Here is a 115,343-nt window from a genome sequence, read left to right on the forward strand (position 1 = left end):
ATCTTGGTCGTACTCGTCAAACGGCAGAAATCATTGCACAAGCTTGTGGCTGTGAAGTGATAACTGACCCACGTTTACGTGAACTCAATATGGGCGTTCTTGAACAGCGAGAGATCGCAACATTAAAGACACAAGAAGAAGTTTGGCGCAAGAGTTTGATTGATGGTACACCTGATGGACGAATTCCCCAAGGAGAATCAATGACAGAATTAGCAAGTCGTATGCAGGCTGCACTAAATCAATGTCTTGATTTACCCGAAAATAGCCGTCCACTCTTAGTGAGCCATGGTATTGCTTTAGGGTGCTTATTGAGCACAGTATTGGGATTACCTGCATATGCAGAACGCCGTTTAAGACTGCGTAATTGCTCAATTTCACGTGTTGATTATCAAAATAGCCCTTGGCTTGCTAATGGCTGGGTGATTGAAACGGCGGGTGATGTGAGTCATCTTACTGATACAGCATTAGATGAAGTTCAACGCTAAAAAGTAAAAGCTCTCTTTGACGCAACTATCAAGAGAGCTTTTTCTTATGCCATTACATCTTCACGTTTAATGGGGATGTAATATTCAAATCGTTCAATATGATCTTGTGGTTCAGTCACCATCTCATTGCTGTAACGCACATTTTTAAGATAGTATTTTTCGACGTCATAACCTTTACGGCGAGTTAATCCCATTTTCGGTAAACAAACACCATAAATCAGGAATAAAAACTCCTGCATTGCCCCTCGTTTTGCCTCACCTTCGAAATCAAAGCGAATGTAATCACCTCCTGCTAATGAGACTTCATGGGCTGCATCATCCTCAATAAATGTTGCATAGTTAGGCTCAACTGCAGTGGTATAAAGCACACGTTGCTCATCTTCATGTTCATCACTATGTTGTGCATGATGAAGACCATAAACTTGATGAGGAACCGCATTTATTTTGCTCATATAGTAACGCCAGAATGTTTGGCGCATATCGGAACAAGCTTCAGCCCATTGTTCAAGTGTATGGCTACATGTTTGCTCAATACCAATAAGTTTTTTCTCAGGTAATTGTACAAATTCCCATTTTGGTAATTTTTGAGGATCTAAAGTAATAGGTGGACAAATTCCCACTGCGCACCATTCATCAGTACGACGATAAAGTGCTGGAGTTCTATTAAATTGCTTTTTAAAAGCACGGGTAAACGTCTGTTGGGAATCAAAACGATATTGCAAAGCAATGTCTAAAATGGGGCGACTCGTTAAACGTAATGCAACAGCCGCACGAGATAGACGCCTTGAACGAATATAAGAACCAATCGCTTGTCCTGTAACTTCTTTAAACATGCGTTGTAGATGCCACTTGGAGTAACCCGCTTTGGTTGCGACATTATCGAGGGATAATGGTTTATCGAGGTTACTATCAAGCCAAGCGAGCAAATCACGTATGATGTTGGTTTGATCCATACATCTCCCTTAGTCATATTCGTTTGTTTATTGCTGTAGATGGTAAAGAGCCTGAACATCTATAACAAGTTATATTGTTAGACAATCGTAAAATATAGTCTTTTTCATTGACTAATGTACACAAATTCTTCTATCAGTTAGTAATAGATTGTTTTATTCTAGATGAAACTATTCTCTCATCTTTTCAATGGAACAAGGTAAATATGTTAAATTTCAAAAAGATGCTAGCAGTGTCTATCTTACTCCCTTTTTCTTTGATGGCAAAAGCGGAAGAAATTGGTTACGTCGATACGGTATTCAAGTTTTTTGGTGCTAACCATAAAATTGTGATTGAAGCATTTGATGATCCTGAAGTTAAAAATGTGACTTGTTATTTAAGTCGTGCAAAAACAGGTGGGATCTCAGGAAGTCTAGGCCTTGCTGAAGATACAGCTGATGCGGCGATATCTTGTCAGCAAGTCGGGCCTATTGAACTAAGCGAAAAGGTTATTAAAGGAAAAAACCGAGGTGATGTTGTTTTCCAGAAAAGAACATCGCTAGTATTTAAAAAGCTTCAAGTTGTGCGTTTTTATGATAAAGAGCGTCATGCACTGATTTACTTAACTTATTCCGATAAGGTGATTGATGGCTCACCAAAAAATGCGATTAGTGCAGTACCTATTATGCCATGGAAAGAGTGATTCTTATTTGCTAGAGGAATTAATGATTAATAAAATTAATACGAATAAGGTTTAAAATTTTTTTTAAAAACAAGTTATATTTTTTTCAAAATAGTTGCTGAGATCAATTTTCACCTTTTGTTATTTTATTAATCCATTTTTAGATAAAAGAAAACCCCTGAATATCATTCAGGGGTTTTTTGTTAGTTAATTGATTGATATTGTATCAAATCACTCGTCTAAATCACCACAAAAGCGATAGCCTTCACCATGAATTGTTGCAATGATTTCTGGTGTATCAGGTGTTGACTCAAAATGCTTACGAATACGACGGATAGTTACGTCAACAGTACGATCATGAGGTTTGAGTTCACGACCTGTCATTTTCTTCAGTAATTCTGCGCGAGTTTGGATTTTTCCTGGGTTCTCGCAGAAATGTAGCATCGCACGAAATTCACTGCGTGGTAATTTATATTGTTCACCAGCAGGGCTGATTAGTGAGCGACTGTTAATATCAAGCTCCCAACCATTGAATTTATAGCTCTCGACTAAACGGCGTTCTTCTGTTCCATTAACTAAATTCATGGTACGTGACAGTAAGTTACGTGCACGAATCGTTAATTCACGAGGGTTAAATGGTTTAGTAATGTAATCATCGGCACCAATTTCTAGGCCTAAGATTTTATCAACTTCATTATCACGACCCGTTAGGAACATTAATGCAACACTTGCCTGTTCACGTAATTCACGAGCAAGTAACAGCCCATTTTTACCAGGAAGGTTAATATCCATAATGACCAGATTAATATCATGATCAGATAGAACATTGTGCATTTCATTGCCATCAGTGGCTTCGTGTACGATATACCCTTCAGCTTCGAATATGCTTTTCAGGGTATTACGAGTAACAACTTCGTCTTCAACAATCAGAATGTGCGGGGTTTGCATATTTGCTACCTAAAATTACCAAAAATAGAAAAAGGAAATCTGTGTTTAACTTCTGTGTGCGCTTGTGTGGTTATTCATTTTTGTTATTAGCACGTAAAAACTAGACCCAGATTGAAATTCGATAAATAACCATCACGTTATTACAAAACTTGCAAAATTAATCGATAATGGACGTTAAAATCAGAATGCAAAACGCCCATAGTCTATTAACAGCAATATAACACCAGTTGTATTAAATACCATCTAAAAAGCTAACTTTTGTTGACACATATCAAAATCAAGATAACAGCTTAACCTTGATTTCAATAGTTAACTATATAATTTGATTTATGTAATGTAAAAGAAAAATATATGTTAAATATAGTGAGGTTTATTTTTTTTGCCAGTTTTGTTACACAAATTAAAGTAGCATAAAATACCTTATTCCTTATAAAAGTACAAATGCCCAAATAACTCTAAGATAGTAGCCTTATTTTCTTTACTTATCCCTTTGTGATAGTAATTTATATACTACAATAGGGGTAAAATTCGAATAAATTTCATTTAAGTCTAATTTGTTTTTTAGTAAAAAAAGAGAAAAAGTTTGACATCTCTCTCGCTTTGCTTTAACCAGTATATAGTCAAACTAATTTTGAGACAGACAGGACAGTTATGCGCATTTACAGCCAAGCTAACATGACAATTATTACCACCACCACCGAGATCTTATATCGCGGGGCGGGCTGGCGCATATAAAAAACGAAAATCGAAAAAGCCCGCATTGAGAAATGCGGGTTTTTTTTTGGGGTGAAAAATCAGGAGAGCTGTATGCGAGTGTTAAAATTTGGAGGAACTTCAGTTGCCAACGCAGAGCGTGTGCTGAATGTTGCTGATATCGCTGAGAAAAAAAGAGAGCAGGGACAAGTCGCTCTTGTACTATCAGCACCGGCCAAGATAACTAACTACTTGGTTGCAATGATTGAAAAAACGGCAGAAGGTGAAGATCCTCTCACTCAAGTACGAGAAGCCGAGCAAATTTTTGCCAACTTATTACAAGGTTTAAGAGAGAAACAACCTGGTTTTGATTATGAGCGCTTAAAAGATAAAGTTGAGCGTGAATTTGCAGAGATCAAACATATTCTTCATGGGATATCTTTATTAGGTCAATGTCCTGATAGCATCAATGCAGCGATGATTTGTCGCGGTGAAAAGCTTTCTATCGCCATTATGGACGCCGTTTTACAGGCTCGTGGTTATAATGTCTCCGTGATCGATCCTGTCAAAAATTTACTCGCACAAGGTCATTATTTAGAATCGACAGTTGATATTCCTGAGTCTACTCGCCGCATCTTAGAACTCAATATCGCAAAAGATGATATAATTTTAATGGCAGGTTTTACAGCAGGTAATGAAAAAAATGAACTCGTGGTATTAGGCCGTAATGGTTCAGACTACTCTGCTGCTGTGTTAGCGGCTTGCTTACGTGCGGAGTGTTGTGAAATTTGGACAGATGTTGACGGTGTTTATACTTGTGATCCACGTTTAGTACCTGATGCTCGTTTATTAAAGGGCATGTCATATCAAGAGGCAATGGAACTCTCTTACTTCGGTGCTAAAGTACTTCATCCTCGCACTATTGCTCCAATCGCTCAATTCCAAATTCCTTGTTTAATCAAAAATACAGGCAACCCAGATGCTCCTGGTACATTAATTGGTGATGGTCAAAAAGATGAGAGTACACCTGTTAAAGGGATCACCAACCTTAATAATATGGCGATGATCAATGTGTCAGGTCCTGGTATGAAAGGTATGGTGGGGATGGCGGCTCGTGTGTTCTCTGTAATGTCGAGAGCAGGCATTTCTGTTGTTCTGATTACGCAATCTTCTTCTGAATACAGCATTAGCTTTTGTGTACCACAAAAAGAACTGATTAGAGCGCAAAAAGCATTATCAGATGAATTCTATTTAGAATTAAAAGATGGTGTACTTGATCCGTTAGACATCATGGAAAACGTCGCTATTATCTCCGTTGTAGGTGATGGTATGCGTACTTTAAAAGGGATCTCAGCGCGATTTTTCTCTGCATTAACTCGTGGCAATATTAATATCGTTGCTATTGCTCAAGGTTCTTCAGAACGCTCAATTTCAGCTGTTATTGCTAATGATTCAGCAACTAATGCTGTGCGTTTATGTCATCAAATGCTTTTCAACACCAATCAAATTGTTGAGGTCTTTATTGTTGGTGTTGGTGGTGTTGGTAGTGCATTAATCGAACAAATCCATCGCCAACAAGCATGGTTGAAAAATAAGCATATCGATCTTCGTGTCTGTGGTATTGCTAATTCAAGAGCCATGCTGACAGATATGCAAGGTATCGATTTAGATAATTGGCAACATGCCTTAAAAGAAGCCAAAGAGCCTTTTAGCTTTAGCCAGCTTATTCGTTTAGAAAAAGAGTACCACTTCTTAAATCCAGTGATCGTTGATTGCACATCAAACGAAGAAATTGCGCAACAATACGCAAATTTCTTACAAAATGGCTTTAACGTGGTTACACCAAACAAAAAAGCGAATACTTTGTCGATGGATTATTACCATCAAATTCGACAAGCTGCGGAAGCTTCACGCCGTAAGTTCTTGTATGACACTAACGTAGGCGCAGGTTTACCGGTTATTGAAAACTTGCAAAACTTACTAAACGCAGGCGACGAGTTAGTTCAATTTAATGGTATTCTTTCAGGGTCATTATCTTACATTTTTGGTCAATTAGATGAAGGTAAAAGCTTATCTGAAGCGACTTTTTCAGCAAAAGAGAAAGGTTTTACAGAGCCTGATCCTCGTGATGATCTTTCCGGTATGGATGTTGCGCGTAAACTACTTATTTTAGCACGTGAAGCGGGGTATAAATTAGAACTAAGTGATATCGATGTAGAGCCTGTACTGCCTGTTTCATTTGATAGCTCAGGAGATGTCGCAAGTTTCTTAGACCGCTTACCTCAAGTTGATGTTGAATTTGATGCTAAGGTCGAAGAAGCACAAAAAGCAGGTAAGGTATTACGTTATGTTGGCATCATCAATGAAGGTCAATGCCAAGTTAAGATAATGGCAGTTGATGCAAATGATCCTCTGTTTAAAGTGAAAAATGGTGAAAATGCTTTAGCCTTTTACACTCGCTACTATCAGCCAATTCCATTAGTGTTACGTGGATATGGTGCGGGTAATGATGTTACTGCTGCTGGAGTGTTTGCAGATGTATTACGTACCTTATCATGGAAATTGGGAGTTTAAGCGTGGTTAAAGTTTATGCACCGGCATCAATAGGTAATGTGAGTGTCGGATTTGATGTTCTTGGCGCGGCCGTTTCACCTATTGATGGGCAATTACTGGGCGATTGTGTCACTGTTGAAACGGCTTCGGCATTTACACTTGAAAGTAAAGGGCACTTTGTTAGCAAATTACCTTCAGATCCTAAACAAAATATCGTGTATCAATGTTGGCAGCTATTTTGTGAAAAACTAGGAAAAGAACTTCCAGTCGCAATGACGCTTGAAAAAAATATGCCGATTGGCTCTGGTCTAGGATCAAGTGCTTGTTCTGTTGTTGCGGCATTGGTTGCACTTAATGAATTTGCCCAAAAGCCTTTTGATGAAAGACAATTGCTGCTGATGATGGGAGAGCTTGAAGGACGTATTTCAGGCAGTGTGCACTATGATAATGTTGCACCTTGTTATTTAGGTGGGTTACAACTGATTTTGGAACAAAATGGCACTATTTGTCAGCCAGTACCAACTTTTGATGATTGGTATTGGGTTATGGCATATCCAGGGATTAAAGTTTCTACGGCAGAAGCTAGAGCAATTTTACCAAAACAATACTCTAAAGCAGACATCATTAACCACGGTCGTTATTTATCTGGTTTTATTCATGCTTGCCATACTCAGCAATCAGGGCTAGCCGCTAGTTTGATGCAAGATGTGATTGCTGAGCCTTATCGCACCCGACTCCTTCCAGGATTTGAAAAAGCGAGAGAGGCTTCACAGAAGAAAGGTGCATTGGCTTGTGGCATTTCAGGTTCAGGGCCTACTATTTTTACGATTAGTGATTCATTAGAAATCGCACAAGATATGGCCGAATGGCTGAAACAAAACTACGTACAAAACAGTGAAGGCTTTGTACATATCTGCCGTATAGATACGCGTGGCGCAAGACAGGTAGGGTAAGTCATGAAATTATATAATTTGAAAGATAATCAAGAGCAAGTCAGTTTTGCTCAAGCAGTAAAACAAGGTTTGGGTAAACAACAAGGGCTCTTTTTTCCACAAGACTTACCTTCGTTTTCTAAAGCTGAAATTGATGAATTATTAGCACTTGATTTTGCAACACGTAGTAGCCGTATTTTAACGGCTTTTATTGGTGATGAAATTCCAGTTGATGTATTAGCAAAACGTATTAGCACTGCATTTACCTTTCCTGCACCAGTAACTCAAGTTGAAGAAGATGTCAGTTGTTTAGAGCTTTTCCATGGCCCAACACTCGCATTTAAAGACTTTGGTGGTCGCTTTATGGCGCAAATGTTGTCAGAAGTTGCTGGCAATCAACCTGTTACTATTTTAACGGCAACATCAGGTGATACAGGTGCAGCTGTAGCTCATGCTTTCTATAAATTAGAAAATGTACAAGTTGTTATTCTTTATCCTGAAGGCAAAATTAGCCCGTTACAGGAAAAGCTATTCTGTACATTAGGTGAAAATATTCACACTGTCGCAATTAAAGATGATTTTGATGCTTGCCAATCATTAGTGAAACAAGCTTTTGATGATGAGTTCTTAAAGAAAACAATGTATTTGAACTCAGCAAACTCCATTAATATCAGCCGATTGCTTGCTCAAATTTGTTATTACTTTGAGGCGGTTGCACAAATCCCTGCTGAAAAGCATGATCAGCTAGTGATTTCAGTACCAAGTGGTAATTTTGGTGATCTAACCGCTGGCTTATTGGCCAAATCGATGGGATTACCTATTAAGCGCTTTATTGCTGCAACTAACGTGAATGACACGGTTCCTCGTTATTTAGATAACGGTAAATGGGAACCTCACCGTACTGTAGCAACACTTTCGAATGCAATGGATGTTAGCCAACCCAATAACTGGCCACGTATTGAAGAATTGTATCGTCGTAAAGATTGGGATCTTTCCGATCTTGCTCATGGTTCAGTGAGTGATGAAATAACAGAAGAAACTGTGCGTGAGCTTGCAAAAAAAGGTTATATTTCAGAGCCACATGCAGCTGTTGCTTATCGTTTATTACGTGATGAGCTTCAAGAGGGTGAATATGGTTTATTTTTAGGGACTGCACACCCTGCGAAGTTTAAAGAAAGTGTAGAGCGTATTTTAGGCTGTGAATTACCGCTTCCTAAAGAGCTTGAAGAACGGGCTGATAAAGAGTTGTTATCACATTTCTTACCCGCCGATTTTGCTCAATTACGCGCATTCTTACTTGAAAGAGCACCTAAATAACAATTAATTTAAATAATTAAATACACATTTAATTAAATGGCTCAACAAAATGTTGGGCTTTTTTTTTATTTTAAAATAGGAAAATTAGTATTTAAATAGCATAAAAAATATTTATATATTTTATTTTTAGAAAGTAAATTAATTAGAGCTTAGGAAATTAAATATGAATGGATTCAAAGAAATAATCTTCAAAGATAATATAAATAAAATCGTATCAAAAATTGAAAGTCATATAAAAGAAAATAATTCAGAACTTTTTTTTAATGTACAATCTGTAAAAAGAGTATTAATTGAGAATTATATTTCTATTTTTATTTCTAAAAATGAATATGCTGCGAATGAATTTTTAGAAAAAATAGATAATAATTTTTCACTCTATCATAAAAATTATTTTACAAAAGGTATTGATTTTATTAAAGAAGAAATTAATTTAAGTATAGAAAATTTGTTTTCAAATAGTGCTAGAATAACAAGCAAAGAACCTAATAAAATACACAAAGAACGATTTAGATTATTAATTCAGAATAATATATCAGGTGATTATTATCTAGAATTTGAAGATAATAAGATGTTTATACAAATAGATAGTGAAAACAATAAATTCAAAATTATTAATTTTGATGGATATGCAACTTTTTTTTATAACAAGAGTGAACTAATAAATAAGGTTCATGATATTATAATTGATAAAAATAATAATAATTTTTTATACTATCGTTTTTATAATAGAAAAGAGTATGTTAGCTACTTTAATAATATTGATAATTGGAAGGTAAATAATAAAGATATTATTAGAGAAATAATTAATGATATTAAGAAAAGAAAACAAATAAATGTTAATGAATACACTTCTATTGAATTAAGTGAAAGTTATTCATATAAAAATATTTTTATTATCAGAGATAAAATAGAAAATACAGAAAAGGTACTACATATTTATGTCGATGATATAGAAGAAGCATTTACAGTTGCAAAATCTAAATACGATCAGGTAACGGATAGTGGAGAACATTTGCTCTATAAAGTCGGTACTGGTTGGTTTATTACTAAAATAAAAAATAATATTGTGAAAAAATTTTCACAATATACCGATCTATTAAAGCCTTTAGAAAGAGTGATGAGTCGAGTTAATCTTATTGCTTCAATGGAAACTAATTATGATTTTAGTCATATTCATAGTTTAGCAGGATTATGTTATGGATTAAGTTTAAATTATTTAGTTGAAGTTAGAAACAGCGGTTTAGAAGGTGGAAATAAGTACTTATTCTGGTTAAAAGAAAATATATCTTCTTATCAGAGTAAAAAAGAATTTATAGACGATAAACTGGATTCTATTTTATTTAATAGTATGAAAGAATATGAAATATTAAATTTAATTAAAGAAATTAAAAATATTATATTTTCTCAACACTTTCAAATAGAGAGATTAGGTGAAAAATCACAATATTTTGTTTTTGATACATTTCAGGCACTTGAATATAGTCAGATATTAGAAAATCGAGGGTTAAAAAAATCACATGTTAAAAAAATAGTGTTTGATAAAGATAATATTCATAAACATATAGAGGGTGTTATGAATAGTTACAATGATTATTATGCTATTATTGCCTTCAAAGATCATGTTATTGCGATTTCCTATAAAAGATATTCTGAGAATAATTATAAGTTTTCTTTATTTGATTCTAATAGTGCGTTGTTAGAATACTCTGATGTTAGATCTATAAACGAAGCATTAGAGAAGAAAATGGATTTTTATGGTTCACATGATGTTGATAATGAAAGATATATTATTTTTGATGAATATACGAAAAGTGAGATTTCAAATTACCGAAGTGTTTGGGATTACAATAATATAGAAATTAATAAAGGAATTGCTGAAAATATAAAAAAAATAGGTTTTGCATTACCCTTTAAAGATAATATTACAGGACGAGTTGTTCATTATAGTGAACAGGGAGATCTTATTCTAGAACTTAAAAAAGAGAATGTTTTAATTGATGTTATTGTAAAAGACACATATGTTGATGAAGGCGTTTATTTAGTTAAGAGTTATATTGATGATATTCTTGAAAATAGTCAGGCGAGTAAGATTATTTTAAATAAGAATGATAATAATAGTGTTGATATTGTCGTGGCTGAATTAAACAATTTTCAAACAATCCAGAAACAAAATGGGTATGTTGAATTTAATGATATTTACTATCGAGATTTAATAGAAATAAACAGTTATATTGTTAAAGGAAAAAATGCTAAAGAATTGAAAGAAATTGTTTCTTTAATAGATATCTTAATAGAAGGAAATATTTATTTTGATAAGTTAATAGCCAGTTTCTCTCTAATTAATAAAATTAATTTGTTTAACAGTAATAATAAAAGTATATCACTTATTGAAATTTTAAATAAAGTAAAAAATAAGCTAGAAAGTAAACTATTTTACGACAGATTAAATTATGGGAAAGAAAAACTCATACAATTAGCTGAAAAAAATAGCTTAGTAGCTGCAAAATTTTATCAGTTAATGGTAAACGAAATTAGTGATGGTACTCATGGTATAAGTAATTTTATTTATAATCAAATTATTGAAAACCCCTATTTACCACTAGATAAAAAGAGAAGTGTTGGCGTTGAGGGTTATGATTATACTATAGAGTTCCATAATAGTTCTCAATATGTTAATGAAATAGTGGAGGGTATTAATATACCTGAGCTAAAGAATACAATTTTAATAGAGGGTAAAAATAAATTACATTTAAAAGAAAATTATAAGAAACTATCAGAGTATAGAAGTGATAAATATGTTAATAAATTACTGAATTTAATTGAAACAGAAATAGACATAAATAAAGGTGATAAAACTGGGTATTATAGTGAACTCTATTTTGAGCTCTTTAGAAATAATCAATTTATTAATAGAATGATAATGCATGAAATTAGTCAGTTAGAAAATTATTTCAATAATGGCTATAGAGAACATAATTATAGTTATCATCCTAGTAATTTCTATATTGATAAAGATAATCCTATTGATATATTTGAATATTCACTTTCTAAAAATAAAGATGAGATAGATTGTAGCTATTTGCTCTTTGATGATAATATAAATAATTTTAAATTCTTATTTTCTGATAATACATTCTTTAGTAATGAAAATATTGATAATGTTATTATTGATAGTATCAACTCCTTATATCAAGATGATATTATTATTTATTTTTATAATGGTGTAAAAAGTGAAGATTTAACTGTTTATTTAAATGATAATCCAGAGATAAGTACTTTTCTTGATTATTGTTTAAAAAATAAAATAAGAGTAATTGCGACAGGAAGTGAAGATAATACATTTTTCCATCATAATTTTATTAAACAAAAAAATGATGTCGATACATTACAAAGTATTATTAATGAGAATAAATTCTTTAATGAAAAAACTATTATTTTTGCAAAAAAAGAAAAATTATTAAGTTATCAATCTGGTGATTTTTTTGTTGAAGGTATTGCTCAGCGATTAAATATGCCAATATATCAGATCATTGATAATAAGGTTTTTCTTTTAAGCAATCATATCATTATTAAACCCATTATTGAGAGACAGTATATTGATAAACCATTACTTGAGAGTTCGATTGTATCTGATGTGATTATTGCTGAAGCAGATGATGATGATTTTTTATTTATTTCAAATAAAGAAAAAATAAGCACTGAAAATAATAATGTTAGAAAAGAAATATATCAAATAGTTTCTTACTTATATCCGGATTATCGAGATAATAAAGAGTTTAAATTAGGTTATAATCAAAATATTAAAACAGTTATTTCTGATTTCTCAGAACAAATAACATTATATGATATTTTAGATTATATTAAATTAAATCGCTATGATCTTAATCTCTATCAACTTGGTTCTATTATCAATAAAGTAGATGCTATTAATGTAGAATATCATAGAAAAGAACTAAAGCGTATTAGTAATGAAATTATCAAAGGGAATGTTTCAATAAAAAGAGTAGTTCATCAATATGCAGATGAATTATCTGTTACTTTTAATACTACAAATAAAAATAAATTAGAAAATAAACTAACACAAGTAATATATGATCCATTGATGAGCAATAAATTTAATCAATATTTACTGGGTGAAATATCATTTAAACAATGGCATTCATTAGATTTAGTAACAAAAGGGCATAACACCTTAATTGAAAAGGCAAGTCAAGCTATTAAGATTATTCATTCAATTTATGACAATCCTGCATTGATAAAAAATCTAAGTTTTTTTTCAGAAAATTTGCTAGCTTCATTCTTTGATGAGAATAAAAAAGGTATTCTATCTCGAGCATTATTAGATAATATTTCTATTTTTAAAAATTATAAAAAAATAATAAATTCATTTAAAAATATTATTACGATGGTTCATAATAAGATGATACCTGATTCTTTATCTCCTGCTAAGGCCTTAGCGAAAGCAAATGATTTAAATCCGTTAGAATTTCTAAACGTAAAAAATCAACAATTACTTAATAAAGAAACGATAACAATAAATAATCTTTCTATTGATAAACAACTATTGATTAATGTGGGTGCGAAAATTAATGGAAGAAGTATCGATTCTATTGATCTTAATACAGTAAATAAATGGGAGTCAAAACTTACCTTTGATCCTTATCTTCTTAATGATTATTTTTTCTCTTTTTCTGGAGATGAAAAAGATAAATCCCTCATTTCTTTATTTCGTTACTTAATAAATAATAAAAAAGATAAAATTAAATATTTACTCTCTGGTGATACGAATAGAATTGATTATTTGTCTGCTTCAGAAAGGTTAACTAAACTTAATGAATTAGGTCATAAAGAGTATCAAGAACAAGATTGGGATGTTTTAAGAAAAGCATCATTAAACATTCCGCGCCACATGCGAATAATTAGCAAGATTGGTTATGCAAATATTACATTTGGTATGTGGCAGTCAATTAATTCTACATTTATGCTTGCGGAACAACTTAATAATCCGCTATTAACGACGAAAGAACGAAAAGAGGTTATTAATAATCTTGCGATAATGTGGTCTGAAATGGCTTACAATGGTCTTTCCGAATTGATTGAAATTACATTAGCAAAAGGATTATTAAAATATCGTCATAATCCGTTGGAATATGTAAGTAAAATAAGTACAAGAGTTGGGATTGGACTTAATGTGCTTTCTATCGGATTTGATATTTATAACGCCTACGATAATTTTAGTCGTATTTCTGATGAGAATAATGAAAAAAGGCGAATTGATTATATCGTTAATGGCTCTTTTGCTGTGGTTTCAGGCCTGGTTACATTAGGTGTATCTATTGCGATGCTTGCAGGTTCAACGATTGCTGGCCCTATTGGTATCGTGGCAGGTGCTGTTATTGCGCTCGCAACTTCGATTTATAATGCTGCAAGACTCATTGAAGAAGCAAAAATAAAAATACATTTTACACCATTAGAAGAGCTAAATAATGGTTTTTATGCTTTTTTAATGGGGGATCTACTACCAGATAAAAAAAATGAAATTGTTTATTTAGAAACAGAATCACAATTAGAAGAGATGATTGATAAAAATGCAGTTAATTATCTTAATGAGGTAAAAAAACAAAATCAACAGAGTCGTTATTTTTATACAAATGAAAAACAGATTTATCAAGAATATTATTATTATAAAGTCATGCCAAATTTAATGGGGAAAACATTAGATTCAATTTTAAATCCCTTGGGCGAATACGTTGCTGAACGGATATCTCAAAATATAACTCAAGAAGAAGCAGAGAAAATTGCCGCACTCTCTTTTCATTTACGTGCAGAAAAAACAGAATATAAATACTATCTACCTAAAGAAGCCATTATTACGAATGAAATACTTATTTTTGATATTGATTTTTATGTCAAAGAATTAAAGCGTTATACTTTAGATATTATTTCTGATGATAATTCACCTATTTTTGATGATGTTATTGATAGTGATTTTATTAGAAAAATGAAAACAACGAGGGAAGACAGTATATTATTATTTGGTGAAAATAAATTAACAGGTGATTTAATAAAATCAAATCAGTATAAAAAATACTATTCATCAGGTTGGAATGAAAATGAAGTGTTTCATTTCAATACACATAATGGTAATGATATTATTTCCTCCCCTTCAAATACTAAAAATATCTTTGATATCTATAATGGAACGAAGAGATTAAGTGGAGGAAATAAAGAAGATATATTTAATTTATTTACCTCAAAGTCTCCACTTTATGCTAGTCGTTTTTATGGTAGAGGAGGAAGTGATACACTTCGTATCGTAAAAACAACAAATAAATATACAGGACATGAGATTAATTTATCTCATAACTACGTTAAATTTAGGCAATCAGAGGAACAGACTAACAGTAAAAATTTTCATTCAAAGTTGTTTCTTTATCAAGATAATGAGCGTTTGTATTCAAAGCAATTAGTTGATTCTATGCCAAATATTGTCTTACAAGATCAAAAAGTAATAGCCTATCTAGATAGTATTGAGAATGTTATTGGTAGTGAGATTGGTGATGATATTATTTATGGTAATCAAGAGGCTAATTACTTAGATGGCGTGGGGGGTGCTGATTTATTATATGGATTAGGGGGAAATGATACCTTAGTTTTACAAGAGGGATATGCTGAAGGTGGTGAAGGAAATGATAGTTATGTTATTTTAAGATCTTCTTTAGAAAAAAATTATAGTGTTCATTTTGAAACGATCATTAATGAAGTGAGCCATATCGAGGCTAGCATTGTGCGATTAAACTATCGTTTTGATGAAATTGCTGCTATTTTCCGTCGAGGAAAAGATATTATTTTTGATATAAAAGTAAATGATGGAAATGAAAATAATGAATTAATTTATCACTCTATAACATTAAAAAATGTTTATAGTGAAAATACTACATTAGCACATAGATATACTTTAACCACACTAGATGGTTTTTTATTAACTGCAAATGAAAATAAAACTAGTGAAGATAATGTGCTATATACATTTAGTTATTTAGATAAATACAATCAGAATAAAGAAATTATTCATAATCTTTATATCGATGATAATAACCACTCTTTGTCTATTTCATATTCTGATTACAATAAGATAATAACGTTATTACCTCAGTTACAATACAGTGGTTTTTCTTTTGGTGAACAATTACGATTTGATATTCATGGTAATGAAAAGAATAATCATTATTTGAATATTACGCCTAATTCATCTATTAAATTAAGCTCTGGTCAAGATAGTTATCAAATTAAAACTTATTTAGCAAAAGATAAGAATGATCACATTAATCTTTCACTTTCTAATAATGTTGATGGAATGTTACCAAATAGTGTGAGTGATTTCTTTTTGTCTGATATTAGTGGTTTTGATTTAATATTTAATCAAGGAGTACTATCACATCGTTATAATCCTGATGCACATTTAAAGCTTATTATTGAAAAATCACATTTAAAATCTATCTTGGATTCAGGTATGAAAATTCGCTTTGTCGATAAAGACAATATCGTTTTTACTCTCCCTACAGATGAAAATTCACAACATCTACTTATGCCTATTACAGATTTAAATCTGGTGATAAGTAAAGAGAATGATGTATTTATGATCCCTGAATCGCTTATTTTGAATAAAGAAACCTTGTCAGCATATTCGTTTAATTCACTTTACTCTGTATTAAGACCTATTTTAATGACTCAACAGAAATCAAGTACCCAATCAATTGAGCACTTACCTATTCTTGAATTAATAGAAGGTGATGATATCGTCGTCAATCATAATAAATGTAGTTCGGTTATTGATGGCGGAAAAGGAGATGATCATATTGTTGTTAATCATGGACATCATATTTTAATTGCAGGAGAGGGAAATGATAATCTCAATGCTGGAAGTGGAAATGATTTATTAATATCTGAATTGGGTGATGACTATTTAAATGGTGGTGCAGGTAACAATGTTTATATTGTGAAAAAGCGTCATGGTGAAGTGACTATTTATGATGAGGGGAACAGTAGCCACCTTTTTATTTCAGGGTTATCAAAACACGACAAACTTATTGTTTCTCAAGTCGGTGATGATATGCAGTATAAAACGCAGGATAATCAGTTTGTTTTAACTGTAAAAACGCAACACGATGAAGCAGATAAAACGATTTCTATTATTGAGAAACAGAGTGTACTTTCTGCACAATCTCTTGCTTCGATTATTCAAGAAATGGCACAATTTAATCAGCAACAATTGGCTATAATGCAAGGTAGTGAATTTATTCCATCACCTACATGGTCTCCTCTATCATTAGTGCAAAAACATTTGTGAGTTTCAATATATAAAAACAGCACTGATTTTAGTGCTGTTTTTATTGATTGCTAATAGTTAATATTTTTATTTTGTCAGTGATTCTGCACGTTTAAAGACTAAGGTATTACCTTCTGATTCTGTAGAATTAAACTGATAACCTTCAAGGTCAAACTCTTTCAGTTGTGCTTTATTAGTCAGTTTTTCTTGAATAATAAAGCGGCTCATTAATCCACGGGCTTTTTTAGCGTAGAAGCTGATAACTTTATATTTGCCATTTTTTTCGTCAAGGAAAACAGGTTTAATAATTTCAGCATTAAGTTTTTTGGGATTAACTGATTTAAAATATTCATCAGACGCTAAATTGATTAAAACATTATCACCTTGTTCTTCAAGCGCTTTGTTTAACGTTTCTGTAATAGTGTTTCCCCAAAATTGGTATAAATCACTACCTTTTTTATTTTTTAGCTTTATTCCCATTTCAAGGCGATAAGGTTGCATTAAATCAAGAGGACGCAGTACGCCATATAAGCCAGAAAGCATGCGTAAATGTTGTTGTGCAAATTGAAAATCATCTTCAGAAAAAAGTTCAGCTTGCATTCCAGTATAAACATCACCTTTAAATGCCAAAATAGCTTGGCGTGCATTTTCTGGTGTGAAATTAGGTTGCCATTCACCAAAACGAGCGGCATTTAACCCTGCGAGTTTATCACTTATTTTCATTAAGCTCGCGATATCGCTTGATGATAATTTTCGACATTCTTCGATAAGTTGTTGGGAATATTTTAGCAATTCAGGTTGTGTGAAGTGCGTTGTAGCTAAAGGCGATTCGAAATCCAGTGTTTTTGCTGGTGAAATAGTGATTAGCATAATTCCCTCGATACGTTATTTTAATATTGACCAAATATAGCAAATTCTTTTGATTAAAGATTAAATTATAGTAATAGGAAAAAACAATGGTTTCTCTTATTTGTCATGAAATTCGATAATTTAAACGATTCAGTCTGTGGTTTTCTTCTGTTTTTTTCCGCTTTTATTTTGCGAAAACGTTTGGCATTCAAATAATTGCTTTGTATGAATCTAAGCGTCTTGTAGTGTGAGCAGTCCATGTTATTATCAATAGATATCCGCAGGTGACTGCAAACAGATTTACCTAGTAGATGAGATAAACAAAATGACCAACAAATTGACTTCTTTGCGTAAGCTGACAACTGTTGTTGCTGACACTGGTGACATTGCAGCAATGAAACTGTATCAGCCACAAGACGCAACTACCAACCCATCTTTAATTTTAAATGCAGCTCAAATTCCTGAATATCGTAAATTAATTGATGAAGCGATTGAATGGGCGCGTTCACAAAGCGATTCTCGTGAACAACAAATCGTTGATGCTTGCGACAAACTGGCAGTAAATATCGGTTTAGAAATTTTAAAACTGATCCCTGGTCGTATTTCAACAGAAGTTGATGCACGTCTTTCTTACGATACTCAAGCGTGTATTGAAAAAGCACGCCATTTAATGAAACTTTACAATGATGCGGGTATCAGTAACGACCGTATTCTTATCAAATTAGCATCTACTTGGCAGGGTATCCGTGCCGCAGAGCAATTAGAAAAAGAAGGTATCAACTGTAACCTGACTTTACTGTTCTCTTTTGCTCAAGCGCGTGCATGTGCTGAAGCCGGTGTTTACCTGATTTCTCCATTTGTTGGTCGTATCATGGATTGGTATAAAGCCAATACTGATAAAAAAGAATTTGCTCCAGCTGAAGATCCAGGTGTAATTTCTGTTACTGAAATCTATAACTATTACAAACAACACGGTTATAACACTGTAGTTATGGGCGCAAGTTTCCGTAATATAGGTGAAATTTTAGAATTAGCCGGTTGTGACCGTTTAACTATTGCTCCAGCACTGTTAAAAGAATTATCAGAAGCTGAAGGTGAAGTTGAACATAAATTATCCTATAAAGGTGAAGTGAAAGCGCGTCCAGAAGCTATCACTGAAGCTCAATTTTATTGGGAACACAACGCTGATCCAATGGCAGTAGATAAATTATCTGACGGTATTCGTAAATTTGCTGTCGATCAGGAAAAATTAGAGAAAATGATTGCGGATTTATTATAATTCGTCGTTAAATTCTTATAAAAATCTTAAATACCCATCTTATATAGATGGGTATTTTTATTTTTTTCTTCTCAAAATAACATTTAAGTAAATTTTAAGATTAAATTGATTGGAATATATTATTTATCCAGTAATAATTATAAAAATAAATTATTAAAATACTCTATTTATTATTGGTGAATTATGAAAAAGATTGTCTTGGCAACGGTACTTGCATCGTTATTTTTCGGTAGCGCTGCAATGGCAGAGAGCAAAACCGCTTTCTCTTTACCTGCAATTGAAAAAAGTGCTGAAGGTGGAAACGCTGCATCCCAGTATCAATTGGGCGTAAAATATGAGAACGGGGAAGGTGTTGAACAAGATGCACAAAAAGCGCTGGAATGGTATATCAAAGCTGCTGAGCAAGGTCACGCTGAAGCACAGTTAAATTTAGCACTTATGTATGACATGAGTGATTATATTGATCGTGATGCAGAAAAAGCAGTCTATTGGTATAACAAAGCGGCTGTTCAAGGTGTCTCTTTAGCCCAATATAATCTTGCTGTTTCTTACGATGATGGTGATGGTGTAGAACAAGACCACGAGAAAGCCGTGTATTGGTATACTAAAGCCGGTGAGCAAGGTGATAGTGATGCACAATACAATCTCGGTATCTCTTATGATGAAGGTATCGGTGTAGCGCAAGATCATGAAAAAGCGGTTGTCTGGTATACAAAAGCAGCAGAGCAAGGCCACTCTGATGCGCAATATAATCTTGCTGTCTCTTATGATGACGGTGAAGGTGTAGAGCGTAACGGCACTAAAGCTGTTTTCTGGTATACCAAAGCAGCAAATCAAGGTAATCGTGATGCGCAAAATAACTTAGGCGTAATGTACGATGAAGGCGACGGTGTTGCTAAAGATGCACGTAAAGCGGTTGAATGGTATAGAAAATCAGCTATTCAAGGTAATGGTTTGGCACAAAACAATCTGGCTTTAAACTATTACTACGGTAAAGGCGTTAAACGTGATTTGAAAGAAGCTTACGCATGGTTCGCTGTTGCTGTTGAAAATGGTGATGGTGATGAAGCTATGCTAAAACGTACTGCTCGTGCATTAAATGCAGCACAATTAGCTGAAGCGAAAAAATTAGCAGCTTCTTATATTGCTAAATATATTGATGAGTAATATTAATTAATATTATTCAAGATGAAAGAGAGGGAGCTTATGCTCCCTTTTTTATTTTAGTTAAAGCCGAATAAAAATAGATTGTTATCATTTCTTTATTATTTATTCTCAATAATCAAATATTAAATATCAGTAATATATTGAGATTCTTTTTAATTCTCTTGTGTTCTCATGGTAATATCTGCGCGCAAGTTAGACGGTGATTGATTAATTGAGGTTTGATATGAACGAATTACGCATAGGGTTAGTTTCTGTTTCTGATCGCGCATCCAGTGGGATTTATGAAGATAAAGGCTTACCCGCTTTAGAAGCTTGGCTAAAAGCCGCATTAATAACGCCTTTTCATATCGAATCCCGCTTAATTCCTGATGAACAACTTATGATTGAGCAAACATTGTGTGAACTAGTTGATGAAGCTGGTTGTCATTTAGTGTTAACTACAGGGGGAACGGGGCCTGCTCGCCGTGATGTTACGCCTGATGCCACATTAGCAATTGCCGATAGAGAAATGCCAGGTTTTGGTGAGCAGATGCGTCAAATTAGTTTGAAGTTTGTACCTACCGCTATTTTATCTCGCCAAGTTGGTGTTATCCGTAACCAAGCGTTAATTCTAAATCTACCAGGCCAACCTAAAGCCATTGCAGAAACGTTAGAAGGATTAAAAGATAACGAGGGTAATGTGATTGTTAGCGGTATTTTTGCCAGTGTACCGTACTGTATTCAATTGCTTGATGGCCCTTATGTCGAAACTAATGAAGCTATAGTTGCTGCGTTTAGGCCTAAATCAGCCCGCCGTTCTACTTCAGCGTAAATAATTTAAGAGGTTATTTTTGTCGTCAACTTCTGACTAGGAAACGTGCTAGCTAAGTTGGGATAACACAAAAGTAACCTTATATTTATTTGATATTTTTATTGTTGAAGTTAAAAAACCTTGTTTTTCAAATAATTACAAGCCTTTTTTAAAGACTGATCTTAAAAATAATTTCAGATAAGTCATAATATTATTTGTATTTAATATAACATATTGAAAAATAATAATTTTTAATTCCCTTCTTATTATCAAACACAAATTTTTCGCATTTTTTGCATTTTTTTTCATTATTCCCCTTGATGAATGTATTTATGACCCCATCTTCTTTTCAACTGCAATTACCACTATTGAGTTGCGTTGATTTTATATCCGCTTCGAGATGATGTTGTTAAGTCTATTAATTTGTGACTTGAAAAATGAATATTCATCCGCATATAGATTGGTAGTCAAATTGATAAAGAATTCTCTTTGGAGGCGTTTAAATGGGTAAAATTATTGGTATTGACCTGGGTACAACTAACTCTTGTGTTGCTGTAATGGACGGCAAAAATGCCCGGGTTATTGAAAACGCTGAAGGTGATCGCACAACGCCTTCAATCGTTGCTTATGCACAAGATGGTGAAATCTTAGTTGGTCAACCTGCAAAACGTCAGGCTGTCACTAATCCACAAAATACTTTATTTGCCATCAAGCGTTTAATTGGTCGTCGTTTTGAAGATGCTGAAGTTCAGCGTGACGTTGCTATCATGCCTTACAAAATCGTAAAAGCTGATAACGGTGATGCTTGGATTGAAGCGCGTAACGAAAAAATGGCTCCACCACAAGTTTCTGCTGAAGTCCTGAAAAAAATGAAGAAAACAGCAGAAGACTATTTAGGTGAAGCAGTTACTGAGGCAGTAATTACCGTTCCTGCTTACTTTAACGATGCTCAACGTCAAGCAACTAAAGATGCGGGCCGTATCGCAGGTCTTGAAGTTAAACGTATTATTAACGAACCAACAGCGGCTGCTCTGGCTTATGGCTTAGATCGTGAAGTGGGTAACCGTACTATCGCAGTTTATGACTTAGGTGGTGGTACATTCGATATCTCTATCATCGAAATCGATGAAGTTGATGGCGAAAAAACCTATGAAGTTCTGTCAACCAATGGTGATACTCACTTAGGTGGTGAAGACTTCGATAGCCGTTTAATTAACTACTTAGTTGATGAATTTAAGAAAGAACAAGGCATTGATCTGCGCAATGATCCATTAGCAATGCAACGTCTGAAAGAAGCAGCAGAAAAAGCGAAAATCGAATTATCTTCTGCACAACAAACAGATGTTAACTTGCCATATGTCACAGCGGATGCAACAGGCCCTAAACACTTAAATATCAAAGTAACTCGTGCAAAATTAGAATCTTTAGTTGAAGATTTAGTTAAGCGTTCAATGGAACCAGTACGTGTTGCATTAGAAGATGCTGGCCTGAAAGTAAGTGAAGTTAACGACGTTATTCTGGTTGGTGGTCAAACTCGTATGCCAATGGTTCAGAAAACTGTTGCTGATTTCTTTGGTAAAGAGCCACGTAAAGACGTTAACCCTGATGAAGCGGTTGCAATGGGTGCTGCTGTTCAAGGCGGTGTATTAGCGGGTGATGTTAAAGACGTTCTGTTACTTGACGTAACTCCACTGTCTTTAGGTATCGAAACAATGGGTGGTGTAATGACTTCCCTGATTGCGAAAAATACCACAATCCCAACTAAACATAGCCAAGTGTTCTCTACCGCAGAAGATAACCAATCTGCTGTAACTATTCACGTATTACAAGGTGAACGTAAACGTGCTAGTGATAACAAATCACTGGGTCAATTTAACTTAGATGGTATTCAGGCTGCGCCACGCGGTATGCCACAAATCGAAGTGACTTTTGATATCGATGCTGATGGTATCTTGCATGTATCAGCGAAAGATAAAAACAGTGGTCGTGAGCAAAACATCACAATCAAAGCATCTTCTGGTTTAAATGAAGATGAAATCCAAAAAATGGTTCGTGATGCAGAAGCAAACGCAGAAGCTGACCGTAAGTTTGAAGAATTAGTACAAACTCGTAACCAAGCAGACCAATTAGTTCACGGTACACGTAAACAAATTGAAGAAGCGGGTGATAAATTACCAGCGAATGATAAAGAAGCTATCGAAAAAGCGGTAAGCGAGTTAGAAATTGCTTCTAAAGGCGAAGATAAAGACGCTATTGAAGCAAAAATTAAAGCATTAGTTGAAGCTTCTGAAAAACTGCTAGAAATCGCACAACAACAAGCTCAAGCAGGCGCAGCAGGTAATGCCGCAGATGCGGATGCAAGTGCGAAGAAAGATGATGATGTTGTCGATGCAGAATTTGAAGAAGTTGACGGCAAAGACAAGAAATAATGCCCTTAACGGGCCACGGTAACTCACTGTGAATAGTTACTGATACCGAACACGGGCGTCGAGGAAACTCAACGCCCGTGTGCTTATGTCAAGGGTAATCTAGAATGGCAAAAAGAGATTTTTACGAAGTTCTCGGTTTAAGCAAAAACGCCGATGAAAAAGAAATTAAACGTGCATATAAGCGTTTAGCAATGAAATATCACCCAGACCGAAATCAAGGTGATAAAGAGTCAGAAATAAAATTTAAAGAAATCAAAGAAGCCTATGAGATCTTAAGTGATGCTCAAAAGCGCGCTGCTTATGATCAATATGGTCATGCTGCATTTGAACAAGGTGGATTTGGTGGTCAAGGCGGCGGTGGCTTCGGTGGCGGAGCTGACTTCGGTGACATCTTTGGCGATGTATTTGGCGATATTTTTGGTGGTGGTCGCCGTCAACAACGCGCAGCGCGTGGTTCTGACTTACAATACAACATGGATCTAACCCTTGAAGAAGCGGTTCGTGGTGTTACTAAAGAAATTCGTATACCAACACTAGAAACATGTGACAAATGTCATGGTAGCGGTGCTAAAGAAGGTACATCAGCAGAAACCTGTTCTACTTGTCATGGCGCTGGTCAGGTTCATTTACGTCAAGGTTTCTTCACTGTACAGCAAACATGCCCAACTTGTCATGGTCGCGGTAAAGTGATTAAAGAGCCTTGCTCTAAATGTCATGGTGATGGTCGTGTTGAACGTTCTAAAACACTGTCTGTCAAAATTCCGGCCGGTGTTGATACTGGCGACCGTATTCGCTTAAGTGGTGAAGGTGAAGCTGGTGAAAACGGTGCACCTGCAGGTGATTTATACGTACAGGTTCATGTTCGTCAACATCATATTTTTGAACGTGATGGCAATAATCTTTACTGTGAAGTCCCTATTAACTTCGCCATTGCTGCTTTAGGTGGTGAGATTGAAGTCCCAACACTTGATGGCCGTGTGAAACTTAAAATTCCAGCAGAAACACAAACTGGCAAAATGTTCCGCATGAAAGGTAAAGGTGTTAAATCAGTACGTAGTAGTAGTATTGGTGACTTGATGTGCCGTGTTGTGGTTGAAACACCTGTTAAACTCAATGAGAAACAAAAAGAGTTAATACAACAATTGGGTGAATCATTCGGCGGAAAGAGTGGTGAAAAAAATACCCCTCGTTCTAAAACTTTCTTAGATGGTGTGAAAAAATTCTTTGATGATTTAACCAAATAATTTTTCCTATCACCTTCAAAAAGGCCTGATGATAAATCCTATATCATCAGGCCTTTTTATTTAATGATGTTTAATATTATCCCATTTTGATAGCAACAATACCCGCTAAAATCACTAAACACGCCAATAGTTGTTTACGGTTAAATTGCTCTTTTAACAGATAGACAGATAAGATCATGGCAAATAATACACTGGTTTCTCTTAAAGCAGCCACAAGTACGATAGAAGCATGACTCATTGCCCATATCACAATTCCATAGCTTACCAATTGCATAAGCCCACCTAAAAATGCGGGTTTCCAATAATCCTTTATTTTGGTTTTTAAATGCTGGCGATAACGGAGCCAAGCAAGTAAATACATTGCGATGCCATTTAAAAAGAAGAGCCATAAAATATAAGCAAATGGTGTTTCACCTACACGAGAGCCATTCCCATCAGATAAAGTATAACTTGCGGTAAATAATGCGGTCAGCAGAGCAAAAAAGAGTGCATCTTTACGTAAGTTAAACGCCGCTATTTTCCTACTGCGTGAGATAAGGATAATACCCAAAATGATAAGTAAAATGCCTAGTAAGCCAGTGATTGGTAGTGTTTCATGAAAGAGAAAAAAGCCAAGAAAAGCAGTCATTAATGGCGCACTACCACGAGAGATAGGATAGACCTGATTAAAATCAGCCAAGGTATAACAACGGCTTAAAGAGAGTGTGTAACCCACATGAAATAAAACAGAAAGGGCAAGCCATTTCCATGCGCCAACATCAGGGAGTCCGATCCAAAATAGGGCGGGTAATGTTACAACACCAGAAAAAAAAGTCAGTAGCGAGATCCCTAGAAATCGATCATTGCCTACTTTAACTAATGCATTCCAACATGCATGAAAGATAGCAGCAAATAAAACGGCAATAAAAACAGTAATCGACATATTGATAGAAACCTTAATGAAAAAAGGGTAATTTTTAATAAAACAATAGCACAATAGTCAAACAGTAAATATGCGACTACTTCTTTTTATCTTCTGAGCTGGTTCAAAAGGTGAAGAATAGCAGTTCTCTTTATTCAGTAATAAAAATTGATATGTTTGATCTATTTTATCAATTGGTATGATTTATCAAAAAAGATACTTGTTTTTACTTAATTATAAAAAATATTATTTATATTCAATGTCTTATTTTTGGTGTTCTTAATTCTTGTTGTTTTTGTTTTATTGAAAAATTATGTTGATGAATTGATACTATTCATCTTATTTTTCTTATTATTTCTTTTTCAATTCGAGTAATTCGAGTTATTATCCATAAATAATCTGTTTTTTACGAATTCATAATTAGCATATTATTAACAAGATTAGTGATTTCGAGGTTAATATTATGACGGCAATTATTAGACAATTTTTGAGATTAGAGGCATCAGGCGGTATTCTTCTGATTATTGCTGCTATTATCGCATTGATTATGGCGAATACACCTCTAAGTGCTTTGTATAATGAGTTTTTATCTATTCCTATTATGATCAAATTCGGCGCGTTCGAACTTGATAAGCCATTATTGCTTTGGGTAAATGATGCATTAATGGCGATCTTTTTCTTAGTGGTAGGACTGGAAGTTAAACGCGAATTAAAAGAAGGTTCTTTGGCTCAGCGTGATAGAGCCATTTTCCCAGCAATAGCTGCAATGGGAGGGATGTTAGCACCGGCATTGGTTTATTTGATGTTTAATCATACTGATGCCATTGGACAGCAAGGATGGGCAATTCCAGCAGCAACAGATATTGCTTTTGCTTTAGGTGTTATGGCGTTACTTGGCAAGCGTGTCCCTGTTGAGTTAAAAGTATTCTTATTAGCATTAGCTATCATTGATGACTTAGGCGTTATTGTGATTATTGCGCTCTTTTATTCAAAGAGTATTGCACTAATTCCTCTCGCTCTGGCTGGTTTGATAGTGATTACTCTGGGCATAATGAATTGGCGTAAAGTGGGTAATACGGCTGCTTATTTAATTCTTGGGTTCATCTTGTGGGTGTGTATTTTAAAATCAGGTATTCATGCAACGATTGCTGGTGTGATTGTTGGATTTCTCATCCCGTTAAGAAATAAAGAAGGTGATTCTCCTTCTGAAGAATTAGAACATGTGTTACACCCTTGGGTTGCCTATTTTATTTTACCGCTATTTGCATTTAGTAACGCAGGGGTTTCTTTAAATGGCGTAACCTTTGATGGCATATTATCTGCTTTACCGTTGGGTATTGCGTTAGGTCTATTTTTAGGTAAGCCGATTGGAATTTTCCTCTTTAGTTGGGTTTCGGTAAAACTAGGCATTGCAAAATTACCAGATGCGATTAACCTTAAACAAATATTTGCAGTATCTGTGCTATGTGGTATCGGTTTTACTATGTCTATCTTTATTGCTGGATTAGCATTTGATGGCGCGGATGAAGCTTATAATACCTACTCTAAGCTTGGTATTTTAGTGGGTTCAACAGTAGCCGCTGTTGTGGGGTATTTGTTACTTCGTTCTGTTTTACCGAAGTTAAAAACGAAATCAATATAAGGAAACTTATCACGGATTTGAGTTTCTCAACACAATAAATACCGAGCTATAATATTTAAACCTACGGTGCAATACAGTGTATTGTGCCGTAGGTGTTTTTATGAGGATTGGATGCAAGGAAAGCCAATCGCAAACTAATGCGTTATTACATAGTCTGTGTTTGAAACACAGAAGTTGAAAGGAAGATAACTATGCGGGTGTCACATCTCAATTTTAATCATCTTTATTATTTTTGGCATGTGTGTAAAGAAGGCTCTGTTGTCGGTGCGGCGCAAGCGTTGTATCTGACACCTCAGACAATTACAGGGCAAATTAAAGCATTAGAAGAAAGATTGGGTGGCAAGTTATTTAAACGCCAAGGAAGGGGGGTTGTTCCTTCAGAATTGGGTCAGCTCATTTTTCGTTATGCCGATAAAATGTTTATGCTCAGCCAAGAAATGCTGGATATCGTCAACTACAGTCGTGAATCGAATTTACTGTTTGATGTCGGTGTTGCGGATGCATTATCAAAACAATTAGTCAGTCGCGTATTAGAAACGGCAGTAATTGATAATGAGCAAATCCATCTGCGTTGTTTTGAATCTACTCATGAACTGTTATTAGAGCAATTAAGTCAGCATAAACTGGATATGATCTTATCCGATTGTCCTGTGGATTCGTCGCAACAAGAAGGTCTGTTCTCTGTAAAACTTGGCGAATGTAATATGAGCTTTTTTTGTAGCCACCCTCTTCCCGAAAAACCGTTTCCTGAATGCTTAGAAGAGCGAAAGCTCCTCATTCCGGGACGTCGATATATGTTAGGTCGTCATTTATTAACATGGATACGTAATAAAAACCTTCAAGTGGAAATATTGGGTGAGTTTGATGATGCGGCATTAATGAAAGCATTCGGCTTAAATTATAATGCTATCTTTGTAGCGCCTTCGCTGTATACCGATGAAACTTTTGCTCATAGTAATATTGAAGAAATTGGGATGCTTGATACGGTAAAAGAAGAGTACTACGCAATTTTTGCAGAGCGAATGATCCAACATCCCGCGGTTCAACGTGTTTGTAATACTGATTTCTCAGAACTTTTTAATGGAGATAAAAAGCGCGTTACAAATCCATAAATGGGTTGCGGTTAAAAAGTAGAAAACAAAAAAACCGGCATGAGCCGGTTTTTTTATAACACAAGAAAGCAATATTACATTGCTTTGATTTGTGCTTGCAGATTAGCTTTATGACGTGCAGCTTTATTCTTGTGAATTAAGCCTTTAGTTGCCTGACGGTCAACAATTGGTTGCATGTCATTAAATGCTTTTTGTGCTGCTTCTTTATCACCTGAAGCAACTGCTGCGTATACTTTTTTAATGTAAGTACGCATCATAGAACGACGGCTTGCGTTGTGCTGACGACGCTTTTCAGACTGAACCGCACGTTTCTTAGCTGATTTGATATTAGCCAAGTTCCAACTCCCAAATATATTCTAGCGAGGACAAATACAAAGGTGAAGGAATATGCCTTTTCAACCTAAGTTTGTCAATGGATTTATACAAAATTAGCGTCGTTGTACGCGACACTTGTTTCGTTGTGATGGCGCAAGATTTTATCAGTTAAGACGGGTAGAATACAGTCTTTTGAGTGAAAAAATCATCAAAATCGTGTATATGAGTAATAAATAATAGATTCTAATAGGATCTACGGTTGATTTTATGCGATTTTATAACCAAGAAGTGAGTGATAGTCCATTTTTGTTTAATGTGAGTAGTCACATTTAAGAATAATAGTGAATCGACTTGTCGAGATATTACTCATCAATAAACATTGATATATTGGGTTACTCTCAAGCCTTTGACAAGGTATAATCCAATAATTTCCACGGTATTGAGCCAGTTATGGAGCTAATTCGCGGTATACAGAATATTAGAGCGCTACATCATGGTTGCGTTCTGACAATTGGGAATTTTGATGGTGTCCATCGGGGCCATCAGGCATTATTGAAACACTTGAAGCAAGAAGCTTCACAACGAGGGTTACCCACGGTTGTGATGACATTTGAGCCTCAACCGCTTGAGTTTTTTTTACCAGAAAAAGCACCAGCACGTCTGACTCGTTTACGAGATAAGATAAAGTATTTGGCTGAATGCGGTATTGACTACCTTTTGTGTGTCAAATTTGATAAACAATTTGCGGCACAAACCCCAGAGGAATTTGTTTCATCACTATTGGTGAATAAGTTAGGGGTGAAATTTCTTGCTATTGGCGATGACTTTCGCTTTGGCAAAAACCGTGAAGGTGATTTTCACTTCTTACAACAAGCTGGTGAAAGGTATGGATTTGAAGTCGCAAGTACAGAAAGTTATTGCGATAAAGGATTACGTATCAGTAGCACTGCGGTAAGAGAAGCGTTACTCAATGATGATTTAGTTCTTGCTGAATCACTACTAGGCCATCCTTACAGTGTCTGTGGGCGTGTTGTTCATGGTAATGAATTGGGTAGAACCATTGGTTTTCCGACAGCCAATATTCCTATGAAACGCTTAGTTGCACCCGTTAAAGGCGTTTATGCCGTTGATGTCTATTTATCAGATAATCAATCACCTTTACCCGGTGTGGCAAATATCGGAAGTCGTCCTACTGTAAAAGGGAAGGGCGTACAATTAGAAGTTCATTTAATCGACGTTAATATGGATTTATATGGACGTCGTATTGATGTTGTGTTACGAAAGAAATTACGTAATGAACAGCGATTTGCATCACTGGATGCATTAAAGCAGCAAATCGCAGATGATGTGGCTACTGCTAGGGATTTTTTATCGCAGCGGTCGGAGTCATAAACTAGCGGAAAATTGGAACTGAGAATCGAATGAGTGACTATAAAAATACCCTGAACTTACCAGAAACAGGGTTCCCTATGCGCGGGGATTTAGCAAAGCGCGAGCCAGAGATGTTATCCCGTTGGTACAAAGAAGGTTTGTATCAAGCAATTCGTCAGGCTAAAAGTGGTAAGAAAACATTTATTTTGCACGATGGCCCTCCATACGCCAACGGCAATATTCATATTGGTCACTCAGTAAACAAAATTCTCAAAGATATTATTATTAAATCCAAAGGGCTGTCAGGCTTTGATTCTCCGTATATTCCAGGATGGGATTGTCACGGATTACCTATTGAACTAAAAGTTGAACAAATCGTAGGTAAACCAGGAGAGAAAATATCTGCAGCGCAATTCCGCGAGGAATGCCGTAAATATGCTTACGAGCAAATTGAAGCACAGAAAAAAGATTTTATTCGTTTGGGTGTTCTAGGAGATTGGGAAAAGCCTTATCTTACAATGGACTATAAAACGGAAGCGAATACTATCCGTGCGTTAGCGCGCATTATCGCAAATGGACACCTGTTAAAAGGGGCTAAACCTGTTCACTGGTGTACTGCATGTGGTTCATCACTGGCAGAAGCCGAAGTTGAATATTACGATAAAACTTCACCTTCGATTGATGTGCGTTTCACTGCCGTTGATCCAAACGCAGTTGCTGCAAAATTCCATGCAACAACAGATAAGCCTATTTCTTTGGTTATCTGGACAACAACGCCTTGGACGTTACCCGCTAACCGTGCTATCGCCTTAAATGCAGAATTTAATTATGCCTTAGTCTCTTTTAATGACGAGTGTGTGATTTTAGCCTCTGACCTTGTTGAAGGTGTAATGAAGCGTATTGGCGTAACAAGCTGGACTGTTTTAGGCGAATGTAAAGGTGCTGATTTAGAGCTATTGCGATTTAATCATCCATTTATGGGCTTTGATGTACCTGCAATTTTAGGTGATCACGTTACTTTAGAGGCGGGTACAGGTGCTGTTCATACTGCACCAGGCCACGGCCCTGATGATTTCGTTATTGGTCAAAAATACGGTTTAGAAGTCGCAAATCCAGTTGGCCCAAATGGTTGTTACTTAACAGGTACTTATCCAACATTAGATGGTGTTTTTGTTTTTAAAGCAAATGATGTCATCGTTGAATTGCTAAAAGAAAAAGGTGCTCTGTTACATCACGAAGCATTGCAGCACAGTTATCCTTGCTGTTGGAGACATAAAACGCCGGTTATTTTCCGTGCTACACCACAATGGTTTATTGGTATGGATAAAAACGGTTTACGTCAACAATCATTAAAAGAGATCAAAGGTGTTAAATGGATCCCTGATTGGGGTCAAGCACGTATTGAATCAATGGTTGAAAACCGCCCTGACTGGTGTATTTCTCGTCAACGTACTTGGGGTACGCCAATGTCTCTGTTTGTTCATAAAGAGACACAAGAGCCACATCCACGTACTTTAGAGTTGATGGAAGAAGTGGCAAAACGTGTTGAAGTGAGTGGCATTCAAGCGTGGTGGGATTTAGATATCCGTGAAGTGTTGGGTGATGACGCTGACGATTACATGAAAACGCCAGATACACTGGACGTATGGTTTGATTCAGGATCAACACACTCAACAGTTGTTGATGCTCGTCCAGAATACCATGGCAATTCAGCTGATATGTATTTAGAAGGCTCTGACCAACACCGTGGTTGGTTTATGTCCTCACTGATGATCTCGACGGCAATCAAAGGTAAAGCGCCTTATCGTGAAGTGTTAACACACGGTTTTACCGTAGATGGACAAGGTCGTAAAATGTCTAAATCTATCGGTAACACAGTAAGTCCACAAGATGTGATGGATAAACTGGGTGCTGATATCCTACGTTTATGGGTTGCATCAACAGATTACACAGGTGAAATCGCCGTATCTGATGAGATCTTAAAACGTTCTGCGGATACTTATCGTCGTATTCGTAATACCGCGCGTTTCTTCTTAGCTAACTTGAATGGATTTGATCCTGCAAAACACCAAGTTAAACCAGAAGAGATGGTAACACTTGACCGTTGGGCTGTAGGCCGTGCGAAAGCAGCACAAGCTGATATTCTAAAACACTATGAAAATTACGATTTCCATAATGTTATTCAGCGCTTAATGCAGTTCTGTTCAGTGGAAATGGGGTCTTTCTACTTAGATATCATCAAAGACAGACAGTACACTGCGAAAAGCGATAGTGTTGCTCGTCGTAGTTGCCAAACTGCGTTATTCCATATCTGTGAAGCATTAGTTCGTTGGATGGCGCCCGTTATGTCGTTTACCGCAGATGAGATCTGGAATGAGTTACCAGGTGAACGTGCAAAATATGTCTTAACGGAAGAATGGTATACCGATTTATTTGGCTTAGATGCGTCAGAAACCTTAAATGATGACTACTGGGCTGAATTACTTGCTGTTCGTGGTGAAGTCAACAAAGTATTAGAGCAAGCTCGCACAGATAAACAACTGCGTGGCTCTTTAGAAGCATCAGTAACACTGTATGCAGATAAAGCTTTAGCCGATAAGTTAAATGCGTTAGGTAACGAACTGCGTTTTGTTTTATTAACATCTCAAGCGAAAGTGGTAGATATTAATGAAGCACCAGAAACGGCATTAGCTTCTGATATGGCGGGTTTAAAAATCGCCTTTAACAAAGCAGATGGCGAAAAATGTCCTCGTTGCTGGCATTATGCGACAGATATCGGTCAAGTAGCGGAACACGCTGAATTATGCGGACGCTGTGTTACTAACGTAGCCGGTAACGGTGAAGAACGTAAGTTTGCTTAATTAATGAAGAAAACACTTTGCTCTACAGGTTTACGCTGGCTATGGCTAGCCGTCGCTGTAGTGGTGTTGGATTTAGGAACGAAACAGTATTTCATGCAGACATTTCGTCTGTATGAATCTGTTGCTGTGATGCCTTTTTTCAACTTCACTTACGCCCATAACTATGGTGCAGCCTTTAGCTTTTTAGCAGATAAAGGGGGATGGCAACGTTGGTTTTTTGCACTGATTGCATTGGCAATCTGCATTACTTTATTAGTAATGATGTATAAAAATAAAGCGAGTGCCAAACTAAGTAACGTTGCTTATGCGCTCATTATTGGCGGAGCATTGGGTAATCTTTCTGATCGTCTGATCCATGGGTTTGTCATCGACTTTCTTGATGTTTATGTCGGAGATTGGCACTGGCCTACCTTTAATATTGCTGATATGGGGATTTGTATTGGTGCTGGACTTATTATTATTGAGAGTTTTTTCCCTGATAAAAATGTCAGTCCACAGGATACAAAAAAGCAAAAGTAATCAGATAAGAAGTTAACTAAAATAACCCCTGCCTTATGGCGGGGGTTACGCTTAATAAGAAGGTATTAGTATGGTTATGCAGGTACTCAACGACAGCGCAGTGTTGCTGAATTTCACTTTAAAGTTAGCAGATGGCTCTGTTGCTGAATCTACACAAGCGCATGGTAAACCCGCTCTTTTTCGTTTAGGTGATGAAAGTTTATCACCAGCCTTAGAAGCTGAATTATTGGGATTATCTACGGGAGATAAAAAAACCTTTACGCTTGCGGGTGAGCATCTTTTTGGTAAATACAATCCTGACTTGATCCAATACTTTATGCCTTCTGACTTTGCAGAGTCTGGTGTGCCTGAGGCTGGCACTATTATGCTATTTACAGCAATGAATGGCAGTGAAATGCCAGGCATTGTAAGAGATGTCACTGAAGATTCTGTAACAGTTGACTTTAATCATCCGTTAGCGTCAGAAGAAGTGACATTTGATATTGAAGTTGTCTGTATCAATCCGGAGGAGGAAACAACACATGCAAATACTGCTGGCTAACCCACGAGGCTTTTGTGCTGGTGTTGACCGAGCTATCAGCATTGTTGATCGCGCTCTGGAAATCTATGGCGCGCCTATTTATGTTCGCCACGAGGTTGTTCATAACCGCTATGTCGTTAACGACTTACGTGAACGTGGTGCTATCTTTATTGAAGAAATTTCAGAAGTACCCGATAACGCGATTTTAATTTTTTCGGCTCATGGTGTTTCTCAAGCTATTCGGCAAGAAGCTCGCTCACGTAATTTAACAATGCTTTATGATGCAACTTGCCCATTGGTGACTAAAGTTCATATGGAAGTGGCTAGAGCTAGCCGTAAAGGTAAAGAAGCAATTTTAATAGGTCATGCAGGACACCCTGAAGTTGAAGGCACCATGGGGCAATACAATAACCCTGAAGGGGGAATGTATTTGGTTGAGTCGCCTGCTGATGTTTGGAAATTAGAAGTAAAAGATGAAGATAATCTTTGCTTTATGACTCAAACAACACTTTCTGTAGATGATACATCTGAAGTGATCGATGCTTTAAATGCACGCTTCCCTAAAATTATTGGGCCTCGTAAGGATGATATCTGTTACGCAACAACCAATCGTCAAGAAGCGGCAAGAGAACTTGCTGAAAAAGCGGATGTTGTTTTTGTTGTTGGCTCTAAAAACTCATCAAACTCAAATCGCTTAGCGGAGCTTGCACAGCGAGCGGGTAAGCCTTCTTATCTTATCGATAGCTTTGAAGATATTGATGAATCATGGGTCGCTAATGCAAATATTGTTGGTGTTACAGCAGGCGCTTCAGCGCCTGATATTTTAGTTCAACAAGTATTAGAACGTTTAAAAACCTTTGGTGCTGATGATGTGGTCGAATTATCAGGGCGTGAAGAAAATATTGTTTTTGAAGTCCCTAAAGAGCTTCGTCTCGATTATAAAGTTATTGAATAATATCACTTAAGTGTAATGGTGAATTTAAAAAGCAGAGTGAATAACTCTGCTTTTTTATGCTAAAAGTTAAGTTAAATGAATAATCATGCTATTCATCTCTTTTACTGATAATCACTAGGGTTTTGTGTGTTTTTCTTATCTTGAACGTTAAATGCTGGCATCAAGTGGATGACCTCGCTAATCTGTAAACAATAAATAGAGATCATAAGTATTGTTTAGGAGAAATTTAGTTATGTCTGCGAAAGAACTTCGTCTTGCTGTTGTTGGTGCGGGTGGTCGTATGGGGCGCCAATTAATTCAGGCAATTTCTCAACAAGAAGGAACTGTGCTAGGTGCTGCTTTTGAACGTACAAATTCTTCATTAATTGGCTCAGATGCGGGTGAATTGGCTGGCATTGGTCATATCGGTGTCACGGTAACTGATAACTTATTAGCACAAGCTAATGCATTTGATGTATTAATTGATTTTACACGCCCCGAAGGAACGCTTTCTCATATTGAATTTTGTGTAGAACAACAAAAAGGCATGATTATCGGTACGACTGGCTTTGATGATGAAGGCAAAAAAGCGATTGAAAATGCAGCTAAAATTATCCCAATTGTATTTGCTGCTAACTTTAGTGTTGGTGTCAATCTGGTGCTTAAATTACTTGAAAAAGCCGCTAAAGTGATGGGTTCTTATAGTGATATTGAAATTGTAGAAGCGCACCATCGCCATAAGGTTGATGCCCCATCAGGTACTGCATTAGCAATGGGGGGATCTATTGCAGAGGTACTGGGTCGTGATCTTAAAGAGTGTGCCGTTTATGAGCGAGTAGGGCATACGGGAGAGCGTGACCCTCAAAGTATTGGTTTTGCTACTATTCGTGCGGGGGATATTGTGGGTGAACATACTGCGATTTTTGCCGATATTGGTGAAAGAGTCGAGATAAGCCATAAGGCTTCTAGCCGAATGACATTTGCAAATGGTGCGGTAAGGGCAGCTATTTGGTTAAGTTGTAAAAAATCAGGTCTATATAATATGAAAGATGTGCTTTCTTTAGAAGAATTGTGATTTTTTATTATTTTTAACTATATGAAAACTCATAATTATTTGTTTAATTGTGGGTTTTTTTATTTGATTTTTTGTTTTTATTCTGTTTGTTCTTATTTGTGTTATTTATCTCTTATTTTTTCTGTTTTTTTTCTAAAAATAGAACATATCACGCCGTATTTTCTTTTAAAATTTCATTTTTAAATTATCTTGGTAAGCAAACGGTTAAATCTGTAAGATTTGTTGTGTTAATTGTCACTTGGTTAATTAAATTGCTAATGATTGATATTTTTTTAATTAAAAAGGTGTTTTTTCTAGACATCTGCCCATTCGATCTTTAGAATGCGCCCAATTTGCCAAAAATTTGCCCAATTTTATGTTTTTGGCATTGATTTAGAGTCTTAAATCTGAATTAATATGCATGAAATGTGATTTATTATTCTCTGGAGGGCGTTTTGATTAAATCAGCTATACTGGTTCTAGAAGATGGGACCGAATTCCACGGCAAGTCGATTGGCGCAGAAGGCGCCGCCATCGGTGAAGTCGTTTTTAACACTTCAATGACTGGTTATCAAGAGATACTAACCGACCCGTCTTACTCCCAACAAATTGTTACTCTCACCTATCCCCACATTGGCAACACCGGCGTTAATCATTCAGACGAAGAATCAGAAACTATTCATGCTCAAGGCTTAATTATTCGTGATTTGCCATTAGTGATGAGCAATTATCGTGCTCAAGAAACATTATCTGATTATCTTAAACGCCATAATATTGTTGCAATTGCAGATATTGATACACGTAAGTTAACGCGCTTATTGAGAGAAAAAGGCGCACAAAATGGCTGTATTATCGCCGGGGATCGCCTTGATAGCCATGTTGCGCTCGAAAAGGCTAAATCATTCCCGGGTTTAAAAGGCATGGATTTAGCCAAAACAGTAACCGTTAAACAACCTTATCAGTGGACTCAAGGCAGTTGGACGTTAGAAAATGGATTACCAGAGGCTAAATTGGCGGCTGAATTGCCATTGCATATTGTGGCATATGATTTCGGTGTGAAACGTAATATTTTACGCATGTTAGTTGATCGTGGATGTCGAGTGACTGTTGTGCCTGCACAAACGCCAGCGCAAGATGTTTTAGCGCTTTCACCTGATGGTATTTTTCTTTCAAATGGCCCCGGGGATCCAGAGCCCTGTGAGTATGCCATTAACGCCATTCAAACCTTTTTAACTACTGATATTCCGGTATTTGGTATTTGTTTAGGGCATCAGCTATTAGCATTAGCGAGCGGTGCAAAAACCATCAAAATGAAATTTGGTCATCATGGTGGTAACCATCCGGTTAAAGATTTAGATAAAAATACGGTGATGATCACAGCGCAAAATCATGGGTTTGCTGTTGATGAAACATCTCTTCCCGCCAATTTACGTGTGACACATAAATCTCTGTTTGATGGTTCTTTACAAGGCATTCATCGTACAGATAAACCAGCATTTAGTTTCCAAGGCCATCCAGAAGCCAGCCCTGGGCCACATGATGCCGCACCTCTTTTTGATCACTTTATCGAGCTAATCGCGCAATATCGTCAAAACCTGCAATCAGTAACAACAAAATAAATCAGGAGCGAAAGAAAATGGCTAAAAGAACAGATATCAAAACAATCCTGATTTTAGGTGCAGGGCCGATTGTAATCGGACAAGCGTGTGAATTTGATTATTCAGGCGCTCAAGCATGTAAAGCTCTACGTGAAGAGGGATATCGAGTTGTTTTGGTAAATTCAAATCCTGCAACCATTATGACCGATCCTGAAATGGCCGATGCAACGTACATTGAGCCTATTCACTGGCAAGTTGTGAGAAAAATTATTGAAAAAGAGCGCCCTGACGCGGTATTACCGACAATGGGTGGGCAGACAGCACTGAACTGCGCTTTAGAATTGGAGCGCCAAGGTGTTTTAGCTGAGTTTGGTGTCACCATGATTGGGGCAACAGCTGATGCGATTGATAAAGCAGAAGATAGGCAACGCTTTGATAAAGCGATGAAAAAAATCGGCTTAGATACTGCTCGTTCAGGTATTGCACATAATCTTGATGAAGCTTTTGCTGTCGCTGAACAAGTTGGTTTTCCTTGTATTATTCGCCCTTCATTCACGATGGGCGGAACGGGTGGCGGTATTGCCTATAATCGTGAAGAATTTGAAGAAATCTGTATTCGTGGTTTAGATTTATCACCAACCAATGAACTATTAATTGATGAATCACTGATTGGTTGGAAAGAGTACGAAATGGAAGTCGTGCGTGATAAAAACGACAACTGCATTATCGTCTGCTCTATCGAAAACTTCGATGCAATGGGAATTCATACGGGGGATTCCATTACTGTCGCGCCAGCACAAACACTTACCGACAAAGAATATCAAATTATGCGTAACGCCTCGATGGCAGTATTACGTGAGATAGGTGTTGAAACGGGTGGCTCTAATGTTCAGTTTGCTGTTGATCCTAAAACAGGGCGTTTGATTGTTATTGAAATGAATCCTCGAGTGTCACGCTCTTCTGCCTTGGCATCCAAAGCAACAGGTTTTCCAATTGCTAAAGTTGCCGCAAAATTAGCAGTAGGTTATACCCTCGATGAGCTGATGAATGACATCACAGGAGGAAGAACTCCTGCTTCTTTCGAGCCTTCTATTGATTATGTTGTGACAAAAATCCCTCGCTTTAATTTTGAAAAATTTGCAGGAACCAATGACAGATTAACTACGCAAATGAAATCTGTTGGTGAAGTGATGGCAATCGGTAGAACGCTACAAGAATCTATGCAAAAAGCGTTACGAGGCCTTGAAGTTGGGGCAACGGGTTTTGATCCTAAAGTTGATTTAGACGACCCTGAAGCATTAACCAAAATTCGTCGAGAGCTAAAAGATGCAGGTTCTGACCGAATTTGGTATATCGCAGATGCTTTCCGAGCAGGGCTGTCTGTTGATGGTGTGTTTAACCTTACTAATATTGATCGTTGGTTCTTAGTTCAAATTGAAGAAATTGTTCGTCTTGAAGAAAAAGTTGGTGAAATAGGCATCAACGGGTTGAGTGCTGATTTCTTACGTCAGCTAAAACGTAAAGGCTTCGCTGATGCGCGTTTAGCAAAAATACTTAACGTAAAAGAGCACGTTATTCGCCAATTACGAGAACAATATCAGCTACATCCAGTCTATAAACGTGTTGATACGTGTGCGGCAGAATTTGCGACAGATACAGCTTATATGTACTCGACTTATGAAGAAGAGTGTGAGGCAAATCCCCATCAAAACAAACCTAAAGTCATGATCTTAGGTGGGGGGCCAAACCGCATAGGCCAAGGAATTGAATTTGATTATTGCTGTGTACATGCGGCGCTTGCGTTACGTGAGGACGGTTACGAAACCATCATGGTGAACTGTAACCCTGAAACGGTTTCAACAGATTATGACACTTCTGACAGACTCTATTTTGAACCTGTCACATTAGAAGATGTGCTTGAAATTGTACGTATCGAAAAGCCGAAAGGGGTCATCGTGCAATATGGTGGGCAAACCCCACTGAAATTAGCAAGAGCGCTAGAAGCTGAAGGTGTGCCAGTCATTGGTACAACACCAGATGCTATTGATAAAGCCGAAGATCGTGAACGCTTCCAAAAAGCCGTTGATAAATTAGGCTTAAAACAGCCTGAAAATGCTACTGTAACAGCGTTAGAAGAGGCGGTAGAAAAAGCACAATTGATTGGTTATCCACTGGTAGTTCGCCCTTCTTATGTCCTTGGTGGGCGCGCAATGGAAATTGTTTATGACGAAGTTGATTTACGTCGCTATTTCCAAACCGCTGTCAGTGTGTCAAACGATGCCCCTGTCTTATTAGACCGTTTTCTTGATGATGCGATTGAAGTCGATATTGATGCGATTTGTGACGGCAAACAAGTCGTGATTGGCGGTATTATGGAGCATATCGAACAAGCAGGTGTTCACTCCGGTGACTCAGCTTGCTCATTGCCTGCTTATACCCTAAGTAAAGAAATTCAAGATGTGATGCGTAAACAGGTTCGTGAACTTGCTTTTGAGTTAGGTGTAAAAGGGTTAATGAATGCACAATTTGCGGTGAAAGGTGATGATGTTTATCTCATCGAAGTCAATCCTCGAGCTGCTCGAACTGTGCCTTTTGTGTCAAAAGCTACGGGTGTGCCATTAGCTAAAGTTGCTGCGCGTGTCATGATTGGCCAAAGCCTTGAAGAGCAGGGTGTAACAAAAGAAGTTATTCCCCCTTATTACTCAGTAAAAGAAGTCGTTTTACCTTTCAATAAGTTTGCAGGCGTTGATCCGATTTTAGGGCCAGAAATGCGTTCAACAGGTGAAGTGATGGGCGTTGGAACAACCTTTGCACAAGCTTTTGCTAAAGCGATGTTGGGTAGCAACTCTACCATGAAGAAAAAAGGTAGAGCACTTCTTTCTGTGCGAGAGGGTGATAAAAAGCGTGTTGTTGATTTGGCGACGAAATTACTAAAAAGTGGATTTGAATTAGATGCTACACATGGTACAGCTATTGTATTAGGTGAAGCAGGAATAAATCCACGTTTAGTCAATAAAGTGCATGAAGGGCGACCGCATATTGAAGATAGAATTAAAAATGGTGAATATGACTATATTGTGAATACCACTTCTGGTCGTCAAGCCATTGAAGATTCAAAGATTATTCGTCGTAGTGCATTAAGATATAAAGTCCATTATGACACGACATTAAATGGTGGATTTGCGACAACACTGTCATTAACGGCAGATCCTACAGCGGATGTGATATCAGTCCAAGAGATGCATAAAAATATAAATAAAGCTTAAGTTTATTTATTGTTGTCATAATAATCCCGAATATAAGGAAACTCGTATTCGGGATTTTTTCTATTACTATTCAAAATAAAGAAAATTACATGGAAAAAAACCACATTATTTTTAAATAATGTGGTTTTAAATTTAATTTATTTGTTTATCAATAGGCGCCATTAAAGCCATTCCAGTTGAAGTTCTTTGTTACTTCTTGTTTATTTCCATATACATCTATGGTTAGTTTAAATACACCATGACCTGAGTCTTTAAACCTACATTCTTTATCAATAGCATATTGTGATGATGTTGTCTTAAATTCATAAATACTCCCCGAGTTTTTATCCAAGGCAAAAGAATCTGGATAAACTACATTTTGATTAATTACTCCTTGTGATAGGTTCGATGGATTTAACGTTATATTATCTATTTTCGCAGTTAACTTGATTGGATAAAGTAAATTTTTAGTATCACCCTTAAATTCTATTCTAGGTATTACCGTAAAGTGTGTGGTGCTTGTTCCCCACTGGTCTTGGCAAGATGATGCTGAACTACCACTATCTGTATATAAAAATTGAGAATTAAGACTAATTGAAATTAAATTTTCAGCCGTTTGTGCGGAAATTGATTTAACGGCAATGTTATATTCTTTAGGATAAGGTTTATCATTTAAATCAAACGTGATCACTTTTAATTTCAAATTTTGTGGCTTATTTATGTAAGGTTCAGTTGGAGAGATAATAACAGGATCAGTTATATTGTTTTTAGGGCTATAATTTTGTCTTTCCTCTCGTTGGAGCAAATTATTCTTATCATCATACAGTTCAAAGTTAATAGCATGAGGTGTTTCTATTGAGCTCCAATTAACAGTAAAGCTATTATCTGAGATGTAAATAGGTTGCCAAGATAAATTGTTAGCATTTGAGGCAATCGTCTCTCTACCGGCAGACTGAAATTTTACTGAATCAATCGTAATATAAGGTGCAGGTTTTACCATAATATTATAACTATTATGGTTATCATGATAATAAGCATCATCTTTAATTGATAATGTGAGTGTGGCTCTTCCTACACTTAAGTGGGTGATCGCACCTTCCGGAGTGACTTCTACAACACTTGGATTACTACTACTCCAAATGGCATTAATATTAGTAGGCAGTGGAGGAGTCGGTGCCTGAGCTGTCAATACGCCACTTGACAACGCATCAACAATTAATGTTTCATCTGAATTTTTAAAATGATAATTTATTGTGCCTTTATCTTGCGTGTAATTAATGATTGTACTTGATGACTTAAATTGTTCTGTTGCTTGAGATAATACGGTAATGCTTGTATCGCCTGGTTTTATTGGTGTAATTTTTCCTTGTTCATCGACTGCTATTATAGCTTGTTTGTAATTGACAAATTGTTTAGGTGGTGGGTTATTTGTGGCATCTTTATTGGTATATAAAAGCACCACTTGTTGCGGAATATTATCATTCCAAATTGAGTTTAATTGAGATTCTTTGGCGACTAGTCCGACATCCGCTTTCTCAATCACCAAAGGATAACTACTTTGAGCAGGTTGATATTGATTATTACCTGATGTTTGTAGTGTGATAATAGCAGTACCTGCTTTTTTCATTGAAATGCTACCGGTAGCCGTATTAATAGAGGCAATAGCCGGATCGGAGCTAGACCACATCACGTCAATATTATTAGGCAATCCTGTATAACCTAGTGCGCTGATTGGTGCAGAAGCGTAGGTTTCTTGCTGGATTTGTTTGTCAAAAATAATATTAGGTTTTGGGATAGTGACTTTTATGGTTAATGGTTTTGCAATGGTTAATCCTTCCGCTTCAGCAGTTAAGATAATATCTGTTTTAACATTTGAAGTAAGATTGGTTTGATATTTACCATTTCCTAATGAATTTAGTGGGTTATCACTAAAATTAGGCTTACCACTGACTGTTTTTATCGAAACTGTTTTACCATCAATCGTATTATCGTATTTATCTATTAAATTTACAGCGAGTAGGGCGCTATCTTTATCATCTCCTCCTATTGATTGACGGCTACTCGTAAAGGTTGATTTATTGACATCGATATTAGTTGGATTTACGGTTACATCCTGAATTTGCTTATGATTATTTAAATCAAGATAAGCACTCATTTTCAATATACCCGCAACCGTGCTGGTGACTTTTGTTCTTGCGATACCATTTGTATCTGTATAGGTACTAAAGTCATAGTCATCAGCTAAACCTTGTAACTTCCATGACACAATAACGTTAGGCAATATATTGTCATTAGCATCCACTATAGTTGCTTGATAATTAACCCCTTTATCTCCAGCAATCATACTTGTTCTATCGACATTGACAGATTTGATTTGCCAGGTTGTTGCATCGGCATGAAGCTGTAAAGTTTTTTGTTTTTTGAAATCAACACCGTTAACTTTAACACTTAATTGTGCCGTACCTGATTTAGTCCCCGTTGCTTCAATTTCATAATGACCCGGAGAGACTTGTTTGGCTGGGCTAAACTGAATCGTTGGGTTATTAGCGATCCCTTCAACTTGCTGATCTGGCAGAATATTACCGCCTTTATCTTTAATTGTTAAAGTGAGTAATGCTTTATCTGTGCCATTGGCGATGATTGTTGCCGGTATTAAGTTGATTTCTGAACTGTTTTCATCAACATCATCTGCCACAAAATTGACATCAGGGGCAGAATAACTACCTGAAATTAATACGGCGTTAACTTTAGCAATACCCGCAGGATTACGTGTTAATTTAACGTCAGCAATACCTTTGCTGTCTGTAAATGTCAGTGGTTTAGCAAGTAAACTATCTTTATCCGTTGTCCATGTCACACTAACGCCACTGTTAACAGGATTATTATTTTTATCACTGATATAAGCGTGGTAAATGATAGTATCGCCTGCATTAGGTTGTGTATTACTTATCACAAATTTGTCAACTTTGGCTGTCTGGTTGTTAGGCATAACAGTTAATTGCGCTGTTTGTGTGAGTGTGACCGAATTAACTTTAGCACTGATCGTTGTTTGACCTGCTTTTAATGCACTAACTTGAGCTTGATAAACCCCAGTTGAGATTTCATTAAATGCTGTTGTGGTTGCGGTTAAATCAGTACTGTAGTTAACGCTGATGTTGTTCTCTAGCCCTGTTAATAAATTATCGTATTTATCTTTTAACGTTAACGTGATTTGAGAATGCCCCGTTTCAGAAATAATCGTGTTAGGGATAAGCGATAATTGAGATTTATCAGCAGAAATCACATCAGTATTAAAGTTAATCAGATGGTCTGCATCGAGAGATTGTTGGCTATCAAGCATCGCTGTAACTTGCGCAATACCTGCTTGCGTACTACTTAAGGTAATTTCTGCAATCCCATTTTTATCGGTTTTACTGATAGGTAATGAAAGTTTGCCTAGAGAAGTTAACCAACCCACAGCAACGCCTTCCATATTTGAATTACCTTGTTTATCAACAATTTTTGCACGGATAACAACTTTATCTTTCCCATTTGCGGTGACATCAAAAGGCGCGATAACATTAACCTCATTAATTATGGCATTTTGCTTATCAGCGATAAAACCAAGAGGTTGCGTTAAATTAAAGGTATTACTTGCATTCGTATATTGGGCACGAATAAGACTAATACCTTCTTGTTTACCGCTGATGGTTGTCTGATAAATGCCAGTATTGATTTCTTTGAGTGCACTAAATTTTATTGTGTTGTTGTCACCAGAGAGAGTAATAAATTTATTTTGTTTCGGAACTGGATTACCAAATTTATCTTTTAAGTTTATTGTGCCGGTAGCAAGTGATTGGCCATTGGCAATAATAGATTGAGGTTCAATCAAAAATGTACTTTGTGATGTATTAACTTGACCGGCAATAAAACGAAGATTTGTTGTAGCGCTTTGGCTATTTTCCAGAGTTGCTGTAACAGTTGTCGGTTGTGCTTCAGTTCCTTTTATTACAATTTGTACATTCCCATTGTCATCTGTTTTGACCATATTCTTACTCAACACATTATGGGTTGAAGACCAGAATACGGATTGTTTTATTAATGGATTATTTTCAGCATCCGTAACATGTGCCATTAAGGTAATTGTATCGTGATTATCTGCGATCGCTTCTGTTTTGTTATTTACAGCTGTTAAGACAATATTGGCACTATTCGGGTCGGCAATAGCGGTGAGTGTCAATTGTGCTTTTTCTTTATTTGAAAGCGTGGCAATAATCTCTGTTGCACCTGCTTTTTTGGTTTGAATTTTATTGGTTGTTTGGCCTTGATTATCGGTCACACTCTTTTGTTTATCGAGTGTGGTAGAGGCACTAGATTGCCATTCAACAGTGACGTTTGGTAATGTATTACCAAATTTATCTTTCACCACGGCGGTGAGTATTGCTTGTTCTTTATTGTCTGCAATTAATTCAGTTTTATTCGTGGTTAAAGTGATTAAACCTTGTTTGTTATTCGCAATAAAAGTAATCGGTAATGCATCAAGTGATTCATTACCAATACGGGCTGTGACAATAACATCAAAGGCTTGAGTACTGGTTACTGTCGTTTGAGCAACACCTTGGTTATCTGTTGTTGAAACTTCATTAATAGGAACAATCTGTTGGTCCCGATTAGTAGACCAAATTATTTTCGCATTCGGTAAGATGTTGTGATTTTTATCTTCAACAACGGCGGTAAATGTTACTGCTGTTTTGCCATCTGCAATATAGGGGGCTGCCGATGGTGTCACTGAAATAATTCTACCGTTGGATTGATCGGCAATAAATTGCGTTGTCTTTTTCGTGTCTATTTTATTAACCCGTGCTATTACAGTGACTGTGCCTGCTATTTGACTGGTCATAGTTGTTGATGCATTACCTTGACTGTCCGTCAGTAACTCAGTTTTTTTAAGCTGAGCTTGATTATCAGCAGATAATTGAATTTTGGCATTGGGAACAGGGTTGTTATTTTTATCTATGATATTGAAAGCAATTAACTTTTCATCGGTTCCATTGGCAAATGAACTATTTGGGTTAATAGTGAAAGTGTTTATTTTTGCTGAATTAATATCGGCAATGAAATCAACATTAGTTGAATAGGTAATGTTTTTAACACTCGCATTAATTATGCTTTTACCAATATGTGTATTGGTGATTGGAACAATGATTTTACCTTCAGCATCAGTATTTGCTTGCCCAATAATTGTTGCGCCATTATCCGCAGTAAAAGAGACTGGATAGTTAGGAATTCTATTGGCATTAATATCAGTTACAATAGCTTGAATTTTATTTTGGCTTTTACCATCAGCAGGTGCGTGGTTTTTAATCACGGTTAATCCACCTTTAGCAATAATGGCAGAATGTGGATCAGCAATAAAAGTCACTTGTGCCTGATTAAAGGTGTTATCTCTAAATTTGGGCGTTAATGTCACTGTTTCAGGCGTACTTCCTGCGGTGATTGTAACTTGATATTTCCCTGCATCAATTCTACTGAAATGTGAAACTTGGCTATTGCCAGCTGGATTATCAGACTGAATATTTAATGAAAGTTCTTTTAGATTGATATCAATGGGAAGTTTATCGTTATCGAGGATTGATAAGATCAGATTTTGTGCAGAATGATTGTCGGCAGGTAGTTGCGTTGTTTTTGGTGTAAATTGGCTATTTTGTGTATTAATCGCAGATTGATCAACCGTGACTTGACTCTGTACTGGATCAGAACGATTACCTTGTTCATCAATAGCAACAGCGCTTATTGTGTAGCTATTTGTTTCTGCTGAACCAGCGATATGACGAGGAAGAATGATTGAGTAACTAAGATTGTTATTATGATTAATCTTACCTCCATTGGCAATTAAGCGGCTCGCAGACCATTCAATTTGTTTAACGGGATATTTAGAGTGCACTTGCACACCTAAATCTTTTTCTTCTTTTGCGTAACCATTAATTGTCGGTGCAATAGAGAGGAATACTAAGGTTTTCTTTTTATATTCAAGAACAATGTCGTTGTTTCTATTTACAAAATCATAGCGATTCCCAGACATTAAACGTGTTGCTCTAACATTATCTGGATTAAGTTGTGAAGAGAGTGATTCCCCAAGTCGATATTGGATATTTATATCAAATTTATTATCACTATTATCGTTTAAACCAAAACGACGTTCAGCACCGAAGGTAATTAAAGGCACTGGTGTATAAGTAAGTCCAGCTGTATAAGCGTGGGGGTTTTCTTGGCGATTATCTTTGCCAAATAACCCGACTTCTTTACCGTAATATTGTTCAAAAATAAGTTTTGCACCTAGTTGTGGATAAGCAGGCAGGTAGCCTTCTGTACGAATATCCCAACCATTAGCTGGACGCTCGTTATAATCCATAACATCGTCAGAAGTACGCCAGTTAGATAGACGGTGGTAATGATTTACACTTAATTTAAAATAGTCTCGCCATACTTCAGCACCCACACCGAAACGGCTGTGATATCGACTTAAATCGTAGTCATAAAAAGCATTAAGACCAACCATAAATTTATCAGTAAAATGTCGATAACCAATGCCTTGGTTTAATTGGCTACGAGAATCTTTACGATGATAACTGGTTTGAGAGAAAACTAAGTTCTTCTCGCTATCATAGAGTGGAATAAGAAGATCAGCAGAGCTTCCTTCCAAGGTGAATTTTTTATCTGTTGAAAGTGAGACTTGAGCATGACCAAATTGATTTAACCATTGTTCTATTTGTTGATTGGCTTTACTTGAAATTCGGCTTATTGCATATTGCGTCGCATCGGTATCTTTATTTAATAAAGATGAATTATCGACAATAATTTGAGCTAGTTCTTGCTCGTTAGTCGAAGGGATAGGAATATCTTGATTGTTATTATTTAACCATTTTTTTGTCAATAAAGATTCGTTGGGTATATTAAGTGTTATACCTGCCTTTATTTTTAATTTGCCGACTAAAGAGACATAATCAGGATTAGCCTCAATAAGTTTAAATAGTTTTATATTAAATTGCTTGGCGATAGATTCTGGTGTATCACCTGCTTTAACTTGATAGGTTTCCTGTTTTTTTAATAAATTAATAGCTTGTTTTTCTTGGTTATTTCCATTAGCAAACACATTTGCTGGCAGCGTTGCAGAGATAGGAAAAGCCAGTTGAATAAAGATATTAAACCAAGCAACTTTCTTTGTGATAGAAGAAAGCTGAGGGGTTAGTCCACTTTTAAATTTTGTCATTTTAAACTCACCAAAATAAATAATGATGAGATTCTCTTATTTATAGATGTTTTAGATATCAGAAAGTGAACGTGAATTAATTAATTTAGGTATATGTAAAAAATTGAGGTCAAAAAATAAAATGGAAGTAAAAAGAAGGCTGAATATTTTTTTATAGAAAAGCCAATAGAAAATCTATTCTATTGGCTTTTTAATTAAGGAACAAAAATTAGATATCGACAAAGAGATCAGGATCAGGACCTAAACGTTTTTTCTGTTCAAGAACGGTAATTTCAGCTACTTCTTCTTTTTCTAATTTAAAATCAAAAATATGGAAGTTTTCTTCAATACGAGAAGGCGTAACTGATTTTGGAATAACCACAAGTCCACTGTCTAAATGCCAGCGTAAAACAATTTGCGCTGGGGTTTTATGGTATTTTTTAGCCAGTTTTTGAATAATGGGCTGATCAAAGACACCTTCACCACCTTGTGCTAATGGGCTCCAAGATTCAGTCACAATATTATGAGTAGTATTCCAAGCTCTTAATGGTGCTTGCTGCATTAATGGATGAATTTCAATCTGATTAATAACAGGAGTGACACCGGTTTCTGTAATGATGCGTTCCAGATGTTCTTCTTTAAAATTACAGACACCAATGCTTTTTACTAATCCTTCTTTTTGCAGAACAATCATTTGTTTCCAAGCTTCGACATAAAGTTCTCGTGAAGGAGCCGGCCAATGCATTAAATAGAGATCAATATAATCAAGTTGCAAACGCTGGAGACTTTCTAATAAAGCACCACGGGCATGAGACTGATCGTTATTCCATAATTTTGTTGTGATAAAAAGTTCATCACGAGGAACGGTGATCTGTTTTAACGCTTTACCTACACCTTCCTCATTGTGATAAATCGCTGCTGTATCAAAAAGACGATAGCCTGTATCAAGTGCGTGATGAATAGCTTTAACAACTTGATGATTATCTGCTTTCCACACACCAAGACCAAGTTGTGGGATGGTATTTCCATCAGATAATTTGATCAGTTTAGGTTTATCCATTTTTACCTCCAGAGTCGCATAAAGTACTTAGAGTGCCGCTGTATAAATACGTTGACTGACTTCTAATGTGATATCTTGATGCTCACCGAGTGCAACTTGTCCATGCTCTTCCAATTTTCGCACTAATGCGGGAATATCTTCTTCACCGATTTTGAAATCAGCCAGTCGAGTTCTAAGTCCCATTAATTCAAAGAATTTTCGAGTTTCATTAATCGCAGTTTCAATTTTAAAAGCGTCAGAACCTTGGTTTATGCCCCAAACTTTTTGTGCATATTGAATTAATTTGCCGTATTTAGCTTGGCGTTTTTCATTTAATAATGCAGGTAAAACAATAGCGAGGGTTTGCGCATGATCGAGTCCGTGTAAAGCCGTGAGTTCGTGACCTAATGCATGAGTTGCCCAATCTTGAGGAACACCCACACCAAGAATACCATTTAGCGCTTGTGATGCCGTCCACATTATATTAGCACGAATATCATAGTCTGTAGGTGATGTCAGTGCTTTTGGTCCTTGATCAATCAAAATACGTAAAAGGCCTTCGGCATACTCATCTTGTACACGAGCATTCACTGGATAAGTGAGATATTGCTCTAAGATATGAATAAAAGCATCAACAACACCGTTGGCTGTTTGTCTTGGTGGTAAAGAATAAGTAGTTGTTGGATCTAAAATAGCACAATGAGGGTAAATATGAGGACTGGCAAAGCTTTGTTTATCCATTGTCTGTTTTCTGCTGATAACAGAGAAACTGTTGGTTTCAGTACCTGTTGCAGGAAGTGTTAATACACAACTTAAAGGTATCGCTTTCTCAATGACTTTACCGCGACTTGTTACAATTTCCCATGGCTCGCCTTTATAAGGGATAGCGGCTGCAATAAATTTTGTACCATCAATAACGGAACCACCACCGACGGCTAATAAATGCGTGATCCCGTGGTATCTGGCGTAAGAAACGGCTTTCATTAGTGTTTCATAGGAAGGATTCGGCTCAATACCACCAAATTCATGAATTTGATGGCCAGGAAGTGCAGTATAAATTTGGTCTAATACGCCATTGCGTTTAATACTACCACCACCATAAGTTAATAAGATACGCTCATTTTTGTCTATTTCAGAACGTAATTTTTCTATTTGGCCTTGACCAAAATGGAGGCGAGTCGGTGAGTAATAAGTAAAGTTTTGCATTTTGTATCCACCTTAATTTATTGTTCTGAATATACAGTTATGACAAATCATCAGGAAAAAGTGTTTTACTGTATCTAGATAAAATAACATGACACCAATATAACTATAAGGTTATGGAAATGAGAATGGAATGGCTTTTCTTATGACCATAACGGTTCATATTGTTGTTAATTTATAAGGAGTAATATGGAAAGTCATTATTTAACATTAAACCAAGAACACTGGGATAAACAAGCCGCAATGGAAAATCAGTGGTCTAAACCTGTTAGTGATGACGATATTATTGCGGCTAAAAAAGGTCACTGGAAAGCCCATTTAACGCCGAATCCCGTTGCTTTTATTGCAAGATTTTGTTGAAGGCTTCGCGCCTTATGCACGTTTTTTGGTTGATAATTATATTCCTACTTTTCTCGCATCAAAAGCGATAAAGCTTTAACGATAAACAGATTACGATAAAAAATGATGGTGATAAATATAAACGGATTTTTACTAATATATTAATAAGTAGGAGATAAGATAATGAACAACTGAACTTTGCAAGTGCTAGATGATTAAAAAACGCCATTATGATGTTTAAAATAATGGCGTTTTTTTGAATTACTTATTACTGGTGCTATTTTTACGATGGCGAATATACATTACGATAGAGCCAATTAAACCTGCGCTTAAGAGCAATACAGGCAATGTCATCAAAATATTCATCACTAATGTTTCATGCTTTTGAATAAAGGGAATTAAATTCAACACATAACCTAGTGACACAATAATACCTACCCATAGAAAGCCACTTAACCAGTTAAATATTTGAAAGCGACGTTGTTGTAATTCGGATAATCCCGCTAACGTGGGTAATAATGTTCGAACAAAACCAATAAAACGGCCAATCAATAAAGCATATAAGCCTTGACGATGGAAAAGATCATTCGCTTTATGGTGATATTGCTCAGGTAGTTGTGCCATCCAGCGTTTAACTACTTTTGTGTCACTGAGCCATCGGCCTTGTAAAAAGCCTAACCAACTCCCAAAACTGGCAGCTGTACCTAATACGATGATGGTTGGAAAGAAATGTAAAACATCTTTCGCAATAAGTGCACCACATAGAATAAGCAGTGTATCTCCAGGTAGAAATGCTGCGGGTAAAACCCCATTTTCCAGCATAATAATAACAAAAAGAACAATATAGATAACCCACAACACATTAGGATTAGCCAGCACCATATAATCATGTTGCATTAATGCGTGAATTATCTCTTTTAATGTTTCCATTAGCGAACTCGCATTAAAAAAGACTTTATGTTCGCTATTCTAACGCAAAATAAAGACAACAGTTTGATTTAATCCCTGTGGAGCCACAGGGATAGATTTTTTTTAATAAAAAATTCATTCTTTATTAAGAAATACGTAAAAATGCGGATTCGAGATCTGCAATCAGATCGTCTACATTTTCTAATCCAATATGAACACGGAATAATGTGCCTGTAAATTCGGGTTGTGTTTCGTACTGGCGCATAGCTTTAATATCATTAGGTTGATAACCCAAAATTAAAGATTCGAACCCACCCCATGAAAATGCCATTTTAAATAATGAGAAATTATCTAAGAAAAGAGCAAATTCTTCAGCAGTTAGGATTTTCTTTAAACTAAAAGAAAATAACCCGTTACTGCCTGAAAAATCACGTTGAAAATATTCATGACCTAGGCAAGAAGATAAGGCAGGGTGATAAACACTATCGACTAAAGGATGTTGTTTTAGCCAACGAGCGACTTCCAATGCACTTTGTTCATGCTGTTTCATTCTCACGGGTAATGTTCTGAGGCCTCTTGCTGTCATATACGCAGTATCAGGATCGACACATTGTCCTAATAAATAGGCATTTTCGCGTAATTGTGCCCAGCAACGTTCATTGGCAACAGCAAAACCTAACATGCCATCAGAGTGACCAATAATGTATTTTGTTGCTGATTGAATAGAAATATCAACACCAAGCATTAATGGTTTAAGTAATATTCCCGACGCCCAAGTGTTATCAATCATAATAATGATTTCAGGGTTATATTGGCGAACTGAATTGACTATTCCTTGTAGGTCTTGAATTTCCATCGTGATTGATCCTGGCGATTCAAGAAAAACGATTTTTGTTTCAGGGCGTAGTAATTGGCTGATCGCATTGCCGACTAAAGGATCAAAATAAGTCGTTGTGACTGAGAATTTACGTAAGATCTGATCACAAAAGTTTTGTGTGGGATCGTAAGCCGAACCCGTGACAAGAATATGATCACCTTGTTCAATAAACGCGAGTATAGATTGTGTGATTGCTGCAGCACCAGAAGGAAATAATGCGCATCCTGCACCTTGTTCTAATTCCGTGAGTGCTTCTTGTAAAGCAAAGTGTGTGGTTGTGCCTCTACGACCATAAAAAAGTGCGCCTTCAGCACGTTTTTTTGTTGCATCTCGTTTTTGCGCAACGGAATCAAAAATAACGGATGATGTTCGTTGTATAATTGGATTTACTGCGCCTTGAGAATATTTTTTAGCTCGACCAGAAAGGAGGAGTGAGGTTTCTTGTTGTTTTAGCGTCATCCTTAATACCTTCTTTTAAGTGATGGTGTGTTACCTCAAGTTAATTCATTTTTTGGATAAGTACAAAAGAGTTGCTGGGTAGTTGATAAAATTTCACGTTACGTGAAAGAACGATAATTTGTCTTAAAAATGGACAGATGGAAAAAAAATCGCCAAATAGTAATGATAATTACTATCAAAATGCTTCATGTTTGATATCATTTGAGCGTTTTCTCTTTCCTGATGGCAAACAGGATGATTGTAAGTAAACGATTTTGGGTAAGTAATGACGTAAAAATGTCATTGCTGAATAAATAATTAGATAAAAAAGAGAGTAAAAGGCCAACTGATGCGTAATTTGACAGCTTCTATTCTATTGGCAATCGGTCTGACAGGCTCTGCTTTTGCGGATACGACTCCTGCCACACCAACTGAACAGCCAACTACTGCTGCCGTTTCTTCAACAGCTTCTACACCGATAACGACTACACAGACAACAGCTACTTCCGCTACGGCCTCTACAACGGGTAATGAAGCGAAGGCAGAAAGTACTGAAACCGCTAAGCCTGAAGGTGAAAATACATCTGTAATAACGGCTGAGAACTCAGAGAATGTACCTTCAGCGACAGAAAATACACCATCAGAAGTACAACCTGAAATGGTTGCAGGTGGCGGATTTGCAGAAGATTTGTCCGTTATGGGCATGTATCGTAATGCCGATTTAGTCGTTAAAAGTGTCATGATTGGCTTACTGTTAGCCTCTATTGTTACTTGGGCACTATTTTTCGCGAAAGGCAGCTACCTGCTCTCGCTGCGTCGCCGCTTAAGAAATGAGACGGCTCAGTTAGTTGAAGCTAAATCACTCAACGATGCGTTAGCAATTAGCAAAAAATTTGGTAATAAGAGTGCAACTGCTGATTTCTTTAATGATGCAGAATTAGAGCGTACTTACTCTCAAGAAAGTAAAGTGGCATCAGGCATTAAAGAACGTGTTGAAATGCGTATGGAACGTCGCGTTGCAGCAATTATCCGTGAATTAGGTCGCGGTAATGGTTACTTAGCCACAATCGGTGCAATTTCTCCTTTTATCGGCCTTTTTGGTACGGTTTGGGGGATCATGAATAGCTTTATCGGTATTGCACATTCTCAAACGACAAATCTTGCTGTTGTTGCGCCGGGAATTGCAGAAGCGTTATTAGCAACCGCGATTGGTCTGATTGCCGCTATTCCTGCGGTTATTATTTATAACATTTTTGCTCGTATGATCGCGGGTTATCGTGGTGAAATCGGTGATATCGCAACGGGTGTGGTGACATTAGTCAGCCGTGATTTAGATATCGAAAACAGCAAAGCAAGGTAATGAATTATGGCAATGCGTCTTGGTGATGATTCAGGTGATGATAATGAATTACATGATATCAATGTGACGCCTTTTATTGATGTCATGTTGGTTCTACTCATTATCTTTATGGTGGCGGCACCTTTAGCTACTGTTGATATAAAAGTAAATTTACCCGCTTCAAGTGCTAAACCCCAACCGCGCCCTGAAAAGCCTGTTTATTTAACGATTAAGTCGGATAAACAAATTTTCATTGGTGAAGAGATGGTCACACATGAAACGATGGCTAATGTGTTAGATACGATGACACAAGCAAACAAAGAGACAACAATCTTTTTCCAAGCGGATAAAACGGTTGATTATGAAACGTTAATGGCTGCAATGGATTCGCTAAGAAAAGCGGGTTATCTCAAAGTTGGGCTAGTGGGAATGGAAACCGTCTCTACAGGTGGTTAACATCTAGCAAATAAGTTATTTATCTAAGTATTATTACGCTATTTTAAAAGCACTTTATTTGTCGTTGTGAAATGATGAATAAAGTGCTTTTTTATTGTATAGGCGATATAGCATTTATATTTTTACCATTTTTAATGATTATCGATGTTATTAATAAAATTGAGTTAGAATAAAATTTAACTTTAGTATTAAATAATATTAATAATGGATAGATTAAGTTACAGAATAAATAGTTAATTAAGTTTATTGTGAGATAGCTGGCTGAATCAATTAATGCTAAGTAGATATCATTATTTGAACTCCTCTAACATTAATATTCATTAACTCTTCATTTTTTTTCATTTTTAGATTTGTTGATATCGACTTTTTAAAGTTAAATTTATCTATAACCTTGTGATTTATAATGTCTTTATTTTAATTTGATTTAAGTGTAAAAAAACTTGCGCAAAAAATCTTATTGGATATAATGCACCCACGTTACAAATTGAAATATTCTGTAACGTGTTATAACGCCTAATTTATTTATTATCTAAGTTATCCTCATTTGGATACTTATTTTTTTATTGCACCAGGTAGACCGTTGTTTTCAGTCATTCTAATTTCTGGTAAGTAGATTTTATTTACTTATTCAAACCGCTACTTATCTTTGATAAGCAGTGAGTAAAATAAAACATGAAAGGCAGAGAACTACACATAGCATTTTATTATTTTAATAAATTTAGAAGCCATAACATTTCGGTGTTATGGCTTTTTTATTTTGCTTGTTATATCTGCTGTTACTGAGTCTTCTAAGACGAGGACTGCTGAGTGTGTGTTGGTTATGCATCATTTTGCATTTTGATGCCTATTCTCAATTTACCGCTTATTAGCCACGAGATCTTGCTTGATTAAAAACACAAACAGTTAACAAAATATTTCTCAATCTTTTAGATTTATGACCACTTCTTTTATCTATTCTCACAAAAAAAAGAAATAGGCCCCATTAAGGGATTATTTATCGAGAAATTGTATTTTTTATCCATAAAAACAACAGGGATTTAACATTAAATTTTATTTGCATTAATTTCGTTATAAATTAGATATGTTATAAAATAACTTAAAGAAATGGTTACTATTATGTACTAATTAGTAATTATTAATGATCTTATCTTTGAATGTTGGCGTACATCAATATGTATTTAATTTTATAGCGATTTTGCGCTAGGGTATTGGCTTATTCCAAAAACGAATATATATATAACTATATGAAAAATGATAAGAAAAATAGGTCAATTTTTGACTAAAAAGTAAACAGAGTAATAATGATTGAAAAATAATAACAAATGAAGATTGGATAAATTAGTAATTAAAATAGGCTGAAATTAAATATATTAATGTAATGATTTCTTGTTTATGAAATGCAATTTTTAACATTATTTATAATGTAATATAAAGGTTGATAATATGAAAAAAAGAGTCGTCATTATAATTAAAAAATATATTAAAACTTGTTTTTAATAAAGGATTTTAGAAAGTGGAAAATATTAATTATTAATTTTGTATTATTTTAAATATATTGTCTTATAAATTGTTTGTTTTTTGTCTTGTTTGTAAGTTGTTAATTAATAAGAGTTTAAATTTTATTCTTCCCTGTATTTTTGAAGTAATGATAATTATTTCTATTCTCCTTATCATTATTAAATAGTATTTTAATAAATTTAAAATGACGAAATATATAAAAAGTAGGCATTAAACTTTATATTGCTGAAACGTTTTTACTCACATAAAGGAATAATTTATTTTTTAATGAATTATCGCTTGATAATGATCAAGTCATTATTGTGTCGGAGTGTTAAAAAGGCGGTGTTTTAAAATTATTCCAATTAAAAATCATCATATCAGGAGAGATATATGGCCTTGGGGAATAATGTTTTTTCCCATCATGGTATTAACCGACGCGATTTTATGAAATTGTGTGCTGCGTTGTCAGCTACCATGGGATTAAGCGGCAAAGCAGCCGCAGAAATGTCAGAAGCAATGGTGTCACCTGAACGCCCACCCGTTATCTGGATTGGTGCTCAGGAGTGTACAGGGTGTACGGAGTCTTTATTACGTGCAACTCACCCGACTCTGGAAAACCTAGTACTTGATGTTATCGCACTTGAATATCATGAAGTGCTTTCTTCAGCTTTTGGTGATCAAGCTGAAGAAAATAAACACAATGCGATGGAGAAATATAAAGGTAAGTACGTTCTCGTTGTCGATGGTTCAATCCCAGACAAAGATGGCGGTGTTTACTGTATGGTTGCAGGAAAACCTATTCTTGAGCATATCAAAGAAGCCGCTGAAGGGGCTGCTGCGATTATTGCAATTGGTTCATGTTCTGCATGGGGTGGTGTGCCAGCAACTGGGGGTAACCCAACAGGGGCTAAATCATTGGAAGCAATTTTACCGGGTAAAACCGTGATTAATATTCCAGGATGTCCACCAAATCCACATAACTTCTTAGCAACTGTTGCACATATTATTACTTTCAACAAATTGCCTAAGTTAGATAGCAAAAACAGACCGCTTTTTGCTTATGAGCGTTTAATTCACGAAAACTGTGAACGTCGCCCTCATTTTGATGCGGGTCGTTTTGCTAAAGAATTTGGTGATGAAGGTCATCGTCAAGGTTGGTGTTTATACCATTTAGGCTGTAAAGGCCCTGAAACCTATGGTAACTGCCCAACATTGGAATTCTGTGATGTCGGTGGTGGAATTTGGCCTGTGGGTATCGGTCACCCTTGTTACGGATGTAACGAAGAAGGGATTGGCTTTACTAAAGGTATTTTCCAATTAGCGAACGTTTATCAGCCAACACCAAAAGCACAAGTGCCTGATGTTAATGCAAAAGAAGGTGGCGGTGTCTCTTATGGTGCAGCTGGTTTACTGGGTGCTGTCGTGGGTGCAGTTGCGGGTGTCAGTGTGATGGCTGTGCGTCAATTAGGCCGTGACAAGAATGCCACAGGAGCCTCACAGGAGGATAAACGGTGAATAGGCGTCATTTCTTTAAGCTGGCATCAGGTGGGGTTCTTCTTGCGGGAATGGCACCCACTGTGAGTCATGCTGCGGCGCAGAACCGTCCCCCAATTCCTGGGTCTCTCGGTATGCTCTATGACTCTACACTGTGTGTAGGCTGTCAAGCATGTGTCACAAAATGTCAGGAAATTAATCACCCGGAGCCAATGGAGCGTGGTGATACTTACGCTAATGGTGATCCGATTTGGTCAAACAATGACAAATTAAGTCCTTACACAAATAACATTATTCAAATTTGGCGTGATGGTACTGGTGAAAATAAAGACCAACTGGAAAACGGTTATGCCTTTATTAAGAAACAATGTATGCATTGTGTTGATGCAAACTGTGTTTCTGTTTGTCCTGTTTCTGCGTTAATCAAAGATCCAAAAACCGGTATTGTCCATTATCACGCGGATATCTGTACAGGTTGTCGTTACTGTATGGTGGGATGCCCTTATAACATTCCAAAATACGACTATGACGATCCATTTGGTAAGCTCTATAAATGTGAGCTTTGTAACCAAAAAGGTGTTGAGCGTTTAGATAAAGGCTTATTACCAGGTTGTGTTGAAGTGTGTCCAACTGGTGCGGTTATTTTCGGTACACGAGAAGAATTGCTTGAAGAAGCAAAACGTCGTTTAGCGAAAAAAGCGGGTGAAGAATATCATTACCCACGTCAAACCATTAGTGGTGGCGATACTTATCTGCATAAAATTCCTGAATATCAAGATCATATCTATGGTGAGTTTGAAGGTGGTGGTACGCAAGTTATGGTACTTTCTGCTGTTCCTTTCGACAATTTAGGAATGCCAGAAGTCGCACCATTATCAACGGGTGCACGTTCTGAGCATATTCAACATACGCTTTATAAAGGCATGGTATTACCAATAGCAGCCCTTGCAGGGATCACCTATCTGGTTAACCGTAATAGTAAAAAACAAGAGCAGGAACACCACAAGGAGGATAACGATGTCGAGTCATGATCCTCGTCCACTTGGCGGTAAGTTATTTACTCTCGCAGTAAGAGTATTTTTACCGCTTGCTGTGCTCGGTTTTATTCTTATTGGTAAGCGTTTGGTATTAGGTCTGGGCGACGTCTCTGATCTGAATGGGGGATATCCTTGGGGTATCTGGATTGCCTTTGACTTATTGATAGGAACAGGCTTTGCATGTGGTGGTTGGGCACTTGCATGGGCTGTTTATGTCTTTAATAAAGGGGAATTTCACCCATTAGTGCGCCCTGCATTGTTAGCGAGCTTGTTCGGCTATTCATTAGGTGGTTTATCCATTGCTATTGATATCGGTCGTTATTGGAACATGCCTCACTTCTTTATGCCGCAATACTTTAACGTTAACTCCGTGTTGTTTGAAACAGCGACCTGTATGACCATCTACATTATGGTGATGGCATTAGAATTCTTACCTGCGTTATTAGAACGTTTAGGCTGGAAAGTGTCGTTGAAACGTCTTAACAAAGCGATGTTCTTTATTATTGGTCTTGGTGCTTTACTGCCAACCATGCACCAATCTTCAATGGGATCATTAATGATTTCAGCGGGTTGGAAAGTACATCCATTGTGGCAATCTTATGAGATGTTACCGTTGTTTTCTCTGTTAACGGCTTTCCTCCTTGGTTTCACTATCGTTATTTTTGAAGGCTCTTTATTAAAAGCAAGCCGTACCATGAATGATGATGAAACACCGCTATTTACCAAGTTAACAAAAGTGATCGAAGTGTTACTGATCGCATTCTTGGTATGTCGCTGGGGTGAAATTATTTGGAACGGCAAACTGAGTTATATCGGAAATGGAGATATGTTCTCGTGGTTATTCATTGCTGAAAGTGTATTGTTATTAATTCCTCTCATTTTGATGCATTTAAATAATAACCGCCGTAGTCCAAGAATGCTGTTTGTTTGTGCTTTATTTATCTTAATTGGCGCAGCAATGTGGCGTATGAACTACTCTTTAGTTGCTTACAATCCAGGCAATGGTTACCACTATTTCCCAACAGCAAGCGAATTGCTGATTTCTATTGGTTTCGTTGCATTTGAAGTAACAGCTTACATTCTTATTATCCGTTTATTGCCGGTTTTACCTGCACAAACAGATTCAAATATACAATTAAAAAAGGCTGAGGTTAAATCATGAGCCAACGCATTACTATTGATCCTATTACCCGTATTGAAGGGCATTTACGCGTCGATTGTGAAATTGATAACGGAAAAGTTGTTAAGGCTTGGTCTTCCGGTACCATGTGGCGCGGAATGGAGGAGATCCTAAAAGGAAGCGATCCTCGTGATGCATGGATAATCGTGCAACGTATTTGTGGTGTTTGTACGACAGTTCACGCAATTGCCTCAGTACGTGCTGTTGAAGATGCCTTAGGTATGGATATTCCTGTCAATGCGCAGTATATCCGTAATATTATTTTGGCTTCTCATATTCTTCATGACCATATCGTTCACTTCTATCAGCTTTCTGCGATGGACTGGGTTGATATTACTTCGGCATTACAAGCAGATCCTGAAAAAGCGTCAGCAATGCTGAAAGGTGTTTCTAAGTGGCAATTGAACTCTGCTGAAGAATTCAGAAAAGTTCAGAAGAAAATTCAAGATCTGGTTGACAGCGGTCAGTTAGGTATTTTCGCCAATGGCTATTGGGGTCACTCAGCCATGAAATTACCACCAGAAGTTAACCTGATTGCTGTTGCTCACTATCTGCAAGCACTTGAATGTCAGCGTGATGCAAACCGTATTGTAGCGGTTCTTGGTGGTAAAACACCTCATATTCAAAACTTGGCTGTGGGTGGTGTTGCTAACCCAATTAACCTTGATGCACCAAGTGTTCTTAACTTAGAACGTTTAATGTATGTGAAGCACTTTATCGATAATCTTGGCGATTTTATTGAACAAGTTTATAAAGTCGATACTGCAATTTTTGCTGCTTATTACCCAGAGTGGCTAAAAATTGGTAAAGGTGCGAACTACTATTTATCTGTACCTGAGTTACCAATCAACGGTAATAATACCGAGTTTTTATTATCTGGTGGTTATATGGAAGGCGTTGATTTCTCAACGTATCGTCCAATTAAAAACTGGAAAGATGAAAACTTGAAAGAGGGTATTGAAGAAAGTGGTAAACACGCATGGTATGAAGATGATGAACCATTAAAACCATGGGAAGGTTTAACTCGTCCTAAATATACTGGTTGGGATGAAAACAATAAATACTCATGGGTTAAATCACCAACATTCTATGGTAAACCTGTCGAAGTGGGAACATTAGCATGGTTAGTATGTGGTTTAGCAGGTAAGCATGAAGGAACTGTTAAACACTATAACGAAGTTAATGAAATCTATACTAAATTAACCGGTGAAACACTGGTTAATGAGCAGTTAGAGTCAACTTGGGGTCGTATTATTGGACGTACTGTTCATGCTTGCGTATTACAAGATTCTCTAAACTTCTTATGGCAATCATTGGTTGATAATATTGGTCGTGGTGATACTGCTGCCTTTATTAAACCAGAGTTTGAACCAGGCAAAGAGTATCGTGGTGTTGGTTTTGAAGAAGCTTCTCGCGGTATGTTATCTCACTGGATCGTGTTTAAAGACGGTAAAATCACTAACTATCAGGCAGTTGTTCCATCAACATGGAATGCGGGTCCTCGTAACTTTAATGATGAACCGGGTCCTTATGAGTTATCTCTTGTTGGTACACCTGTTGCTGATCCGAAAAAACCATTGGAAGTGGTAAGAACGATCCACTCCTTTGACCCATGTATGGCGTGTGCTGTGCATATGGTTGATTTAACAGGTAAAGAACTTAGTAAGGTGAAGGTATTATAATGCGAACTCTCGTCTTAGGCATTGGTAATTTATTACTAAGCGATGAAGGCATTGGTGTTCGTATAGTAGAAGCGCTCGAAGAGCGCTTCTCTTTACCAGAGAACGTCGATGTTATTGATGGTGGCACATCAGGTATGGAAATCTTGCAAGATATCGCTGCAAGAGATCTCCTGATTGTTGCTGATGCGGTGAGAAGTAATCATGAACCAGGCAGTATTTTTGTGTTACATGATGATGATGTTCCAGCACTTTTTACACAGAAGATCTCGCCTCATCAGCTAGGTTTATCTGATGTATTAATGGCACTGCGTATGACAGATGAATTTCCACGTAAACTGATTTTAGTGGGAATTGAACCTGCATCATTAGAGCCAAGCATGTCGCTGTCTGACATTGGTGAGAAATCAATGGAAATAGCACTAGAACATGTCGTGAATATTTTGCGTGAATATGGCATTTCTGTCACACCTAAAGAGGTAACAGCATGAATGAATTAAGCTGGGATATCATAGGATATGATGAACCGCCTGTTGAGCAACTTGAAGCGCGTTTTAGTGAAATCGCTGACAAAGAGATGAAAGGGCTTCCTTTTTATCGTGAAGGCATTCCTGTAAAAGCGGGAGGCTTTACTTTATTTGAAAATCAGTGGATTGGTGCTGTTCTTACTCCTTGGATGTTAGAGCTTGTCGTTTTCCCGGGGCCTTCACAAGAATGGCCACACCGAAAAGTAGGTGATCGCATTGGGTTAGAATTACCATGTGGTCAGATAAAATTCGTTGTGGGTGAGCTTGCCGAGGGAATGCAGTACCTTGCTTGTTCATTAATGTCGCCACTTGATAGACATTTAGCAGCGGAACATGCTGTTGAGTTGGTTGAAAATAGTGTAAAAATGGCTCTTTCTCTTCCTGTTCAGACACAATCCGTAGCAGAAGTTGATTTAAGTCGTCGTTCTCTCTTCCGTGGTCAGTTAAGATCATAGAGTAGAAATTTTACGCGACACAGAGTCACATTCTTCTTATTGAATAGTACAGGAGTCAGAATATGTGTAGCACTTGCGGTTGTGGTGAAGGCAATGTCAGAATTGAAGGTGTAGAACCTCATTCACATGAGCACCACCATCATCACTCTCATGACCATGATCATCACGACCACGGTCATCATCATGATCACGGCCATCATGGGCATGATCACCATCATGAACACAATGCTACTCCAGCGAATACTGTTCATAAATATATTGATAAGTCTGAACAAAAGCATAAGCATAACTACGAGACCAATGGTCAGCCTATCATTGTTCATCATCACTATTATCATAACAGTGGTGATGTTCACCTCCATTTTCATAACGATGCACAGCTAAACGAAACACCTGTTTTCCATGAACATCATCATGGACATGACGATCATCATCATGATCACGACCATTCACACAGCCACGACCATTCACATAGTCACTCTCACGAACATCAGCACGATCATGAGCATGAAGAGCAATTTAGCCCAGTGATTGAAAATCAGAATATGCATTATGGCCAAGGTGAAGCAGGGACACATGCTCCCGGTATTAGCCAAAAGCGTATGCTAAAAATTGAAATGGATGTGTTAGATAAAAATAACCGAATTGCTGTTCATAACCGCGAACATTTTGAACAACAAAATGTGTTGGCATTAAACCTCGTTTCAAGCCCCGGTTCTGGCAAAACCACACTGTTAACACAAACGTTAAAACAGTTAGCGCAACGTGTTCCTTGCGCCGTGATCGAAGGCGATCAGCAGACCACCAATGATGCGGATCGTATCCGTGAAACCGGTGTACCTGCGATCCAAGTGAATACAGGTAAAGGTTGTCACCTTGATGCTCAAATGGTGCATGATGCGACACACCAATTAGGCTTACAAGACAATAGCGTTCTCTTTATTGAAAACGTGGGTAACTTAGTGTGCCCAGCCAGTTTTGATCTGGGTGAAAAGCATAAAGTGGCTATTCTTTCTGTCACTGAAGGTGAAGATAAGCCACTGAAATATCCGCATATGTTTGCTGCGTCTGATTTAATGATTATCAACAAAATTGATTTAGTACCCCATTTGAATATTGATGTTCAAGCCTGTATTGAATCAGCTCGCCGTGTTAACCCAAATATCGAAATCATTGCGTTATCAGCAACAACAGGTGAAGGCATGGAAGAGTGGTTAACTTGGTTGGAGAGTCGTTTATGTGCCTAGGTGTTCCAGCTAAAATAGTTGAGGTGGGCGAAGACGTCCACCAACTCGCTTATGCTGAAGTCAGTGGCGTCAAACGTGCTGTTAATATTTCGATGGTATGTGAAGGCGAACCTAGTGAATTATTAGGCAAATGGGTACTTATTCATGTGGGATTTGCCATGAGTATTCTTGATGAACAAGAAGCACAAGATACCCTTGATGCATTACAGCATGTTTATGGTGTGACCCTCGAAGAGGCTGATGATGCAGTATGTTGATGAATTTCGTGATCCTGAACTTGCGAAAGCTTTACTGACCCAAATTCGTGAAACTATTTCACAATGGCCTCAGCCAATTACACGTCCATTACAAATTATGGAAGTGTGTGGTGGGCATACTCATGCCATTTTTAAATTTGGTCTAGACCGCTTATTACCAGAAGAAATTGAATTTGTTCATGGACCGGGTTGTCCTGTCTGTGTATTACCGATGGGGCGAATTGATGCATGTTTAGAAATCGCAGCCCGTCCTGACGTGATTTTTTGTACTTTTGGTGATGCAATGCGAGTACCAGGACGTAATGGCTCAATGCTTGATGCGCGTCGTCGTGGTTGTGATATTCGTATTGTTTATTCGCCACTCGATTCACTCAAAATTGCACAAGATAACCCAGATAAACAAGTTGTTTTCTTCGGTTTAGGTTTTGAAACGACAATGCCAAGTACTGCCATGACGCTACAACAAGCGAAATTGCGCGGACTCAAAAACTTTTCTCTATTTTGTCAGCACATTACTATCGTACCTACTTTACGTTGTCTACTTGAGCAAGATGATGTTCGCATTGATGGCTTTATTGCACCGGGACATGTGAGTATGGTAATTGGTTGTACACCATATCAACCGCTATGTGATGAATTTGAAAAGCCTTTTGTGGTGACAGGATTTGAACCGTTAGACTTATTGCAAGCTATACTGATGGTTATTAAACAGCTTAAAGCAAAAGCAGAAAATGCAGATTATGTTTTAAGTATTGAAAACCAATATAGTCGCATTGTACCAAACGAAGGTAATAAGTTGGCTCAAAAAGCACTTAGTGAAGTGTTTATGTTAAAAGAAACCAGTGAATGGCGTGGATTGGGTGAAATCCCAATGTCAGGTATTCAATTAACACCAGCTTATTCTGAGTTTGATGCTGAATTACGTTTTACACCCGCACCACAAAAAGTGGCAGATAATCCACAATCTCGCTGTGGCGATGTGTTAACAGGACGATGCAAACCTTCCGATTGCCCACTCTTTGGTAAAAGTTGTACACCAGAAACGGCGTTGGGTGCCTTGATGGTATCATCAGAAGGTGCATGTGCGGCTTATTATCAGTATCGCCGTGAAGGTAATATATGAAACAACCCGATGAAATCACTTTAGCCCAAGGAAATGGTGGGCAAGGTATGCAACAACTGATCGAAGGCCTGTTTTTAAAAGCGTTCGATAATCCATTATTAAATGAAAAAGAAGATCAAGCACGGATCGCGTTAAATGAGTTAACTACGCTTGGCGATCGTCTTGCATTTAGTACAGACAGCTATGTCATTGATCCCATTATTTTCCCTGGTGGAAATATTGGTAAATTATCTGTTTGTGGTACGGCTAACGATCTTTCTGTTGGTGGTGCGGTTCCTCGTTACCTTTCATGTGGTTTTATTCTTGAAGAAGGGCTTCCATTTGAAACCCTCGAAACCCTTGTTATGGCGATGGCGAAAGCAGCAACGCAAGCAGGAATACAAATTGTTACCGGAGATACAAAAGTGGTTCCTCGTGGTGCTGCAGATAAGATCTTTATTAATACTGCGGGTATTGGGGTTATTCCAACCACAATTAATTGGGCTGCAAGTAATATCAAAGCTGGTGATAAGATCTTAGTGAGCGGTACGATTGGTGATCACGGGGCAACAATTCTGAATCTTCGTGAAAACTTAGGATTAGAAGCGGACCTACAAAGTGATTGTGCTGTTCTTGAGCCAATGATTGCGCCGCTACGTCAAATTAAAGGTATTCGTGCATTACGTGATGCAACACGAGGCGGAGTGACTGCAATTTTACATGAGTTTGCTCAAGCCAGTGGTTGTGGCATGAATGTGCATGAAAATAAATTACCAATGAAACAATCTGTTCGTGGCGTTTGTGAATTATTAGGGCTTGAAGCACTGAATTTTGCTAACGAAGGAAAAATTGTTTTAGTGGTATCCCCAGAAGCTGAAGCCCAAGTACTTGAAGCATTACATCAACATACTTTAGGTAAAGACGCTTGTACTATCGGTGAAGTTACCGAGGATAATTATATTCGATTAACAGGAATTTTCGGGACTAGTCGGATCCTTGACTTACCTTATAACGAACCATTACCTCGTATTTGCTAATCACTTCTTTCCCGCTTATAGATTGAATGATCAGACGATTTATAAGTGGGATAAGTCCCCTATCTGTTACAAAAAATTTGTTATAACGCAAATTTCTCTCATTTATCTGAATATTGACTCTTTGATAAAAAAATTATCGGAGTAACATGTGCAGCCAATCCTACTGCGTGGAGAGGGTCTCTCGTAGAGGTAAGTTCTAGGAAAAAACATGTCTTGGTCAGAATTTAAATCCCAGTACCTGATCCGTTTTTGGAAGCCCCTTCCAGCAGTGATCGCGGCAGGTATCTTATCAACTTACTATTTTGGTTTAACCGGCACTTTTTGGGCTGTCACGGGTGAATTTACTCGTTGGGGCGGTCACGTAATGCAATGGTTTGGTGCTCATCCTGAAGAATGGGGTTATTTTAAAATCATTGGTCTTGAAGGTACACCATTAACGCGTATTGATGGTGTGATGATTATCGGGATGTTTGGCGGTTGTATTATGGCAGCTCTTTGGGCCAACAATGTCAAACTTCGCCATCCTCAACATAAAATTCGTATTCTTCAAGCAGTTCTAGGTGGGATCATCGCTGGTTTTGGTGCTCGTCTAGCAATGGGCTGTAACCTTGCCGCCTTCTTTACGGGTATTCCTCAGTTCTCTTTACATGCTTGGTTTTTTGCGGTTGCAACGGCAGTTGGTTCTTACTTTGGCGCCAAGTTATCATTGATGCCTCTGTTCCGTATTCCAGTAAAATTGCAAAAAGTCAGCCAAGCTTCACCAATTACTCAAGATAAACAACGTGCGAAACGTCGTTTTAGATTGGGAATGGTTATCTTTTTTGCCATGATTGCGTGGTCTTTAATTATTCTCTTTGATTCACCAAAACTAGGTTTTGCGATGCTAGGCGGTATTGGTTTTGGTATTTTAATTGAACGTGCGCAAATCTGTTTTACTTCTGCTTTCCGTGACTTATGGATAACAGGCAGAACCCATATGGCAAAAGCGATTATCATCGGTATGGCAGTCAGTGCCATTGGGATCTTCAGTTATGTGCAATTAGGTGCATCACCGAAAATTATGTGGGCAGGGCCGAATGCTGTCATTGGTGGCTTACTCTTTGGTTTCGGTATTGTACTTGCTGGTGGGTGTGAAACAGGATGGATGTATCGTGCCGTTGAAGGTCAAATTCACTTTTGGTGGGTTGGATTAGGTAACGTAATCGGTTCAACATTACTGGCTTATTATTGGGATGATTTTGCCTCAGTGATCGCAACGGATTATGACAAAATTAATTTACTTGATACCTTTGGCCCTGTGGGGGGATTAGGTGTGACGTATCTGATGCTTGGTGTGTCATTTGCATTATTACTTTGGTGGGAAAAACACTTTTTCCGTAAAAAAGCCCAACAAGCACAATCTATTTCAACGCAGATTAATAAGGAAATTGCATGAGCCAGAAAGACACTATTATTCCTGATTATCGTCTAGATATGGTCGGTGAACCTTGTCCTTATCCTGCGGTGGCAACACTCGAAGCCATGCCATCACTGAAAAAAGGCGAAATATTAGAAGTGGTGAGTGATTGCCCTCAATCAATCAATAATATTCCACTTGATGCGAAAAACTATGGTTATACCGTGTTAGATATTCAACAAGATGGTCCAACTATTCGTTATTTAATTCAAAAATAAATTATATTTTTATTAGATAAAAAAACAGCCTATACATCGTGAATGATAGGCTGTTTTCTTGAGAAAAGGTTATTATTCGGCTTCGCCACCTAGCACTTCAATGACTCGTTCAATCAGTGCACTTAATTCACCCGTCATTAAAACAAAATCAGCATCAAAACGTTGGGCGAAATCGGCTTTATCAATATCATCATTTTGCTCACGTAAAGTCTCACTGAATTTAATACGTTTGATAGAGCCATCATCACATAGCATAAATTGAAGGCGATCTTCCCAATCGACAGAAAGTTTGGTGACAAATTTTCCTGCTTCAATATGTGTCGCAATTTCGTCAGAAACTAGTTCTTGTTTTTTACAACGAATAACACCGCCTTCTTCTAGCACTGCTTTTAGCTCCGCTTCATCCATCAAGGTAAAACCGGCTGGAAGTTCTCCAGAGCGTACCCACTCTGTCATTTTTAATTCAACAGATTCATTAAAATTCAGTGGTACTACGGGTAATGAACCTAATGTTTTACGTAGCAAGGCTAAGTTATCTTCAGCACGTTTTGCACTGCCTGAATCAACAATAACGAGTTGTTTTTCTAAATCTAGCCAAATAAATGTTTGTGAGAATTTACTAAATGCACGAGGAAGTAGGGTATGTATCACTTCATCTTTTAAGGTGGCTTTCTCTGTTTTTTTCAGTTTACGACCTTGTTCACCTTCAAGTTTTTCAACTTTGTCTTGCAGTGCTTGTTTAATGACTGTCGCAGGTAAGATTTTGTCTTCTTTCCGTGCACACATCATGACTTGTTTGCCTGCAACATGGATAAGCGCTTCACCACGATCGCCCATCGGTGAAACCCAACCTGTTCTGGTCATATCTTGGCTACTGCAAGGTGTGAATGCCAATGAAGCAAGCTGTTGTTCTAACTCATCCATTGACAGTGCTATCTCTTTATTTAAGCGATAGACCAAAATATTTTTAAACCACAGCATTTGACATTCCCCTTAATCATTATTTACCGCATTATGATACTGAATGTTGAGGGTATCTAAAAGGTAATATCCCTTAAAAGAAAATATCCATAATGTTATTTAATAAAAAAGAGAAAAGCTGAAACGAATAATCAGTAAAATTACTAAATGATAATGATTTTTATTCTTATTTAAGTTAAATTAACTAAGAGTATTAATAATGGAATAACGTAATTTTTAGCATAATTTTTTATGTGATATTAATCACGTAATTTTATCTTTACACTATTTTTTGTTTACAATATGAAATCACTTTCAGATTTATCTCTGCATTAATTTACAAAACAAAAATCTTCTTGACGTTCTATTGTGATAATTGTCACAAAATAAAGAAAATATAAAGAGTGATTTTTCACAAATAACGTGGTGACTTAGATCACAAAATTGAACATTTATTTTTTAAATATCGTCAAAATAGCACGATTGGTCTTTTTATATTAACTTGGGTTATAGTTTAACATTTGTAATGTTTTTCAGTGTTTCTTTGTCACCTTTATGCATTGATTAGATATTGTGATTGAATGGTGTTCTTGTGCTTCTCTTTTTAATATTTGTAGCTAATTATTCTTTTTTTGAGTGAGTGTTACGCGTTACCACTAGTTAAATTGTATTTAAATGTGATTTTGCTTTTATTTAAATAAGAAATAAATATAAAGATAAAAAATTATTAATTAGAAAGAACAATATTTAAATCTTTAGTGTTATTTATTTAGTGGTTAAAATTAATACTTCCTTTTAAATATATTAAATAAGGAGATAAATTTTTTATTAGCAAAAAAAAGAGTCTTATAAAGAAATGAAATATAAAAGAAAAATTCAAAAGTACTATTTTTAAAAAGTTGATTAAGTTCAAAAAACACGTATCTTTACCTTTAATTGTGATACCTGTCACTTGGGTATGTAATCATGAAAATGCACATTGGTGTAATTGTGGGCTGCATCACGAAAGAAGGGCTTTTTTTTGAGTAACATGCCAACGAAAACTCAACAACCTATTTCTTTTCCTAACAGAAATAAAAGCAATGCCCTTATTTAAATATAATGAGGATATTATTTTTGTGTCTTATTGGTGAATATCTCTGTGTCAAGGAAATGAAAGCCTATAAGAAAATAAGTAGAGTAATAATAGTTGTTATAAAAATGATCAGTTGTAAAAGCGATTTTCTTGTTTGAGATCCGTGGCGGCGGCTCTTTGAACTGAATTTAGGGTTAATGATAGACGGCGGTATTATTTTTAACCTTAAAAAGGAAATCATAAAACTATAGAAAATAGATGGGTATTTTAATCATGAAAAGCTTGAAGCCTCTAGCAGCACTGGTTGGGTTGTTGGTTCTTTCTGGATCGGCAAACGCAGTAAACGTGTATAACGATAAAGGTACACGTTTTGATGTAAACGGTCAGTTCCGTTTAAAAACACAAGTGACTAGCAAAGATCACGAAATGCGTATGCGTGATGACGGTAGCCGTATCGGTTTCTTTGGTTCACACGAACTGACTAACGATATCAAAGTTTTTGGTAAATTAGAGTGGGGCTCAGACACTCAAAAAACAAACAGTGAAAACTCTTATACCAACTTTGATCTCTATAACCGTGTTGGCTACGTTGGTTTCTCTCATCGTGATTATGGTCAAATTCAGTTTGGTCGTACTTATATTCCAATCGATTGGGTGAAAAAATCAAGCTATGGCTATGGTAATACAGGGGTATTCTACTTTAGCGATGTATTAGGTCGTGCTGTAGGTTATTCAAGTAAAGGTGTTGGTAAAAACAACTTTATGACCCGTTTACCACAAACTATTTTTGTTGAAACTAACCGTTATGAAGGCTTTAAATTAGCGGCCACCTTAACAGGTAAAGATGGTAAAGATAATGATGGCGATGGCAAAGGTGGTGATCGTAAGGTTGGGGATATTCGTCATGCATACTCAGTCGTTGGTTTCTATAAATCAACCTTCGGTTTAGAGTTTGATGCAGGTTATTCTGCCGCAATTGGTGAACCAAACTTATACCCAGATAGCGTTGTTGGTAATAAAAAACCAGAAAATAGCATCTTAGCATTTGGTGCAGAATATTTCTTCCCAGGTCGTGAGTTCTCTATTGGTTTAGACTACGGTCAGTCTCGTGGTAAAAACTCAGGTTTAACTTTAAAAGAAGGGACACCTGAAAAAGATTACAAATGGAATTCAGTCAAAGGCGATTGGAAAGCAGATCTATACGGTATTGGCGTAAAATGGCATTGGGATCGTATCGAAAGCGGTATGTATGCCGGTTACTACCTGCGTGATGGTGATGCAAACACGTTCAACTACAAAAAAGAAACCTATACTGTGGGTGTAGATAAACGTTTTGCAGTATCTAAATACAACAATTTACGTTTATTCGCTGAAATGGCATATGATGATGCACGTAGCGAAAACCCAGCTTATGAAGATAAAAAACAATATATCTTCGAAACGGGTATGCGTCTGTACTTCTAGTCCTGACAAAAGCATTACCGTTTGACAGAAGTAACCAAAGGAGAGCGATTTCGCTCTCCTGTTAACCAATATATAAGGGGTGTGTAATGGTTAAGAATGTGTTGAAAATTTCAACATTAGCAATGTTTGTCGCATTCAACGTGAATGCTGCGACAGTCGATCTTCGTATTATGGAGACGTCTGATGTTCACAGTAACTTAATCGACTTTGACTACTTCAAAGACAAACCAACAGAACAGTTTGGTTATGTTCGTACTGCTAATTTAATTAAAGCAGCAAAAGCTGAAGCAACCAATGCGATTCTAGTTGATAACGGCGACTTGATCCAAGGTAGCCCACTGGCTGACTATCAAGCAGCTAAAGGCTTAGAAAAAGGCGAATCTCATCCAGCTCACCAGCTGATGAACACCATGGGCTACACAGTCGGTAACTTTGGTAACCATGAATTTAACTATGGTTTAGATTACCTGAAAAAAGCCATTGCTGGTGCTAAATTCCCTTACATCAACGCCAACGTGATGGATGCGAAAACAGGCAAAAACTATTTCACACCTTATATCATTGTTGATACACCAGTAAAAGATCGTGATGGTAAAGAACACACTATCAAGATTGGTTATATCGGCTTCGTACCACCACAGATCTTAATCTGGGATAAAGCCAATCTGGATGGTAAGGTCGTTGTAAATGATATTACAGAAACAGCGAAAAAATTCGTCCCTCAAATGAAAAAAGAGGGTGCTGACCTGATTGTGGCTATTCCTCACTCTGGTTTTGCGTCAGAGCCGTACAAAGCAATGGCTGAAAACTCTGTTTATTATTTAAGTGAAGTTGAAGGCATCAATGCAATCATGTTTGGTCACGCTCATGGCGTATTCCCAAGCAAAGAATTTGAAGGCATTAAAGGTGTTGATGTTGCTAAAGGGACGGTAAACGGTGTTCCTGCTGTTATGCCTGGCCAATGGGGTGATCACTTAGGTGTCGTTGATATGGTTATCAATAACGACAGCGGTAAATGGGTGATGACGGAAGCAACAGGTGAAGCACGTCCTATCTTTGATAAAGCAAACAAAAAAGCATTAGTTGAACGTGATGCTGAATTAGCTCAAATCATTGAAAAAGCACACCAAGGTACCCGTGATTTCGTAGGTAAACACATTGGTAAAGCATCTGCCAACATGTACAGCTTCTTAGCATTAGTACAAAGCGATCCAACTGTACAAATCGTTAATGATGCACAAGTTGATTACACCAAACACTTTATTCAAGGTGATCCGAACTTAGACGGTTTACCAGTATTAGGTGCAGCTGCGCCATTTAAAGCGGGTGGTCGTAAAAATGCACCAGCAGACTTCGTAGAAGTTGAAAAAGGTGACTTAACATTCCGTAACGCTGCAGACTTATATCTGTATCCAAACACATTAGTGGTTGTTAAAGCGACCGGTGCGGATGTTGTTGAGTGGTTAGAATGTTCAGCGGGTATGTGGAACCAAGTTGATCCTAACTCAACTAAACCACAAGAACTGATCAACTGGGATGGTTTCCGTACTTATAACTTCGACACCATTAGTGGTGTGAACTATAAAGTTGACTTAACTCAACCAGCTAAATATGACGTTGATTGCCAAGTGGTTAATAAAGATGCGAATCGTATCAAAGAAGTCACTTACGAAGGCAAACCAATCGATCCTAAAGCAACATTCCTGATCGCAACAAATAACTACCGTGGATACGGCGGTAAGTTTGCTGGTACAGGTGAAGCGAATATTGCGTTTGCTTCTCCAGATGAAAACCGTGCAATTTTAGCGTCTTATATTGCAAAACAAACGAAAGAAAACGGTGAAGTGGTAACTAAAGCCGCGAACAACTGGTCATTCTTACCTATTAAGACTGATAAAGTATTAGATGTACGTTTTGAAACTTCTCCAAGTGAAAAAGCCGCTGCATTTATTAAAGATTTCGCTCAATACCCAATGACTTTTGTGGGAAATGATGAAATCGGTTTTGCAATTTACAAAATTGATCTAACTGAGAAGAAATAAGCTATCAAACCTGCCCGTTCAGGGTAGGTTTTTCTTACCTTTTTGAACCAAAAGAGTGGCATTTATGACACTTTAAGGGGATTTTATGCGCTTTATAAAGCTATTACCTGCGGCTTTTGCTTTAGTGCTAGCAGGATGTGCAACGCAAGCACCTGAAATTACAGAACCATTAAAACCTCAAGCTAAATTAGTTGAAGGCGTATCTTGTATTGTACCTGATGCACCAACAGCACCTTACGACTACATTGCTGCTAATGATCGCTATGGTCAAAACAGCACAGCATCGACAGATTACTTTAAGTTAGCGATTAACTACTCACCCGCTTTTTGTGATTATAAAAGTAATAACATTAAACGTTTAAATAACGATAATGAAAAAGATCGGGCAAAACGTGAGTACGATAAATTTGAAATCCAATGCTTCTCTGATAATAAATTTGGTTGGATTGTTCATGGGCTGTGGGCTGAAACCTGTGATGGTAAATCATGGGAAGAGTGCCGTGATTGGAAAGACATACGCAAGCATCCTCGTTTATGTAAAGGCGATTTACCTCCTTTAGAATACTCTGCTATCAAACCTTATCTGTGTGATTCTCCGGGTATCGATCTGTTACAAGGTGAATGGGAAAAACATGGTGTGTGTGCATTTGATACACCAGATGCATTTTTTGGTAAACAAAAAGAGTTGTATGAAGCGTTAGTATTACCAGAAGGCCGTCCTTCAAACAGTGCATTGATTAAATTCTTAAAAGAACACAATCCATCACTGAAGGATAAAGAAATTCAAATTAATCGAGATGAATTCTATATCTGTTATAGCAAAGATTTCGAAGTAATTGATTGTCCGAAACGTGAATTTTGATCTTAGGGATAAATTTTAAATGAATCATAAATATAAACTCGTTGCACTTGCTGTAAGCTCAGTCTTATTAGCGGGTTGTGCAAAGAACTACGACGAAGCTAATGTTGTTGATGTGCGTGTTATCGCAATGAACGACTTCCACGGTGCGCTAAAAGCGCCAGGTCCAAACAAACCTGGTGGCATCGAGCACATGGCTACGTTAATTAAAGAAATGAAGAAAGATAACCCGAACAACATCGTGGTTGCGGCGGGTGATATGGTTGGAGCAAGCCCACTATTATCTTCAATGTTCCATGATGAGCCTTCAATCGAAGCATTATCATTAGCCGGCTTAGAAGCAACTTCTGTGGGTAACCACGAATTTGATAAAGGCATGGGCGAGTTACTGCGTAAACAAAACGGTGGTTGCCACCCAGTAACGGGTTGCCAAGGTCCAACTGAGTTTAAAGGCGCTGATTTCCAATACTTATCAGCAAACGTAACGGTTAATGAAACAGGTAAAACGTTATTTCCTGAATATGTTATCAAAGAATTTAACGGGATCCCTGTAGCCTTTATTGGTGTCACTCTAGAAGGTACTGCAGCAATCGTAACGCCTAAAGGTACTGAAGGTTTAAGTTTCCATAACGAAGCAAAAACCATCAACGCATTAGTACCTCAGTTAAAAGCACAGGGTGTTCAAGCGATTGGTGTGTTGATCCACGAAGGTGCAGCACAGCGTCGTGATGGTGGCCCAGTAAATATCAACGCATGTAATGGTATTACGGGTAAAGTACTGGGTGTTGTTGATCAATTAGATCCCGCGATTGACTTCGTTGTGACGGGTCACACTCACCAAGCTTACAACTGTACTATCAACGGTAAATCAGTGACATCTGCACAATCTAATGGTGCAATGTTAACGCGTATTGACCTGAAATTAGATAAAACAACAAAAGATGTTGTTGATGTAGAAGCTCGTAATATTTGGGTTGATAACCGCAAATATGAAAAAGATCCAGCAGTGACTAAACTGTTAGAAGCTTACGAAAAAATCGCTACTCCATTAGCTAACCGTATTATCGGTAAGTTAGAAGGTAATTTAACTAAGCAAACTAACGATGCGGGTGAATCTGCACTGGGTCAAGTTATTGCTGATGCACATTTATATACGGCTAAACCAAAAGATATGGGTGGCGCACAAATCGCGTTTATGAACAGCGGTGGTATTCGTGCTGATATGACAGGTGGTGACGTTTCTTATAACGCAATCTACACTGTACAACCATTCTCTAACGTACTGTTAACGCAAACATTAACCGGTGAGCAAATCAAGCGCCTGTTAGAACAACAGTGGGATCGTTCACGTCCACAAGTGTTAGCCGTATCTGGTAACTTCCAGTACACATGGGATAGCAAAGCATCTAATGGTAACCGTGTTATCGTTGAATCAATGAAAATTGACGGTAAACCAGTGGATATGAAAGCATCTTACCGTGTTGTCGCTAACGAATACTTAGCAACAGGTGGTAGTAACTTCTCTGTACTGAAAGAAGGTAAAGATCCAGTTTACAGCGTGCCAGATGTTGATGCAGTCGTGAAATACTTTGCTGAGCAGTCTCCAATTGCTCAACCAAAAGCGAATAACATCACACGTAAATAACGTATTTTCATACGCCTTGTGAAAATCGCACTCTTTACTTCGGTAAGGAGTGCGTAAATAAATAAAGAGAGCAAAGTGTTGAACACAAAGGGTCCATCCCTACCTTTGTATTCATTGCGCACTTTGCTCTTTTTTTATGTTTTTTATTTGCAAATGTAGGGGAGTAAACATAAGAGTCAACGCCTTTACAAGGAATAATTTGTGGTGTATTGTGTTATTTAGCGACAAAAGATTGCATTTTGTCGTCATTATAAAGATCTAAACTTATAACGTTTTAATGTTATCAAGTTCTAAAGTTATAACTGCCGTGAGGCTTGGAGTGTAAGTAATGGCTATTTCCGTAAGATTAGATGAAGACTTTGTGTCTGATGCTAAAATTCATGCGGAAGCGAAAAGCAGAAGTGTTCCTAAACAAATTGAACACTGGGCTAAAATAGGGCGTATAGCTGAAGATAACCCTGATCTGCCATATAGCTTTATCGAAGAATTGTTACTGGCACAGGCGGAAGTCGAAAACAAAAAGGTTTCTCGATATGTCCGAACCACAAAAAGAGATTGATGTTTATCAGTCAGCTCGATTTGAAAAGACAATGAAAAAGTTGCCTGAATCAGATGTGAAAATTATTGAAGATGAAATTGATCAAATAATTGATAATCCATTGATTGGAGAACAGAAAAAAGGCGATCTTGCTTATCTCAGAGTACACAAATTTAGGCTTAATGAGTTGACTGTTTTACTCGGTTATTCATGGGTCACCAACAAAGTTGAACTGTATCTCTTGCATATCGGTTCCCATGAAAATTTCTATGATGTTCAGAAAAAACAACGAAAGACCGATCTGAAACTAATTAAAGCATAAAAGAGTGGTGGCATAAGGCCACCACTCTTGTTTTGTGGGCATGTGTTTTGTAGGTATGTAAAAAAAAGCCCACAGTGGCTGTGGGCAATGAATGAAAGTAAAAAGAGGGTATTATTTAGGGTCTTTTGTCAGATGTCTGTTCTAACACTTATTTGAAGATTTTAAAGCGTGCATCATCTTCCATATAATTCTTCTCAGCAGCCTCTTGTTCAATTGAACCAAAGACCATTTGCGCTCTCAATTTCCATGTTTTTGGCAGATCCCAAGTTGCATGGACTTCATCATCAATAATTGGATTGTAGTGTTGTAATGAAGCACCTACGTTCTCTGCTGCTAATGCAGTCCAAACAGAAAGTTGTGCCATACCACTTGCTTGCTCTGACCATACAGGGAAGTTTTCAGCATACAGTGGGAATTGCTCTTGCAGACCTTTTACGATATCAGTATCTTCAAAATACAAAATTGAACCCGCACCTGCGGCGAAGCTATTAATTTTTGCTTCAGTTGCACTAAATGCTTCTGCGGGTACTAATTTTTTCAGGGTATTTTTAACGATATCCCACAGTTTTTGATGTTGTTCACCAAACAGAACAACAACACGAGATGTTTGTGAGTTAAATGCTGTTGGGCTCTCTTTAACCGCTTCTTTGATAATCGCAGTGACTCTGTCTTCGCTAATTGGAAGTTGATTACCTAAATGATAAATTGTTCTACGTTTTTTCATTAAATCAGTAAATGCGTTAGACATGGTTGTCTCCTTGATAAATTTGAGCGCTTAAAGCGTGTTTTAGCTTGAGCTAATCTATGGACACACTATAGGGCTTAGTAGTGACTTATTGATAGATAAAAAATTTAATCAGTTACGTCAAAATATTCGACCTAGTTTTTAACTAATTGATTTATATTCTATTTATCTGCATATCTAAACTCAGGATCAAGTTGGCTAATACCTAACCCTCCGGCTTTCTTCACTTTAATTTGTACCGGAATACGTTCTTTCATGGCTTCTACATGACTAATTACGCCAATAATTTTGCCGGATGCATTAAGGCTATCAAGCGCATCTAATGCAATATCTAAGGTATCAGGATCTAATGTGCCAAAGCCTTCATCTAAAAAGAGTGATTCGATTTGAGTTTTGTTACTGACCAAATCCGAAAGTGCTAAGGCGAGTGATAAACTGACTAAGAAACTTTCGCCACCAGAGAGAGTACGTGTATCTCGTAGAGCATCTGCTTGCCATGTGTCTGCAATTTGTAGTTCAAGGCTTGCAGGTGTTTTGCGTTGCAAGAAGTAACGCCCATGAAGCTTTTCTAAACGACGGTTAGCCAAATAAATGAGATGATCAAGCGTTAAGCCTTGGGCAAAACGGCTAAATTTATCTCCCGATGCAGATCCCACTAATTCGTTTAAATAACTCCAGTCATCAAATTGAGCTTGCTGTTTAGCAATATGAGTCAGTAGGCTTTGTTGCTCTTTACGTTTTTCCTCGTCAGCTCGTAGTTGCTCTTGAATACGAAACTTCGTTTCTTGTAATTGAATAAGTTGTGTTTCTAACAGTAATAACTGAGCGGTAATTTGTTCAAAATTTTGTTGTGTTATCAAGATTGGTTGTTGTGATAAGTGTTGTTGATAGGCATTTTCTTGTGCATCTAAACGCGTTTTTTCTTGCAACAGTTTATCAAGGCGTTGTTTTTGTTGCTCTTGTAAACGGTGTCTTTCCTCGGCGGATAACAGAGAGGTTAGAAATGCATTTTCGTCAGCAAACGGGCTATTTTTTAACGCATATTGATATTGTTCAATAATGTCTTGTGAACACGTTTGTAACCGTTGTAACGATTTTTCATTTTCCTGATATTGACCAATAAGCTGATTTAAACGGATTTCGAGTCGGTTTTTTTCTTCACTATATTGCTCAATTTGTTTTTGTAACGATAGACTCCGTTTATCCAACTCATTACGTGCATCTTCGGTGGTTTGTGTCCCGAATAAAGCTTGGCGCTGTGCTTTTAGCTGCGCTTGTTGCTGGTGTAATTGTTGTAAATGGACTAAAACAGCATCAAGTTCTTTTTGAATTTCAGATAAATAGCGTTTTCTCTCTTCCTGCGTTGATAGCAATTCGCGGATGGTTTGTTGTAATTCGTGATGTGTTTTTAAGATTGATTGATATTGTTGGCTCTCTTCTTTACGTGAAGTAAGCCATTGAATTTTATCTTCAAATTCCTTTAATTCATAACCTTGCTGTTTAACAAGGGATTGAAGATCCTGCGCTAACTGAGTTTGTTGCTGAAGATATTGCGCTGTTTGTTGTTGTTTATTGGAAACTTCTTTCTGTTGCTGAGCAAATTCATTTTGTTGATGAAGAACAGTTTGCTGTTGTTGATTAAATTGCTCTTTGTTATCAGATAATAGTTTGTATTCTTGCTGAATTTTGGTTTCTAATGCTTGGTAATTTACTCGTTTTTGCGTCAGTAAATTATCCTCTTGCTTAAGTTCTGAATCTAATTGAGTTAGAACGGTTTCTTCGCAGCCGACATCCGGTAATGCATAAGTTTGCGCTACATCACGCCATTGTTGTGTTAATGACGTAATATCTTGTGTGAGTTGCTTAAGTTCGTGACATAACTTTTCGTTTTGAGCTTGATAGTTAGCACACTGTGTTTTTTGTTCTACTAACTCTATTGTTAATGCATGAACTTGTTGCGTTAAAATATCTAACCGTGTTTTTGTTTCATCTGGTTTAATTTCTTTATATTTTTCAACATAAGGATGTTCAGTTGAACCACAAACAGGACATGGGGTGTCTTTAACTAAGCGTTGTCTCTCTTCTTCATATTCCGCTAATTTTCGTATTAAAAGATAATTATCATTTAAATCTTTATGATGTTGCTGTTTTTCTTTTAAAACGATGCTATTTTTACTGATATTTTCAGTGAGCATAGCTATTTTTTGCAGGTTTTCTGAATAACTTTTTTGCTGCTGATGTTCAGCTTTTATAGCACGCTCTAATTGAGCTTGTAATCCCATCAGTTTAGCAAGGGCATTTCTTTGTTGTGATATTTGCTGTAAACGAGGAGGGATATCTGTAATTGCATCAGCCTTATTTTGTTGCTCAAGTTGTGTTTGCAACGCCTTTAATTGCTGTTGCTGTAAATTAAGGCTGTGCTGTTGTTGCTCTAGTGCTTTAGTTGCTTTTTCTAAGGCGAGTTTGAGAGTGTGTTCTTTTTCTTGCTCTGTTTTTTCACTCTTTTTGCTAATAAGATATTTTTCTGTGACTTCATCATATTGCTCAAAATAGCGTTGCCATAAAGGTAGATTTTCAGCAAGTTGAGCATAAGCCGTATGTTGGCTTAAATAATTATTTAATTCACTGGCTTGTTTTTGTGATGTTGTTAATTGGTGTGCTGTTGATTGAATTTTTTCCAGATATTCTGATTGTGTTTTTTCGAGTGCACTTTTTTGTTGTGTTTTTGCTGAAATATCTTGTTCTAGCAAGGCTAATTGATTATCTAATGGTGCCACTTTTTCACGAATAAGTTGTAATATTTGCTGTTTCTTCTCATCGTGTTGTTTAAATGTGTTACGTGCTTCGATTAAATGCTGATTAATTGGTTGGCTTTGTTGTTCAATAAGCTGTTTTTCTGCTTTTAGTGCTGAGAGTTGTGACGCAATATAGGCTTGTTCTTTTAATAGGCGATTTTTTTCATCATAAATTGGACGGATTTTTTCTGCAGGTTCGCTATTTTCAAGACGTTGAATATCGGGTTTGGCAGCAACTAATGCTTCTTGTGCTAAGTTAACCTCGGTTTGCGCTAGCGCTTTATTTTTATTGAGTTCAATTTCTTTTTCTTGCCACTGTTTTGCTACTTGATATTCCTGCTGTTCTTTTTGTAAGAGGCTCTCTTTGGCAAAAAGATTAGTCTGTTCAGTTAATAAAGCTTGGCGAGCATTTTCATCTAATAACGCCATCATTTCAGCTTTCTGTTTTAGTGTTTTTAATGCTTGTTCTTCTTCACGCCAATGTTTAAATATAGATTGGGATATATGGCGATAAATATCTGTACCAGTGAGTTCTTCGAGTAACTCTGCGCGAGATTTATCATCTGCATTTAAAAAAGCCGCAAATTGCCCTTGAGAAAGCAACATTGATTTAGTGAAACGATCAAAATCAAGCCCCGTAATACTGATGATCATCTCTTTTACTTGGCTTATTTTGCTTGCCAATATTTTGTCTTCATCTCCTGCTATATTTATTTTAACAAGTTCGGCTTGTGGTGCTTGAAGATTGCCATCTTCTTTATAATTAGCACGGCGTTGTTCCCAAAATGCACGATAAGCCACACCTTTGACTTCAAATTCAACTTCTGCCAAACATTCTGCAGTATGGCGTGTCATTAACTCATTTTGTGATTGTGTCACTTTATCTAATCGTGGGGTTCTATGATAAAGCGCTAAACTAATGGCATCTAACAGGGTAGTTTTTCCCGCACCAGTAGGGCCTGTAATCGCAAATAATCCGTTGCTAACAAAAGGCTCTTGGTTAAAGTTAATTTTCCATTCACCTTTTAAGGAATTAATATTTTTAAAGCGCAGACTTAAGATTTTCATTTTGCTTCGTTATCCTCTCGTTCTGCCATTTCAACTGCTTGTTTAAACAATGTGGTTAATCGCGTTTTAGTTTCTTCTGAATCAAACTCATGTTGTTCTAAACGTCTTTCAAAAACATCATAAACGGTTAATTCTGTCAGTGTTTCTTTTTCATTTTGAGTGAGCACTTGGCGTTGTTTTCTCGATCTTCTTAATAAAACCACATCAAAAAGTGGGTCGTTAGTGAGCTCTTGAATTCGAGCTTGTATATCACTGAGATAATCTTGAGTTGAGACTTCGATATCCAACCAAATAGTGGTGTCTAATTCATCGTATTGTTTTTTTAGATCCTCAAGTTGTATCGCTATCTCTTTTAATGAACCACTTATAGTGCGTAGTAATTGAAACTCAGGAATAGGTAATAGTGTGAGGTTAGTTAATTTATCTTGTTCAAAATCGATAAGACAGACACTTTTTTGTTGCCCACTTTCATCAAAACTTAAAGGAATTGGAGAGCCACTGTAACGAATATGCCCTGATTTATTCACCACTTGAGGGCGATGAATATGGCCAAGAGCGATGTAGTCAAATTCAGGGAATAGGGTTGCAGAAAAAGCTTCTAAAGTACCAATATAAATTTCTCGTACGGAATCGCTCACGCTTGCACCAATGGTTGTCAGGTGACCTGTCGCAATAATAGGGATCTTGGCGTTCAATTGTTCACGTAAATCGAGAGCTGCTTGATATTGAACTTGATAATAATCAGCAATCGCTTCTTTTAGCGCGTTTTGTTTTTCAGCACCGGATTGCCCACTTCGGCTCGTTATCATATCTCTAGGGCGTAGATAAGGGATCGCACAAAGTAATGCGCCTGGCATGTTATCTTTTTGACGAAGAATGATCGGGGTTTGTGGTGTTTCAGCATGAACATTGGCAATAACTGTCGTATTTAAACATGCCAATAGTGATTTTGATTCATTGAGTGTCGCGACAGAGTCGTGATTACCCCCTAGAATAACAAGCTGACATTGTGTATCTCGAATAGCAACAACAAAACGATTATACAGCTCTCTGGCATAACTTGGTGGGGAGCCTGTATCAAATATGTCACCAGCAACAATTAGAGCATCAACTTGATGAACTTTGATTTGTACTAATAACCAATCGAGAAATTGTTGATGTTCTTGTGCGCGGGTTTTAGTAAAAAAATATTGTCCTAAATGCCAGTCTGATGTGTGAATAATCCGCATTGCTATCCCTCTTTTTTATTTGATGAAGAGTATAGCGCACCTTGCTTTTTTAGTGAAAACTCAACAATAAGCCTTCTTTTCGAGTGATATTTCACCAAAAAATGGTTTATTTACCTTAACAACGGGGATCTATTTCAGTAATGTTAAGGTTAGTCATAAATCTGTCATAAAAGTGCATCATAATCATTTTGACCCTCTATACTCGTCATCCTTCAAGTTGCAGGGGTGTTGGCTACGCTCAGCTACCCGAATCATATACATGAGTATGCTCATCGGGATATCTTTGCTTGCCGCCTACCTGCAACTCGAATGATTTAGAGTATATATATACATTACACAGGATAGAGTATGGCAAGGCGTATTCTTGTTGTTGAAGATGAAACCGCAATTCGAGAGATGATCTGTTTTGTTTTGGAACAAAATGGTTTTCAACCGATTGAAGCAGAAGACTATGATTCTGCATTGAGCTTTCTTATTGATCCTTACCCTGATCTGGTTTTATTAGATTGGATGATCCCCGGAGGATCTGGTTTGCAGATAATAAAACAGATGAAACGGGAAAGTAACACCCGCGATATTCCAATTATTATGCTAACGGCAAAAGGGGAAGAAGAAGATAAAGTCCAAGGCTTAGAAACGGGCGCTGATGATTATGTTATCAAACCCTTTTCACCTAAAGAGCTTGTCGCCCGTGTGAAGGCAATTTTACGGCGTTTATCCCCGATGTCTGCGGAAGATGTCATAGAATTCAATGGATTATCGCTTGATCCAGTTTCTCATCGAGTAACGAGTCAAGACAAACCGATTGATATGGGGCCCACTGAATTTAAACTCCTGCACTTTTTTATGACACATCCCGAACGTGTATACAGTAGAGAACAACTGCTAAACTACGTTTGGGGAACGAATGTTTATGTCGAAGACCGTACTGTTGATGTGCATATTCGTCGTTTACGTAAGGCCATTGAAGAAGATGGTCATGACAGAATGATACAGACAGTACGTGGAACGGGATATCGTTTTTCAGCCCGTTTCTAAGTCAATATGGGAGTAATCGTCTGGTGTTAGAACGACTATCATGGAAAGCCCTCGTTTGGGGGCTATGTCTATTTTGTTTGCCTGCCTTTATATTATCGCTTTTTATCGGGCATCTTTCTTGGTTGCTGGTGGCATCACTTCTTAGCGCTTTGGTTTGGCATGCTTATAATTTGATGAAATTATCTAAATGGTTATGGCTCGATCGCTCAGTCTTACCCCCAGAAGGCAGAGGCGGGTGGGAGCCTATTTTTTATGGTATTCGACAGACCCAACAACGTAATCGTAAACGACGCAGAGAATTGGGCGACTTAATTAAACGTTTTAGAAGTGGGGCTGAAAGCTTACCTGATGCCGTTGTGATGATGACAAATGAAGGGAATATTTTTTGGTGTAATAGTCTTGCTCAACATTTATTAGGTTTTCGCTGGCCTGAGGATAATGGGCAAAATATTTTTAACTTATTACGTTATCCTGATTTTTTGCACTACTTTACTGCTGGTGATTTTAGTCGTCCCTTAACCATTTCATTAAATAGTGGTTCTATTGTTGAGTTCCGTGTGATGCCATATAGCGAAGATCAACGTTTGATGGTGGCTCGTGATGTGACAGAAAAAAATAAACTAGAAAACTCACGACGTGATTTTTTTGCGAATGTCAGTCATGAGTTAAGAACACCACTAACCGTTATTCAAGGCTATCTTGAAATGATGGAAGAAAATAGTGTAGCAAAACCCGCAGAGCATAAGGCGATAGTCACAATGCAAGAGCAAGCTAAACGTATGGATACGCTTGTTCAGCAACTTTTACAGCTTTCTCGTATCGAATCTGCTCCGCATATTGATTTAAACAAGATTGTTGATATTCCTGCCATTTTGGCGTTATTACAACAAGAAGCGAACTCATTAAGCCAAGGTCAGCATCAGATTGTTTTTGATGTTGATGATCAGTGGGCTGTTCGTGGTAATGAAGAGCAACTGCGTAGTGCGGTTTCTAACTTAGTGTATAACGCCATTAATCACACTGAAGAAGGAACAACAATCAAAGTTAATTGGAAGAAAATCCCCCAAGGTATGTTATTTAGCGTTTCAGATAATGGGGCGGGGATCAGTGCTGAGCACTTAACGCGTTTGACAGAACGTTTTTATCGCGTTGATAAAGCTCGCTCTCGTCATTCTGGTGGTACTGGGTTAGGTTTGGCCATTGTGAAAAAATCGTTGCTCCATCATCACTCTCAATTGAATATTGAAAGTAAAGTGGGTGTTGGGAGTACATTCTCTTTTATCCTTCCTCAAACATTGCTTAGCGCAAAAGAAACACACTAGCAGTACGTCTTTTTTAAAACCTTTATCATTTGTATTCAATCAGTGATAAAGGTTTTTTGTTCCTTTTTTAATATCAATAAAAACTAATATCGTAGCGTTAAATTTTAATATTATTAATTAATATTAACTTTAAATGATGTCAGTACTTAATATTGTTGGTGATAAAATGCACAAATCATATCATGCATATTCGATAATATATGACAGTTATAACTAGCGCTGAAAAATAGTTTAGATGATTATTCTGGTTTTTGGATTGGCTATTGCCTTTTTTCATTATAAAAGTTTTACTTGTGACCAGTTATCGGCAATTTTTTCTATTTAGTACTTAATTGCTCTACATGAAATGATTATACATGGATATTATCCTGAATAATGATGGTATGAGCCTAAATAGATATTGTTGATTTTATGTTGCGCCATCTTGGCGCTATTTAACAATCATTGTAACTACATATTAACAAAACTTATGGCACATAGATTAACTTCCAGAGATATTCTGGCATTAGGGTTTATGACCTTTGCCCTTTTTGTCGGTGCTGGTAACATTATTTTTCCTCCTATGGTGGGGTTACAATCCGGTGAGTTTGTTTGGACAGCTGCAATCGGCTTTCTTATTACTGGTGTTGGTTTACCTGTATTAACCATCGTTGCATTAGCTAAAGTTGGTGGCGGCATTGAAGCATTAAGTACACCTATTGGTAAATCAATGGGGCTATTATTAGCAATTGTTGCTTATCTTGCTGTTGGACCTCTTTTCGCAACACCACGTACTGCGACTGTCTCTTTTAAAGTGGGTATTGCTCCTTTAGTGGGTGATACTGAAATGTCATTGCTGATTTATAGTATTGTCTATTTTTTAATTGTTATCGGTATTTCGCTTTATCCGGGGAAATTACTAGATAGCGTCGGTCATATTTTGGCACCGATTAAAATTTTGGCATTGGCGGTATTAGGTGTTGCAGCGATATTTTGGCCTGCGGGTGGTGCTATTCCTGCTACTGAAGCTTATCGAGATATGGCATTAACTCAAGGCTTTATTAACGGTTACCTCACCATGGATACATTGGGGGCTATGGTTTTTGGTATCGTGATTGTTAATGCGGCTCGCTCTCGAGGTATTGATAATTCATCACTGTTGACGCGTTACACTATGTGGGCGGGAATTATTGCGGGTGTATTGTTAACTGCGATCTATTTGAGTCTATTTAAATTAGGCTCTAGCAGTGGCAGCATTATTCCGGGTGCCCAAGATGGCGCTGATATTTTACATGCCTATGTTCAGTACACTTTCGGTAACTTTGGTAGCTTCTTCTTAGCTGTCTTGATCTTCTTAGCCTGTATGGTGACAGCGGTTGGTTTAACGTGCGCATGCGCAGAGTTCTTTAGTCGCTATTTGCCTATCTCTTATCGTACATTGGTGTTGATTTTAGCAATATTCTCAGCTGTTGTTTCAAATTTAGGATTGAGCAAACTGATCGCGTTTTCTATCCCTGTGCTGATTATGATTTATCCACCTTGTATTGTGATTATTTTAATGAGTTTCACATTACGTCTGTGGAATAATTCAAGTCGTATTATCGCACCAGCAATGGCAGTTAGCTTATTTTTCGGTATTTTTGATGCAATAAAAGCGTCTGATTATCTGAAACATCTATTACCAGAATGGGCAGCTAAATTGCCATTAAGTGAGCAGGGGTTAGCGTGGCTTATCCCTGTATTGGTGACAATTGTTGTCTGTGGTATTTACGATAAAGTGGCAGGCTCACAGAGTAAAAAAGTGATCCATATTGAAGCCATCAAAAAGCAATAAAGTACGTTGATTTGAACAGTAAAAAGGGAAACGAAAGTTTCCCTTTTTGTTGAAATTAAAGTAAGTGCTGGTTCTCTTTTAAACGGTCAGCCAGTGTTTTTTCTATATCTGTTTGTACTAATTTTGATACATCATATTTTTTGGCAAGTGATGAGAATCGAGCAATAACATCAACGGTATGATGAATATATGCTTGTGCTTGTTGCCAACTTTCAAAACCTGCTATTTCAGCAAGTTGCTTTATTGTATTTAATGGTGGCTTTTTACCATACCCGCCAAATGAAGTGATATGCTCATTTCTTGGATTGGGATTATAGGTCACATCATAAAAAGGTGCTGGCTCCCAGTGCCCATCATCATATTGTAGAAATGACCAGTTTTTACTGTGATCATCTTGATTAGAAGCGAATAGATTAAAAATAGCTCGTCTAAACTGGAGTTGTCCGGCTGAAACTGATTTGCATAGTACGCGGTTTACTTTGATTAAATCTTCGTAATCCAAAGAAGGTAACCTAAAATCAGCATCTAATAATCCACATGCACTGTGCATGATTAAACGTCCTGATTTACCTGAACTATTTGTGACATGATCAAAACGTTTTAGCGCTAACCAAGATTTACCATCACTGTTTTTAGGAACATCAATAAGTTGCCATTGTGGGGGATTGAGCTCTAGCTCTTTTGCTAGGATGAGATAAATTGCTTCACATAGTCCTTCATCGTGGCCAAGAGGTAAGTTCTTAGACGTAAATTTGATCAACCATGATTCATCACCTTCTTCTTCATACGTTTTACACTTATTAAAATCCCCTTGCTTAAAATAAAGCAACGCTTTAGGTCTAGCGCCACCAGAGCTACCAACAATAGCAAGTTTAGATAAAACAATTTCCGTTTGACCATCAAATACAGCTTGTGCTTCTAAACCTAAATTAATCAAATCAACTTCAAACTGTTCATCTATTTGATAGTCAGAGACAGGTAAATAAGATAATCCTCCCATACCTTTATTACCAACAAAGGCTAACCTATCCATCGTTGTAATTTCATGCGGTTGTATACCATGTTGGCGGAATATTCTATCTTGCAATAATCGCCCCCATCCATCAGGTAAACTATCCGAGAAAAGCCCTTGCAAATTGCCATGAGGTTTTTTAGGTGCTATTTGTAAATCAGTATTATTCTGTAGATTAAAAGGTGAACTATTACCAAATTGTGTTAAGTAATGCGCATCATATTGAAAAAATACACCACTATGGTTTTGTACCAATGTTCCCATTAAAACCGAGTCACCTGTAGATAACGTCCGTGTCACATTTAGCTTTTGAATTGGCTTAAAACTCATCTTGTAATACCTCTTCAATCGTCCTTGGCATACGTGGTTTATTCACTTTCTTAGGATCAACAACCGCATAAAGATTATTTAAATCATCAAGGCATTGCCAAAGTAACAGTAACTGGCGTAGTGAAATTTTACCTTGTAACTCAAACTTTTTGATAGTTGAAGCAGGAACTGTACTACGCTCGGCAAGTTGTTCACGTGACCATTTTTCCTTTTCACGCAACTTTCTTAAATGAGAGGCAAAGGCTCGACTAACATCGAGATCAGTAAGTAATGAGAGTTTCATTTGTTAGCCTCAAATAGATACTATAATGTCTAATTATAGCAAAAAATAGCTATTTTGGACATTATAGTATCTATTTGATTTAAGAGTAGAGCAAGCAGTTTAGCTTAGGTTGCTCATTAATTTTTATTTGTAGAATACTGTTTTTCTGCCATAGGTTGTTGGTTTTCATCTAACGTATAGCGAACATCGGCTTCAATACCATCTTCACCTTCATAGAAGATTTTAAAGCGAGTACGATTGCCGTCGTGATATGCAATTACGGCACTACCGCCTTTTCCTAAGCAGAACTGATGGAGATTACCTGTTGATATGCAAATACTGTCGTCGCCAGATACTGTGATTTTACAGTTATCGCCAGTACTAATTGCCACAGCATTTTTTCCAGTCACATTGATTTGTGCTAAATCACCTGTATTAGTGATTTTTGCTCTATCTTGAGAGGCAGTAATAAAATTGCGTATGCCACTGTTTGCAATATGAACACCATTACCTGAGGCATAAATTTTGACATCATTGCCACTATTGGAAATGCGGGAGCGTCCGCCTAAACTCCCAATACGACACTGATTTCCTGAATTAGCTATTTTTCCTGCAAAACCAGTCATCATTAATTGATTGCTATAACCTGTGTTGGCAATGCTATTTTCATCACCAGAAAAAGCCACAATATTATTATTCCCACACAAAGCAAGATCAGTACTTAATTGCTGACTTTTTAAGATCAATTGATGCCATTCGGTAGAAAATTGAATATTTTCAGATGTTGGTAAAGTATTGTGATATGGCAAGCGTTGTAATGTCACGCCTTGCTGTTGTTCATCACCGAGCAGGAACAAGATGTTTTCCATCACTTCTTGTTCCTGTTTGGCAAAGGATGTTTCACTAAAATGACGTAAATAAATATATTGAATAAGGCTTTCTATCCACTGTGTACGGCGCTGTTTTATTAACTCACTATGGATAGCACTGTAAGTGCCTCCATCAGGAAAATAACGCAAAAACCAACGATAAAGCGAAGTTGAAACATGCAGTTGTCGTAAGTCTTTTTTTGTTAATCTAATATTTTCCTTTGAAGGGACTGACATATAAGCTCCTTAATCCATGTATTCATTAGTGTCTATGGTAACCATCAACCATACTGCGAAATGTTTGGAATGGCGTTTTTCCTGTTGTACACAGATAAAGGTGACCAATGATAAAAAAGACACTACATACCGCTAATATTTGGTGTGCAATTAATAACCAAGCTTTAAATGTTACGGCATCAGCAGGAATAAACGCTGGGTTTTGCAGTAAAACACCGGTTATTAAAAGTAGTGGAACTAATGCATACATCACACCTAAATAAGCCATTTGTTGCAGTGGGTTAAATTTAACATTGGGTGTCGCTGGGAAGGGGTGATCTTCGCCTTTGATAATGCCGTAGAGATAAAAACGAATTTGCATTAAAGCGCGTTGTAACCAATTTTTACCATCAATACGGTAAAATTTACCATTACCACCAACAAGATTGATCAATACAAAAGATAACCAGCATACTAAGAGCAGATAACCACAAATTTCATGCACACTGACTAATAACGCCGTATCGTGGGCTGAAAGTAAGGCAAAATGGTTAATCCCACCACTTAGAAGCAATAGAATAAATAAAGAAGCATTACTCCAGTGCCACAAACGAACCGCTTTAGAGTAAAGATAGAGCTTCTCTTCTTTATGCGATCCACCATGTGGTGTGGCAAAGCGATAACGTAAGAAGCCATGCAGTGCAAGAACAAGCAACATCCCAACTAAAAGCACGCCTGCAACGATTAACCAAAGTGGTGAATAGTCAGGTGTGTAAATTAAGACATATTCTTTTAGTGAGGCTTGGAATTGCTCAGCATTTGGCATGATATTAACAGCACTCATACTTTACCCTCCTCTTGAATATGAGGCCCTACACGGCGATAGAGATGCGGTTTCCCCACACCATCAAGTTGATAAATATAGTAATCGTGTGTTTTAAGCCATTCTTGAATTTGAGGACTGTCTTCTCTGCCAAATAACAAGGCATTTTGTGGACAAGCACTCACACAAATAGGTGGAAACCCTTTTTGTAATCGAGACTCAAGACAAAAATCACATTTATCAGCAACGTGTGTCACAGGGTTAAGATAACGGACTTGGTATGGGCATGCCGATATACAATAGCTACAACCAATACATTTCTCTTTATCTACACGCACAATACCATTGGTTTCATCACGCCAAGATGCACCTGTAGGGCATACAGGAATACAAGGAGCGTCTTCACATTGTTGGCAAGAGTGTCTAAAGAAATGGTATTTATCATTATCTTCTTTGAGGCTTAATGGAATATGAGCAATATCCATTCGTGCCATACCATTGGGTACTTTATTTAATCGACGACATGCAGTGGCACAGATATTACAGCCATTGCAGAGCGTCTCATCGTGGATCATGGCATAGCGGATTGGTTTTTTTTCTGTCGTTGCTGCAAGCGCACTTCCTAGTGGCGCACTGAAAAAAATGACCGATCCCATACCTGCTACAAATTTACGGCGAGAAACACGCATTATTTTTGCTCCTCAGTCTGATGATGTTGTAATACCCACATCGAATTTCGTTGATAAAGTAGAACATTAAGGATTTTCATGTTGTTCTACCTCAATCCATTCAGTTAAGCCTCGTGCTTTGCCGTAACTCATTAACGTATTGCTAAAGAGATAAGGGGCATCGTTGGATGCTAAAACTTGCTGAATATCCTGAAAATCAGGGTGAGTTTTCATCAGTGTCAGTGCATCTTCGATCTCTGAAGCCGTGTACTGAAAGGGTTCAGACATCAACATGCTTTGTTTCAATGGTCGAGGATAGGTTTCGCATTCAAAACGAACCACACCTGCAATTGCTGTACAAATATCCGCATGGCGGTTTAATAATTGCAGTTGTGCGAAGTTATCTGACATAAATTCATCAGAGTAGAAATAATCCTCGCCATTGAGACTTAAATGGGCGATATCAATAAACTCGTCGCTCTTTAACGCGGTTTCTAATTGCGCAATATCCTCTTCAGTCAGAGAATAGGGCGCATCATACAGCGTTGAAATTGCTAATAGTTCACCCTCTTTTGAACATTGACGTATTGCATTCGCTAGATGTTGTTCGGCAGATAATTCTGCTACCTCTGCAACGGGTTCTTCTACGACATCTGTTGAGGTGTTAGCACTACGTCCAACACCTGTTTCTGATAATGGCAGTAACCAACGTCGACGTGAGATATCAGGTTGTTCAGAAGCAATATCTGCATCATCAGCGATATCTTGTGGTATAGAAGCCGATACATTTTGTTCTATCATCATGATCTCCTTCTTTTACCGATTAACTTGGTAATAAACCACGAGACGCTAAATCGTCTGCAATATCTTGTAATCCAAGGCGAACTAACGTTTCTTTTGTTGGGCAGCCTAACTGCGGATCCCAGCCCATTTCTTCATAGAACATGGTGAGAGAAAGCTGCATGTCTTCTCTGTCCATTTTGTCTGTACCTTCGGTAAAGACAGGAATATCGGGATCTTTATCGAATACCCATGAACAGATCTGGTCGTGCTCATTACGCATATCCATGGTATTCATTAATTTAACGGTATAAGCGCGGTGTAGCGTAAAGATACGCTCTGAGGCTAAATCCAGATCTTTAGAGGTTGTTGGTTCACCCGTGATAGCGGTAAAGAATTTAGCCTCCATTTCTAAGTCGCCACGATAATTACGGCTCTTATGAGGTGAAACCGTCATTGGCCAAACCCAGTTACATAAGGTGACTGCATCGTGTAAGCAACTACGCAAAATTGTCCATTTGGTGTAAGCAATTTTGGCTTTATTGATTGGTGTATAGTTTTTGGTTTCATCAAAAGCATCACCAGAACCAAATAGCTCACCTGCAATCTCTTTTTGTAGTTTCAGAGGTAAACCGCTGCCGATATAGTTGATATGGGTATGTGTCATCGCATCACGATTAAACATACAGTTAACGATAGAACCAACTTGGGCAGAGGCTTCATTGGCGTGATGAATAGGGAAACCCATTGGTGACCAAAGTTTATTTTTCTTGTTCGCCCAATACTCTTCACCTAAGTTCCAGCGTTGCGCAATGAGGTAAGAGCCATCAGCGAGGTGACTAAATTCACCTTTACGGTGCGCTAAGCGATAATAGAAATCTTTGATAAATTCAGGATCACCTTCTTCAAGCTTATCCCAAGGAATATCATTATATTCCTCTTCAGAAAGAACGCGTTTAAAGACACCATGGGTATAACAATAAGTGAAGTCACGATGAAGTTGGCCGTAGTTACACCATAAACCCATATCATCAAAAATATTCAGGCCAACAAGGTTACCAACGACGTTACCATCTCCTTTTTTCTCTACATCTTTAGGGCCATTAGGGAAGATAGTTGTATGAACGAAGTTAGCAACACAAGTGTTTCCGCCTGTTTGCGGCACACCAAATTTTTTCGCTTGTGGCACGTTAAGTTGCGCCATACAGCGAATAGGGCAAGAGTGGCATCCTCCCATTTTTACGGTGTATTCTTCTGCTTCTGGTCCTAAGTCAAAAGTCGATTTCATGGTTCTGAAACCAACAGTATTGATGTCACCAGGAGGGATTTCACCCGTTTCAATTGGGCCACCTTCAGCAGCGCCCCAATACAGTCCTTTACGTGCATTCCAGCGAGAGCCAGGATGTGAATATTCAGCCCATGATTGTGGGGTACTTGGTACAACGTGGTTGTTATTAGAGCCAATGAGTTGCGTCATCATATAGTCGTTAAGTTCTTTTAACGCTTTACGGTCTGCAACATTCACGCCTCGACTACCTTCAACAACAATGGCTTTTAATTTTTTAGCGCCTAATACAGCCCCAATCCCCGCACCACCACTGTGGTTACGGCTATTAATGATGCCAGATAAAGGTACGAGATTTTCACCCGCCGGACCTATGGCTGCGACACAAGCCTCAGGACTTGTTTGAGCACATAATTCTTCTGTCGTTTGGCGAACGCCTTTACCCCATAAGAAAGAGGCGTCTTGAATAGAGACTTGGTCATCGTCAATATGGATCCAAGCAGGCTTATCTGATTTACCTTCAATAATCAGAGCGTCATAGCCAGCAAATTTCATCCATGCGGCAAAAAAGCCTCCCATATGGGCATCAACGACAAGATTGCCACGAGTAAAGGTGGAAAGAGAGGTGATATTGACGCGTGAGCTACAAGGTGCCCCTGATCCTGTTAGAGGGCCTACTGCGAAGACAATTTTGTTTTCTTCATCAAAAGGTTTAACCCCAGGGCCCACTTCGTCGTACATAATTTTGTAGCCAAAGCCCATACCACCAATTAAGGATTTAAATTTACTTGAGCTTTCACGAGTGATGGCACCGGTAGTTAAATTGATTCTTAGAATATTTCCAGTCCAGCCGTTAATCATAATATTGCTTCCTAATCTAAATGTGGTTCAGTGATGTGATTGCCTGGATTTATTAAACAGTAATTTCTTTCCATTCAATGATTTGCAACGCACCTGTTGGGCACGCTGATGCACACTCACCACATAAATTACATTTGCCGGATTTTTTAGTTTGTGGGTTGACGGTTGCCATCATCCACGGACAAGCTGTTGTACAGGCGGCACAACCAATACAACGACGTGTATCAACGACAATACAGCCGAACTCTTCTTGATAACGGATAGCTTTTACTGGGCAGACCTTCATACATTCGGGATCTTTACATTGGCGGCAAGTGTCTGTTGTAAAGTTTAAATCGCCATAAAGCCCACCACCGGAGCCAATACCTTTATCACCAAAATAAAAATGACGATGGATTTTTGTACGAGAGAAGAATGAGCCTACACTGCCATCATTCCATGTTGTACATGCGGTTTCACAACGGTGACAACCCGTACAACGTGCTCTATTAGTCACTAAAACACCTTTAGGTGTAGTGGTTAGCTGAATAATGCCGCTGTCTATTTCTTCTTGCTTACAACCTAAAAGAGAAAGCAATGCGGGTGCGATTGTGATCCCTGCCAGCCCTTTACCGGATATTCGCAGAAACTCTAGTCTTGATAGCCCAATATCTAAGATTGGACGATGATGTGTATCAGACATTAATATTTATCTCCGCTTAACTAATTTAATAAGAAATAAGTTGTGATGATAAATTATTTATTTATCCGCTTGCTTTATCGTTATATAAAAAAGATAATAACGATGTAGTTAAGGGATATATTATTTATTTCAACTATTTTTATGATAAAAATACATTGTGGTGAAATGTTAAATATTTGTATTTACAATGTGTTATCTCCATTTTTTACGTATTTTTCATTATCCTCTTTGATAGTGTGGTTATTAGAAAATTAATACTGTGACAGCTATCATAGAAATAAAAATAGCGAGTGTTATTAAATTTTATTTAATTAAATGATTATTGTTTTTATCTGTAATTACGAAAGAGAATAACTACCATTTATATATATTCTATTATTGAAATTAAATTAAAGGTGGTTTGTTCTTATATTTTATCTAATATTATTATTTAAATAATAAATTGATATTAAATGTTAATTATTTATTTAATCAAAATCTGGTGTTGATTATTATTAATAGAAAAATATATGAATAAATTGTAAAACCATGACTAGATCATTTTTATAAAAAAAGAAACCTTATCTAATCAAGACAAGGTTTCTTTTATCATTTGTATCATGTGATTTTATGGTTAGTAACCCACGGCTTTACCAGCAGGGCGGCGAACATCATTTGAACCATAGAGATAACCTTCACGCACTGCACCAGAAACAGCTGAATCGTTACCTGATGAAGCTGAGAGAACACCCTCTTCCCCAGGGAGTCCGACCATAATCAATTCAGCTGCTCCCCATGGGGTTTGTTCTACCATTTTATATCCCATGGCAGAGAGTTTTTCTAACGTGTCTTTTGATAATCCTCGTTGCTCATAATAAACCTCATCTGGTAGCCATTGATGGTGGATGCGAGGGCTATTAACCGCTTCTTGTGGGGGCATACCAAACTCAATAATATTTAGCGCAGTTTGTAAGGTTATTGAAATAATACGAGAACCTCCTGGAGATCCTAAAATAAGGAAAGGTTTACCTTCTTTAGTCACAATCGTTGGGCTCATTGAGGAGAGTGGACGTTTTAATGGTGCGATACTATTGCGTTCACCTTGTACTAAACCATAGAGATTTTTTTCCCCCACTTTAGTGGTGAAATCATCCATTTCATTGTTAAGGAAAAATCCGGTTCCTGGTGCGATGACAACAGCACCAAAACGACCATTAATCGTATAAGTGGTTGAAACGGCATTACCCTCTTTATCTATAACAGAATAGTGTGTTGTTTCAGGACTTTCATGAGGTGCAATACCGGGTTGTACCTTTTCTGATGGCGTGGCTTTATTTGGTTTAATTTGTTGGCGTATTTCTGTGGCGTAGGCTTTACTTAATAACTTTTCTGTTGGATTTTTAATAAATTGAGGATCACCAAGAAACGTATTTCTGTCCATATAAGCATGACGCATTGCTTCCGTTAGAGTATGAACATATTCAGCTGAATTAAAGCCCATTGATTTAAGATCATAACCTTCCAAAATATTCAGTGTTTGGCAGATAGTGACGCCGCCTGAACTTGGCGGTGGCGCAGAAATAAACTCATAGCCTCGGTAAGTACAGGTGATAGGTTGGGTTTCGGTGATAGTAAAATTAGCAAAATCTTCTTGAGTTAACAGACCATTATGTTGTTTTGACGCTTCTTCAACTTTTTTAGGGATTTCTCCTTGGTAAAATGCATCATCACCTTGGTTTGCAATTAGTTCAAGTGTATTGGCTAAGTCAGTTTGAATTAGACGATCACCCGGCTGCCATGGCGTTCCATCTGGTTTTAAGAAAATTTTTGCAGATTCGGGATCTTGTTTGAAGCGTTCTGTTGTTGTTTCTAACACATCAGTATCAGCTCGCGTTAAAATATAACCTTCTCTTGCAAGTTTAATGGCTGGTGCCATAACATCTTGGCGAGATAGCGTACCGTATTTCTCTAATGCTGAATTCAATCCTTTTACTGTACCTGGTACCCCTGACGCAAGATAACCGTATAGACTGGCATCTTTAACTAAATTTCCGTCTTTATCTAAATACATATTTTTAGAAGCAGAGGCGGGGGCGGTTTCCCTAAAATTGATAAAGGTATTTGTGCCATCAGCAAGGTGTATTGTCATAAAACCACCGCCACCAATATTGCCACAACAAGCATTTACCACCGCTTGTGCATAACCCACAGCAACGGCAGCATCAATGGCATTCCCTCCTTTTTGTAAAATATCATTTCCGACTTGAGAGGCTAAATGTTGAGAAGAGACAACCATACCTTGTTGTGCTTCAACCGCGGGTTCATAGGCGGCATAGAGTGCAGGTGAAAAAAGTGTGGTAAGTAACAGCAGGTGAGTTTTTTTTATAGTGATCATCATTATCTCCGTTAATAACAGGGAGTTATCTTGCGTAAAGACAAATAAAAATAAGTGTATACACGCTGTTATTAACACGAGTTAACAATTGCGTAACAATAAGTATAGAAAGAGGTTATTGATGAGGAGAATTTTTTTTGATGTGATGATCACAAAACTATCTTTAAGCAGGTAAACAATAAGCTTATGTATTACTAGTTGCAGTAATAAATAAAGTTGATAAGAAATGAGTAGAGAGTAGATAAGTGCTGAATAAACAAAAAAGCCTGTTTTCACAGGCTTTTAGAAATATAGTAGCTTACTGAAATATTACAGTTTGCCAGAGTTTGCTTTCAGGTATTTAGCTACGCCATCTGGAGATGCGCCCATACCTTCTTGACCTTTTTCCCACTGTGCTGGGCAAACATCGCCGTGCTCTTCGTGGAATTGCAGTGCGTCAACCATACGGATCATTTCATCAATATTACGACCTAATGGCAGATCGTTAACCACTTGGTGACGAACAACGCCTTCTTTGTCAATTAAGAATGAACCACGTAGTGCAACGCCCGCTTCTGGGTGTTCGATGCCGTAAGCTTTGATGATGTCATGTTTGATATCAGCAACCATTGGGTATCTAACTTCACCAATACCACCATCATCAATTGGGGTTTTACGCCATGCGTTATGAACAAATTCTGAGTCCATAGAAACGCCGATGATTTCAACACCACGTTTTTGGAACTCTTCAAAACGGTGATCGAATGCAATCAGTTCTGAAGGGCAAACGAAAGTGAAATCCATTGGCCAGAAGAAAATAACGGCAGGTTTGCCTTTGATAAATGAATGCAGGTTGAAATCATTAACAATTTCGCCATTACCTAAAACGGCAGCAGCTGTGAAATCAGGGGCTTTGCGAGTAACCAGAACCATAATGTACTCCTGTAGATTGAAAGAGTTAAGGGTATTTATACTCGTCATACTTCAAGTTGTAGCGTTGTTGACTTCGTTCATTCGCACTAGTCACATACTTTTGTATGCTCCTAGTGACTCATTCACTTGTCGCCTAGCTATACTTCGAATTATTTAGAGTGTGTACCCTGTTTTTAAATGATGCATACAGCATAAATAATCAATCGCTATTGATAAAGTTAATCAGAACAATCTATTTGATAGATTATAGTTATCAACTTAATACAATAAAGTAGGATTATTTATGACTCCTTGTATAACGATTCATTCTAATCAACTTTGGAAATGAATACTATGCTTGTTAACAAATCGTTACGAATAATATGATAAATTGACTTACTATCCCTTTGATATATCAAATGTAATCCTACAATATGACAAAAAGATGAAACTCAAAGTGGTAGTCAAATGTATCAGTCATCAAGTTGGTGATGTTGTGCTCTTTCTAGCAATTGTGGATAAAACTGCCAAAAAATCTCACTTAATTCATTGTAATGTGTTTCAAGTACAATATAAGAGCCTTCAAGTGCACTTAATCGTGGTCTTCTTCTCGCCATTCCTTTCAATGTTTGAGCAATATAGGCTTTGTCTGCGTAACGAATTAACCAAGATTGTGACCACAAATATTCGTTGAGCTCTTGGAATTTTTCAGGTGTTTGCCATAAATCAGGCTCAATAATATTTCGGGTTTGGGTGACAAATTTAGTTAAGGGGATATCTGGTTCGAATGTTGACCAATTTAAAGAAAGAAAATGATCCCAAAAAACATCTAATGTTATAGGGGCGACTCGACGATATTCAGCAGGGAACAACAGACGTGCTTGTTTAACTAACGGGTGAGTATCGGTGAGTACATCAATACGTCTATGCATACGAATGCCCTCAATAACAGCTTGGCTGTAATCAGAGCTAGGCGTGCCTTTGACGTAATCTGCCATCATATTACCTAATAGAGAGCTTTTTGCCCTAAAGGCGAGATGTAAGTGAGCAAGATAATTCATCACATCATCATAGCGCTTTTTGAATAAAAAAGGGCTTCTTTGTTGCACTGATAAGCTGGCAGCACTAGACTAGTCCGCCTGTTTTTTATGAAAGTAGTCGTTTAATTATGCGTGTATCAGACTTTACATTTGAATTGCCAGAGGCCTTGATTGCTCACTATCCACAACCTCAACGCAGTGGTTGTCGTTTGCTCTCGTTAGAAGGCGAGACTGGTGCTTTATCACACGGTATTTTTACCGATGTGTTAGATAAAATAAATGCTGGTGATCTGCTGGTTTTTAATAATACTCGGGTGATCCCTGCGCGTATTTATGGCCGTAAAGCGTCAGGGGGCAAAATTGAAGTGTTGGTTGAGCGTATGCTTGATGAACATCGTGTTCTTGCTCATGTTAGAGCTTCTAAATCACCGAAAGAAGGTGCTGCGCTTGTACTAGGTGAAGATGAAAGTGTACAAGCAACTATGGTTGCACGTCATGATACACTTTTTGAAATTCGCTTTGATGATGAAAGAGATGTTCTTACCATCTTGAATAGCATTGGGCATATGCCGTTACCTCCTTATATTGATCGTCCTGATGAAGAATCGGATAAAGAGCTTTATCAAACGGTTTATAACGAGCGCCCAGGTGCCGTTGCTGCACCTACTGCAGGGTTGCACTTTGATGAACCATTACTTCAAGCCTTAAAAGAAAAAGGCGTTGAGATGGCTTTTGTCACACTGCATGTTGGTGCAGGAACTTTCCAACCTGTACGTGTTGATAATATCGAAGAACACACAATGCATTCTGAATACGCAGAAGTACCACAAGACGTGGTTGATGCGGTATTAGCGTGTAAAGCACGCGGCAATAGAGTGATTGCGGTGGGAACAACCTCTGTTCGCTCATTAGAAAGTGCAGCGAAAGCAACAAACGATGCGTTAATTGCTCCTTTCTTTGATGATACTCAAATCTTTATTTATCCTGGCTACCAATACCAAGTTATTGATGCGTTGATTACTAATTTCCATTTACCAGAATCAACATTAATCATGCTGGTTTCTGCTTTTGCTGGGTATAGAAATACCATGAATGCATATAAAGAGGCTGTTGAACAAGAGTATCGTTTTTTCAGCTATGGTGATGCGATGTTTATTACGCGTAATCCTTTAGCTATCAATGAAAAAGTCGGACAAGAATAAAGATTTATTATTCTTTTTAACGATTTTCTTCATTTTATGAAGTGTTATTTCAATTTTATGGATTAATCCCTTTGACTAAGCACGGTTTTTTGTTGAAGTAACATATACAGCTGTCTAACAAATGATTAGAATATGCTGTTTTTTTATTGCGCATTGGACTGTTTTTCTGATGCTTGGAGGATGAGTGAAATACGAATTAGACAAAACCGACGGTAATGCTCGCCGCGGTCGCCTTATTTTTGAACGTGGTGTTGTTGAAACACCCGCATTTATGCCTGTGGGTACTTACGGCACAGTAAAAGGAATGACACCTGAAGAAGTGAAAGCAACAGGTGCGCAAATTCTTTTAGGTAACACTTTCCACTTATGGTTACGCCCTGGTCAAGAAATCATGAAGTTACATGGTGATTTACATGATTTTATGCAATGGCAAGGCCCTATTTTAACAGACTCAGGCGGTTTCCAAGTCTTTAGTTTAGGTGCGATGCGTAAAATTAAAGAAGAGGGTGTTCATTTCCGTAACCCAATTAATGGCGAAAAGATTTTCTTAAGCCCAGAAAAATCAATGGAGATCCAATACGATTTGGGTTCTGACATTGTGATGATTTTTGATGAGTGTACGCCATATCCTTCAGATTGGGATTACGCAAAAAACTCAATGGAGATGTCATTACGTTGGGCTAAACGTAGTCGTGCGCGCTTTGATGAACTCAATAACAAAAATTCATTATTCGGTATTATTCAAGGTGGCGTTTACGAAGATTTACGTGATATCTCAGTAAAAGGGCTAGTCGAAATTGGTTTTGACGGTTACGCTGTCGGCGGCCTTGCAGTCGGTGAGCCTAAAGAAGATATGCACCGTATTTTAGAGCATGTCTGCCCTCAAATTCCTGCGAATAAACCGCGTTATTTAATGGGTGTGGGTAAACCAGAAGATTTAGTTGAAGGCGTTCGTCGTGGTATTGATATGTTTGACTGTGTTATGCCAACACGAAATGCACGAAATGGTCATCTGTTTGTAACCGATGGTGTCATTAAAATTCGTAATGCAAAACATCGCTCTGATACATCAACGCTTGATGAACATTGTGACTGCTATACCTGTAAAAATTATAGCCGTGCTTATTTACATCACCTTGATCGTTGTAACGAAATTTTAGGTGCAAGGCTGAACACTATCCACAACTTGCGTTATTATCAACGCTTGATGGCTGAAATTCGTCAGTCTATTGAAGATTCGCGTTTTGAAGAGTTTGTACACGAATTCTACGAACGTATTGGAAAACCTGTCCCACCGCTAAATGGCAGTGCGACTAAGTGTGAATAATGTATACGAGAAAGCCCAATTCTGTGTATGATATTGGGCTTATAACTTGAATATCGTCGATATCGACAACAATGAGGAAAAGTGAATGAGTTTTTTCATTTCTGATGCTGTTGCTTCTGCTGGACAAGCAGCACCTGAAGCTAGCTTTATGTCTATTTTACCGATGTTAGTGATCTTTATTCTGATTTTCTATTTTATGATCCTACGTCCACAGCAAAAACGTACTAAAGAACATCGTAAACTGATGGATTCTATTGGTAAAGGTGATGAAGTTTTAACGACGGGTGGTTTAATTGGTCGTGTTGTTAAGGTTTCAGATAACGGCTATATCGTTGTTGCTCTGAATGAAACAACTGAAGTAACTATCAAACGTGACTTTGTTGCCGCTGTATTACCTAAAGGCACAATGAAAGCTATTTAATAACATTTCCCCAAAGGGAAAAGGGAACTGCCGTGCTAAACCGTTATCCTTTGTGGAAGTACCTGATGTTGATAGCCGCTATCCTCATCGGTCTGCTTTACGCACTTCCTAACCTATATGGTGAGGATCCGGCTGTTCAAATCACTGGCGCGCGGGGAACCGCCGCCAATGAGCAAACACTGGATCAAGTTCGATCTTTATTAGATAAAGAAAACATTGAAGCGAAATCTATTGCACTTGAAAACGGTGCAATTTTAGCTCGTTTCGGTAACCCTGATATTCAGTTACGTGCTCGTGAAGTGTTGTTGCCTGCATTAGGCGACCAGTTCATTGTTGCACTTAACCTTGCACCGGCAACGCCAAAATGGTTAGAAGCCATTGGCGGTGAGCCGATGAAACTGGGGCTAGACTTACGTGGTGGTGTTCACTTCCTGATGGAAGTCGATATGGAAACTGCGTTAGGTAAACTTCAAGAACAAAATGTTGAAAGTTTGCGTACATTATTACGCGATGAAGGCATTCCGTATTCTTCTATCCGTAAAACGGATAACTATGGCGTTGAAATTCGTTTCCGTAACTCGGATGATCGCTCTAAAGCTTCAGATTACCTGGCTCGTCGTAACCAAGATCTCATTTTCAGAGATGGTGCTAATAACTCATTAAGAGCTATTTTTACTGATGAACGTTTACGTGATGCGCGTACTTATGCAGTACAGCAAAATATTACTATCTTACGTAATCGTGTTAACCAGTTAGGGGTTGCTGAGCCATTAGTTCAACGCCAAGGTGCTGACCGAATTGTTGTTGAATTACCGGGTATCCAAGATACCGCACGCGCTAAAGAAATTTTAGGTGCGACAGCAACATTAGAATTCCGTTTAGTCAATACCAGCGTTGATCCTTCTGCTTTAGAAACAGGCCGTATTCCGGGCGACTCAGAAGTGAAATATACCCGTGAAGGTAGACCAACTATTCTTTATAAACGCGTTATTTTAACGGGTGACCACATTACCGACTCAACTTCTCAGGCTGATGAATATGGTCAACCTCAAGTGAATATTTCACTTGATAGCGCGGGGGGTTCTATCATGTCTAACTTTACGAAGGACAACGTCGGTAAACCGATGGCAACACTGTTCGTAGAGTATAAAGACAGCGGTAAACGTGATGAGAATGACCGTGCTGTATTGGTTAAAAGCGAAGAAGTTATCAACGTTGCGAATATTCAGAGTCGTTTAGGAAATAGTTTCCGTATTACGGGTATTTCAAATGCGAATGAAGCACGTCAATTGTCTCTGTTATTACGTGCTGGTGCGTTGATTGCACCTATTCAAATCGTTGAAGAAAGAACGATTGGTCCAACTTTGGGTCTGCAAAATATTACCCAAGGTTTAGAAGCGTGTTTATGGGGACTGATTGCGTCTGTTGCCTTTATGATAATTTATTATCGTAAATTTGGTGTGATTGCGAGTACTGCATTAATGGCAAACTTAGTGTTAATCGTTGGGGTAATGTCACTATTACCAGGCGCAACACTGACCATGCCGGGTATCGCGGGTATCGTCTTAACACTTGCCGTCGCTGTCGATGCCAACGTACTGATAAACGAACGTATCAAAGAAGAGCTACGTAATGGTCGATCAGTACAGCAAGCAATCCATGAAGGTTATAAAGGCGCCTTCTCCAGTATTATTGATGCGAACTTAACCACATTGATTACAGCGGTGATCCTTTATGCAGTCGGTACCGGCTCAATTAAAGGCTTTGCTATCACAACTGCAATCGGGGTTGCAACATCCATGTTTACCGCTATCGTCGGTACTCGTGCGATTGTAAACCTGCTGTATGGTGGTAAACGCATTAAGAAACTGTCTATTTAAGGAGCACGTTGTGGCACAGGATTATACTGTTGAACAATTAAACCATGGTCGTAAAGTCATTGACTTTATGCGTTGGGACAACGTTGCCTTTAGTATTTCGATTCTGCTTTTGATAGCTTCAATCGCTATCATTTCTATGAAAGGATTTAACTGGGGACTGGATTTTACAGGTGGCACAGTAATTGAGATCAATCTCAGTCAACCTGCCGACCTTGATAAAATGCGTGATAGCCTAGATACAGCTGGCTTCAAAGATCCTCTGTTACAAAACTTTGGTAGCAGTCGCGATATTATGGTGCGTATGCCTCCTGTTGAAGGACAGGCTGGTCAAGAATTAGGTAAGAAAGTTATCGATGTTATCAATGCTGAAGTTGATAACGATGCGGTGGTAAAACGTATTGAGTTTGTTGGGCCAAGTGTGGGGAGTGAATTGGCTCAAACAGGTGCAATGGCGTTGTTATCCGCACTTATCTGTATTCTTATCTATGTTGGATTCCGTTTTGAGTGGCGTTTAGCATTGGGTGCGGTTATTGCACTTGCGCATGACGTGGTGATCACACTTGGTGTGCTTTCACTGTTCCACATAGAAGTTGACTTAACCATTGTCGCATCATTGATGTCTGTTATTGGTTACTCACTGAACGATAGTATTGTTGTATCAGACCGTATTCGTGAGAATTTCCGTAAGATTCGTCGAGGAACACCATATGAAATTATGAACGTTTCTCTTACACAGACATTAAGCCGTACCATCATGACATCAGCAACAACATTATTGGTTGTATTAATGCTGTATATCTTTGGTGGTTCAATGCTTCAGGGCTTCTCTTTAGTTATGTTAATTGGTGTTTCAATCGGTACTATTTCTTCTATTTATGTGGCTTCTGCATTAGCACTTAAAATGGGAATGAAACGTGAACACTTGATTGTACAAAAAGTGGAAAAAGAGGGTGCCGATCAGACAACACTCTTACCATAATAGAGCGTTTTCTGATAAAACATCGCAAACACCCTGCCAGTGTATACTGACAGGGTGTTTTTTGTTCACTGAACAGGTACACTGTTTATGAGTATTGTCAAAAGTAGGAATAACTATGCATTGCCCATTTTGTGGAGCCGTAGATACCAAGGTAATTGATTCCAGACTGGTTGGTGATGGTTCACAAGTGCGCCGTCGTCGCCAATGTCTTGTCTGTCATGAACGTTTTACTACCTTTGAAGTAGCAGAGTTAGTGATGCCTCGTGTTGTGAAAAGTGATGAAATACGTGAACCTTTTGATGAAGAGAAACTTCGTCGAGGTATGCTTAAAGCATTAGAAAAGCGTCCAGTGAGTTCAGATGATGTTGAAGCTGCGATAAGCCATATCAAATCACAACTAAGAGCGACGGGCGAAAGAGAGATCCCCTCAAAAGAAATTGGCAATTTTGTTATGGAACAGCTAAAGAAACTCGATAAAGTAGCTTATATTCGCTTTGCTTCTGTTTATCGTAGTTTTGAAGATATCCGTGATTTTGGTGAAGAAATTGCAAAATTACAGGATTAATACATTAATTCAGCGCTTTATTTAATGATTTGAAAAATAACGATAAATAATAAAATTACATGTAATTATTATGATAAATAACAACAGCAACAATTCAAGTGAAAATGAAAGCCTGCATGATGAACACTATATGCGTCGAGCCATTGAGCTCGCAGCATTAGGTCGTTTTACAACATCGCCTAATCCTAATGTGGGGTGTGTGATTGTAAAAGAAGGGGAGATTGTTGGTGAAGGTTATCATCATCATGCTGGTGGTCCTCATGCTGAAGTCAACGCGTTAAAAATGGCAGGAGATAAAGCAAAAGGGGCAACAGCTTATGTTACGCTTGAGCCTTGTAGCCATTTCGGTAAAACACCACCTTGCGCTGATGCTTTGATTAATGCAGGGGTAAAACGCGTTGTTGCTGCGATGCAAGATCCTAATCCTCAAGTTGCAGGTCGTGGATTGCATAAATTACTATCAGCGGGCATTGATGTCTCACATGGCATATTAATGCAAGAAGCTGAAAAACTGAATGTTGGTTTTTTTAAACGAATGAGAACAGGCTTTCCCTACATTCAGTTAAAATTAGGTGCATCTTTAGATGGTAAAACGGCGTTAGCATCAGGTGAAAGTCAATGGATAACCTCTAAAGCATCTCGTCGAGATGTACAAAATTTCCGAGCTCAAGCTAGTGCTATTTTAACAACAAGTGCAACAGTGCTTGCTGACAACCCTTCTATGAATGTACGTTGGGATGAGCTTTCAGATGAAATTAAAGCGCTTTATCCTGAAGAAACGCTACGCCAACCTATTCGCATTGTTGCTGATAGCCAAAATAGAGTGACTGAAAATCATAAAATCACTCAAATTGAAGGCGAATGCTGGCTGGCGCGCACAAAATTACAGCCAAGTGACTGGCAAGGCAATGTATCAGAGATCTTATTACCAACGAATGGCAAAAATAGTGGTGTGGATTTAGTTTTATTAATGATGCAATTGGGTAAACGCAATATCAATACCGTATGGGTTGAAAGTGGGGCGCATTTTGCTGGCGCATTATTAGAAGCCGGACTTGTTGATGAACTTATTATCTATATCGCACCTAAAATTTTAGGGGATGATGCACGAGGTTTATTTGCACTTTCTCCCCTTTCATCATTATCCGAAGCACCTGAATTTACAGTAGATTCTCTTCAACAGATTGGCTCTGATATTAGAGTTTGTTTAAAACCTCGTTATTAATAGACGCAAATAAGTGTGTCTACGGCGCTATTTGTAGTAAAATGGCGCCGTGTGTGTTATTTCCTGTCGTTACGACATCGTTATCAGCCAACTAAATGCCTTGATTTATCAAGGGTTTTTGGCTCCTTTACTGTGTAATAATAAAACAGAGCGCAGAAAAGGAAAGAATATGATAAAATCCGCGCCCCGCGGATAGGAGAAAAAGGTAACCTATGAACGTAATCAAAGGTGTTGTCGCGGCGCCAAACGCACGCGTAGCAATTGCAATTGCCCGTTTTAATAACTTTATCAATGACAGCCTATTAGAAGGTGCTGTTGATGCATTAGAACGTATTGGACAAGTTTCCTCTGAAAATATTACCGTCGTTTGGGTTCCAGGCGCTTATGAGTTGCCATTAACTGTTAAAGCATTAGCAGAAAGCGACAAATACGATGCAGTTATCGCACTAGGTACTGTTATCCGTGGTGGAACCGCACATTTTGAATACGTTGCTGGCGAATGTAGTTCTGGTTTATCTCAAGTTGCAATGCAAAGTGAGATCCCTGTGACTTTTGGTGTATTAACAACGGAAAGTATTGAACAGGCTATCGAACGCGCTGGAACTAAAGCGGGTAACAAAGGTGCTGAAGCGGCAATGACAGCACTTGAAATGATCAATGTACTTAAAGCCATAAAAGGCTAATCATCTGTTTTAACTTAAGGGGAATTTTGTGAAACCTGCTGCTCGTCGTCGTGCTCGTGAGTGTGCTGTGCAAGCTATCTACTCATGGCAATTATCCGGAAATGACATCGCGGATGTGGAATTGGAGTTTTTATCCGAGCAGGATACCCAAGGTGTAGATATTGCTTATTTTCGTGAGCTTTTAGTGGGGGTTGCCATTAATGCAACACGTTTAGATAAGGCGATGGAACCTTATTTATCCCGCCAACTCGAAGAATTAGGTCAAGTTGAAAAAGCAATTTTACGTTTAGCAATGTTTGAACTAAGCTTCCGTGAAGATGTTCCTTACAAAGTTGCGATTAACGAAGCGATTGAACTGGCTAAGGTATTTGGTGCTGACGATAGCCATAAATTTGTTAATGGCGTGCTTGATAAAGCTGCACCAACTGTACGTAAAAAATAATGTTTTTCACGTTTCCTTTATGGTAAATAATTCAAGGCCGGTAATTCCGGCCTTTTGTTTAATAAAGCTAGTCTAGTATGCATAGCTCAATAGGAAATAGATAATGCCTTGTGGTGAATTCTCCCTTATTAAGCAATATTTCACTTCACAGCCTGTAAAACGAAAAGATGTAAGTACAGGAATTGGGGATGATTGCGCAATATTGACGGTACCGGAAAAGCAACAAGTCGCTATTAGCACTGATACTTTAGTGAGTGGTATTCACTTCCTTCCTTCTATCTCACCTGAAGATTTAGCCTATAAAGCACTTGCTGTAAATATTAGTGATTTAGCTGCCGTTGGTGCAGATCCTTCTTGGGCTTCATTAGCGTTAACACTTCCTGATATAAACAGTGAATGGCTTGAGGCATTTAGTCGTTCTTTCTTTGCTTTGGCTGATTACTACGCGATCCAGCTAATTGGTGGTGATACCACTCGTGGTCCTTTAAGTTTAACGATTACCATACAAGGACTTGTACCGCAAGGAACGGCATTACTTCGTTCCGGCGCTAAAATTGGTGACTGGATCTATGTCACTGGGTTTTTAGGCGATAGTGCAGCGGGACTTGCTGTATTACAAAATAGATTACAACCAACAGAAAAAGAGCATAGTGATTATTTTGTTGCAAGGCATTTGCGTCCTCAGCCTCGTTTATTACAAGGTCAAGCATTGCGCCATTTAGCGACATCTGCGATTGATATTTCTGATGGGTTAATTTCAGACTTAGGTCATATTCTCACCGCAAGTGGTTGTGGGGCTCACTTAAATTTAGATGCATTACCTTATTCGCCAGCGATGAAAGCGCAAGTGAGTGAAGAACAAGCGGAGATTTGGGCATTAAGTGGTGGTGAAGATTATGAATTATGTTTTACGGTGCCAGAAATCAACCGTGGCGCGTTAGAGATTGCATTAGCACATACAGGCGCAGATTTTCATTGTATAGGGCAAATTATGCCGATCGCTGAAGGTATTCGTTATTTACGAGATGGTAAAGATGTTTACCCTAATCTTAAAGGGTTTGATCATTTCAGTGAGTCTGATCAGTAAGCCTATCTCAATTTAAAAGGCGCTCTATAAGCGCCTTTCAGAATGCGATAACATCTAGATATATCAACAAAGATAGTATCAATAATCTGTTATTCTTAGTTTTTCTTAACAAATTCAGATTTCAACTTCATTGGTCCAAAGCCATCAATTTTACAATCAATATTATGGTCGCCTTCCACTAAACGGATACCTTTTACTTTAGTACCAATTTTAAGCATGGTTGAGCTACCTTTGACTTTGAGATCTTTAATCACAGTTACTGAATCACCATCAGCTAATAGATTGCCGTTAGCATCTTTAACCACTAACTCATCGTTATCAATAACGGGTTCTTCATCGTTCCACTCGTGTGCGCATTCAGGGCAAACATACATTGCACCATCTTTATAGGTGTATTCTGAACTGCACTTAGGACAAGAAGGTAATGACATAATAATACTCTCAAATTTTATCAAAATGGGGAGTGATTAATCGTCACAATGAGGATAACACTTGCCCCATAAATTAAAGGACACATTATCGTTTAAGAGTGAAAAGTTCTAAGCAGTCTCCGAAGTGGTACTGCTTCTGATAATGTGAAAGGGCGACAGTATAATGGATTTGATGGAAATTTGCATCTTTCACCGGTTATGACATAACGAGAGAGGGAAAGTAGATTAGATATAGCGCGTTAAATAGAAAATAAAGACAAATAAAATTGATTTTAAATTTTACTTAACCACTTGATATAAAGGTAATAATTTTATAAATACAACTAAAAATAAATGCCCTCACCTTAAAAGAGAGCATTATCAATAATAGTGTTACTTTTCTTATTGTGATTTTACAAAGTTACTCACCGAACCACGTTCTATAAGTTTGGGTGTAAGTACCAGAACATTGTCTTTTGCATCGATATTTTCCATGCGATGTAATAATTGGCTGACAGCGAGTTTACCTAATTCATCTTTGGGTTGGTGGATCGTAGAAAGAGGAGGGATCATATAAGAGGCTAGGTCGATATCATCATAACCCATCACTGAAATATCATCAGGTACACGCAAACCTTTTTGATAAATAGCTTGATAAGCACCAACAGCCATCGCGTCATTACAGGTAAAAACAGCTTGTGGTAAGACAGAAAGTGAGAGTAATTTTTGCATTGCGCTAAATCCACCCGCAAATTCAAAATCGCTTGTTAACACAAACTCTTCTCGGATAGCTAATCCTGCTTTTTGCATTGCATTGTAATAACCTTGTAAACGATGTTTGGCAGGAAGTTTATCTTGAGGGCCTGCAATACACGCAATCTCAGTAAAGCCTTTTTTAATTAGATAATTGGTTGCAATTTCTCCCCCAAGCAGAGAGTTATCTTGAATAATATCGCCCCCATATTCAAAGGGAGACCAATCCATCATAACCATAGGTAAACGAGGATAACGATTTAGCACTTCATGAGAGGGCGCTCTGGCTTCTGTTGACATCAATAATAAGCCATCAACACGTTTTTGTAGCAATGTTTCAAGGCTACTATCCATGCGTTCGTAATCTCCTTCAGTGTTACACAAAATAAGGCTATAACCTTTTTCGTAACAACTGCGTTCAACGCCACGCACAACTTCTGCATAGAACGGGTTACTACTGGCTGTCACTAACATGCCAATAGTATGAGTACAGTTCATTTTTAAACTGCGTGCTAAAGCAGAAGGCGCGTAATTTAAGGTTTCGATAGCGTCGTTAACCTTTTTACGAATACCTTCACTAACATAACGATTGTTATTGATTACGTGAGAAACAGTTGATGTCGAAACGCCCGCCAAACGGGCGACATCTTTCATTGTTGCCAAAGTACTATGCTCGCTCTGCTAAAAATGATTCGATTTCATGACGCCAAGGAACAGAAGATTGCGCACCATGACGTGTAACTGCAATGGCAGCTGCTGCGTGAGCAAAACGGATAGCCTCAACGGAAGGTTTCCCTTCTAATATTGCAGTGACAAATGCACCGTTAAATGTATCACCTGCAGCAATGGTATCAACAGCATCGACACGAAATCCAGGAATTATCATGCCTTTTCCTTGTTCACTAAACCATACACCACGGCTACCCAAAGTGATAAGGACTTGCTTGATGCCTTTACGATGTAAAATATCGGCAGCTTTTGCCGCACCCGCTTCATCATGCACAGAAACGCCTGTTAATATTTCGGCTTCTGTCTCATTTGGAGTGATAACATCAATAAAACTCAGAAATTCATCAGATAAAGTTTGTGCTGGTGCGGGATTTAAAATGACTTTAGTTTGATGTGATTTTGCCAGTTTTGCGGCTTCAAAAACAGTCTCTAACGGTGATTCTAATTGCATCAGTAAGGCATCAGCGTGTTCAATAACATGATGATATTGCTCAAGATGTATAGGTGTTAGTGCACCGTTAGCACCTGCAATAATGCTAATTACATTTTCACCTTGCTCATTAACAAGGATCATCGCAACACCTGTAGGTGTTTGCGGAATAATACTAATTGCATCGATATGAATATTATCTGTGTTAAGTTGTGAGATTATCTCACTGCCAATCGCATCATCACCGACACAAGCAATAAAGGTAATATCGGCGCCACTGCGACCACAAGCAACAGCTTGGTTTGCACCTTTACCACCAAAGGCTATTTTGTATTGATGACCAATAATGGTTTCACCTGGTTTTGGAAATTGTGAAATATTCATAATGTGGTCAACATTAATACTACCTAGAACAGCAAGGCGAGGTGTTGTCATAGCCTTTATCCTTGTAAAAACGTGTTTTAATGATTAAAGCTACCACGGAGCAATATCACTCCGTGGCATTTATTGTTGTTATTGTTTAATAACTAACTCAAGTTCGACTGGGATTGTTGCATCCACTTTCTCACCTTTGAGAATTTTATCTGCAGTCTGAATGCCGATAATACCAATTTGATCTGGACGTTGAGCAATGGTTGCACCTAACATGCCACGGTTTACTGCTTTGATCCCATCATCTGTGCCATCGAAACCAACCACTAACACATCGGTACGACCAGCGGTTTGTAACGCACGTAATGCACCTAATGCCATTTCATCATTTTGTGCAAACACAGCTTGAACCGCAGGATACGCAGTTAACAGATTTTGCATCACGTTAAGACCTTTTGTACGGTCAAAATCAGCAGGTTGGCTTGCAAGTACATTCAGTTTATGGGCATCAACGGCTTGTTTAAAGCCTTCACCACGTTCACGAGATGCAGATGTTCCTGTGATCCCTTCGAGTTGAATAACTTTGGCATCATTAGCAACTTTCTCAGCAATATAATCACCTGCCATTTTACCACCAAGGCGGTTATCTGAAGCGACGTGGCTGACGACTTCACCTTTGTTGGCAACACGGTCTAAGGTGATCACTGGGATTTTGGCTTTATTAGCTAAAATAACTGCATTACCCACAGCATCTGAATCTGTTGGGTTAATAAGCATTAAACGTGTCCCTTTCACTGTCAGATCTTGCACGTTAGCAAGCTCTTTAGCTGGGTTGTCCATAGAATCTAGAACAACAAGGTCGTAGCCTAATCTATTTGCCTCTTTCTGCGCACTGTCTTTCATGGTGACAAAGAAAGGATTGTTAAGTGTTGAGATAACAAGCGCGATCGATTCTTTGGCAAATGCGTTGGCGCTGATTGTGGCGCTTAATGCAACAACAGAAAGAAGTGTCGCCATTTTTTTCAGTTTCATAATATAAGTTCCTGTCGGGGTTCGGATTAAGAGAATAGAGCGTTATTTTTTGTTATCTACTAAAACAGCAAGTAAGATGACCACTGCTTTTACTATCATTTGATAATTTGATGATATTCCTAATAAATTCAGTGCATTATTTAAGAATCCTAGAATAAGTGCACCAATTAATGTACCGATAATACGACCTTTACCACCCGCAAGACTGGTGCCTCCCAGAACAACGGCGGCAATCGCATCTAGCTCATAGCCATTACCGGCCATTGGCTGTGCTGATGAAAGTCGAGCAACTTCAATAACACTCGCAAGGGCGGCTAATAAACCACATAATGAATAAACGATGATTTTAATTTTATCGACACTAATACCGGATAAGCGAGTGGCAGATTCATTACCCCCTAGTGCGTAGATATAGCGACCTAAACGTGTGTGATGTAATAAATACCATGCACTCAAAAAGACAATCATCATGAGCCAAATTGGCGTTGGAATACCAAATGGGCGACCAATACCAAACCAACTAAACAGATCAGCATTATCGCTAAATCCGGTATTAATTGGGCTGCCGTCTGTATAGACACGAGTAACACCGCGTAGTAATAACATCATGACTAACGTAGCAATAAAGGCTTGAACTTTACCTTTAGCAACGATAATCCCGGTAACACCACCAATAGCTGCACCTAATGCCAATGCCCCAACAACAGCAACAAGCGCATTAACATCTGCACCAACCATCGAAGCAGCAACGGCACCTGTTAATGCAAGCAATGAACCAACAGATAAGTCGATACCAGAGGTTAAAATAACCAGCGTCATGCCAACCGCCATAATGGCATTAACTGATGTTTGTTGGAGGATGTTGAAAATATTGTTTAAGGTAAAGAAGTTAGGACTGAGTGTGGAAACCACAACAATCAGAAGTAGCAATGCAATCAGCGATTTTTGCTCTAATAGCCAAGCTTTTGAGAACCAACGTTTTGACGCTGGAATTGAATTCGTGCTCATATCAAACTCCTACTTTAGCGTCATATTGTTTACCAACAGCCGCTGCCATTAGCATTTCTTGTGTGACATTGTGAGCGGAAAACTCACCGCTAATACGACCTTCATGCATAACCAAAATACGGTCACTCATTCCCATTACCTCTGGCATTTCAGAAGAAATTAAGATGATGCTTAATCCTTCTTGTTTAAATTTATTAATTAGCTGATAAATTTCTTTTTTAGCGCCCACATCAACGCCACGAGTGGGCTCATCAAGAATAAGTACTTTAGGGCGAGTCATCAGGCCTCTTGCGATAGCCACTTTCTGTTGATTTCCCCCTGATAAAAAACCTATGGTTTGATCCATTGAAGGGGTTTTTATATTGAATAATTTAATAAAATCACCGACGGTAAGTTGCTCTTCTTTATGATTAAGCACACCCATGCCACGGCTAAAATAGCGAAGTGCCGTCAGAGACATATTTTCTTTTACTGACATGCCAAGTACTAAACCATCACGCTTTCTATCTTCAGAGATGTAAACAATGCCTTGTTCCAATCCTTCAACTGGTTTTTTTATTTGGCAGGGTTTACCATCTAACTCAACGGTGCCATTAGTTTTAGGTAATGCACCGTAGATAATTTTCATTAATTCAGTACGACCCGCTCCCATTAAACCTGAAATGCCAAGAATTTCGCTTTCATGTAATGAGAAACTGACATCGTGAACATCTTCGCCACTGAGGTTAATGACGTTAAGTTTAGTTTTTCCTTGAGGGATATTAATTCGAGGGTATTGGTCTTCTAACTTACGACCAACCATCATTTCAATCAGAGTATCTTCTTTTAATGAGGCAACAGGTTTTTCACCAATAAACTGACCATCTCGCAGGACTGTCACATCATCGCAGATCTCAAAGATCTCTTTTAAGCGATGTGAGATATAAACAATGCCACAACCTTGATCTCTTAGTTCACGAATAACACTAAACAGAGATTCAGTTTCTGTGTCAGTTAATGCATCTGTTGGTTCATCCATAATAATCACTTTGGAACCAAAACTAAGTACCTTGGCGATTTCCACCATTTGCTGATCACCAATCGATAATTCAGACACTAAACGGTGGCTACTGTAAGCTAGGTTTAATCGAGCTAATAACTTATCAGCCTCTGCATACATTTTCTTCCAATCGATAGCACCAAAAGCACGAGTAAACTCACGACCTAAGAAAATATTTTCTGCGATAGTTAATTCAGGTATAAGGTTAAGCTCTTGGTGAATAATGCCGATCCCTGCTTCTTGAGAAGATTTAGGACCATTGAAAGTACAACTTTCACCTTGATAAATGATTTCACCAGCATCTTTTTTATAAATGCCAGTAAGCACTTTCATCAGTGTTGATTTGCCAGCACCATTTTCACCGACTAAAGCCATCACTCGACCAGGATAAATTCGTAACGTCGCGCCAGATAGTGCTTTTACACCGGGAAATGACTTATCAATATCTTTAAGTTCAAGTAAAGGTTTCATATTGTCCTCAGAAAGTCACACCAGAAAACAGCACAATATTGGCATAAGGGGTACATTCACCGGTTCTAATAACAGCTTTATTTTCAGTGAGTTGTTTTTTAAATGCTTCATGTGAAACATAGATTATTTGAATAGGCTTCTTTTGCTCTTGTTCTAATAAATGGAGATAAGAGATGATTTCATTAAAAAGAGAGGGATTGATGGTTTTAATTTCTTCCGCCAGCATGATGGCTTCAACTTGCATCTCATGAGTGATTGTTTGCAACACGGACATAAAGTCAGGGATCCCTTGAGTGAGAGCAAGATCAATACGTTCAACAGAGGAGGGAATAGGTAATCCGGCATCTGCAATAGTGATTTTGTCAGTGTGTCCTAAACGTGAAATGACACTCGAAATGGGACTATTAAGTAATATACCTTTTTTCATGTTTTCTCCTCAGCGAAACGTTTCGCTGTCTATATAGTAGAAAAGAAAAGTGGGAAAACAAGTTTGATTTATTCATATTGTGAGCATGATCGAAACGTTTCGTTGGTAAACAAAAAGAAAGAAAAATCTAACTGATT

General features: G+C 37.7%; 87 protein-coding genes (1 of these 87 running past the window's edge). 55 read left to right on the forward strand and 32 right to left on the reverse strand.

What is annotated here, in order from left to right:
- Positions 1-485 carry the 3' portion of a 2,3-diphosphoglycerate-dependent phosphoglycerate mutase GpmB gene (gene gpmB / locus GWI59_RS15625; protein WP_006535266.1) on the forward strand. It extends 163 nt beyond the left edge of the window, so the window shows 485 of its 648 coding nt (coding positions 164-648); its start codon lies beyond the left edge, outside the window; its stop codon occupies positions 483-485.
- 44 nt (positions 486-529) lie between these two features.
- On the opposite strand, the gene robA is transcribed toward gpmB, so the two are convergent.
- Positions 530-1,438 carry an MDR efflux pump AcrAB transcriptional activator RobA gene (robA, locus tag GWI59_RS15630; protein WP_161671098.1) on the reverse strand — a complete coding sequence of 303 codons (909 nt, stop codon included), beginning with the start codon at positions 1,436-1,438 and terminating at the stop codon, positions 530-532.
- 221 nt (positions 1,439-1,659) lie between these two features.
- On the opposite strand from robA, the gene creA reads away from it, so the two are divergent.
- Positions 1,660-2,118 (forward strand): protein CreA, encoded by a 459-nt coding sequence (creA, locus tag GWI59_RS15635; protein ID WP_174704115.1) that lies wholly within the window; start codon positions 1,660-1,662, stop codon positions 2,116-2,118.
- 210 nt (positions 2,119-2,328) lie between these two features.
- On the opposite strand, the gene arcA is transcribed toward creA, so the two are convergent.
- Entirely contained in the window at positions 2,329-3,045 is a 717-nt protein-coding gene (arcA, locus tag GWI59_RS15640; protein WP_006535263.1) for a two-component system response regulator ArcA, read from the reverse strand.
- 807 nt (positions 3,046-3,852) lie between these two features.
- Here arcA and thrA point away from each other — a divergent pair.
- The 4 genes from thrA (at position 3,853) to GWI59_RS15660 (ending at position 16,890) form a co-directional block, all read left to right on the forward strand.
- A complete protein-coding gene (gene thrA / locus GWI59_RS15645; RefSeq protein WP_161671097.1) occupies positions 3,853-6,312 on the forward strand; it encodes a bifunctional aspartate kinase/homoserine dehydrogenase I in 2,460 nt (819 codons plus the stop codon).
- Positions 6,294-7,244 carry a homoserine kinase gene (gene thrB / locus GWI59_RS15650; RefSeq protein WP_006535258.1) on the forward strand — a complete coding sequence of 317 codons (951 nt, stop codon included), beginning with the start codon at positions 6,294-6,296 and terminating at the stop codon, positions 7,242-7,244. Before thrA ends, thrB begins: the two co-directional genes overlap by 19 nt.
- A 3-nt stretch (positions 7,245-7,247) precedes the next feature.
- Positions 7,248-8,540 carry a threonine synthase gene (thrC, locus tag GWI59_RS15655; protein ID WP_109848421.1) on the forward strand — a complete coding sequence of 431 codons (1,293 nt, stop codon included), beginning with the start codon at positions 7,248-7,250 and terminating at the stop codon, positions 8,538-8,540.
- 163 nt (positions 8,541-8,703) lie between these two features.
- Entirely contained in the window at positions 8,704-16,890 is an 8,187-nt protein-coding gene (locus GWI59_RS15660) for an RTX toxin (protein ID WP_161725073.1), read from the forward strand.
- A gap of 66 nt (positions 16,891-16,956) precedes the next feature.
- On the opposite strand, the gene yaaA is transcribed toward GWI59_RS15660, so the two are convergent.
- Complete coding sequence (gene yaaA / locus GWI59_RS15665) at positions 16,957-17,739, reverse strand: peroxide stress protein YaaA (RefSeq protein WP_161671095.1); 783 nt, start codon at positions 17,737-17,739, stop codon at positions 16,957-16,959.
- A 304-nt stretch (positions 17,740-18,043) separates the two neighbouring features.
- Between yaaA and tal the strand changes: the two genes are divergently transcribed.
- The 5 genes from tal (at position 18,044) to dnaJ (ending at position 24,627) form a co-directional block, all read left to right on the forward strand.
- Positions 18,044-18,997: a transaldolase gene (gene tal, locus GWI59_RS15670; protein WP_075674224.1), complete on the forward strand. Its 954-nt coding sequence runs from the start codon at positions 18,044-18,046 to the stop codon at positions 18,995-18,997.
- 183 nt (positions 18,998-19,180) lie between these two features.
- Positions 19,181-20,164, forward strand: coding sequence for an SEL1-like repeat protein (locus GWI59_RS15675; RefSeq protein ID WP_109848424.1), 984 nt, complete (start codon positions 19,181-19,183; stop codon positions 20,162-20,164).
- Between the two features lie 223 nt (positions 20,165-20,387).
- The gene (mog, locus tag GWI59_RS15680; RefSeq protein ID WP_006535239.1) at positions 20,388-20,975 is read left to right on the forward strand and encodes a molybdopterin adenylyltransferase; all 588 of its coding nucleotides are present in this window, start codon (positions 20,388-20,390) and stop codon (positions 20,973-20,975) included.
- 482 nt (positions 20,976-21,457) lie between these two features.
- Positions 21,458-23,383 (forward strand): molecular chaperone DnaK, encoded by a 1,926-nt coding sequence (gene dnaK, locus GWI59_RS15685; protein WP_109397101.1) that lies wholly within the window; start codon positions 21,458-21,460, stop codon positions 23,381-23,383.
- Between the two features lie 104 nt (positions 23,384-23,487).
- Positions 23,488-24,627, forward strand: coding sequence for a molecular chaperone DnaJ (gene dnaJ / locus GWI59_RS15690; RefSeq protein WP_072063726.1), 1,140 nt, complete (start codon positions 23,488-23,490; stop codon positions 24,625-24,627).
- 76 nt (positions 24,628-24,703) lie between these two features.
- On the opposite strand, the gene GWI59_RS15695 is transcribed toward dnaJ, so the two are convergent.
- A complete protein-coding gene (locus tag GWI59_RS15695) occupies positions 24,704-25,549 on the reverse strand; it encodes a DMT family transporter (protein WP_115065084.1) in 846 nt (281 codons plus the stop codon).
- A 442-nt stretch (positions 25,550-25,991) separates the two neighbouring features.
- On the opposite strand from GWI59_RS15695, the gene nhaA reads away from it, so the two are divergent.
- Both nhaA and nhaR read left to right on the forward strand, forming a co-directional pair.
- Entirely contained in the window at positions 25,992-27,170 is a 1,179-nt protein-coding gene (gene nhaA, locus GWI59_RS15700; RefSeq protein WP_006535229.1) for a Na+/H+ antiporter NhaA, read from the forward strand.
- Between the two features lie 191 nt (positions 27,171-27,361).
- Positions 27,362-28,282 carry a transcriptional activator NhaR gene (gene nhaR / locus GWI59_RS15705; RefSeq protein ID WP_109848427.1) on the forward strand — a complete coding sequence of 307 codons (921 nt, stop codon included), beginning with the start codon at positions 27,362-27,364 and terminating at the stop codon, positions 28,280-28,282.
- A 74-nt stretch (positions 28,283-28,356) separates the two neighbouring features.
- Here the strand turns inward: nhaR and rpsT are convergent, their stop codons facing one another.
- Positions 28,357-28,617 carry a 30S ribosomal protein S20 gene (gene rpsT / locus GWI59_RS15710; protein ID WP_004248964.1) on the reverse strand — a complete coding sequence of 87 codons (261 nt, stop codon included), beginning with the start codon at positions 28,615-28,617 and terminating at the stop codon, positions 28,357-28,359.
- Positions 28,618-29,047: 430 nt separating this feature from the next.
- On the opposite strand from rpsT, the gene ribF reads away from it, so the two are divergent.
- The 8 genes from ribF (at position 29,048) to carB (ending at position 40,720) form a co-directional block, all read left to right on the forward strand.
- Positions 29,048-29,989 carry a bifunctional riboflavin kinase/FAD synthetase gene (ribF, locus tag GWI59_RS15720; RefSeq protein WP_072063723.1) on the forward strand — a complete coding sequence of 314 codons (942 nt, stop codon included), beginning with the start codon at positions 29,048-29,050 and terminating at the stop codon, positions 29,987-29,989.
- Positions 29,990-30,018: 29 nt separating this feature from the next.
- On the forward strand, positions 30,019-32,829 hold the full coding sequence (gene ileS, locus GWI59_RS15725) for an isoleucine--tRNA ligase (protein ID WP_072063722.1): 2,811 nt from the start codon (positions 30,019-30,021) through the stop codon (positions 32,827-32,829).
- 3 nt (positions 32,830-32,832) lie between these two features.
- Positions 32,833-33,348 carry a signal peptidase II gene (gene lspA, locus GWI59_RS15730; RefSeq protein WP_072063721.1) on the forward strand — a complete coding sequence of 172 codons (516 nt, stop codon included), beginning with the start codon at positions 32,833-32,835 and terminating at the stop codon, positions 33,346-33,348.
- A gap of 70 nt (positions 33,349-33,418) precedes the next feature.
- Positions 33,419-33,889, forward strand: coding sequence for an FKBP-type peptidyl-prolyl cis-trans isomerase (fkpB, locus tag GWI59_RS15735; protein ID WP_006535221.1), 471 nt, complete (start codon positions 33,419-33,421; stop codon positions 33,887-33,889).
- On the forward strand, positions 33,870-34,823 hold the full coding sequence (gene ispH, locus GWI59_RS15740; RefSeq protein ID WP_023580932.1) for a 4-hydroxy-3-methylbut-2-enyl diphosphate reductase: 954 nt from the start codon (positions 33,870-33,872) through the stop codon (positions 34,821-34,823). The genes fkpB and ispH overlap by 20 nt, the downstream gene beginning before the upstream one ends.
- A gap of 232 nt (positions 34,824-35,055) precedes the next feature.
- Positions 35,056-35,877 (forward strand): 4-hydroxy-tetrahydrodipicolinate reductase, encoded by an 822-nt coding sequence (gene dapB, locus GWI59_RS15745; protein ID WP_161725075.1) that lies wholly within the window; start codon positions 35,056-35,058, stop codon positions 35,875-35,877.
- 434 nt (positions 35,878-36,311) lie between these two features.
- Positions 36,312-37,475, forward strand: coding sequence for a glutamine-hydrolyzing carbamoyl-phosphate synthase small subunit (gene carA / locus GWI59_RS15750; protein WP_072063719.1), 1,164 nt, complete (start codon positions 36,312-36,314; stop codon positions 37,473-37,475).
- Between the two features lie 17 nt (positions 37,476-37,492).
- Positions 37,493-40,720, forward strand: a complete 3,228-nt coding sequence (gene carB, locus GWI59_RS15755) for a carbamoyl-phosphate synthase large subunit (protein WP_161725077.1) — start codon at positions 37,493-37,495, stop codon at positions 40,718-40,720.
- A gap of 148 nt (positions 40,721-40,868) precedes the next feature.
- Here the strand turns inward: carB and GWI59_RS15760 are convergent, their stop codons facing one another.
- From GWI59_RS15760 to GWI59_RS15770, 3 genes are all read right to left on the reverse strand, one after another.
- Entirely contained in the window at positions 40,869-47,948 is a 7,080-nt protein-coding gene (locus GWI59_RS15760) for an Ig-like domain-containing protein (RefSeq protein ID WP_161725079.1), read from the reverse strand.
- A gap of 208 nt (positions 47,949-48,156) precedes the next feature.
- On the reverse strand, positions 48,157-48,987 hold the full coding sequence (gene dkgA / locus GWI59_RS15765; protein WP_109399322.1) for a 2,5-didehydrogluconate reductase DkgA: 831 nt from the start codon (positions 48,985-48,987) through the stop codon (positions 48,157-48,159).
- Positions 48,988-49,014: 27 nt separating this feature from the next.
- Positions 49,015-50,172 carry an iron-containing alcohol dehydrogenase gene (locus GWI59_RS15770; protein WP_109399321.1) on the reverse strand — a complete coding sequence of 386 codons (1,158 nt, stop codon included), beginning with the start codon at positions 50,170-50,172 and terminating at the stop codon, positions 49,015-49,017.
- 186 nt (positions 50,173-50,358) lie between these two features.
- Between GWI59_RS15770 and GWI59_RS15775 the strand changes: the two genes are divergently transcribed.
- Positions 50,359-50,529, forward strand: a complete 171-nt coding sequence (locus GWI59_RS15775; RefSeq protein ID WP_006535198.1) for a hypothetical protein — start codon at positions 50,359-50,361, stop codon at positions 50,527-50,529.
- 240 nt (positions 50,530-50,769) lie between these two features.
- Here GWI59_RS15775 and GWI59_RS15780 read toward each other — a convergent pair whose 3' ends face one another.
- Positions 50,770-51,438, reverse strand: a complete 669-nt coding sequence (locus GWI59_RS15780; protein ID WP_006535197.1) for a DedA family protein — start codon at positions 51,436-51,438, stop codon at positions 50,770-50,772.
- Positions 51,439-51,562: 124 nt separating this feature from the next.
- Entirely contained in the window at positions 51,563-52,753 is a 1,191-nt protein-coding gene (gene metC / locus GWI59_RS15785; protein ID WP_109847898.1) for a cystathionine beta-lyase, read from the reverse strand.
- Positions 52,754-53,081: 328 nt separating this feature from the next.
- On the opposite strand from metC, the gene exbB reads away from it, so the two are divergent.
- From exbB to yedF, 14 genes are all read left to right on the forward strand, one after another.
- Positions 53,082-54,092, forward strand: a complete 1,011-nt coding sequence (gene exbB, locus GWI59_RS15790) for a tonB-system energizer ExbB (RefSeq protein WP_109399319.1) — start codon at positions 53,082-53,084, stop codon at positions 54,090-54,092.
- 6 nt (positions 54,093-54,098) lie between these two features.
- Positions 54,099-54,527 carry a TonB system transport protein ExbD gene (exbD, locus tag GWI59_RS15795; protein ID WP_006535192.1) on the forward strand — a complete coding sequence of 143 codons (429 nt, stop codon included), beginning with the start codon at positions 54,099-54,101 and terminating at the stop codon, positions 54,525-54,527.
- A 1,890-nt stretch (positions 54,528-56,417) separates the two neighbouring features.
- Positions 56,418-57,542 (forward strand): hydrogenase 2 small subunit, encoded by a 1,125-nt coding sequence (gene hybO, locus GWI59_RS15800; RefSeq protein WP_072063712.1) that lies wholly within the window; start codon positions 56,418-56,420, stop codon positions 57,540-57,542.
- Positions 57,539-58,552 (forward strand): hydrogenase 2 operon protein HybA, encoded by a 1,014-nt coding sequence (hybA, locus tag GWI59_RS15805; RefSeq protein ID WP_161725082.1) that lies wholly within the window; start codon positions 57,539-57,541, stop codon positions 58,550-58,552. Before hybO ends, hybA begins: the two co-directional genes overlap by 4 nt.
- A complete protein-coding gene (hybB, locus tag GWI59_RS15810) occupies positions 58,539-59,720 on the forward strand; it encodes a Ni/Fe-hydrogenase cytochrome b subunit (RefSeq protein ID WP_006535186.1) in 1,182 nt (393 codons plus the stop codon). Before hybA ends, hybB begins: the two co-directional genes overlap by 14 nt.
- Positions 59,717-61,420, forward strand: a complete 1,704-nt coding sequence (gene hybC / locus GWI59_RS15815) for a hydrogenase 2 large subunit (RefSeq protein ID WP_006535185.1) — start codon at positions 59,717-59,719, stop codon at positions 61,418-61,420. The genes hybB and hybC overlap by 4 nt, the downstream gene beginning before the upstream one ends.
- Positions 61,420-61,908 carry a HyaD/HybD family hydrogenase maturation endopeptidase gene (locus GWI59_RS15820; RefSeq protein ID WP_006535184.1) on the forward strand — a complete coding sequence of 163 codons (489 nt, stop codon included), beginning with the start codon at positions 61,420-61,422 and terminating at the stop codon, positions 61,906-61,908. Before hybC ends, GWI59_RS15820 begins: the two co-directional genes overlap by 1 nt.
- Positions 61,905-62,399 (forward strand): hydrogenase-2 assembly chaperone, encoded by a 495-nt coding sequence (hybE, locus tag GWI59_RS15825; protein WP_006535183.1) that lies wholly within the window; start codon positions 61,905-61,907, stop codon positions 62,397-62,399. Before GWI59_RS15820 ends, hybE begins: the two co-directional genes overlap by 4 nt.
- Positions 62,400-62,461: 62 nt before the next feature.
- Positions 62,462-63,646 carry a hydrogenase nickel incorporation protein HypB gene (gene hypB / locus GWI59_RS15830; protein WP_161671089.1) on the forward strand — a complete coding sequence of 395 codons (1,185 nt, stop codon included), beginning with the start codon at positions 62,462-62,464 and terminating at the stop codon, positions 63,644-63,646.
- Entirely contained in the window at positions 63,637-63,903 is a 267-nt protein-coding gene (gene hybG, locus GWI59_RS15835; protein WP_161725084.1) for a hydrogenase maturation factor HybG, read from the forward strand. Before hypB ends, hybG begins: the two co-directional genes overlap by 10 nt.
- Complete coding sequence (gene hypD / locus GWI59_RS15840) at positions 63,890-65,026, forward strand: hydrogenase formation protein HypD (protein WP_072063709.1); 1,137 nt, start codon at positions 63,890-63,892, stop codon at positions 65,024-65,026. The genes hybG and hypD overlap by 14 nt, the downstream gene beginning before the upstream one ends.
- Positions 65,023-66,042: a hydrogenase expression/formation protein HypE gene (gene hypE / locus GWI59_RS15845; RefSeq protein ID WP_006535176.1), complete on the forward strand. Its 1,020-nt coding sequence runs from the start codon at positions 65,023-65,025 to the stop codon at positions 66,040-66,042. Before hypD ends, hypE begins: the two co-directional genes overlap by 4 nt.
- A 208-nt stretch (positions 66,043-66,250) precedes the next feature.
- A complete protein-coding gene (gene yedE, locus GWI59_RS15850; RefSeq protein ID WP_115065093.1) occupies positions 66,251-67,477 on the forward strand; it encodes a selenium metabolism membrane protein YedE/FdhT in 1,227 nt (408 codons plus the stop codon).
- Positions 67,474-67,716 (forward strand): sulfurtransferase-like selenium metabolism protein YedF, encoded by a 243-nt coding sequence (gene yedF, locus GWI59_RS15855; RefSeq protein WP_006535172.1) that lies wholly within the window; start codon positions 67,474-67,476, stop codon positions 67,714-67,716. Before yedE ends, yedF begins: the two co-directional genes overlap by 4 nt.
- A gap of 72 nt (positions 67,717-67,788) precedes the next feature.
- Here yedF and rdgC read toward each other — a convergent pair whose 3' ends face one another.
- Entirely contained in the window at positions 67,789-68,697 is a 909-nt protein-coding gene (gene rdgC, locus GWI59_RS15860; RefSeq protein ID WP_006535171.1) for a recombination-associated protein RdgC, read from the reverse strand.
- Between the two features lie 1,327 nt (positions 68,698-70,024).
- Here rdgC and GWI59_RS15865 point away from each other — a divergent pair.
- The 6 genes from GWI59_RS15865 to GWI59_RS15890 all read left to right on the forward strand — a co-directional run bounded on the left by GWI59_RS15865 (position 70,025) and on the right by GWI59_RS15890 (position 76,621).
- Positions 70,025-71,215 (forward strand): porin, encoded by a 1,191-nt coding sequence (locus GWI59_RS15865; RefSeq protein ID WP_237584375.1) that lies wholly within the window; start codon positions 70,025-70,027, stop codon positions 71,213-71,215.
- Positions 71,216-71,301: 86 nt separating this feature from the next.
- Positions 71,302-73,257 (forward strand): bifunctional 2',3'-cyclic-nucleotide 2'-phosphodiesterase/3'-nucleotidase, encoded by a 1,956-nt coding sequence (locus GWI59_RS15870; protein WP_072063705.1) that lies wholly within the window; start codon positions 71,302-71,304, stop codon positions 73,255-73,257.
- Positions 73,258-73,342: 85 nt separating this feature from the next.
- Positions 73,343-74,119, forward strand: a complete 777-nt coding sequence (locus GWI59_RS15875) for a ribonuclease T2 family protein (RefSeq protein ID WP_109847893.1) — start codon at positions 73,343-73,345, stop codon at positions 74,117-74,119.
- Positions 74,120-74,138: 19 nt separating this feature from the next.
- Positions 74,139-75,761, forward strand: coding sequence for a bifunctional metallophosphatase/5'-nucleotidase (locus tag GWI59_RS15880; protein WP_006535163.1), 1,623 nt, complete (start codon positions 74,139-74,141; stop codon positions 75,759-75,761).
- Between the two features lie 328 nt (positions 75,762-76,089).
- A complete protein-coding gene (locus GWI59_RS15885; RefSeq protein ID WP_004245167.1) occupies positions 76,090-76,320 on the forward strand; it encodes a ParD-like family protein in 231 nt (76 codons plus the stop codon).
- A complete protein-coding gene (locus GWI59_RS15890) occupies positions 76,295-76,621 on the forward strand; it encodes a type II toxin-antitoxin system RelE/ParE family toxin (protein WP_161725086.1) in 327 nt (108 codons plus the stop codon). Before GWI59_RS15885 ends, GWI59_RS15890 begins: the two co-directional genes overlap by 26 nt.
- 148 nt (positions 76,622-76,769) lie before the next feature.
- Here the strand turns inward: GWI59_RS15890 and GWI59_RS15895 are convergent, their stop codons facing one another.
- The 3 genes from GWI59_RS15895 to sbcD form a co-directional block, all read right to left on the reverse strand.
- Complete coding sequence (locus GWI59_RS15895) at positions 76,770-77,369, reverse strand: nitroreductase family protein (RefSeq protein ID WP_006535161.1); 600 nt, start codon at positions 77,367-77,369, stop codon at positions 76,770-76,772.
- Positions 77,370-77,527: 158 nt separating this feature from the next.
- Positions 77,528-81,229, reverse strand: coding sequence for an AAA family ATPase (locus tag GWI59_RS15900; RefSeq protein WP_161725088.1), 3,702 nt, complete (start codon positions 81,227-81,229; stop codon positions 77,528-77,530).
- The gene (gene sbcD / locus GWI59_RS15905; protein ID WP_109847891.1) at positions 81,226-82,458 is read right to left on the reverse strand and encodes an exonuclease subunit SbcD; all 1,233 of its coding nucleotides are present in this window, start codon (positions 82,456-82,458) and stop codon (positions 81,226-81,228) included. The genes GWI59_RS15900 and sbcD overlap by 4 nt, the downstream gene beginning before the upstream one ends.
- 348 nt (positions 82,459-82,806) lie before the next feature.
- Here sbcD and phoB point away from each other — a divergent pair, with 348 nt between their 5' ends.
- The 3 genes from phoB to brnQ all read left to right on the forward strand — a co-directional run bounded on the left by phoB (position 82,807) and on the right by brnQ (position 86,631).
- A complete protein-coding gene (gene phoB, locus GWI59_RS15910; RefSeq protein ID WP_006535154.1) occupies positions 82,807-83,496 on the forward strand; it encodes a phosphate regulon transcriptional regulator PhoB in 690 nt (229 codons plus the stop codon).
- Between the two features lie 23 nt (positions 83,497-83,519).
- On the forward strand, positions 83,520-84,818 hold the full coding sequence (gene phoR / locus GWI59_RS15915) for a phosphate regulon sensor histidine kinase PhoR (RefSeq protein WP_109847889.1): 1,299 nt from the start codon (positions 83,520-83,522) through the stop codon (positions 84,816-84,818).
- A 469-nt stretch (positions 84,819-85,287) separates the two neighbouring features.
- Positions 85,288-86,631 carry a branched-chain amino acid transport system II carrier protein gene (gene brnQ, locus GWI59_RS15920; protein WP_072063698.1) on the forward strand — a complete coding sequence of 448 codons (1,344 nt, stop codon included), beginning with the start codon at positions 85,288-85,290 and terminating at the stop codon, positions 86,629-86,631.
- Between the two features lie 55 nt (positions 86,632-86,686).
- On the opposite strand, the gene GWI59_RS15925 is transcribed toward brnQ, so the two are convergent.
- The 11 genes from GWI59_RS15925 to GWI59_RS15975 form a co-directional block, all read right to left on the reverse strand.
- Complete coding sequence (locus GWI59_RS15925) at positions 86,687-87,973, reverse strand: type II toxin-antitoxin system HipA family toxin (RefSeq protein WP_109399309.1); 1,287 nt, start codon at positions 87,971-87,973, stop codon at positions 86,687-86,689.
- Positions 87,963-88,256, reverse strand: coding sequence for a helix-turn-helix domain-containing protein (locus GWI59_RS15930; RefSeq protein ID WP_006535148.1), 294 nt, complete (start codon positions 88,254-88,256; stop codon positions 87,963-87,965). Before GWI59_RS15930 ends, GWI59_RS15925 begins: the two co-directional genes overlap by 11 nt.
- Before the next feature lie 116 nt (positions 88,257-88,372).
- On the reverse strand, positions 88,373-89,341 hold the full coding sequence (gene ydhT, locus GWI59_RS15935) for a protein YdhT (protein ID WP_161725090.1): 969 nt from the start codon (positions 89,339-89,341) through the stop codon (positions 88,373-88,375).
- Between the two features lie 25 nt (positions 89,342-89,366).
- Positions 89,367-90,164: a thiosulfate reductase cytochrome B subunit gene (phsC, locus tag GWI59_RS15940; RefSeq protein ID WP_006535146.1), complete on the reverse strand. Its 798-nt coding sequence runs from the start codon at positions 90,162-90,164 to the stop codon at positions 89,367-89,369.
- Positions 90,161-90,832: a 4Fe-4S dicluster domain-containing protein gene (locus GWI59_RS15945; RefSeq protein WP_072063691.1), complete on the reverse strand. Its 672-nt coding sequence runs from the start codon at positions 90,830-90,832 to the stop codon at positions 90,161-90,163. The genes phsC and GWI59_RS15945 overlap by 4 nt, the downstream gene beginning before the upstream one ends.
- Before the next feature lie 66 nt (positions 90,833-90,898).
- Positions 90,899-91,612, reverse strand: coding sequence for a YdhW family putative oxidoreductase system protein (locus GWI59_RS15950; protein ID WP_229096500.1), 714 nt, complete (start codon positions 91,610-91,612; stop codon positions 90,899-90,901).
- Positions 91,613-91,634: 22 nt separating this feature from the next.
- Positions 91,635-93,737 (reverse strand): aldehyde ferredoxin oxidoreductase, encoded by a 2,103-nt coding sequence (locus GWI59_RS15955; protein ID WP_006535142.1) that lies wholly within the window; start codon positions 93,735-93,737, stop codon positions 91,635-91,637.
- A 52-nt stretch (positions 93,738-93,789) separates the two neighbouring features.
- Entirely contained in the window at positions 93,790-94,419 is a 630-nt protein-coding gene (locus GWI59_RS15960) for a ferredoxin-like protein (RefSeq protein WP_006535141.1), read from the reverse strand.
- A gap of 613 nt (positions 94,420-95,032) precedes the next feature.
- Positions 95,033-96,793, reverse strand: coding sequence for a gamma-glutamyltransferase (gene ggt, locus GWI59_RS15965; RefSeq protein WP_109399304.1), 1,761 nt, complete (start codon positions 96,791-96,793; stop codon positions 95,033-95,035).
- Between the two features lie 309 nt (positions 96,794-97,102).
- A complete protein-coding gene (locus GWI59_RS15970) occupies positions 97,103-97,705 on the reverse strand; it encodes a peroxiredoxin C (RefSeq protein WP_006535139.1) in 603 nt (200 codons plus the stop codon).
- Positions 97,706-98,157: 452 nt separating this feature from the next.
- Entirely contained in the window at positions 98,158-98,745 is a 588-nt protein-coding gene (locus tag GWI59_RS15975) for an acyl carrier protein phosphodiesterase (protein WP_109847911.1), read from the reverse strand.
- A 107-nt stretch (positions 98,746-98,852) separates the two neighbouring features.
- Here GWI59_RS15975 and queA point away from each other — a divergent pair, with 107 nt between their 5' ends.
- The 10 genes from queA (at position 98,853) to thiL (ending at position 108,535) form a co-directional block, all read left to right on the forward strand.
- A complete protein-coding gene (queA, locus tag GWI59_RS15980) occupies positions 98,853-99,926 on the forward strand; it encodes a tRNA preQ1(34) S-adenosylmethionine ribosyltransferase-isomerase QueA (protein WP_115065096.1) in 1,074 nt (357 codons plus the stop codon).
- 184 nt (positions 99,927-100,110) lie between these two features.
- Positions 100,111-101,253, forward strand: a complete 1,143-nt coding sequence (gene tgt, locus GWI59_RS15985) for a tRNA guanosine(34) transglycosylase Tgt (RefSeq protein ID WP_036911729.1) — start codon at positions 100,111-100,113, stop codon at positions 101,251-101,253.
- Between the two features lie 85 nt (positions 101,254-101,338).
- The gene (gene yajC / locus GWI59_RS15990) at positions 101,339-101,674 is read left to right on the forward strand and encodes a preprotein translocase subunit YajC (RefSeq protein ID WP_006535133.1); all 336 of its coding nucleotides are present in this window, start codon (positions 101,339-101,341) and stop codon (positions 101,672-101,674) included.
- 32 nt (positions 101,675-101,706) lie between these two features.
- The gene (gene secD, locus GWI59_RS15995; protein WP_109399302.1) at positions 101,707-103,554 is read left to right on the forward strand and encodes a protein translocase subunit SecD; all 1,848 of its coding nucleotides are present in this window, start codon (positions 101,707-101,709) and stop codon (positions 103,552-103,554) included.
- Positions 103,555-103,564: 10 nt separating this feature from the next.
- Complete coding sequence (secF, locus tag GWI59_RS16000) at positions 103,565-104,533, forward strand: protein translocase subunit SecF (RefSeq protein WP_072063687.1); 969 nt, start codon at positions 103,565-103,567, stop codon at positions 104,531-104,533.
- A 115-nt stretch (positions 104,534-104,648) separates the two neighbouring features.
- Positions 104,649-105,098, forward strand: a complete 450-nt coding sequence (gene nrdR / locus GWI59_RS16005) for a transcriptional regulator NrdR (RefSeq protein WP_006535128.1) — start codon at positions 104,649-104,651, stop codon at positions 105,096-105,098.
- A 70-nt stretch (positions 105,099-105,168) separates the two neighbouring features.
- Positions 105,169-106,323 carry a bifunctional diaminohydroxyphosphoribosylaminopyrimidine deaminase/5-amino-6-(5-phosphoribosylamino)uracil reductase RibD gene (gene ribD, locus GWI59_RS16010; protein ID WP_006535127.1) on the forward strand — a complete coding sequence of 385 codons (1,155 nt, stop codon included), beginning with the start codon at positions 105,169-105,171 and terminating at the stop codon, positions 106,321-106,323.
- Positions 106,324-106,535: 212 nt separating this feature from the next.
- A complete protein-coding gene (ribH, locus tag GWI59_RS16015; protein WP_023580887.1) occupies positions 106,536-107,006 on the forward strand; it encodes a 6,7-dimethyl-8-ribityllumazine synthase in 471 nt (156 codons plus the stop codon).
- A 28-nt stretch (positions 107,007-107,034) separates the two neighbouring features.
- On the forward strand, positions 107,035-107,448 hold the full coding sequence (gene nusB / locus GWI59_RS16020; protein ID WP_006535124.1) for a transcription antitermination factor NusB: 414 nt from the start codon (positions 107,035-107,037) through the stop codon (positions 107,446-107,448).
- A gap of 103 nt (positions 107,449-107,551) precedes the next feature.
- Positions 107,552-108,535, forward strand: a complete 984-nt coding sequence (thiL, locus tag GWI59_RS16025; RefSeq protein WP_161725092.1) for a thiamine-phosphate kinase — start codon at positions 107,552-107,554, stop codon at positions 108,533-108,535.
- Positions 108,536-108,630: 95 nt separating this feature from the next.
- Here thiL and GWI59_RS16030 read toward each other — a convergent pair whose 3' ends face one another.
- The 7 genes from GWI59_RS16030 to rbsD form a co-directional block, all read right to left on the reverse strand.
- Positions 108,631-108,966 carry a zinc ribbon domain-containing protein YjdM gene (locus GWI59_RS16030; RefSeq protein ID WP_161725094.1) on the reverse strand — a complete coding sequence of 112 codons (336 nt, stop codon included), beginning with the start codon at positions 108,964-108,966 and terminating at the stop codon, positions 108,631-108,633.
- A gap of 381 nt (positions 108,967-109,347) precedes the next feature.
- Positions 109,348-110,361, reverse strand: a complete 1,014-nt coding sequence (rbsR, locus tag GWI59_RS16035) for a ribose operon transcriptional repressor RbsR (protein ID WP_175304885.1) — start codon at positions 110,359-110,361, stop codon at positions 109,348-109,350.
- A 4-nt stretch (positions 110,362-110,365) separates the two neighbouring features.
- The gene (gene rbsK, locus GWI59_RS16040; RefSeq protein WP_161669323.1) at positions 110,366-111,292 is read right to left on the reverse strand and encodes a ribokinase; all 927 of its coding nucleotides are present in this window, start codon (positions 111,290-111,292) and stop codon (positions 110,366-110,368) included.
- Positions 111,293-111,370: 78 nt separating this feature from the next.
- Positions 111,371-112,261 (reverse strand): ribose ABC transporter substrate-binding protein RbsB, encoded by an 891-nt coding sequence (gene rbsB, locus GWI59_RS16045; protein WP_072063681.1) that lies wholly within the window; start codon positions 112,259-112,261, stop codon positions 111,371-111,373.
- A gap of 42 nt (positions 112,262-112,303) precedes the next feature.
- Positions 112,304-113,269, reverse strand: coding sequence for a ribose ABC transporter permease (gene rbsC / locus GWI59_RS16050; protein ID WP_069368591.1), 966 nt, complete (start codon positions 113,267-113,269; stop codon positions 112,304-112,306).
- A gap of 1 nt (position 113,270) precedes the next feature.
- Positions 113,271-114,779 (reverse strand): ribose ABC transporter ATP-binding protein RbsA, encoded by a 1,509-nt coding sequence (gene rbsA / locus GWI59_RS16055; RefSeq protein WP_161671080.1) that lies wholly within the window; start codon positions 114,777-114,779, stop codon positions 113,271-113,273.
- Positions 114,780-114,786: 7 nt separating this feature from the next.
- Positions 114,787-115,206: a D-ribose pyranase gene (rbsD, locus tag GWI59_RS16060; protein ID WP_006535112.1), complete on the reverse strand. Its 420-nt coding sequence runs from the start codon at positions 115,204-115,206 to the stop codon at positions 114,787-114,789.
- Between the last annotated feature and the right edge of the window lie 137 nt (positions 115,207-115,343).

Source organism: Proteus sp. G2673 (assembly GCF_009915125.1).
Taxonomy (GTDB): domain Bacteria; phylum Pseudomonadota; class Gammaproteobacteria; order Enterobacterales; family Enterobacteriaceae; genus Proteus; species Proteus penneri.

Bases quoted from the DNA above. Each gene is read 5' to 3' on its own strand.
- GWI59_RS15900 (WP_161725088.1), bottom strand. From the start codon at position 81,229: ATGAAAATCTTAAGTCTGCGCTTTAAAAATATTAATTCCTTAAAAGGT.
- rdgC (WP_006535171.1), bottom strand. From the start codon at position 68,697: ATGCTGTGGTTTAAAAATATTTTGGTCTATCGCTTAAATAAAGAGATA.
- GWI59_RS15950 (WP_229096500.1), bottom strand. From the start codon at position 91,612: ATGATAGAACAAAATGTATCGGCTTCTATACCACAAGATATCGCTGAT.
- hypD (WP_072063709.1), top strand. From the start codon at position 63,890: ATGCAGTATGTTGATGAATTTCGTGATCCTGAACTTGCGAAAGCTTTA.
- GWI59_RS15695 (WP_115065084.1), bottom strand. From the start codon at position 25,549: ATGTCGATTACTGTTTTTATTGCCGTTTTATTTGCTGCTATCTTTCAT.
- queA (WP_115065096.1), top strand. From the start codon at position 98,853: ATGCGTGTATCAGACTTTACATTTGAATTGCCAGAGGCCTTGATTGCT.
- GWI59_RS15675 (WP_109848424.1), top strand. From the start codon at position 19,181: ATGAAAAAGATTGTCTTGGCAACGGTACTTGCATCGTTATTTTTCGGT.
- GWI59_RS15660 (WP_161725073.1), top strand. From the start codon at position 8,704: ATGAATGGATTCAAAGAAATAATCTTCAAAGATAATATAAATAAAATC.
- GWI59_RS15880 (WP_006535163.1), top strand. From the start codon at position 74,139: ATGAATCATAAATATAAACTCGTTGCACTTGCTGTAAGCTCAGTCTTA.
- tal (WP_075674224.1), top strand. From the start codon at position 18,044: ATGACCAACAAATTGACTTCTTTGCGTAAGCTGACAACTGTTGTTGCT.
- brnQ (WP_072063698.1), top strand. From the start codon at position 85,288: ATGGCACATAGATTAACTTCCAGAGATATTCTGGCATTAGGGTTTATG.
- nhaA (WP_006535229.1), top strand. From the start codon at position 25,992: ATGACGGCAATTATTAGACAATTTTTGAGATTAGAGGCATCAGGCGGT.
- carB (WP_161725077.1), top strand. From the start codon at position 37,493: ATGGCTAAAAGAACAGATATCAAAACAATCCTGATTTTAGGTGCAGGG.
- dkgA (WP_109399322.1), bottom strand. From the start codon at position 48,987: ATGGATAAACCTAAACTGATCAAATTATCTGATGGAAATACCATCCCA.
- hypB (WP_161671089.1), top strand. From the start codon at position 62,462: ATGTGTAGCACTTGCGGTTGTGGTGAAGGCAATGTCAGAATTGAAGGT.
- yajC (WP_006535133.1), top strand. From the start codon at position 101,339: ATGAGTTTTTTCATTTCTGATGCTGTTGCTTCTGCTGGACAAGCAGCA.
- mog (WP_006535239.1), top strand. From the start codon at position 20,388: ATGAACGAATTACGCATAGGGTTAGTTTCTGTTTCTGATCGCGCATCC.
- yedF (WP_006535172.1), top strand. From the start codon at position 67,474: ATGAGCCAGAAAGACACTATTATTCCTGATTATCGTCTAGATATGGTC.
- fkpB (WP_006535221.1), top strand. From the start codon at position 33,419: ATGGTTATGCAGGTACTCAACGACAGCGCAGTGTTGCTGAATTTCACT.
- GWI59_RS15955 (WP_006535142.1), bottom strand. From the start codon at position 93,737: ATGATTAACGGCTGGACTGGAAATATTCTAAGAATCAATTTAACTACC.
- exbB (WP_109399319.1), top strand. From the start codon at position 53,082: ATGCGTAATTTGACAGCTTCTATTCTATTGGCAATCGGTCTGACAGGC.
- GWI59_RS15885 (WP_004245167.1), top strand. From the start codon at position 76,090: ATGGCTATTTCCGTAAGATTAGATGAAGACTTTGTGTCTGATGCTAAA.
- phsC (WP_006535146.1), bottom strand. From the start codon at position 90,164: ATGAGTGCTGTTAATATCATGCCAAATGCTGAGCAATTCCAAGCCTCA.
- rbsC (WP_069368591.1), bottom strand. From the start codon at position 113,269: ATGAGCACGAATTCAATTCCAGCGTCAAAACGTTGGTTCTCAAAAGCT.
- nrdR (WP_006535128.1), top strand. From the start codon at position 104,649: ATGCATTGCCCATTTTGTGGAGCCGTAGATACCAAGGTAATTGATTCC.
- arcA (WP_006535263.1), bottom strand. From the start codon at position 3,045: ATGCAAACCCCGCACATTCTGATTGTTGAAGACGAAGTTGTTACTCGT.
- ydhT (WP_161725090.1), bottom strand. From the start codon at position 89,341: ATGTCAGTCCCTTCAAAGGAAAATATTAGATTAACAAAAAAAGACTTA.
- exbD (WP_006535192.1), top strand. From the start codon at position 54,099: ATGGCAATGCGTCTTGGTGATGATTCAGGTGATGATAATGAATTACAT.
- GWI59_RS15925 (WP_109399309.1), bottom strand. From the start codon at position 87,973: ATGAGTTTTAAGCCAATTCAAAAGCTAAATGTGACACGGACGTTATCT.
- nhaR (WP_109848427.1), top strand. From the start codon at position 27,362: ATGCGGGTGTCACATCTCAATTTTAATCATCTTTATTATTTTTGGCAT.
- ileS (WP_072063722.1), top strand. From the start codon at position 30,019: ATGAGTGACTATAAAAATACCCTGAACTTACCAGAAACAGGGTTCCCT.
- ribD (WP_006535127.1), top strand. From the start codon at position 105,169: ATGATAAATAACAACAGCAACAATTCAAGTGAAAATGAAAGCCTGCAT.
- ggt (WP_109399304.1), bottom strand. From the start codon at position 96,793: ATGATCACTATAAAAAAAACTCACCTGCTGTTACTTACCACACTTTTT.
- ispH (WP_023580932.1), top strand. From the start codon at position 33,870: ATGCAAATACTGCTGGCTAACCCACGAGGCTTTTGTGCTGGTGTTGAC.
- GWI59_RS15975 (WP_109847911.1), bottom strand. From the start codon at position 98,745: ATGAATTATCTTGCTCACTTACATCTCGCCTTTAGGGCAAAAAGCTCT.
- GWI59_RS15945 (WP_072063691.1), bottom strand. From the start codon at position 90,832: ATGCGTGTTTCTCGCCGTAAATTTGTAGCAGGTATGGGATCGGTCATT.
- GWI59_RS15890 (WP_161725086.1), top strand. From the start codon at position 76,295: ATGTCCGAACCACAAAAAGAGATTGATGTTTATCAGTCAGCTCGATTT.
- rbsA (WP_161671080.1), bottom strand. From the start codon at position 114,779: ATGAAACCTTTACTTGAACTTAAAGATATTGATAAGTCATTTCCCGGT.
- GWI59_RS15960 (WP_006535141.1), bottom strand. From the start codon at position 94,419: ATGTCTGATACACATCATCGTCCAATCTTAGATATTGGGCTATCAAGA.
- dnaJ (WP_072063726.1), top strand. From the start codon at position 23,488: ATGGCAAAAAGAGATTTTTACGAAGTTCTCGGTTTAAGCAAAAACGCC.
- rbsB (WP_072063681.1), bottom strand. From the start codon at position 112,261: ATGAAACTGAAAAAAATGGCGACACTTCTTTCTGTTGTTGCATTAAGC.
- hybE (WP_006535183.1), top strand. From the start codon at position 61,905: ATGAATGAATTAAGCTGGGATATCATAGGATATGATGAACCGCCTGTT.
- sbcD (WP_109847891.1), bottom strand. From the start codon at position 82,458: ATGCGGATTATTCACACATCAGACTGGCATTTAGGACAATATTTTTTT.
- dapB (WP_161725075.1), top strand. From the start codon at position 35,056: ATGTCTGCGAAAGAACTTCGTCTTGCTGTTGTTGGTGCGGGTGGTCGT.
- GWI59_RS15820 (WP_006535184.1), top strand. From the start codon at position 61,420: ATGCGAACTCTCGTCTTAGGCATTGGTAATTTATTACTAAGCGATGAA.
- dnaK (WP_109397101.1), top strand. From the start codon at position 21,458: ATGGGTAAAATTATTGGTATTGACCTGGGTACAACTAACTCTTGTGTT.
- thiL (WP_161725092.1), top strand. From the start codon at position 107,552: ATGCCTTGTGGTGAATTCTCCCTTATTAAGCAATATTTCACTTCACAG.
- ribF (WP_072063723.1), top strand. From the start codon at position 29,048: ATGGAGCTAATTCGCGGTATACAGAATATTAGAGCGCTACATCATGGT.
- hybB (WP_006535186.1), top strand. From the start codon at position 58,539: ATGTCGAGTCATGATCCTCGTCCACTTGGCGGTAAGTTATTTACTCTC.
- rbsD (WP_006535112.1), bottom strand. From the start codon at position 115,206: ATGAAAAAAGGTATATTACTTAATAGTCCCATTTCGAGTGTCATTTCA.
- GWI59_RS15895 (WP_006535161.1), bottom strand. From the start codon at position 77,369: ATGTCTAACGCATTTACTGATTTAATGAAAAAACGTAGAACAATTTAT.
- ribH (WP_023580887.1), top strand. From the start codon at position 106,536: ATGAACGTAATCAAAGGTGTTGTCGCGGCGCCAAACGCACGCGTAGCA.
- thrB (WP_006535258.1), top strand. From the start codon at position 6,294: ATGGAAATTGGGAGTTTAAGCGTGGTTAAAGTTTATGCACCGGCATCA.
- hybC (WP_006535185.1), top strand. From the start codon at position 59,717: ATGAGCCAACGCATTACTATTGATCCTATTACCCGTATTGAAGGGCAT.
- GWI59_RS15760 (WP_161725079.1), bottom strand. From the start codon at position 47,948: ATGACAAAATTTAAAAGTGGACTAACCCCTCAGCTTTCTTCTATCACA.
- robA (WP_161671098.1), bottom strand. From the start codon at position 1,438: ATGGATCAAACCAACATCATACGTGATTTGCTCGCTTGGCTTGATAGT.
- lspA (WP_072063721.1), top strand. From the start codon at position 32,833: ATGAAGAAAACACTTTGCTCTACAGGTTTACGCTGGCTATGGCTAGCC.
- yaaA (WP_161671095.1), bottom strand. From the start codon at position 17,739: ATGCTAATCACTATTTCACCAGCAAAAACACTGGATTTCGAATCGCCT.
- GWI59_RS15780 (WP_006535197.1), bottom strand. From the start codon at position 51,438: ATGGAAACATTAAAAGAGATAATTCACGCATTAATGCAACATGATTAT.
- thrC (WP_109848421.1), top strand. From the start codon at position 7,248: ATGAAATTATATAATTTGAAAGATAATCAAGAGCAAGTCAGTTTTGCT.
- yedE (WP_115065093.1), top strand. From the start codon at position 66,251: ATGTCTTGGTCAGAATTTAAATCCCAGTACCTGATCCGTTTTTGGAAG.
- GWI59_RS15970 (WP_006535139.1), bottom strand. From the start codon at position 97,705: ATGGTTCTGGTTACTCGCAAAGCCCCTGATTTCACAGCTGCTGCCGTT.
- GWI59_RS15770 (WP_109399321.1), bottom strand. From the start codon at position 50,172: ATGCAAAACTTTACTTATTACTCACCGACTCGCCTCCATTTTGGTCAA.
- rbsK (WP_161669323.1), bottom strand. From the start codon at position 111,292: ATGACAACACCTCGCCTTGCTGTTCTAGGTAGTATTAATGTTGACCAC.
- hypE (WP_006535176.1), top strand. From the start codon at position 65,023: ATGAAACAACCCGATGAAATCACTTTAGCCCAAGGAAATGGTGGGCAA.
- GWI59_RS15875 (WP_109847893.1), top strand. From the start codon at position 73,343: ATGCGCTTTATAAAGCTATTACCTGCGGCTTTTGCTTTAGTGCTAGCA.
- creA (WP_174704115.1), top strand. From the start codon at position 1,660: ATGCTAGCAGTGTCTATCTTACTCCCTTTTTCTTTGATGGCAAAAGCG.
- metC (WP_109847898.1), bottom strand. From the start codon at position 52,753: ATGACGCTAAAACAACAAGAAACCTCACTCCTCCTTTCTGGTCGAGCT.
- GWI59_RS16030 (WP_161725094.1), bottom strand. From the start codon at position 108,966: ATGTCATTACCTTCTTGTCCTAAGTGCAGTTCAGAATACACCTATAAA.
- GWI59_RS15870 (WP_072063705.1), top strand. From the start codon at position 71,302: ATGGTTAAGAATGTGTTGAAAATTTCAACATTAGCAATGTTTGTCGCA.
- hybG (WP_161725084.1), top strand. From the start codon at position 63,637: ATGTGCCTAGGTGTTCCAGCTAAAATAGTTGAGGTGGGCGAAGACGTC.
- thrA (WP_161671097.1), top strand. From the start codon at position 3,853: ATGCGAGTGTTAAAATTTGGAGGAACTTCAGTTGCCAACGCAGAGCGT.
- phoB (WP_006535154.1), top strand. From the start codon at position 82,807: ATGGCAAGGCGTATTCTTGTTGTTGAAGATGAAACCGCAATTCGAGAG.
- GWI59_RS15865 (WP_237584375.1), top strand. From the start codon at position 70,025: ATGAAAAGCTTGAAGCCTCTAGCAGCACTGGTTGGGTTGTTGGTTCTT.
- GWI59_RS15775 (WP_006535198.1), top strand. From the start codon at position 50,359: ATGGAAAGTCATTATTTAACATTAAACCAAGAACACTGGGATAAACAA.
- hybO (WP_072063712.1), top strand. From the start codon at position 56,418: ATGGCCTTGGGGAATAATGTTTTTTCCCATCATGGTATTAACCGACGC.
- GWI59_RS15930 (WP_006535148.1), bottom strand. From the start codon at position 88,256: ATGAAACTCTCATTACTTACTGATCTCGATGTTAGTCGAGCCTTTGCC.